This window comes from Noviherbaspirillum massiliense JC206, assembly GCF_000312045.1.
Classification (GTDB): domain Bacteria; phylum Pseudomonadota; class Gammaproteobacteria; order Burkholderiales; family Burkholderiaceae_D; genus Noviherbaspirillum; species Noviherbaspirillum massiliense.
Genome location: NZ_HE978634.1, coordinates 1,331,528 through 1,418,999 on the forward strand (window position 1 = coordinate 1,331,528; position 87,472 = coordinate 1,418,999).

The 87,472-nt window shown below is 61.5% G+C and carries 75 protein-coding genes (1 of these 75 only partly in view); 34 read left to right on the forward strand and 41 right to left on the reverse strand.

Annotation, left to right across the window (positions count from 1 at the left end; genetic code table 11):
• The 12 genes from HGHM_RS20855 to HGHM_RS06735 all read left to right on the forward strand — a co-directional run.
• On the forward strand, window positions 1–1,278 hold the 3' portion of the coding sequence (locus tag HGHM_RS20855) for a cytochrome ubiquinol oxidase subunit I (RefSeq protein ID WP_019140743.1). 153 nt of this gene lie to the left of the window's left edge; 1,278 of the gene's 1,431 nt are visible here — the last part of the coding sequence; the start codon falls outside the window, past its left edge; its stop codon occupies window positions 1,276–1,278.
• Window positions 1,268–2,272 carry a cytochrome d ubiquinol oxidase subunit II gene (cydB, locus tag HGHM_RS06685; RefSeq protein ID WP_019140744.1) on the forward strand — a complete coding sequence of 335 codons (1,005 nt, stop codon included), beginning with the start codon at window positions 1,268–1,270 and terminating at the stop codon, window positions 2,270–2,272. Before HGHM_RS20855 ends, cydB begins: the two co-directional genes overlap by 11 nt.
• A gap of 672 nt (window positions 2,273–2,944) precedes the next feature.
• On the forward strand, window positions 2,945–3,748 hold the full coding sequence (locus tag HGHM_RS20860) for a sugar phosphate nucleotidyltransferase (RefSeq protein WP_034348432.1): 804 nt from the start codon (window positions 2,945–2,947) through the stop codon (window positions 3,746–3,748).
• Complete coding sequence (locus HGHM_RS06695) at window positions 3,736–4,404, forward strand: PIG-L deacetylase family protein (protein WP_019140746.1); 669 nt, start codon at window positions 3,736–3,738, stop codon at window positions 4,402–4,404. The genes HGHM_RS20860 and HGHM_RS06695 overlap by 13 nt, the downstream gene beginning before the upstream one ends.
• The gene (gene rfbG, locus HGHM_RS06700; RefSeq protein ID WP_019140747.1) at window positions 4,401–5,486 is read left to right on the forward strand and encodes a CDP-glucose 4,6-dehydratase; all 1,086 of its coding nucleotides are present in this window, start codon (window positions 4,401–4,403) and stop codon (window positions 5,484–5,486) included. Before HGHM_RS06695 ends, rfbG begins: the two co-directional genes overlap by 4 nt.
• Window positions 5,483–6,037 carry a dTDP-4-dehydrorhamnose 3,5-epimerase family protein gene (locus HGHM_RS06705; RefSeq protein ID WP_019140748.1) on the forward strand — a complete coding sequence of 185 codons (555 nt, stop codon included), beginning with the start codon at window positions 5,483–5,485 and terminating at the stop codon, window positions 6,035–6,037. Before rfbG ends, HGHM_RS06705 begins: the two co-directional genes overlap by 4 nt.
• Window positions 6,034–7,404 carry an NAD(P)H-dependent oxidoreductase gene (locus tag HGHM_RS06710; RefSeq protein WP_019140749.1) on the forward strand — a complete coding sequence of 457 codons (1,371 nt, stop codon included), beginning with the start codon at window positions 6,034–6,036 and terminating at the stop codon, window positions 7,402–7,404. The genes HGHM_RS06705 and HGHM_RS06710 overlap by 4 nt, the downstream gene beginning before the upstream one ends.
• 75 nt (window positions 7,405–7,479) lie before the next feature.
• Window positions 7,480–8,805 carry a protoporphyrinogen/coproporphyrinogen oxidase gene (locus HGHM_RS06715; RefSeq protein ID WP_026075770.1) on the forward strand — a complete coding sequence of 442 codons (1,326 nt, stop codon included), beginning with the start codon at window positions 7,480–7,482 and terminating at the stop codon, window positions 8,803–8,805.
• Window positions 8,802–10,046 carry a glycosyltransferase gene (locus HGHM_RS22225; protein ID WP_019140751.1) on the forward strand — a complete coding sequence of 415 codons (1,245 nt, stop codon included), beginning with the start codon at window positions 8,802–8,804 and terminating at the stop codon, window positions 10,044–10,046. The genes HGHM_RS06715 and HGHM_RS22225 overlap by 4 nt, the downstream gene beginning before the upstream one ends.
• Window positions 10,047–10,109: 63 nt before the next feature.
• Complete coding sequence (locus tag HGHM_RS22230; protein WP_019140752.1) at window positions 10,110–11,018, forward strand: glycosyltransferase family 2 protein; 909 nt, start codon at window positions 10,110–10,112, stop codon at window positions 11,016–11,018.
• 11 nt (window positions 11,019–11,029) lie between these two features.
• Window positions 11,030–12,385 (forward strand): hypothetical protein, encoded by a 1,356-nt coding sequence (locus HGHM_RS20875; RefSeq protein ID WP_019140753.1) that lies wholly within the window; start codon window positions 11,030–11,032, stop codon window positions 12,383–12,385.
• 5 nt (window positions 12,386–12,390) lie between these two features.
• Window positions 12,391–13,845 carry a lipopolysaccharide biosynthesis protein gene (locus HGHM_RS06735; RefSeq protein ID WP_019140754.1) on the forward strand — a complete coding sequence of 485 codons (1,455 nt, stop codon included), beginning with the start codon at window positions 12,391–12,393 and terminating at the stop codon, window positions 13,843–13,845.
• Window positions 13,846–13,882: 37 nt separating this feature from the next.
• Here HGHM_RS06735 and HGHM_RS06740 read toward each other — a convergent pair whose 3' ends face one another.
• From HGHM_RS06740 to HGHM_RS06755, 4 genes are all read right to left on the reverse strand, one after another.
• Entirely contained in the window at window positions 13,883–14,746 is an 864-nt protein-coding gene (locus HGHM_RS06740; RefSeq protein ID WP_148415416.1) for a hypothetical protein, read from the reverse strand.
• 104 nt (window positions 14,747–14,850) lie between these two features.
• The gene (locus HGHM_RS22235; RefSeq protein ID WP_019140756.1) at window positions 14,851–16,017 is read right to left on the reverse strand and encodes a GNAT family N-acetyltransferase; all 1,167 of its coding nucleotides are present in this window, start codon (window positions 16,015–16,017) and stop codon (window positions 14,851–14,853) included.
• Between the two features lie 22 nt (window positions 16,018–16,039).
• Window positions 16,040–17,107: an SDR family oxidoreductase gene (locus tag HGHM_RS06750; RefSeq protein WP_019140757.1), complete on the reverse strand. Its 1,068-nt coding sequence runs from the start codon at window positions 17,105–17,107 to the stop codon at window positions 16,040–16,042.
• Window positions 17,107–18,381 carry a nucleotide sugar dehydrogenase gene (locus tag HGHM_RS06755; protein WP_026075771.1) on the reverse strand — a complete coding sequence of 425 codons (1,275 nt, stop codon included), beginning with the start codon at window positions 18,379–18,381 and terminating at the stop codon, window positions 17,107–17,109. The genes HGHM_RS06750 and HGHM_RS06755 overlap by 1 nt, the downstream gene beginning before the upstream one ends.
• A 229-nt stretch (window positions 18,382–18,610) precedes the next feature.
• Between HGHM_RS06755 and HGHM_RS06760 the strand changes: the two genes are divergently transcribed.
• The 4 genes from HGHM_RS06760 (at window position 18,611) to HGHM_RS06775 (ending at window position 23,421) form a co-directional block, all read left to right on the forward strand.
• Window positions 18,611–18,952: an acyl carrier protein gene (locus HGHM_RS06760; protein ID WP_245549165.1), complete on the forward strand. Its 342-nt coding sequence runs from the start codon at window positions 18,611–18,613 to the stop codon at window positions 18,950–18,952.
• Window positions 18,949–19,788, forward strand: coding sequence for a hydrolase 2, exosortase A system-associated (locus tag HGHM_RS06765; RefSeq protein WP_019140760.1), 840 nt, complete (start codon window positions 18,949–18,951; stop codon window positions 19,786–19,788). The genes HGHM_RS06760 and HGHM_RS06765 overlap by 4 nt, the downstream gene beginning before the upstream one ends.
• Window positions 19,785–20,642: a hydrolase 1, exosortase A system-associated gene (locus tag HGHM_RS06770; RefSeq protein WP_019140761.1), complete on the forward strand. Its 858-nt coding sequence runs from the start codon at window positions 19,785–19,787 to the stop codon at window positions 20,640–20,642. Before HGHM_RS06765 ends, HGHM_RS06770 begins: the two co-directional genes overlap by 4 nt.
• A gap of 520 nt (window positions 20,643–21,162) precedes the next feature.
• Window positions 21,163–23,421 (forward strand): RIFT barrel domain-containing protein, encoded by a 2,259-nt coding sequence (locus HGHM_RS06775; protein ID WP_019140762.1) that lies wholly within the window; start codon window positions 21,163–21,165, stop codon window positions 23,419–23,421.
• Between the two features lie 358 nt (window positions 23,422–23,779).
• Here the strand turns inward: HGHM_RS06775 and HGHM_RS23115 are convergent, their stop codons facing one another.
• The gene (locus tag HGHM_RS23115; RefSeq protein WP_019140763.1) at window positions 23,780–24,052 is read right to left on the reverse strand and encodes a hypothetical protein; all 273 of its coding nucleotides are present in this window, start codon (window positions 24,050–24,052) and stop codon (window positions 23,780–23,782) included.
• An 82-nt stretch (window positions 24,053–24,134) separates the two neighbouring features.
• Between HGHM_RS23115 and HGHM_RS20890 the strand changes: the two genes are divergently transcribed.
• Both HGHM_RS20890 and HGHM_RS06790 read left to right on the forward strand, forming a co-directional pair.
• A complete protein-coding gene (locus tag HGHM_RS20890) occupies window positions 24,135–25,121 on the forward strand; it encodes a hypothetical protein (protein WP_245549166.1) in 987 nt (328 codons plus the stop codon).
• A 445-nt stretch (window positions 25,122–25,566) separates the two neighbouring features.
• On the forward strand, window positions 25,567–27,177 hold the full coding sequence (locus tag HGHM_RS06790) for an FAD-dependent oxidoreductase (RefSeq protein ID WP_019140765.1): 1,611 nt from the start codon (window positions 25,567–25,569) through the stop codon (window positions 27,175–27,177).
• On the opposite strand, the gene HGHM_RS06795 is transcribed toward HGHM_RS06790, so the two are convergent.
• The 15 genes from HGHM_RS06795 to wecB form a co-directional block, all read right to left on the reverse strand.
• Window positions 27,169–28,338: a polysaccharide deacetylase family protein gene (locus tag HGHM_RS06795; RefSeq protein WP_019140766.1), complete on the reverse strand. Its 1,170-nt coding sequence runs from the start codon at window positions 28,336–28,338 to the stop codon at window positions 27,169–27,171. The two genes, HGHM_RS06790 and HGHM_RS06795, sit on opposite strands and share 9 nt — an antisense overlap.
• Window positions 28,339–28,435: 97 nt before the next feature.
• Entirely contained in the window at window positions 28,436–29,830 is a 1,395-nt protein-coding gene (locus HGHM_RS20895) for a putative O-glycosylation ligase, exosortase A system-associated (protein WP_019140767.1), read from the reverse strand.
• Window positions 29,831–29,995, reverse strand: a complete 165-nt coding sequence (locus tag HGHM_RS23120) for a hypothetical protein (protein ID WP_019140768.1) — start codon at window positions 29,993–29,995, stop codon at window positions 29,831–29,833.
• A 46-nt stretch (window positions 29,996–30,041) separates the two neighbouring features.
• Window positions 30,042–31,526, reverse strand: a complete 1,485-nt coding sequence (locus HGHM_RS06810) for a lipopolysaccharide biosynthesis protein (protein WP_019140769.1) — start codon at window positions 31,524–31,526, stop codon at window positions 30,042–30,044.
• A 147-nt stretch (window positions 31,527–31,673) separates the two neighbouring features.
• Window positions 31,674–32,963, reverse strand: a complete 1,290-nt coding sequence (locus HGHM_RS06815) for a glycosyltransferase (protein ID WP_019140770.1) — start codon at window positions 32,961–32,963, stop codon at window positions 31,674–31,676.
• 105 nt (window positions 32,964–33,068) lie between these two features.
• Window positions 33,069–34,061: a polysaccharide deacetylase family protein gene (locus HGHM_RS06820; protein WP_019140771.1), complete on the reverse strand. Its 993-nt coding sequence runs from the start codon at window positions 34,059–34,061 to the stop codon at window positions 33,069–33,071.
• Between the two features lie 66 nt (window positions 34,062–34,127).
• Window positions 34,128–35,351 carry a glycosyltransferase family 4 protein gene (locus HGHM_RS06825; protein ID WP_019140772.1) on the reverse strand — a complete coding sequence of 408 codons (1,224 nt, stop codon included), beginning with the start codon at window positions 35,349–35,351 and terminating at the stop codon, window positions 34,128–34,130.
• On the reverse strand, window positions 35,348–36,523 hold the full coding sequence (locus HGHM_RS06830) for a glycosyltransferase family 4 protein (protein WP_019140773.1): 1,176 nt from the start codon (window positions 36,521–36,523) through the stop codon (window positions 35,348–35,350). The genes HGHM_RS06825 and HGHM_RS06830 overlap by 4 nt, the downstream gene beginning before the upstream one ends.
• Complete coding sequence (locus HGHM_RS06835) at window positions 36,511–38,430, reverse strand: XrtA/PEP-CTERM system amidotransferase (RefSeq protein WP_019140774.1); 1,920 nt, start codon at window positions 38,428–38,430, stop codon at window positions 36,511–36,513. Before HGHM_RS06835 ends, HGHM_RS06830 begins: the two co-directional genes overlap by 13 nt.
• Window positions 38,415–39,584, reverse strand: a complete 1,170-nt coding sequence (locus HGHM_RS06840; protein ID WP_245549167.1) for a TIGR03088 family PEP-CTERM/XrtA system glycosyltransferase — start codon at window positions 39,582–39,584, stop codon at window positions 38,415–38,417. Before HGHM_RS06840 ends, HGHM_RS06835 begins: the two co-directional genes overlap by 16 nt.
• Before the next feature lie 13 nt (window positions 39,585–39,597).
• Window positions 39,598–41,112, reverse strand: coding sequence for an exosortase A (xrtA, locus tag HGHM_RS06845; protein ID WP_019140776.1), 1,515 nt, complete (start codon window positions 41,110–41,112; stop codon window positions 39,598–39,600).
• Window positions 41,109–42,392 (reverse strand): TIGR03087 family PEP-CTERM/XrtA system glycosyltransferase, encoded by a 1,284-nt coding sequence (locus HGHM_RS06850; protein ID WP_019140777.1) that lies wholly within the window; start codon window positions 42,390–42,392, stop codon window positions 41,109–41,111. Before HGHM_RS06850 ends, xrtA begins: the two co-directional genes overlap by 4 nt.
• Before the next feature lie 4 nt (window positions 42,393–42,396).
• On the reverse strand, window positions 42,397–43,479 hold the full coding sequence (locus HGHM_RS06855) for a FemAB family XrtA/PEP-CTERM system-associated protein (RefSeq protein WP_019140778.1): 1,083 nt from the start codon (window positions 43,477–43,479) through the stop codon (window positions 42,397–42,399).
• A complete protein-coding gene (locus HGHM_RS06860) occupies window positions 43,476–44,324 on the reverse strand; it encodes an XrtA system polysaccharide deacetylase (protein ID WP_019140779.1) in 849 nt (282 codons plus the stop codon). Before HGHM_RS06860 ends, HGHM_RS06855 begins: the two co-directional genes overlap by 4 nt.
• A 44-nt stretch (window positions 44,325–44,368) precedes the next feature.
• On the reverse strand, window positions 44,369–45,529 hold the full coding sequence (wecB, locus tag HGHM_RS06865; RefSeq protein WP_019140780.1) for a non-hydrolyzing UDP-N-acetylglucosamine 2-epimerase: 1,161 nt from the start codon (window positions 45,527–45,529) through the stop codon (window positions 44,369–44,371).
• A gap of 733 nt (window positions 45,530–46,262) precedes the next feature.
• Between wecB and HGHM_RS06870 the strand changes: the two genes are divergently transcribed.
• Complete coding sequence (locus tag HGHM_RS06870; protein WP_019140781.1) at window positions 46,263–46,856, forward strand: PEP-CTERM sorting domain-containing protein; 594 nt, start codon at window positions 46,263–46,265, stop codon at window positions 46,854–46,856.
• 133 nt (window positions 46,857–46,989) lie between these two features.
• Here the strand turns inward: HGHM_RS06870 and HGHM_RS06875 are convergent, their stop codons facing one another.
• From HGHM_RS06875 to prsT, 7 genes are all read right to left on the reverse strand, one after another.
• Window positions 46,990–47,832: an XrtA/PEP-CTERM system-associated ATPase gene (locus tag HGHM_RS06875; protein WP_019140782.1), complete on the reverse strand. Its 843-nt coding sequence runs from the start codon at window positions 47,830–47,832 to the stop codon at window positions 46,990–46,992.
• A gap of 15 nt (window positions 47,833–47,847) precedes the next feature.
• Entirely contained in the window at window positions 47,848–49,410 is a 1,563-nt protein-coding gene (locus HGHM_RS06880; protein ID WP_161603774.1) for a TIGR03016 family PEP-CTERM system-associated outer membrane protein, read from the reverse strand.
• Window positions 49,394–50,272 (reverse strand): XrtA-associated tyrosine autokinase, encoded by an 879-nt coding sequence (locus HGHM_RS06885; RefSeq protein ID WP_034348438.1) that lies wholly within the window; start codon window positions 50,270–50,272, stop codon window positions 49,394–49,396. The genes HGHM_RS06880 and HGHM_RS06885 overlap by 17 nt, the downstream gene beginning before the upstream one ends.
• A gap of 105 nt (window positions 50,273–50,377) precedes the next feature.
• Complete coding sequence (locus HGHM_RS06890; protein ID WP_019140785.1) at window positions 50,378–51,904, reverse strand: XrtA system polysaccharide chain length determinant; 1,527 nt, start codon at window positions 51,902–51,904, stop codon at window positions 50,378–50,380.
• Window positions 51,905–52,199: 295 nt separating this feature from the next.
• On the reverse strand, window positions 52,200–52,949 hold the full coding sequence (locus HGHM_RS06895; RefSeq protein ID WP_019140786.1) for an XDD4 family exosortase-dependent surface protein: 750 nt from the start codon (window positions 52,947–52,949) through the stop codon (window positions 52,200–52,202).
• Window positions 52,950–53,223: 274 nt separating this feature from the next.
• Window positions 53,224–53,877 (reverse strand): PEP-CTERM sorting domain-containing protein, encoded by a 654-nt coding sequence (locus HGHM_RS06905; protein WP_019140788.1) that lies wholly within the window; start codon window positions 53,875–53,877, stop codon window positions 53,224–53,226.
• A gap of 403 nt (window positions 53,878–54,280) precedes the next feature.
• Entirely contained in the window at window positions 54,281–57,064 is a 2,784-nt protein-coding gene (gene prsT, locus HGHM_RS06910) for an XrtA/PEP-CTERM system TPR-repeat protein PrsT (RefSeq protein WP_019140789.1), read from the reverse strand.
• Window positions 57,065–57,282: 218 nt separating this feature from the next.
• On the opposite strand from prsT, the gene HGHM_RS06915 reads away from it, so the two are divergent.
• Window positions 57,283–57,918, forward strand: coding sequence for an XrtA/PEP-CTERM system exopolysaccharide export protein (locus tag HGHM_RS06915; protein ID WP_019140790.1), 636 nt, complete (start codon window positions 57,283–57,285; stop codon window positions 57,916–57,918).
• A 110-nt stretch (window positions 57,919–58,028) separates the two neighbouring features.
• On the opposite strand, the gene HGHM_RS23125 is transcribed toward HGHM_RS06915, so the two are convergent.
• Window positions 58,029–58,274: a hypothetical protein gene (locus HGHM_RS23125; RefSeq protein ID WP_148415418.1), complete on the reverse strand. Its 246-nt coding sequence runs from the start codon at window positions 58,272–58,274 to the stop codon at window positions 58,029–58,031.
• On the opposite strand from HGHM_RS23125, the gene HGHM_RS06925 reads away from it, so the two are divergent.
• Window positions 58,273–58,563, forward strand: coding sequence for a GYD domain-containing protein (locus HGHM_RS06925; protein WP_026075775.1), 291 nt, complete (start codon window positions 58,273–58,275; stop codon window positions 58,561–58,563). The two genes, HGHM_RS23125 and HGHM_RS06925, sit on opposite strands and share 2 nt — an antisense overlap.
• Window positions 58,564–58,864: 301 nt before the next feature.
• Here HGHM_RS06925 and HGHM_RS06935 read toward each other — a convergent pair whose 3' ends face one another.
• Entirely contained in the window at window positions 58,865–59,959 is a 1,095-nt protein-coding gene (locus HGHM_RS06935) for an FUSC family protein (RefSeq protein WP_019140794.1), read from the reverse strand.
• A gap of 376 nt (window positions 59,960–60,335) precedes the next feature.
• Between HGHM_RS06935 and HGHM_RS06940 the strand changes: the two genes are divergently transcribed.
• A complete protein-coding gene (locus HGHM_RS06940) occupies window positions 60,336–60,899 on the forward strand; it encodes a sugar O-acetyltransferase (protein ID WP_019140795.1) in 564 nt (187 codons plus the stop codon).
• 27 nt (window positions 60,900–60,926) lie between these two features.
• Here the strand turns inward: HGHM_RS06940 and HGHM_RS06945 are convergent, their stop codons facing one another.
• The 5 genes from HGHM_RS06945 to HGHM_RS06965 form a co-directional block, all read right to left on the reverse strand.
• Window positions 60,927–62,165 carry a pyridoxal-dependent decarboxylase, exosortase A system-associated gene (locus tag HGHM_RS06945; protein ID WP_019140796.1) on the reverse strand — a complete coding sequence of 413 codons (1,239 nt, stop codon included), beginning with the start codon at window positions 62,163–62,165 and terminating at the stop codon, window positions 60,927–60,929.
• The gene (locus tag HGHM_RS06950) at window positions 62,162–63,754 is read right to left on the reverse strand and encodes an acyl-CoA ligase (AMP-forming), exosortase A system-associated (RefSeq protein WP_019140797.1); all 1,593 of its coding nucleotides are present in this window, start codon (window positions 63,752–63,754) and stop codon (window positions 62,162–62,164) included. The genes HGHM_RS06945 and HGHM_RS06950 overlap by 4 nt, the downstream gene beginning before the upstream one ends.
• Before the next feature lie 18 nt (window positions 63,755–63,772).
• Window positions 63,773–65,101 carry a PEP-CTERM-box response regulator transcription factor gene (prsR, locus tag HGHM_RS06955; protein ID WP_019140798.1) on the reverse strand — a complete coding sequence of 443 codons (1,329 nt, stop codon included), beginning with the start codon at window positions 65,099–65,101 and terminating at the stop codon, window positions 63,773–63,775.
• 68 nt (window positions 65,102–65,169) lie between these two features.
• Window positions 65,170–67,269, reverse strand: a complete 2,100-nt coding sequence (gene prsK, locus HGHM_RS06960) for an XrtA/PEP-CTERM system histidine kinase PrsK (RefSeq protein ID WP_019140799.1) — start codon at window positions 67,267–67,269, stop codon at window positions 65,170–65,172.
• Between the two features lie 16 nt (window positions 67,270–67,285).
• Entirely contained in the window at window positions 67,286–68,680 is a 1,395-nt protein-coding gene (locus HGHM_RS06965) for a TIGR03013 family XrtA/PEP-CTERM system glycosyltransferase (RefSeq protein WP_019140800.1), read from the reverse strand.
• A 428-nt stretch (window positions 68,681–69,108) separates the two neighbouring features.
• On the opposite strand from HGHM_RS06965, the gene HGHM_RS23130 reads away from it, so the two are divergent.
• Window positions 69,109–69,261, forward strand: a complete 153-nt coding sequence (locus HGHM_RS23130; protein WP_019140801.1) for a hypothetical protein — start codon at window positions 69,109–69,111, stop codon at window positions 69,259–69,261.
• 42 nt (window positions 69,262–69,303) lie between these two features.
• The gene (locus HGHM_RS06975; RefSeq protein ID WP_019140802.1) at window positions 69,304–69,555 is read left to right on the forward strand and encodes a hypothetical protein; all 252 of its coding nucleotides are present in this window, start codon (window positions 69,304–69,306) and stop codon (window positions 69,553–69,555) included.
• A gap of 19 nt (window positions 69,556–69,574) precedes the next feature.
• On the opposite strand, the gene HGHM_RS06980 is transcribed toward HGHM_RS06975, so the two are convergent.
• The 4 genes from HGHM_RS06980 to HGHM_RS20900 all read right to left on the reverse strand — a co-directional run bounded on the left by HGHM_RS06980 (window position 69,575) and on the right by HGHM_RS20900 (window position 72,500).
• The gene (locus HGHM_RS06980) at window positions 69,575–70,018 is read right to left on the reverse strand and encodes a VanZ family protein (protein ID WP_019140803.1); all 444 of its coding nucleotides are present in this window, start codon (window positions 70,016–70,018) and stop codon (window positions 69,575–69,577) included.
• Between the two features lie 220 nt (window positions 70,019–70,238).
• Complete coding sequence (locus HGHM_RS06985; RefSeq protein WP_019140804.1) at window positions 70,239–70,454, reverse strand: hypothetical protein; 216 nt, start codon at window positions 70,452–70,454, stop codon at window positions 70,239–70,241.
• A 207-nt stretch (window positions 70,455–70,661) separates the two neighbouring features.
• Window positions 70,662–71,954: an NRAMP family divalent metal transporter gene (locus HGHM_RS06990; protein ID WP_019140805.1), complete on the reverse strand. Its 1,293-nt coding sequence runs from the start codon at window positions 71,952–71,954 to the stop codon at window positions 70,662–70,664.
• Between the two features lie 117 nt (window positions 71,955–72,071).
• Window positions 72,072–72,500 carry an HAD domain-containing protein gene (locus tag HGHM_RS20900; RefSeq protein ID WP_019140806.1) on the reverse strand — a complete coding sequence of 143 codons (429 nt, stop codon included), beginning with the start codon at window positions 72,498–72,500 and terminating at the stop codon, window positions 72,072–72,074.
• Window positions 72,501–72,728: 228 nt separating this feature from the next.
• Here HGHM_RS20900 and HGHM_RS07000 point away from each other — a divergent pair, with 228 nt between their 5' ends.
• Both HGHM_RS07000 and HGHM_RS07005 read left to right on the forward strand, forming a co-directional pair.
• A complete protein-coding gene (locus HGHM_RS07000) occupies window positions 72,729–73,004 on the forward strand; it encodes a DUF1488 family protein (protein ID WP_075111736.1) in 276 nt (91 codons plus the stop codon).
• 173 nt (window positions 73,005–73,177) lie between these two features.
• Complete coding sequence (locus tag HGHM_RS07005) at window positions 73,178–74,965, forward strand: tannase/feruloyl esterase family alpha/beta hydrolase (RefSeq protein WP_019140808.1); 1,788 nt, start codon at window positions 73,178–73,180, stop codon at window positions 74,963–74,965.
• 69 nt (window positions 74,966–75,034) lie between these two features.
• Here the strand turns inward: HGHM_RS07005 and HGHM_RS07010 are convergent, their stop codons facing one another.
• The 3 genes from HGHM_RS07010 to HGHM_RS07020 form a co-directional block, all read right to left on the reverse strand.
• The gene (locus HGHM_RS07010) at window positions 75,035–75,280 is read right to left on the reverse strand and encodes a hypothetical protein (protein ID WP_019140809.1); all 246 of its coding nucleotides are present in this window, start codon (window positions 75,278–75,280) and stop codon (window positions 75,035–75,037) included.
• 148 nt (window positions 75,281–75,428) lie between these two features.
• A complete protein-coding gene (locus HGHM_RS07015) occupies window positions 75,429–75,707 on the reverse strand; it encodes a hypothetical protein (RefSeq protein ID WP_019140810.1) in 279 nt (92 codons plus the stop codon).
• A 114-nt stretch (window positions 75,708–75,821) separates the two neighbouring features.
• Window positions 75,822–76,463, reverse strand: a complete 642-nt coding sequence (locus HGHM_RS07020) for a hypothetical protein (RefSeq protein ID WP_019140811.1) — start codon at window positions 76,461–76,463, stop codon at window positions 75,822–75,824.
• A gap of 405 nt (window positions 76,464–76,868) precedes the next feature.
• Between HGHM_RS07020 and HGHM_RS07030 the strand changes: the two genes are divergently transcribed.
• The 8 genes from HGHM_RS07030 (at window position 76,869) to HGHM_RS20915 (ending at window position 87,357) form a co-directional block, all read left to right on the forward strand.
• Window positions 76,869–77,879, forward strand: a complete 1,011-nt coding sequence (locus HGHM_RS07030; RefSeq protein ID WP_026075779.1) for an SDR family oxidoreductase — start codon at window positions 76,869–76,871, stop codon at window positions 77,877–77,879.
• A gap of 80 nt (window positions 77,880–77,959) precedes the next feature.
• The gene (locus HGHM_RS07035) at window positions 77,960–78,352 is read left to right on the forward strand and encodes a TraR/DksA family transcriptional regulator (RefSeq protein ID WP_019140814.1); all 393 of its coding nucleotides are present in this window, start codon (window positions 77,960–77,962) and stop codon (window positions 78,350–78,352) included.
• 182 nt (window positions 78,353–78,534) lie between these two features.
• Window positions 78,535–79,554 carry an adenosine deaminase gene (locus HGHM_RS07040; RefSeq protein WP_019140815.1) on the forward strand — a complete coding sequence of 340 codons (1,020 nt, stop codon included), beginning with the start codon at window positions 78,535–78,537 and terminating at the stop codon, window positions 79,552–79,554.
• A gap of 51 nt (window positions 79,555–79,605) precedes the next feature.
• A complete protein-coding gene (locus HGHM_RS20905; RefSeq protein WP_019140816.1) occupies window positions 79,606–79,980 on the forward strand; it encodes a LiaF transmembrane domain-containing protein in 375 nt (124 codons plus the stop codon).
• Window positions 79,967–80,557 (forward strand): DUF4126 domain-containing protein, encoded by a 591-nt coding sequence (locus tag HGHM_RS07050; protein WP_019140817.1) that lies wholly within the window; start codon window positions 79,967–79,969, stop codon window positions 80,555–80,557. Before HGHM_RS20905 ends, HGHM_RS07050 begins: the two co-directional genes overlap by 14 nt.
• 17 nt (window positions 80,558–80,574) lie before the next feature.
• Window positions 80,575–83,055, forward strand: coding sequence for an ABC transporter permease (locus tag HGHM_RS07055; protein ID WP_019140818.1), 2,481 nt, complete (start codon window positions 80,575–80,577; stop codon window positions 83,053–83,055).
• Window positions 83,056–83,752: 697 nt separating this feature from the next.
• Window positions 83,753–84,940 carry a polysaccharide biosynthesis/export family protein gene (locus HGHM_RS20910; protein WP_148415421.1) on the forward strand — a complete coding sequence of 396 codons (1,188 nt, stop codon included), beginning with the start codon at window positions 83,753–83,755 and terminating at the stop codon, window positions 84,938–84,940.
• A 152-nt stretch (window positions 84,941–85,092) separates the two neighbouring features.
• Window positions 85,093–87,357: a polysaccharide biosynthesis tyrosine autokinase gene (locus HGHM_RS20915; RefSeq protein WP_148415423.1), complete on the forward strand. Its 2,265-nt coding sequence runs from the start codon at window positions 85,093–85,095 to the stop codon at window positions 87,355–87,357.
• Window positions 87,358–87,472: the final 115 nt, after the last annotated feature.

The following is an 87,472-nucleotide window of genomic DNA, read 5'->3' on the forward strand; positions in this document are numbered from 1 at the left end:
GCCTACTGGATCAAGATCTTCGCGATTTCATTCGGCATGGGAGTGGTGTCCGGGATCGTGATGCCATTCCAGTTCGGTACCAACTGGAGCCGCTATTCGGATGGCGCTTCGCCGGTCATCGGTTCCCTGATCGCCTATGAGGTGGTCACTGCATTTTTTCTCGAAGCGGCCTTTCTCGGCGTGCTCCTGTTCGGTCGCAAGCTGGTGCCGCAATGGGCACATGCATTGTCGGCGATCCTGGTCGCGCTCGGTACGCTGCTGTCGTCCTTCTGGATTCTTGCGACCAACAGCTGGATGCAGACGCCGCGCGGTTATGAGATCGTCGACGGGCGCTTCATGCCGACCAGCATGTTCGAAGTCATCTTTACGCCGTCCTTTCCCTACCGCCTTACGCATACGGTCATCGCCTTTCTGGTCACCACGGCTTTCGTGATCCTCGGCGTTGGCGCGTTCTACCTGCGTCACAAGCGCTTTCCAGAAGAGAGCAAGATCATGATGCGGATGTCGCTTGCCTTTCTCGGCATCATGGTGCCGCTGCAGATTCTCGTCGGAGACCTCCACGGGCTGAATTCGCTCGAGCACCAGCCGACCAAGGTGGCGGCCATGGAAGGCTTGTGGGAAACCGGGCGCGGGGTCCCGGCTTCGCTGTTCGCCATTCCTGACCAGGAAGCGGAGAAGAACCACTTCGAGATTGCCATCCCCAAGCTGGCCAGCATCTATCTCACGCATGACATCAACGGCGAAGTGAAGGGTCTCAAGGAATGGCCGAAGGAGGATCGTCCTCCGGTTGCCATTGTTTACTTTGCCTTCCGCATCATGGTCGGCATCGGCTTGCTGATGCTGGCAACGGTATACACCGGCCTGTTTCTGTGGAAGAAGGGGCGCCTGTTCGAGCGCCAATGGTACCTGCGTCTGTGCATGCTGGTATCGCCGGTGGGCTTCATCGCTGTCCTCGCCGGCTGGACCACGACCGAAGTGGGGCGCCAGCCATGGGTGGTTTACGGGCTGATGCGAACGCGGGACGCGGTAACACCCTCCCTGACCACGACCGATGTGGCCATCTCCCTGCTTGGCTACATGGTTACCTATGCCATCATTTTCGGCGCGGGCTTCATTCTGCTGCGGCGCCTGGTGCGCATCGGGCCACCGGTCGGAGCAGAAGTGGAGGCGCATGAGGTTCAGGCGCATCCGAAGCGACCGCTGTCTGCCGTGACCGAGCATGATGACACGGTGGACACGCCTGTGGTCCGGGGATTGGGAGGACGCCATGACGCTTGATCTCGTTCCGCTGTGGGCATGCATTCTTTCGCTCGCCGTGCTGATGTACGTGCTGCTGGACGGCTTCGACCTTGGCGTCGGCATCCTGTTTTTCTTCCGCTGCCACGATGAAGACCGCGATCTCATGGTGGCATCGGTGGCGCCGATCTGGGACTTCAACGAGACCTGGCTGATCCTCGGCGGCGGCGGCTTGCTGGCGGTGTTCCCGCTGGCGTATGCGGTGGTGATTCCCGCCGTGTACTTTCCCATTCTGCTGATGCTGCTCGGCCTGCTGTTTCGCGGTGTTGCCTTCGAGTTCCGCGATGCGCCCACCGCCCACAAGCATGGGTGGAATAACGCCTTTGCCTTCGGTTCGCTGATCGCTACCTTCGCGCAGGGCGTCGTGCTCGGCAATTTCATCAAGGGATTTCCGGTGAATGGGAGGGTCTTCGCCGGGACCAGCTGGGACTGGATCGCGCCATTCCCGCTGATGACTGGCCTCGGTCTCGTGGTGGGGTACAGCCTGCTCGGCACGACATGGCTGGTGATGAAGACCGAAGGCGATCTGCAGTTGTGGGCGCGCCGGACGGCACGCTGGTGCCTGCTCGGTCTGCTGGCTTTCATCCTCCTTGTCAGCCTATGGACTCCCCTGGAAGAGCCGCGCGTCGCGCAGCGCTGGTTCAGCTTCCCCAACCTGCTGTACTTCTCGCCGGTGCCGATCCTGACCCTGGTGCTCGCCTTGCTCCTCTGGCGCGGGCTGAACAAGGGGCGTGAGGTGCTGCCCTTCCTGTGTGCGATGGGGCTGTTCTTCCTGTCGTATACCGGCCTCATCATTTCGCTTTGGCCCTATGTCGCGCCGCCGTCGATCACGTTATGGGATGCCGCGACCGCGCCCATGTCGCAGCAGTTCCTGATGGTGGGCACGATGTTCCTGCTGCCCGTCATCCTTCTGTACGTGTTCTGGTCGTATTGGGTGTTCCGTGGCAAGGTGCGGGCGGATATCGGGTACCACTAGGCAGGGTTGCCCGGCCGTTGTCACGGGCAAGTCGTTAGCTTGGCTTGCCGGTTCTGTATTGACGGAAACTGCCGGAAGCGGCGCAACTCGCGCCGGGTGATCGGCCCTTCGCGCTTATTGTCACCAGAGGTACTTCTTCCTGCACCACCTACAGCGATTTCCACAAGCCTGAAAGGAAAACAAAGTAGGGTGCGCCATGCGCACCATTCAATGCCGGTGCGCACGGCGCACCCTACGCCCACTGCCGGAAGCGGCGGGATTTGCACTGACCGACCAGCTCTTCGCGCCTTGTTGGCACAAAGGCGCTTCAACCTGCACCGCCTAAACCCGTTTCCATAAGCCCGAAAGGAATAGGAAGTAGGGTGCGCCATGCGCACCATGCAATCCCGGTGCGCGCGGCGCACCCTACGGCTACATGGCTTATTGAAATTCGTGCCATGCGGGTACTCAGAAAAAACAGCGATATTTAGCACGCAATAGTGCTTCGAAGACCGCGCCGTTCAGGTCATTTGTCGTAGATCAAAGGTAGACGATTTTCGATAATTTTCAGCCCGCAACCCGATTGATGATGTTGTCAAAACTGCTATATTTCATCGGCAGAGTTTGAGATAGATAAAAGCCCGACACGCCGGCAGAGCGTGGGGGAGACAACAAAATCAAAGGGTGGAGAACATGAAAGTCGTCCTGTTTTGCGGAGGGATGGGCACGCGCTTGCGCGAGCATTCGGATACGATACCGAAGCCTCTGGTCAACATCGGCTCGCGACCGATCATCTGGCATCTCATGCGCTATTACGCGCACTATGGCCACAAGGATTTCATCCTCTGTCTCGGCTTTCGCGGCGAGATGATTCGCGATTACTTCCTCAACTACAACGAGTGCATGTCGAACGATTTCACCTTGTCGGGAAACGGGCGGCAAATCGAACTGCACTCCAGCGATATCCACGACTGGCGCATCACCTTCGTCGACACCGGCGTGCATTCGAACATCGGGCAGCGCCTGATGAAAGTGCGCAAGCATCTCGAAGGCGAGCGGGCATTTCTCGCCAACTATGCCGACGGCTTGTCCGACGTTCCGATCAATCGCGTCATCGCCGAATTCGAAGACAAGCGCGCCGTAGCCACGTTTGTCGGCGTCAATGGCTGGCACAGTTTTCACACCGTCGACGCCACGCCTGAGGGCGTCGCCACTCGTATCGACGGCCGGTCGACCAGGGAATTATTGATCAACGGCGGCTACTTCGTTTTGCGCCAGGACATATTCAATTACATCGACCACGGCGACGAACTGGTGGAGCAGCCATTCCAGCGCCTGATTCAGAAGCGCCTGCTGACGGTGTACCGTCATTCGGGCTTCTGGCGCGCCATGGATACCTTCAAGGACAAGATCACCTTCGATCGGATGGAGGCGCAGGACGATTGCCCCTGGATGGTATGGAAGAAGCCGCTGGGGGCGCAGCAATGCTACCGCTGAATCTGGGTGCGGCTTCCTGGCACCGCCTGGAAGTGCTCTGCATCGGCGCCCATTGCGATGACATAGAAATCGGCTGCGGCGCCAGCATTCTTGCATTGCAAGAGCACTATCCGGAGTGCCGCATCCACTGGCTGGTGCTCACATCGAATTCGGAACGCCGCGAGGAGGCGATCGCAGCAGCACGGACTTTGGTGAAGGGGCCGTCGCGCGGAGAAGTATTCATCGGGGAACTGCCGGATGGACTGCTGCCCGCGCATTTCACCGAAGTAAAGCAGTTGTTCGAGAAGGTCAAGCGCAGCGTCGACCCGAATCTCGTCTTCACGCACCGCGAGGCCGACCGCCATCAGGACCACAGCCTGGTGAGCCAGGTGACCTGGCAAACCTTTCGCGACCACATGATCTGGGAGTACGAGATTCCCAAGTACGAGGGCGATCTCGTGACGCCGAATATGTATGTGCCCCTGCCGGTTTCCCTTGCGAAAAGGAAGATCGATATCGTGATGCGCTCCTTTCCCTCCCAGGCGAGCAAATCGTGGTTCACGGCGGAGAATCTTTCCGGGCTCATGCGCCTGCGCGGGCTGGAATGCCGGTCCGCGAGCGGCTTTGCCGAGGCCTTCCATTGCAGGAAGCTGGTGTTTTCCGGGAGCGGGGCATGAATCCGGGCTTCTGGTCGAACAAGCGGGTGTTCATCACTGGCCATACCGGTTTCAAGGGAAGCTGGCTTTGCCTGATGCTGCAGTCCCTCGGTGCGCGCGTGGCGGGTTATGCGCTGGAGCCGCCGACGCAGCCCAGTCTTTTTTCGCTCGCCCGCGTGGGCGAACTGGTCGAGTCCACCACCGCAGACATCCGGCATCTCGACATGCTGTGCGAAAACATGCATGCCTTCCGGCCCGATGTGGTGTTTCATATGGCGGCGCAATCGGTCGTTCTCACCTCTTACGAAGATCCGGTGGATACCTATTCCACCAACGTCATCGGCACGGTCAACACGCTCGAGGCGGTGCGCCGCATGCGGCGTCCCTGCGTCGTCGTTAATGTGACGACCGACAAGTGCTATGAGAACAAGGGCTGGGTCTGGGGATATCGCGAGTGCGATACCCTGGGCGGACGCGATCCTTATTCCAACAGCAAGGCCTGCGCCGAATTGGTCGGCCAAAGCTATCGCGATTCCTTCTTTCCGCCCGACCGGTTCGGCGAGCATGGCGTGGCGATTGCGAGCGCCCGGGCCGGCAATGTGATCGGCGGAGGCGACTGGACGGCGCGCCAGCTGATTCCCGAGACGATCGCCGCATTCGTGAAGGCCCAACCTGTCATGCTGCGCCATCCGGATGCGGTGCGTCCGTGGCAGCATGTGCTCGACTGCCTTGCCGGCTACATGCGACTGGCCGAAGCCCTTGCGGAAGACGCGCCGGGATATGCCGGCGAATGGAATTTCGGTCCGGCCGATGCCGACTCCCGGCCCGTTTCCTACATCGTCGAATCGCTCGCTGCCGAGTGGGGAATCGAACAGCCGTGGAAGCCCGATGCTGCGATCCATGCCCCCGAAGAGCGCCAGCTGCGGCTGGACGTCAGCAAGGCCGCGAACCTGCTTGGCTGGAGCAGCCGTCTGTCACTCGATGAAGGTTTGCGCTGGGTTGCAGGCTGGTATCGGCAATATCACCGCGGCGCGGATGCGCGAGCGCTGTGCCGCGATCAGATCGCCGGCTATTTCGAACGTGCCGGAAGCCGGAAGCCATGAAGTTCACCGAATGCGAAGTGACGGGCGCCCGGGTTGTCGATCCCGCGCCGCACCAGGATGCAAGAGGGCGTTTCATGCGTGCCTGGTGCTCGCGCGAGCTTGCCGACGCCGGAATCGACTTCGTGCCGCTGCAGGCCAACATGGGCTACAGCGTGCGGGCAGGCACGATCCGCGGACTGCATTACCAGAGTGATGCGGCGCCGGAGGCGAAGCTCGTGCGCTGCACCCGCGGCGCGGTATTCGATGTGGTCGTCGACCTGCGCCCTTCCTCGCCCACCTACCTGAGCTGGTTCGGAATCGAGCTGAGCGCCGACAACGGACGCATGCTGTACGTGCCGGAAGGCTGCGCGCACGGCTGCCAGTCACTCCTCGATGACACCGAAATTCTCTACATGACGTCGGCCTTCTACGCCCCGGATGCGGTACGCGGCGCGCGCTTCGACGATCCGGTCATCGGCATTCGCTGGCCGATGCCGCCGACACTCGTCTCAGCACAGGACCGGCAATGGCCCCTCATCGAACGGAACATCGAAACAGGAGTTACCCCATGACCATTCAAGGCCTCAACAGCCCGATCCAGAGCATGTCGGTCTATCACTTGCTGCAGGCGCGCGAAGCAGAGCGGCGTCCGATCCGCGTCGGGGTCATCGGCGCGGGCGCAACGGGCCGCGCGATCGCATTGCAACTGGGAACCCCGGTACCCGGCATGCGACTGGCAGCCATCTCGAACCGGACACCCGAACACGCCGAGCGTTCTTTCCGCGAGGCCGGCATCCGCGACTGGCAATCGGCGCAAAGTGCTGCCGCGGCAGAGGCGAAGATCGCCCGCGGCATTCCGGTGCTGACCGACGACCCGCAGGTGCTCACGCGCTGCGGGGCAATCGATTTGATTGTCGAGGTGACCGGGACCGTTGACTTCGGGGCAAGCGTGGTGCTGGACGCAATCGCGCACGGCAAGGATGTGGTGATGGTCAACGCCGAACTCGATTCTCTGGTCGGACCAATCCTGAAGGCCAGGGCTGACCAGGCTGGCGTGGTGCTGACCCACACCGACGGCGATGAGCCGGGCGTGGCGATGACACTGTTCCGCTATGTGCAGTCGGTCGGATTGCGCCCTGTCGCCGCGGGCAACATCAAGGGCATGGTCGATCATTACCGGACACCCGATACCCAGCGCAGTTTTGCCGAGAAGCATGACCAGGATGTAAGAAAGGTCACTTCCTTCGCCGATGCCACCAAGCTGTCGATGGAGACCTGCGTGCTTGCCAATGCAACAGGCTTCGGCGTCGGCAGGCGCGGCATGTACGGCCCGGCGTGCGGCTATGTGCGCGAACTGGCAAAGCTGCTGCCGCCTGAAGCGATGCTGAGCGGCGGCATCGTGGATTACTCGGTAGGCGCGGCGCCGCATACGGGCGGCTTCGTCATCGTGCATGAAGAGAATCCGTACAAGCAGACGCAGCTGGCCTATTACAAGCTCGGCGACGGCCCGTTCTACGTCTTTTACACGCCGTACCACCTACCGCATATCCAATTGCCATCGACGATCGCACGTGCCGCGCTGCACCGCGACGCGACCGTTGCGCCGATCGCGGGGCCATCCTGCGAAGTGGTGGCCGTGGCCAAACGCGATCTGAAGGCGGGCGAGCGGCTGGATGGCGTCGGCGGCTTCTGCGCATACGGCTTGATTGAGAACCATCGCACGGCCCGCGAAGCCAATGCGCTGCCGATTGCCATGTCGGATGACTGCGTGTTGTTGCGGGACATTTCGCGTGACGAGGTGATCAGCTTCGACGACGTGAGAATGCCACCCAGGCGCCTGGTCGACGATCTGTGGCAGGAACAGATGCGACGCTGGCCGCTGGAAGCGCGGTCGGGCGCAGGCCGCGGGCAGGAGGCCATCGCCGAGGCGCTCATCTGAGCGAACTGGTGGATGGGAGCAGGCTTGCAGCAACAAGAACAAGTCGGACATCACAATTCGGGGGAGACATATAAAGTGGCAAACATCGTTGTTCTCGGCACCGGCATGGCGGGATTCGGTGCGGCATACCGGTTGAATGCCGAAGGCATCCGCCCGGTGCTGTATGACAAGGCGAACCATTTCGGCGGACACACCGCCTCGTTCCGCGACGACAAGGGCTTCCTGTTCGACCTCGGCCCGCACATCTCCTTCACCAAGGATCCGCGCATACAGGAGCTGTTCGCCAAGTACGTTGATGACAAGTACGAAGCGGTGCAGGTCAAGCTCGACAACTATTGGCGCGGGCTGACGCTGACCCATCCGGTACAGCTGCACCTGAACGGCTTGCCCCCCGACCTGATCGTCGAGATCGTGACCGATTTCCTGCAGGAGCACAACGCGCCCGACAGACCGATCGCGAATTACGAGGACTGGCTTGTCGCCAGCTATGGGCGCAAGTTCGCCGAGCTGTTTCCCATGCAGTATGGCCGCAAGTACCACACCACTACCGCATCCAACATGACGACCGACTGGCTCGGCCCGCGCATGTACCGGCCGAGCGTGCAGGAGTTGCTGCGCGGTGCGGTGGCGAAATGGCAACCGGAAGTGCACTACATCACGAATTTCCGCTATCCGACGCACGGCGGGTTCGTGTCGTACATGAACGACCTGCCCAACATGGCCGACATCCGGCTGCGGCATGAAGTGATTTCCATCGATCCCCGGGAACGCGTGGCACGCTTCGCCAACGGCAGAGTGACGAAATACGACGCGCTGGTTTCATCCATCGCGCTCCCCGAGCTGCTGCCCATGATCGCGGGTGCGCCGCAGGACGTCGTCGAGGCGTCGCAGCGCCTGGCGTGCACCACCTGCGTGCTGGTCAATATCGGCGTCAACCGCGAGGATCTGTCGGAAGGGCAGATCAAGTACATCTACGACGACGACATTGCCTTCACCCGCCTGAGTTTTCCGCACATGCTGTCGCGGCACAATGCGCCGGACGGTTGCGGCAGTATCCAGGCGGAAGTCTATTACTCCCGGAAGTACAAGCCCCTCACCGAATCGACAGACGCCATCATCGAACGGGTGATCGCCGACCTGCGGCGCACCGGCATCCTGCGCGAGTCCGACGAGATCCTGACGCGGCACGCCGCCACCGTACAGTATGCGAATGTCATCTTCGACCTCGACCGCACCGAGGCACTGAAAACCGTCCACGGCTATCTCGATGACGTGGGGATCCACTACTGCGGACGCTACGGCGACTGGGGTTACATGTGGACGGATGAAAGCTTCATCAGCGGCGAGCGTGCGGCGGAGGCTGCGCTGTCGGGGGGCGCTGCCGGGAGCCGGGGAAAATGAGAAGCGGGAAGCGCCGTGGGCCCGAGTTTTCGGGGCATGGCAACAGCTCGCTCGGCATCATTGCGCTGGTTCCGGATTATTGGAGTGGCGTCGTGACGCTCCGGCACCAGGTGTTGCAGCGGCTGGCAAAGTATCACAGGGTGGTATGGGTTGAACCGGCCGGTGATTGGCGCGAATTCTTGAGACCATCCAGCCCTCGCTTCCTGGCAAGGGACCGCTGGTCGGAGCCGACGCCTTCGCTCGCGGTCCTGAATACCGGCTGCCTGCGTCCGCAGCTCCATCGTCCGGCATGGCTTGGCGCAGCGAGTTTTCGGGCGCGACTGACGGCGGCGCGCAGACGCCTGATTGCACAAGGCGCCACCCGGATCGCGCTGTATATCTGGCGCGACGAGTTCGCTGAAGCACTTCATCATGTCGACCACGATTTCAGCTGCTATCACATCGACGACGAATACAGCTTTTCCGACAAGGACTTGCCCAACTCGCCGCGGGAGCTGAGCCTGTTGCGGCACGTCGACCAGGTCATCGTTCACTCGCCAGCCCTGCTGGGCAAGAAGGGCGGCATCAATCGAAACACGGCACTCATTCCCAACGGCGTGGACTTTCAGCTGTTCTCGAAGCCGCACGAAGAGCCGGCCGACATGGCGTCGATACCTCGCCCGCGCATCGGCTATGCCGGTGTAATCAAGAAGCAGCTCGATCTCGATCTTCTCGTCCGTCTCGCCGGCGCCCGGCCCCAGTGGTCATTCGTCATGGTCGGGCCGATTGGAAATGTTGCCGGCAAGGAGAGGCAGCTTGCGGCGCTGCGACAGATGCGCAACGTCCATTTTTTGGGCGGCAAACCGGTGGAGCGGCTGCCCGGTTACATCCAGCATTTCGATGTCTGCCTGATGTGCTACGAAGTCAACGACTATACCCGGTACATCTATCCGCTGAAGCTGCATGAATACCTTGCAGCCGGGCGTCCGACCGTGTCCTCGCCGATCGAGTTGATACACGGCTTTGCGCACGCTGTATCGATTGCAAGCGATGAGGCGCAGTGGCTGGCTGCAATCGAGTCCGGGCTGGCGGAGAGCGATCGTGAGGGCGAGGCCGCGCAATCACGGCGCGCAGTGGCGCGGGCGAACGACTGGAACGTACTGGTAAAGGAGATTGCGGATCTGTTTGCCTCGCCGCAGTCGATGACGAAAGGCTGGCCGCCGCAACAACTTCAGGAGCCGGCCAGTTTTTTCCAGGCATAGCTTCTCGAGATTCTTGATTATGAATGACAGCAATTCTGCTTACGTTTCTGTTGGGAGATCCGCATGAGAGCGCGCAAAGTAGTCATTGGCCTTCCGGTCTACAACGGCCAGAAATACATTGGTGCGGCGATCGAAAGTCATCTTTCGCAATCCTTCGGCGACTTCGATCTGGTGATATCAGACAACGGTTCGACGGATGCTACGCCGGATATCTGTGACGACTACGCCGGCAAGGACAGCCGGGTCAAGTACCTTCGCTCGCCGCAGAACCGGGGAATACTTTGGAACCACCGGCGCGTGATGGAGGCGATCTCGAGCCCGGACCAGTATTTCCGCTGGGCGGGCGGAGATGACATTCTGGAGCAGGGGCTGCTGGAAGGAATGGTTCAGGTGCTGGACCGCCGGCCGGAAGTCGTCGCAGTCATGCCCAACACCAGGAATATCGACGAACTGGGTCAAATCATCGGATCAATGGACAGAAGTCTTGACGTACAGTCACCCGACGTATTCGAACGCGCGCACAAGATCCTGATGGCCGATTACCAGCATGTGGTGGCGTATGGCCTGCTTCGCGCCTCGACGCTGAAGCAAATGCGGACCGGTCCCAACTATGTGGGCTGGGATGAGATTTTCATATGGGAGCTGGGGCTGCGGGGCAAGATCGTTCATATGCCGGGGCCGGCACTGCTGAGGCGCTTTCATCGCGGTTCGATCTCGCGAGTGAAGACGGTGAAGGAAATGCGGAAGTGGGTGGAGCCCGATGCAAAAGGGGCGGGCATGAATTTCCCGCACTGGACCTGGACCTATGAACGCGTGCGGGCTCTGCTGGGCGCACCCGTTTCGGGACGGGACCGGCTCCGAATCGCGCGACTGCTCGCGCGCGATGTGCGTTGGCGAAGAGTCAAGCTCGCCCGTGACGTGACGCAGGCAGCACGGCGCACGCTTCGCCTGTCCGACGAGTACACGTTCTGAGGATCCTGCCTATGTCCGTCGTACTCGGGAGCTATCTCAAGACCACTTTCGCGTGTGTGCTCGTGGTGTGTCTCGCGCTGCTCGGCGTCGTCCTTTCCGTGCGCAGTTTGCCCGATGCCGCAGCCGCAGTCATTGCTGCGCTGGGTTTGATTGCCGCCTTTTGTGGCGCCGTTCTTGCGTGCGCGGGACTGCTCGTGCTTGACCGCTACCAGCGTGGTGTGCACGGCAAGCGCGATCTTTTCCTCGAACTCAACCGCACCCGCGAGCCGGCTGCGATCAAAACAGCGGCGCCCCGGCGCGTGTCCGGCCTGCGTCGCTGGCTGGCAAGACGCCTGCTGGGGCACGATCTGGTAGTGGGAGACCTGGTCGAGGTCAGAAGCTGGGCCGAGATACGCGCGACACTCGACGAGCAGGGATGCCTGGAGCAATTGCCCTTCATGCCGGAAATGCTGGCGATGTGCGGCCGGCGCGCTTACGTATTCCGCTGTGCGCATCGCCTGTTCGACTACCGGAAAAGTCGAAGGATGCGGCACATGGATGGCGCAGTATTGCTGGTCGACGCGGTTTGCAGCGGTTCGGCTCACGGAGGCTGCGAGGCCTCCTGCCACACGCTCTGGAAAGCCGCATGGCTGAAAAGAATCGAGCCGGCGGAAGCGCCAGCATCGCCCGATCGTCCGGCGTCGGTGCCGGATAGGGCTGTTTTGCAGTTCGGCACTCGGGCTCCGCGCTACGCATGTCAACTGACGCAGCTGCACGCTGCATCGCGTCCCATCGGCAACTGGAGCGCGGTCAATTTCCTCCGTCCGCTCATCTCGGGCAATGTGGCACCGGCAGCGTTCATCGTTGGCTGGCTGACGCATCTTTTCAACCTGCTGCAGCACTACCGGGGGGGAGTCAGTTTTCCGACATTCGAAGAGGTCATGCCGATGGACCGGCATTCCGAGGAGATTCACCTGCAGGCGGGCGACCGTGTCACGGTCCGGTCGTCTGCTCAGATTCGCGCAACGCTGAATGATCAGCTGATCCATCGCGGAATGGGATTCGAGGACGACATGCTGAAACACTGCGGGGGCCAATATTGTGTCCAGGCAGAGGTCAGGAAACTGATCGACATCGTGACCGGCGAAATGCGCACGATGAAAACGCCGGCGTATTTGCTGCATGATGTCAACTTCTCGGGCGAGAGGCAACTCTTCAATGCGCAGTACGAGCCTCTGTTCTGGCGCAGCGTGTGGTTGCAGAAGGTGCGCAGCGAGGAAGAGGGAGGCAATCGGCCCGCTCCGGCAGCCGAGATCACAGTCGTCAGCCCTGTTGTCGTCCATGCCCGTGCCGAGCATGCGGAGCAGCCGATTTCCCGCGCTGGCTGACACACATGTCGACCGCACGCAAAGCGATATCGGCCCTGAAGTGGAGCGTGGCTGCCAAACTGGTCGTTCAAGCCGTGAGCTGGGCCGGAACGCTTGTCGTTGTCCGGCTGCTCAGCCCGGAGGACTACGGGCTCATGGCCAAGGTATCGGTGATCTGCGTCATCGCGGCGGCCATTGCCGAACTTGGCCTCGGCGCTGCCATCGTGCGCTGGACCGACCTGGCGCGCGATGACCTGCGGAAGATTTACGGCGTCTCGCTGCTGTTCTCTGCAGGCCTTACGGCAGCCATAGCTGCCGCCGCGCCGCTTCTGGCGCAACTGTTCCATGAGCCGCGCCTTGCGTGGCCTATCGCGGTCGCCTCGCTGCAGATCATCATAGGCGCGGTTGCGATCATACCCAGCTCCCTTGCTGCCCGCGACCTGTCTTATCGTGGCCTGGCCAAAGTGGAAATGGCTGCCGGGACAACCGGCATCGCGACAACCCTGCTGTTGGCCCTGATCGGCGCTGGCGTATGGGCATTGGTGCTTGGCACACTGTTCGCGGCGCTTGCCCGCAGCACCGCATTGCTGGTCTACGGCGAGTGCGTGCGGCCGCTGTTTTCGGTGCGCGGCATCGGCGAGCACCTGAGATTCGGCCTGACGCTCGTGTGCAACAGGGTGAGCTATTTCATCGTCACGCAGTCGGATGTGCTGATCGGTAGTTCATTTTTGTCGACGACCGAAATCGGCCAGTACTCGGTCGCTCTGCAGCTGGCAACACTCCCGATGGCGAAAGTGATGGGGATCATCAATCAGGTCGGCCTGTCAGCACTGGCGCGGGAGCAGAGCGACCCTGCATGGGTACGCAACGGTGTGCTCAGGTCCATGCGTCTCATGGCGCTGATTGCCTTTCCCGCCCTGTGGGGGATTTCGGCAGTGGCCCCGGAGCTGGTACACGTGCTGTTCGGGGACAACTGGCTGCCGGCGGTGCCGGCGCTGGCCATCCTGCCACTCATTGTGCCCATCCGCATGCTGTGCAGCGTCCTGTTTACCGCCTCACTGGCGCTCGGGCACCGGCAACTGGACCTGCGCAACACCATCATCAACCTCGTGTTGCTTCCAGCCGGATTTTTTGTGGGAGCGCATTGGGGGCTACTCGGTCTATGTGCGGCGTGGCTGGTGTCGGTACCGATCGCTTACTCATTCAGCGTGCCTGGTGCACTCCGGCGCATCGGGGTTCGCATGATCGACCTCCTGCCGGAATGCGCCCCGCCGGCCATAGCCGCTGCGCTCATGTATGCGGCGGTCACCGCCGCTCGCCCGGCGCTCCATGCACAGCCCGCGATCCTGGCACTCGGTGCGCTGATCGCATTGGGGGCTGCAGTCTATTTTGCCATCATGGCGCTTATTTCCCGGCGCCATCTGATCAGCATGCGCAGCTTTGCCCGCGCCGTGCGCGGCGGTACACCGACGACGGCCTGACGGGGCTTCGACAGTCGCCTCGCCAATCGCAGCGCAGCTAGAGGCTTCCTGCCTGAAATGACTTCCATCCGAAGCGCTCGGGCGACGCATTTTCCACGGGCCAGAAGCCGAGTCCGGGCTGACCGGAGGGCCAGACGGTGCCGCCGGCTGACGAAATATTCACCGCGGCGACCGTATTGCCATTCAGTTTTACCGTAATGAGGTTACCGCTAATTTCCGCGCGCATTACATCTCCGTCTTTCGGGATCGGGGCACTGCCCGCGCCGGGGTCATACAGGGGCGTGTAATTGCCTAACGGGCCGTTCCATCGCACGACGGCGAGATAGCCGCGCAAACCCCACAGGACTTCGTAACCGTGTGCGTCGTGAGGGCCGATGGCAAACCGCAGCAGCAGCTCCACTTCATGCGATGCATCCGAATATCCGTTCGCGAGGTAGACGGTACCCTGCGCGTATTGGTTGGCGCTGATGTTCTGAAACGATTTGCTCAAGTGCGCGATGCTGTCGTCGTAGCGTGATACTGAAGCGCCCGAGAGCACTGACGCATAAACCTTGCCTGAAGCCGATTGCGGGTCGTTCCAATCGAGTCCTGAAGTCTTGCCAGTGGTCCACTTGCCGCTTTCCCGAAGCGGGTTTTCGTTCAGGCTGAAGTCGGTCGAATAGGATCCATCCGAAGCGGGCGGGCAATTTGGCGACGAGACGCAACTGTCTCCGGCCTCAGTTTGTTTTGGGGAGGACGGTGTGTCGGCTACACCGGAACTGCAGGACGCCGTTGAGATCGCGATTGCCGCCCAGATTGTTGGAAAAATGCGGGGTTGCATGTCGATGCCCTTGATGAAGGCTTTTACGTGATGATGATATGAGACTTCAGTGCGAGCAATCCGCATGATGCGTTCCTGCATCTGCACTGCGAAGAAATCCGGGGCGGCGGATGGCATCACGGTGGAACGGACAAGGCGTTTCCTGATAGAGACGCTTTGAGCCTGTAGAACCGTGAAAGCAAGCATTATTGACAACGAGGTTGCCCATCTTCGCGCTTGTTGGATGTTACGGGCATGCGCAAGTTGTTCAGAACCCTTGGCAATAGATCCAGCGCCAATGCTTTTTTCATTTTCTGCCCCCCAAGATGCCTGATCGCCGCGATGCTTCCATTCAGCGTGCGCAGGTTGAAGGCGAGGATGCCGCTGCGCTCGCGCCGATGCGACATCCAGTCCTGTTTGTAGGGATCGTCGCCACTCAGGTAGTCCACTTCCCGCACCCGCTCCACGTCGATGGCATGGCGCATCATGTGCGCGGTCAGGATGGTGCCGACCGAGGATCTCGAAAAGCGCTCGTCGTAGGCCAGCTTGTAAATCGATGCAACGCCGCTGCCGACGAGCCAGATCTGCGCCGCAGCCGGTTCATCGTTGATGTAGGCGATCCCGAGCCGCAGCCATCCCTGCTCGGCGCTGGTCTGGAGCAGTCCCGGAATAAATGCCGGAATTGCTTCGGGTACCTTCCAGCTGGCGCGATAAACCTGCTGGTATGCGGCTATGCCCCTCGCGATATCGGCAGGAGAGGAAATGATCTCGAGGCGCAGGCTGCCATCGGATTCCAGCTGCCTGGTTTTCCTTGTCAGCGTATTGCGCAGCCTTGACGGCAGGGAGGCGAAATACTCCTGGTAGGATCGCCCCTTGACGTCCAGATACCAGTTCCCGAAGCAGAAGTAGGTCTGGACCGCCATGCCTGCGCTGCGAAAGGCCTCCGTCAATTTTCTCGAGGAGGGCGTGCCGGAAGCGAGCGGATGCAGGTCGATGGCATGCCAGCATGGCGTGTCGCGCGCGATTGCCCTTGCCAGCAATTCCATGTCCCGGGCCCGGCATTCCGCACCAGGCGCAACAATCGGGCCGAACATGGGACTATAGAAGTTGGCGGCCGCAGCAAGTCTGCGGGAGTGGGCTGAGCACCAGCTTGAGCTCTCCTGGCGCATCGGCAGCACCAGGAGCGGCTTGCCGCTCACGCTGGATTCGAGGACATAGATGCGCAGCTCCGCATCGGCAAATACGGTGGCGGCCAGGTTCCGGAACCATGGCAGGCTGAAGAACACGCCTTGCGCCTCGCTGGCACGGGCGAACAAGTCCATGCAGGAATCCGGCAGCTCCTCGAAGCCGGAATAGATGGCGACCCTGCTCATGCTGTTTGGACAATCCGGATCATCAGACCGGAGCCGGAACGAGATGCCGCCTGTACCAGCCCAGGGTCTTCTTCAAGCCCTCTCCGATCCGGTAAGCCGGGGCATATCCCAGCAGCTCCTGCGCCTTGGAAATGTCGGCCTGCGAATGACGCACATCGCCGGCACGGAAGGCGCGGTATTGCGGGCGGTGTTCCTCCAGATCGGGAATGCTGTCCACCAGAAGCATGCGCATGGCTTCATAGAGCTGCTTCAGCGTGGTGCGGTCACCCAGCGCCACGTTGTAGGTCTGGTTCACCGCTTCCGGGTTGTCAGTCAGGGCGGCGAGCAGGTTGATCTGCACGACATTGTCGACGAAGCAGAAGTCGCGGCTGGTTTCGCCATCGCCGTTGATGAACACCGGCTGACCGGTCATGAGCGCCGCGATCCAGCGCGGAATGACGGAGGCATAGGCGCCGTTGGGATCCTGGCGCGGACCGAAGACGTTGAAGTAGCGCAGCCCGATCGTCTCCATGCCGTAGCAGCGGGCAAACACCTCGGCATACAGCTCGTTGACATACTTGGTCACCGCATAGGGGGAGAGCGGCTTGCCGATCACCGCCTCCGTCTTGGGCAGGGCAGGGTGGTCGCCGTAGGTCGAGCTGGAGGCGGCATAGATGAAGCGCTTCACCCTGGCGTCGCGCGCTGCCACCAGCATGTTGAGGAAGCCGGTGACGTTGTTCGCGTTCGTCAGGATCGGGTCGTTGATGGAACGCGGCACCGATCCCAGCGCGGCTTCATGCAGCACGTAATCGACCCCGCGGCATGCGAAGGCGCAGTCCTCCAGGGACCGGACGTCGCCTTCAATAAAGCGGAAGTTCGCCCATGCGCGGGACCCCACCAGCTCCCTTACCTGCTCGAGGTTATGGCGGTGGCCGTTGGAAAAGTTGTCGAGCCCGGTGACCTTCTGGTTCAGCCGGAGCAGGGCTTCGAGAAGATTGGAGCCGATGAAGCCGGCAGTCCCCGTGACCAGCCAGTGGTATTGATGCTGTCCCAGATGCTGCAGGACGGCTTCATATCTGCTTGCGCGCGCGTCGCCGCCTTCATGCTGCATCAAAGTCTCCAGACCTTGTATCCCGCTTCGCAAAATGGCTTCTGGTCGAACTGCGACTTTACATCGATGAAGCAGCCGCCGTCGACCAGTTTGGACTGGATGTCCGCCACTGGCCGGGCGAGGAGTTCGCGATGCGCGACGGCCGCAATTACCGCATCGGCGCGCGGCAGTTCTTCCCAGGGAGTGAGCTGCACGCCGTATTCATGGGCAGCTTCGTCAGGCTGCGCCACCGGGTCGTGGACGTGGACTTCCACACCGTAGGACCGGAGCTCCGAGATCAGGTCTGCGACCTTCGAATTTCTCAGGTCGGGACAGTTCTCCTTGAAGGTGAGGCCGAGCACGTTGACCTTGCTGCCCTTGACCGGGAAGCCTGCTCCGATCAGCTCCTTGACGGTTTTTTCCGCGACGAATTTCGCCATGCCGTCATTGATGCGGCGACCAGCGAGGATCACCTGCGGGTGGTAGCCGATCATCTCGGACTTGTGGGTCAGGTAGTAGGGATCGACGCCGATGCAATGACCGCCCACCAGGCCGGGACGGAAGTTCAGGAAATTCCATTTGGTCCCGGCGGCCTGCAAGACTTCGAGGGTATCGATGCCCAGCTTGTCGAAGATGATCGACAGTTCATTCATGAGCGCGATGTTCAGGTCGCGCTGGGTGTTCTCGATGACCTTGGCCGACTCCGCCACCTTGATGCTGGATGCGCGATGCACGCCGGCCGTGACCACGCGCTCGTAGAGCTGCGCCACCTGCTCCAGCGTGTGCGCATCGTCGCCCGACACGATCTTCACGATGGAAGCCAGAGTATGTTCCTTGTCGCCCGGGTTGATGCGCTCTGGCGAGAAGCCGACGTGGAAATCCTTTTTCCACTGCATGCCGGAAAATTTTTCGAGAATGGGCACGCAGACTTCTTCCGTCGCGCCGGGATAGACAGTCGATTCGTAGATGACGATCGCGCCGCGCTTCATGCAGGAGCCGACGGTCTGGCTTGCGCCGACGAGCGGGCCGAAGTCGGGCCGGTGCGCGATATCGACCGGCGTCGGAACCGCCACCACGATATGGTCCGCCTTGGCCAGCATCGTGGGATCCGTGGTGCATGTGAGCCTGCTTGCTGCCCGCAATTCCTCGCTGGACACTTCGCCGGTCGGATCCTGGAAGCGCTGATAGCTGGCCACTTTCGAGGCCGACAAATCGAAGCCGATGGTCTGGAAATGTTTTCCAAACGCGACAGCGAGCGGCAAGCCGACGTAACCCAATCCCACGACCGCCACCACTTTGCTGTCGTTGTCGACGGTGTTTTCCAATTGGGAAATACGGGCAAGCTGTGTGTCGAAAATAGCCTGGAACGAGGCTGTGAGCGGTTCGTGGGCGGATATCAAGGGCGTCTCCTTCTTGTTGGATTGAGTATCGTCAAGGTCGGCTGGTGACGCTAAGTATTGCTAGGCAGTATGTTGTCGTTTTGATCAAACTCAAGGGAAGGAACTTTGACAAGGGCACTATTTCATGACTCGCCAGCCACCCATGTTTTGCTCGATTCATGCCGCCAAGCAAGGGGAACAGGCGATCTGGGAAATCCAATGGAGGGAGGTCGTGGTGCAGTCGCTCGAGAAAATCAAACAACTTATTGCCGATACATTGGGACTGGGGAGCCGCAGTGCAGCAATGCATGCCGACACGCCATTGCTGGGCCATCTTCCCGAGCTGGATTCCATGGCGGTGTTGAATCTGATTACCGCCATGGAAGACCGCTTCGGCATCATGCTGGAAGATGAAGACATCAGTGCGAGCGCGTTCCGTACGGTCGGCAGCCTCTCCGCGCTGGTCGATGCCAAGCTGGCGCAATGAATCGCGGACCACGTCCATCACCGGCGCAAGCCTTCTTCCTCGATGCAGCGCCCGGAAGGCGCTTCTGCCTTTATCATCCTCCGGCATCGAACCGGGAATGCGCCGGCGCATTCCTGTACGTTCACCCCTTCGGTGAAGAGATGAACCTGTCGCGAAGGATGGCTGCCATGCAGGCGCGCGCACTGGCCGACGCCGGCTTCGGCGTGCTGCAGATCGATCTTTACGGCTGCGGCGACAGCGACGGTGAACTGCGGGATGCCAGCTGGCAGATCTGGAAGCTGGATCTTGCTGCTGCGGCAGAGTGGCTTGCAAAGCATGTTGCGCCACCCATCTCCTTATGGGGCTTGCGCCTCGGCGCCACGCTTGCCCTGGATTTCGCCCGGGATGCGCAAGCAGGCCTTGATCGAATCCTGCTCTGGCAGCCAGTCGTCAACGGCAAGACCTTCATGACCCAGTTCCTGCGGCTTCGTCTCGCCGCCGACATGCTTGCTGCCGGCGACAGGCAGGAGCATCGGACTGCAGTCCCCGACTGCGAAGAGTTGATCGAAGTCGGCGGTTATGAATTGTCGCAGACCCTCATTTCCGATATCTCCACCCGGGATTTTTCAAACCTCTCAGGAATAGGCTGCCCCGTACACTGGTTTGAGATCGTGCCTTCTGCAGACTTGAGAATACCTGCCGCACGCATGAGTATCATGCGCGCGTGGATGGATGCCGATGTCGAGCTTCATGTCCATAATGTGGCCGGCACACCGTTCTGGACGGGCGCCGAGCCCGGCGGTTGCCCGCAGCTCATCGCCGCAACCACCGATGCCTTTGCCAGGGCGCTCGCATGAGGTACGAGGATCGTGCCCTGTGTTTTTCCTGCGGTGACGAGCCCTTGTATGGCGTCCTCAGCATGCCGCAACATCCGCTGCCACGGGCGGTGGTGATTGTCGTCGGCGGACCGCAGTACCGAGCGGGAAGCCACAGGCAGTTCACCCTGATTGCACGCGGCCTCGCCATGCACGGCATTCCCGTCCTGCGCTTCGATTACCGCGGAATGGGGGACAGCGGGGGCGATACCCGGACCTTCGAGAATGTGGGCGAGGACATTCACACCGCGGTGGACTGCCTGCTGCGTGAAGCGCCCTTCGTGCAGGAGGTGGTGCTCTGGGGCTTATGCGACGGCGCGTCGGCCGCGCTGTTCTATGCTCACCGGGATGCGCGCATCTCCGGCCTAGTCCTTGTCAACCCATGGGTGAGGACGGACGCAGGAGCGGCGCAGACCTATCTGAAGCACTACTACCGCAATCGCTTTCTGGACGCGGCGCTGTGGAAGAAAATCGGGCGCGGCGAGTTTGACTACACGCTTGCTCTGCAATCGTTTGGCCGGCTGGTCCGGAGTGCGCTGCAGGGAAGGGCCCGCGCAGCCACCGGCGATGTGCTTCCGCTGCCAGACAGGATGCTGGATGGCTTGCGCCGGTTTCAGGGAAGCGTGCTGGTTGTCCTGAGCGGAGACGATCTGACAGCACGCGAGTTTTCCGATCTCATGCGCGCCTCGGCCGGATGGCGAAGGCAGATGCATTCTTCGCGCGTGCAGCGGTTCGAGTTGCGAGGCGCGAACCATACGTTTTCACGTCGGGAATGGCGTGAACAACTGCTCCAGCGGATGAGAGAGTGGCTCGGCATTGACGAAGCCATGTCCTGACTCGAAAAGCAATTGCCAGTCATTTCCTCCTGAGCCCGTGTCCTGAATTTGGCACACCGCAGTCCTCCGATTCTCATCTTCTCCTTATCCCGTGGGATCGCCAGCGCGGTGTTTCCTGCGAAGCATCCCTCACGCCTCGATGCACTTCGGCCGACAGGCATGAACTTTCGCGCTTCATTTGCACCGCTAAAGTTTCGGCAATGTCTGCAACGGCATGGTGACCTGTCACTTTGATCGAGACCCTTGATGGAAGGGCTTGATAAGTGGAAATAAGTTAACAAATTTTTCGGGACTGAAATGAAAGGAAGCGATGTACGCGAATGAGAGATGACATTCTGCTTTCCATCGTCGCGTTGTAATTGGTTACAACTTTCCACACGGATTGTCGGTCCTGAAAGGAACTTCCAGTTAGTCTGCATCTCGAAGAGTTGCTGAAAATTATTGTTCTTGAGAAATATCAAGAACACCTTTTACAGAGGGAGTTCACTTGCCTAGTTCGCAATTCCATCGTCGCGCTCCCATGTCGATCTTCTCTACCTTGTGTGCCTCTGTATTGCTTGCAGCATGCGGCACCAGTGCCGACAGCGGCACGAACGACACGACGGCCTACTCGTCACGAGGCGGGCAGGCGGGCGATGTGCAGCAGCCAGACAGTGGCTATCAGGATCAGGGTCCGGTGCCCGTTCCCGTCGGCGGCACAATCACGAACATCCGGGTAGCGAGCAGTGCCGCAGCCGACCGCACCAGCATTCCGATCACGTTTGGTCAGGTATTTTCCAAAGGTGCGGTGGCACCAACGGATACGCTGGTCGGGAAACTGGATGACGGCAGCGTCCTTCCTCTCCAGCTCAATACCAAGGCAACGCATGCAGACGGCTCGGTCCGCCATGCGGTGATCTCCGCGGTGCTCCCTGCGCTGTCTGCCGGACAGGCAAGGACGATCGTACTGACGAAAGGCGCAGGCAGTACGGGTCCGCAGGCCGGCGTGTCGCTCGACGCGCTGCTGAATGCTGGATTCACGGCAAGCGTCTCCGTCGATCTCGGCGGGCAAACCTATGCCGTGTCCGCCGACGCGCTGCTGAAGTCCGGCGGCTACACGACCTGGATCTCCGGGCCGATTGCAGGTGAGTGGATGGTGTCCGCACCCATGAAGGATGCGCAGGGTAACGCCCATCCGCACCTGTCGGCGCGTTTTGCCATCAGGGCCTATGCGGGACTGAGGAAGGCGAGGGTGGATGTCACGGTAGAAAACGACTGGGCCTATGAACCGAACCCGCAGAATCTGACCTACGACGCACGCGTGCTTGTCGGTGGCCAGACCGCCTATTTCCGGAGCGGACTGAAGCATTTTCACCATGCCCGCTGGCGCAAGACCCTCTGGTGGGGAGAAGCGCCGGAAGTGGAGTTGCAACACGACACGAGATATCTGATCGCATCGAGGGCAGTGCCGAACTACGATACGAGCGTGGTGGTATCAGCGGATGCGCTGGCCGACCTCGACAGGAACTGGAGCCAGTCGGACACCTCGCCCATGGGCGCCGGCATCGTCACGACCCACATGCCGACGACGGGCGGCCGCGGCGACATCGGCCCGCTGCCTCAGTGGGGTGCGATGTACCTGCTGAGCATGGACAGGCGGGCCAGGAAGGTCACGCTCGGTGTCGGCGATCTTGCGGGGAGTTGGCCGATCCACTACCGCGACAAGAATACCGGCCGGCCGGTCTCCCTGAACGATTATCCCTACATGACCTTGCTGGGGCGGGTTGGCGATACCCGCAACCCGCAGACCGGCAAGTATGAATGGTTTCCCGACTGCAGCGGCGATTGCGACTCCATCCTGCATCCGGACAGCGCCCACCAGCCTTCGCTCGCCTACCTGCCGTATCTGGTGACCGGGGACTACTACTACCTGGAAGAACTGCACTTCTGGGCGAACTGGAACGTAGTGAGACAGAACCCCGAGTACCGTGGATATGCGAAAGGACTGGTGAGGCCGGACGAGGTGCGTGCCCAGGCCTGGTCGCTGCGGACACTGGGCCATGCCGCGTACATCACGCCGGACGATCATCCGATGAAGGAATACTTCAGCCGCCTGGTCGACAACAACCTCGACTGGTACAACGCAACCTTCAGCGAGGGCAATCCGAACAAGCTTGGCGTGATCGACGGTTCGGGTGATTTTTCGGGTCGGCCGGTGTATGAAACGACGCCCAATGGGGAGAATACCGGCATCTCTTCATGGATGGATGATTTCGTCACCTGGAGCGCAGGTCACCTTGCCGAGCTTGGCTTTACCAAGGCCCAGCCTTTCCTGGCATGGAAAGCCCGGTATCCGGTCTTGCGCATGACCGACCCCGGGTATTGCTGGATCGACGGCGCACCTTATGTACTGGCGATCAGGCCGACGGCGAACTCGCCCGTGTACTCGACGATCGGCGAAGCCTATCGCGCCACCCTGCGCAAGCCGGACGGCTCGCCCCTCGTCAACAGCACCGGCGCGAAATACCTGGATCAGCCATGCGGCAGCCAGGCACAGGCGGACTGGCTGACGCAGGACGACCGGGACCATGGCCTGAATACACCGGCGTGGGTTGCGGGCCAGATGACCGGCTATGCGGACTCGCCCGCAGGTTTCCCATCCAACATGCAACCGGCCCTCGCCGTGGCGGCGACATCGGGCATCCCGAACGCTGCCAATGCCTGGAACGTCTTCAGCAAACGATCGGTAAAACCGGATTACTCGGTGCAGCCGCAGTGGAACATCATCCCCAGGAATTAACCGCAAGCTTCGCACCGATTTCACCGAGCCCTGCAACAAACCCTTTCCCGCGCGTTTTCCCAGATGGTGCCGACTTCGGTCGGCCCGTGGGGAGATCCGCAACATCTCCTGGCATCAGGACCAACCCACCTTCATTCACTTACGGAGAAACCGAATTGGCTACACCAGTTAAATCAAGCTTCCATCGATCCGCAATTGCCGGCGCATGTTCTGCGCTGATTCTCGCCGCATGTGGTGGCGGGGGAGGGGGCGATGCAGGCTTGACCGATGCCACCGGCGCGACTGCGCTTGCAGCAAATGACAGCTACAGCGCTCCTGCATCGGAATCTGAGGCCACAGGTTCCCAGAACAATTCCACTCAGACCCAGGACTCGGCAGGCACTCCCGCCGCATCCTCCGGAACGAATACCGGAACGACGTCAGGAAGCGCATCAGGGACGAAGCCGGGAACGACACCTGGCTCAACTTCAGGCACAACTTCGGGCACAACTTCAGGCACAACTTCGGGCACAACTTCGGGCACAACTTCGGGCACAACTTCGGGCACAACTTCGGGCACAACTTCGGGCACAACTTCGGGAACAAACTCCGGCACGATTCTGAGCGTCGGGCCGGAGAAGAAATACGCCACGCCATGTCAGGCTTTTGCTTCTGCTCCCAACGGCGCCACCATCGAGATCGACGGGGCGGGAAGTTACTCGGGTGACGTGTGCGTGATTTCGGCAAGCAATCTGATCATCAGGGGCGTCAATGGTCGTCCGAAGATCGATGCTGCCGGACGCAACGCGGCGGGCAAGGGCACCTGGGTCGTGGGAGGCAAGGGCACCGTCATCGAGAATGTCGAGATGCTGGGCGCAAAGGTCCCGGACCGCAACGGCGCAGCGATACGGCTAGACGGTACCGACCTCACCGTGCGCAACAGCTTTCTCCACGACAACGAGAACGGAATCCTGACCAACAATGATGGCGTGAGCAACGTCCTCATCGAGAACACCGAGTTCGGGCACAACGGTTCTGGCGACGGGTACACGCACAACCTGTACATCGGGAGCATCAACAGTCTCACCTTCCGCTACAACTATTCACATGACGCCAATGTCGGCCATAACCTGAAGTCGCGCGCCAAGGTCAACATGATTGCCTACAGCCGGTTCTCCAGCGGCGGGCCATCAAACTCCACCGCCAGCGGGCAGCCGAGCTATGAAATCGATCTGCCTTCCGGAGGCACCAGCTACGTGATCGGCAACGTCATCCAGCAGCCGGCGTCGAACCAGAACCCGACCATGCTCGCATATGGCGAAGAAGAGACTGCGAATCCCGGAAAGGACCTGTATGTCGTGAACAATACCTTCCTGAACGACGGCGCTTCCGGCACCTTCGTTCTCGTAGGTGGAACGGTCACGACCGCCGCCCTCATCCAGAACAATGTGTTCGCCGGGCCCGGCGCCGTGACCAACCAGTCGTCTGCGGTAAAGAAGACCAACTACCAGGCAGCGACGCCGGCATTCGTCAACCGGCAGAGCTACGACCTGAGGCCCGCTAGTGGAGCGCCCTTCGCGCATGCAGGCACCCAGCCCGGCACCTCCGTCGCCGGCGTCTCGCTCGTTCCGACCATGCAGTACGTACATGTGGCACGCGCCGAGGCAAGGCCCACAAGCAATCCGATCGACATCGGCGCCTACGCAGCGGCCCAGCCTTAATCGCTTCTGCTGATGCTTTCATCGCGCCCATTCTCAGGGCGCGATGGATGTTGTTCCCGCCGCGCCCATTCTCGGGGCGCACCGCGATGCACATCGCCTTCGAACAGCAGTATCCTGACCGGATTTGCGCCAATGTTCGCACCTGAACACGCGGTGATACATGAATCGGAATCCGAGTGTCGAGCTGTTTTACAGTGCTCCCGGTTCTTCTCCCAACGATTCCCAATCGACGTGCTGTTGAAGTTGCGCCGGTTTCCCGGGTTTGCGATTTCGCAAAGATTTCGCTTTCGGCGGACATACACTCTTTGACGCGCAGATCCTGCGCAGATTCGATCCCCGCCCGCCAGACGGCTGGAACATTCCGCACCATGCAGTTCGTTGGGGCAACACCGCATCTAACCACCAACAAGAACATGAAAAACAGAGACAGGGAAGGTATTCGGCCATGCTGATAGAGGGGGAGGCACTGGCACCGGGAAGCTGCATCCAGGCCCGGGTATGCATTGTCGGCAGCGGCATGGGAGCAATCTCCGTCGCTCGCGTCCTGGTGGATGCAGGCATCGATATCCTTCTGCTGGAGGCAGGGCCCGTGACGACATCCCGGCGCACGGCGCCTGCCATCGAGGTCGAATTTACGGGACAGCCATTCCGCCTGCCGGTCAGCCGCGGGCTCGAGGTGGGCGGCGGCACCGCGTTCTGGCACGGCATATGCGCCGAGCTCGACGATATCGATTTCCAGCAGCGGGACTGGATACCGCATAGCGGCTGGCCCATCAGCAAGGAAGACATGGCTCCCCATTATCGGGAGGCATGGGAGCAGCTTTGCGGAGGGGATCGTTCGGCTCATCCGGAAGTGGACGCGGGGCTGGCGCGGCTGCCTGTCGCAGCCGACAAGCTGCAGAGCAAGGTCTATCAGTTTCACTCGCCGCCATTTCGCGGCAAGGAGCTGCTCGTGAATTGGTGCGGGCAGGGCAAAGCGCGCTGCATCGCGAGCGCCACCGCCTTGCAACTGGTGGCTGACGAGGCGGGGACGGTACGTCATCTGATTGCGGGCAGCGGCGGCCGGACATTCACCGTGAAGGCAGACGTGTTCATCGTAGCTGCCGGCGGGCTGGAAACACCTCGGCTGCTCCTCAATTCCGGCGCCGGGGAGATGGCCGGACTTTGCCGGGACAGCTGGTGGCTGGGACGCAATCTGATGGATCACCCTGCCGCATATGTGTCGCAGGTGGTATTTCGCAAGCGTGTCGACGGGCACCTGTTCTCGGGGTTCGATATCGGCGGCGCCGTGAAAGCCTTGCCGGGCTTCGTCGTCCAGCCGGGACACCAGCGCACACACAGGCTGGCGAACCATACCGTATTCATCCGCCCCGGCATCAACGGCCGCAAGGTGCCGAACCTTTCCCTGATGTCCTTCCTGGGCGTGCGCGGCGTGCGGGACCTGCGAGCCTCCCATCTGAAGGACATGCTGACTGACAGTTATATTCGCTGGCGCGTCTTTCATCAGCGTTTTCATTTCAACTGGCGCACGCACTACGGCGATCTGTTTTTCATGACCGAGCAACTTCCCAACCCGGACAGCCGGGTCGACCTGTCCGAACACAAGCGTGACCGCTACGGTTATCCGGTGGCGCGCGTAAACTGGCAGCTCGGCAGGGAGGATGTGGACAGCTTCGAAAGAAGCCTGCACCTGATCATGGACAGCCTGGACCGGCATCCCGACGTACGTTCGACCCGCAAGGACGGGATCGAAGACTGGGTGGAGTCGGCAAGTTCCGCTGCTCACCATCTCGGCACCGCACGCATGGCCTTATCCCCGGCCGATGGCGTGGTGGACAGGAATCTGAAAGTCTTCGGCGTGAATAACCTGTGGGTCTGCGACGGCTCGGTGTTTCCCACTGCCGGCAGCGCCAATCCCTCGCTGACGATCTGCGCCCTTGGCCATCGGCTCGGCGTTCACCTGCTCTCGGGAGGCACAAGATTGCAGGATGCGCCCGAGGCGGGCCGGCGTTTCACCACCAGTGTCAGGCCGGCACCTGCCGAGTGGTCACAGTAGAAAAGTCAGCCAGAGGCCGGTCTCTTCTGGAAGAATCACCCGAGGCATTTCCTGTGCCAGCAGAAAGCAGGCAGTGTGGGTGGAGAAGCGCCGCGAAACACAGGCGAGACTTGCCTTCAGCCTGCCAGTGCACCGGCGGATGAAATCCGTAAAGCCGCTCATCTCTGCCTCGAACTCGAGCGCGCTGACGTTCCCGCCATCGAGAAAACGCGGCAGATAATAGCGATCATCCTTCCCACCTGTTGCGACGAGACCCGGCAGGCAGGTGGTGGCGGAAGCGACGCCCATTCTCTGCAGTGCAGTTGCGGCGCAAGCATCGAAGTTGCCGCTCGGGTAGCAATAATGGCCAGGCTGCGGCAATCCCATTGCAAGAATGGTTTGCCTGCAGATCTGCAGATCGCGTTCGAGGGCGGCTGGATCGCCCGCGGGATAGCGATGCACATGCCCATGCAGTTCGATGCTGCACCCGCCCGCCTGGGCCCGCAGCAACTCGTCGCGGGACAGGTATTCGAACCGCCGCGACTCCAGCGCCAGGGCAGCCTCGGGAACGCCGAGACAATCGGCGAAACGGTGGAGGCCCGCATGCACTTCCTCGCGCGTGTGGAAGGTTTTCGATACCCATGCCACGGCGCGTTCGGACAGCATCTGCCGGGAAGACGGATTGCCAAGGTCATAGCTGCCATCGAGATCCTGATGAAGCCCGGACAGTGTCAGCTTTGTGCGTGCCGATTTCCACACGATGTAGCGTATCGTCACTGCGGGAACAGCCCACCCCTGAAGAAAGTGTTCCGTGCACACATACAAGGTCGACGGGAGGTCCCATTTCCTGAGGACTGGAAGAAGCGTATGTCCCGTCGAAAACCAGCCGTCGTCGAAGGTGATCACGGTCGGCAGCCGTGGCCGCGATGCCGAAGCGGCCAGCATGGAAACGGCTTTGTCCAGCGGGATGATATTGAAGCCCTTGTCCAGCAGCCACCGCACCCGGGATTCGAATACATCGGCAGGGCAGAACAGCAAAGGGTTGTATCCGTGCTCATCCCCGATGCATCCGCCGTGATAGCAAAGAATGCGTATCCTGGACCGGGTCAGGATACGAAACAGGGCAAAGACACCGAACATGCGGGCGAGTAAGAAAACGAGCAGCTTCAATTTCCTGTTCATTCCGGTACCTGCAAACTGTGGATGGTAGCCATGATTAAAGCCTGTCTCTTCTTCTTGCGCTTCACGGGGACGACCGCGCCGAAGAAAGGGCGACGAGCTAAGGGTTTGTATGCCATCGCCTGCCTGCTTTCGATTGTGCCGGGTTTTCAGCAACGACACTGGACGGCATCGCGAGAACCTGCGGGCTCTCCGCCGAAGACACGGATTGCGTGGAGGAGAGTGCCTGCATGACGTGCCGCTCGAGCACCGCGACGATGCCTGAAAAAATATAGAACAGTTCGAAGTAGCCCATGCTTACCGCCGCGCCGCTGATCGCATACACCAACAGGGAAACACGCAGAATGTCCGAGAGATCGCTGGCCCAGACAAGATTGGGTTGGTTGCGCGCGAGCCGTTTCACTGACAAGGCCGTACGCCATGCATTTGCCCATATCAGGATGAAAAGACCCAGGCCGATGAATCCGGTATCACCCAGCACCTCAAAATAAATGCTGTGTGCGGCCCGGACCTGTTCTGTCGGCGGCGGTGTCGGAATAAAGTCGAGAAAGCCTATGGTTTCCTTGAACGTGGACCAGATCGCAGGTGCCTGCACGGCATGAAAGCCACCGCCGAACCATGGATTGCTCAGGGCAATCGCGGTGCTGACCTTCCACGCGATTACCCGCGTCATGAAGGATTCATCCTCGCCTGCGTTATTGATCGTTTCAACCCGGTGAAACCAGGATTCGGGGGCGAATTGGAACAGGGTCAGGGCGACGATAGCCACTGCGAAGAAGGAAAGGAATTTCCGGCGGCTGGAAAACACCATCCACAATCCCAGCGCGCTCAATCCGATGAACCCGCCGCGCGAAAAGGTGCCCATGACTGAAAATGCGGCAAGAGCAAATGCAAGGAGAAAACCGAAGCGGACCAGCTTCTTCTTCGAGTACTGATACAGAAAGAACAGAACGGGAATGATCATGAGCTGGCCGACCGCAAAGTGATTGTTGTCGCTGATCATCGAGGTGGTAATTCCTGTCACCTTGTGTCCGCCACCCGAAGCGAGGAATTTCGCGCCTTCCAGCAAGCCATGAAATCCCATGCCGATCGCAAGGGCGATGAGCAGGACATGCAGGCGCAGCCGGTTGTCCAGGAATGCCGGCATCACCAGGCAAAAGATCAAGGCCTTGGCGAGGTTCTCGTAGACGTCGAAGTTGAGCGGGTTGGTCGAGTAGCCGAGCAGCGCGCAAACGCTCGCGTGGACAAGGAAGACCAGCTGCAGTTTTTGGGTGGTGCTGAGCGGCAGAAAGGAGCGCTTGCTGTTGAGGAGAATGGAGCCGAGTGCTATGCCGGCAAAAAGGAGATTGATGCGTGCCGAGGCCATGAATCCGTACATGTAGAAGTTCGGGGAAAAAGCCGAAGACCAGGCCCAGAGCACGTAGGCAACGAAGCCGTCGGCCAGTACCGACGGCAGGAGGAACGACAAGGTGGCAAGCATCATCAGGTCGCGCATTTACATTTCTCCGCGCTTTGCATTTGCATGGCTCTGGTTCTTGTCTGTCCGGTAGGCGAACAGCCATGCATCCGGCTCAGCCTCGCGGCGCTTTGAAATCCGGCGGTAGCCATTGAGCAGAAGTGCAATGGCAAGCAGCTCGCAGGCGATCAGAATCGATTCCATGGGCTTTCCTTATACGGACAGTAAATGAACCGGCCGGAACATCGCTTTATGCCGCAAACCCAGTCGTGCGCTTTACCGGCAAGCGCGCAACTTTCGCAAGAAGATATGATTCGGCTCCTTCCGGCCTGCCTGCCATGTTCCACATCGCCAGCACCGCGGCTGGAAAAACCAGCATGCCGGTAGCGATCTTGGTGACGAGCATGGCAAGCGGGGGCAGGTGCAGCAACTCCGCCACAAAGGTCACCGCAGCAGCCATGATGCATACGCCAAGGAAAGGGCGCAGCGTCGTGCCGAGGATGTCGAGCAGGCTCACGTTCTGCAGCAGGCGCAGCAGCAGGCCCAGCGACAGCAGCATGCACGCCAGCGCAGTCGCCAGCCGCAGCCATGCCATCTCCAGTGCGGCCGGCTGGTGGAAAAACAGGAAAGCCAAGGTTCCGAACATCAGGACTTGGTACCAGCTGAGCAGGGAGGCGTTGCGTACTGCATCCAGCGTGAGAAAGACATAATTGCCGCTCGCGGTGACTGCCTCGACCACGTTGGCCAGCGCCAGAACCTGAACGATCGGTACGACGAACAGCCATTGCTCCCCCAGGAGGATGAGGACCGTTTCATGGGCGACGAGGGCAAGGCCGACCGCCATCGACATGCCGAGCAGGCATTGCACGCCTTGCGCGAGCAGGTACAGACGCTTCATTTCGGCAGGGTCATGCCTGGCAGCGACAAACGCCGGAAACAGTACCCGGTTCAGCGGCGCGAGTATTTCCGTCGAAGGCATGCGCGCGGTTTCATCGGCCAAAGCGTAGCCGCCGATGATGTTTGCACCGGACCAGCGCCCGAGAAGGAACTTGTCGATGCCGCGATTCAGGTATGCGCCGATGTTATTGGCGAGCATCCATTGCGACACCGAAAAGATGTCCCTGAATTTTTCGAGGCTGAGCCGCGGGCGCATCGGGTGCATCTGGTAGCTGAGCAGCACGCCGATGCTGCGACCGGCCAGCGTGCCGATGACCAGTGCCCAGTAATTGCGGATGAACCATGCCGCCGTGACAGTGATGAAAAAGGCAGCCAGGCGCTTGATGAAGACGAACTTGAAATCCATGTCGAAGCGCATTTCCTTTTGAAAGGTAATGATTCCGATGTTTTCCAGGCCACCCAGCAGCATGTTCAGCGCCATCCAGTACAACACCGGCGTGATGCGAGGGTCGTTGAAATAACCTCCCGCATACGAGGCGGAAAGGAAGACGGCGGCTGCGACAAATGCCGACTGCAGCAGGCGCAGCGTCCACGCGGTGTCGAAGTGCGCCTGCGTGGCGGCGCGGTTCTGGATCAGCGGAACATTGACACCGAGCGCCAGCATGACTTCCACCAGGCCAGCGACCAGCGTAGCCATGGCGATGATGCCGAAATTGTCCGGCGCCATGAGGCGTGCAAGGATCAGGGTGCTGGTGAATCCGACCAGGCGGTCAGCCCAGCGCATGGAGACCGTCAGGATGGCGCCCTTGAAGATGTTTCTGGAAGGGGTTTCAAACATCAGTACTGGCCCATTTGCGGGAGTGGTTGTGCGCGGGAATGCGGGAGCATGCGCAACGGCGCGGGCAGTGCTGGGGCTCTGCATTGCTTGCCGGCATATCGAACCGAGCCAGTCTATGGAAGTTCCGGGAGAAAACATTGATGGATCTCAATCTGTCTTTCCGGCATGCATCCATGCAGCTGCCGGTTGCAGGCAGGCCTGGCTGAACAGGGTTGCCAGCTGGCGGGCGCGGTGCGCGCGCGAGGAGGCGGCGATGAGCTCATCCGAGGCGCACAGGGCACGGCCTTGCCTGATGTCGCTGATGAATTCGGGAAGCGCATGAACAATCCGGTCCGCGGAATCGATCGGTACGATGTTCCGGAATCCTGCGGCTTCCAGGACCCGCGCCGTTTCCCCGCGGGGATCGACCAGGGCGAAAATCGGCCTGCGTGCACGGAAATATTCGTAGATCTTGGCAGGCACCTGCGTATTGAATGGCGTGCCCTGGATGGCAAGCAGGCCGTCGGCTTCGAGCATTTCGCGCAGCGCTTCGCGGTAGGGAAGCGGCGGTTCTATGCGCACGATATCGTCGACTGCATGCTTCTTCGCCAGGCCGAGGAAATAGGGGGCGTCGCCCGTGGCGCGAAGGATGACCGACAGCGATGACGGGCTCGCGCGGCCATCCGCTTTCAGCCGGGAGATCGCTTCGAAGAAGGAAGAGGGATCGCGGCCATCCGGATAGAGAACGCCGCTATGGAGCAGGGTGATCCGCCGCTCGACGTTGTTCGCATTTCCGCTGGGGCTCGGTCCGGCAATGCCCTGGAATCCTTCTTCATCGTAGCCATTCTCGATGACCATGAACTTGTCCGGCGCGATTCCCGGGAATCGCTGCCGGTAGCTGTCCAGCGCACTGTGCGTGGTGAACACGGCTTTGCAGCAATGCCGTATCGCCTGTCTCTCTATCCATGCGAAGCACCGGCGCTGCAGCCAGGTTTCGGGATGGCCGGGCTGCAGCATTGGATCCCGGAAGTCGGCAATCCATGGAATGCCGGTCAGGCGATGCAGGGTCAGGCCGATCAGATGCGAGGTGGCGATGGGGAAGGTCGACCAGATCACTTCGGGTTTGTACTTGCGGATCAGTGCCAGTCCGGCAGGGACAGCCGAGAACCACCATGAAATCCAGCGGTCGGGCAGCGCCAGAATGCCGGGATAGCGACCGAACAGGCCGAGATGGCGCTTGGCGTCGAGCGCGTACGGCCGCCGCACCACTACGGATGAAGGAATGCTCGCCAGTTGCGAGGGATTCTTGGCGCTGTAGGCCATGGGATGCGCCGAAAGCACCAGCGGCTCCCAGCCGTATCTGCCCAGATGCCGGGAAAAGCTGAGCGTACGCTGGATGCCGCTGCTTGCCGCTTGCGGAGGGAAATGAAATGCAATGATGAGTGCGCGCTTATTCATGTTGGTAAATTGCCTCAAGCGACGTGCGATCCCGAGCGCCTTGCGGTTGCGGCCTGTCCGGCACTCCACGCCGGACCAGGGACTGTTTCCCGGTTGCGCATGACTTCATTGCCCTTGCCCCGCCAGCCAGCGCAGCAGGCGCAATCCGAACAGGGAGGGCGTTCTATCCCATGGCCGGCAGCGCGGCAGCTGGAACCGGTCGTGCTCCCGGGTCGCCGCGCCCAGCGCCGTGGTGAAGGCGGCGACGAATCCGGCCTCCCTGGTCATGCGAATGTGGCGTTCATTGAAATCCTTGCCCGGCTTTCCGTTCGGGTAAGCGAACAGGCGCACCGGGCGTCCGGTGAGGGATTCGAGCTGCGTCTTGCAGGCGGCAATCTCGTAGCATGCGGTCTCATCCTCCAGGCTCGTCAGAATGGGATGCGAGACGGTATGGCCGCCGATTTCGATTCCCTGCCGCGCGAGTTCGCCCACCTGCCGCGGCGTCAGCATGAGTGGCGGAGAGCGCCGGCTCCCAAGGGAAGTCTCCAGTTCCCGGATCATCATGGCGCGCCCATCTGGAGGCAGATACTTTGCCCGTGCGGTCAGGCTGTCGATCAGCTTGCGCCGGTCCTCCATGGTTTTCAGTGGATGATTCCCGAGGCCGATATGGCGCAGGTCGACCGATCCGGCCTCATGGCGCTGTACCGCTTCGATGATGCGGTCGTTCCACATGCTGCCCTTGCCGAGATAGCCGGTCGTCACGAACACGGTCGCATGAACCCCGCAGTCCTTCAGAATCGGAACGGCCAGTTCGTAGACCGAGCGGTAGCCGTCATCGAAGGTAATGCATACCGCCCTTGGCGGCAGGTCCCCGGCCTGCTGCGCCGCCAGTGCCTCATGCAGAGGCATTACGTTGAAGCAGTCGGCAAGCAGTTCCACCTGCCAGCGAAACGCGTTCACGTCCGGCTCCGCCGCCAGCAAGGGATCGGGCATCGCCAGAATCCGGTGATAGTTGACGATGCACAGGCGGCGGTTTGGCTTGTCGCGCCGCGCGATGCGGTCGCCTGCCGCGCGCAGGAGGCGTGCGGTCATGGCGGCCGGCTTTTTATGGGCCGTCATGGAATGTCCCTTGCCGGTGAACGGGCGTCTGGAAAAATCGGCGTGACGGCCGGTGACGCGCTGCGCTCATGCATGGCTGGATTCCTCCTTGCGCATGGCTGGCAGCGCTTCATTGCATCTCTGAAGCAGCGCGTCCCGGATGCGGGCCGCATTCGCATTCCAGTTTCTGTCCCGGAGGATAGTTTCCCTGCCCTGCGTTCCCAGGTGCTGCGCAAGACTCTCATCCTGCAGCAATTTCACCAGGGCCGCGCGCAGGCCCTCGACACTGCGCTGCTCGAAGATCAAGCCCTGTTCGCCGTCGTCCATGGCGTCGAGAATCGGGGAATAGTCCGGTGCGATCACCGGAACGCCAAGAGCCATGTATTCGAAAATCTTCATCGGCGATCCGTAGTCGTTCGAGTCCGGCATGACACCGACATAGAATGCCGACATGGCCGCAGGCAGTTCATGGTGCTTCTTGCGTCCGCCAAAGATCACGCGCTCCATGAGCCCGTGGCGGGAAACCAGGGCGCGTATCCGCTCCAGCTCCGGGCCGTCCCCGACCAGCAGCACCTGCGATTCCGGGAAGCGGTCGGCAATGCCGGCGTACGCTTCGATCAGAAGGTCGAGCCCATGCCAGGGATAGAAGCCGCCCACGAAGCCGATGATTTTCCTTGCCACGGATTTATGCCTGAGCGCTGTGGGGGCGAATTGCACGGGGTCCGCCGCGTTGGGCAGCATGAGGATTTTTTCTTCCGGGATGCCGAAGTCGTGCATGAGTTCCTTCTTCAATGCCGAGGACACCGGCACAAGCAGTGTGGCGCTGTTGAAGATCCAGCGGTCCATCCTGCGCGCCAGCGGCATCAGCAATTTGCTGCGCCGGCGCACTAGCGGGCTTTTCGAGGTGTAGTTGACCTCGACGATCAGAGGCAGCCGGGCGAATTTCGCAAGCAGCGATCCGACGATCCCGAATACCGCGTAGCGCTCGAACACCCATTGGTACGAGCTCACGCCGATCCTGAGAAGACGCCAGCAGGCCAGCAGGTTGTAGGCGATCTCCAGCAATTCGAACACCAGTTCAGGCGCATGTCTGCTGATCAGCGGCAGCAGCTTGCCAGGTTTGGGAGCAGCTTTCTCCGCGGAGGGCGCCTGCACGGCAGCCGGGCGCACCAGTCCGTGCGGGGACAGGATGTCGACGCGGACGCCGGCCTCCTCGAGCGCGCGTGCGATGCCGAGGATATGCACCTCTTCGGCGCCGCCGCCCTGTGTCCTGTGCAGATACAGGACGTTTTCCTTGTACTGCCCGCTCACGGTCTCTTTCTCCTCAGGCGCCTGAATACGTCGATCTGTCCGCGGGTGGTTGCATCCCAGCTGAATTGTTCGGCATAGCGTCTCGTCGCGGCGCGGTCCGGATAGCAGGCGCGCAGGGCGGCGACCGATTGCGCGACACCGCGTGCGCTGCGTTCTTCCATCAGGATGCCTGCCGCCGGCGAGGCGACGACTTCGGGCGTGCCCCAGACTTTGCTGGCGACCACCGGCGTACCGCACGCCATCGATTCCAGCAGGACATTGGCCCATCCTTCGCGGCTGGAGGCGAGCACCAGCGCATCCGCCGCGCCGTAGCAGGCCTTCAGGCGCTCCTGCGGCAGGGTGCCGAGGAAACGGACACGATCGCTCACGCCGAGGCGTTCGGCCAGCGCTTTCAGCGTAGCCTGTTCCGGGCCGGCGCCGGCAATGAGAAGCCGGACGTCCGGCAATTCGGTCAATGCGCCGATGACCAGGTCATGGCCTTTGTGCGAAACCAGGTTCCCCACCGACAGCAGGGTGAAATGTTCGAGCTGGAGTTCCCGCCGCGCCTGGTCACGGTCGACCGGACGGAACAGCTGCAGGTCGACGCCATTACGCAGGGTCACCACGCGTCCGGCATCCGCGCCGAGGGCGATCAGTTCCTGCCGAAGCGCGTCGCAGACTGCGATGGCGCAGTCGGCGTGATCTACCGCCCAGCGGATCATCTTGCGCGGCAGGCGGTATTGCGGAATGAAACTGATGTCGGTTCCGCGCGCGGTGATCACCACGGGTTTGTTGAAATACCTGCCGAGCATGGCGGCGGCAACGCCGTCCGGATAGAAGTAATGAGCATCGATGACGTCGAAGTCATAGCCTTCGTCGATGATGCGCCCGATGACGGGCTTGACCGCATTCGCGAGGAGGAAGGGCGCTGCCGTCATGCCTAGCTTAGGCACCACCGGATAGCGGGGGTGGACGATGTCGTATCCGAAGCGGCGGTCGGCGCGTGGCGCCTGCGCAAACTTCGCGTAGCGGCCGAAACGCGCATGCCGGAAGGGAAACCAGGGAACCGGTGCGACCACGCGGGAACGGACCTTGCCGCTCGCGACGAGATGCCGCAGCCGGGTCTCGACGAAGATGCCGTTGGTCGGGTGCGCCCGGTTCGGGAACAATGTGGTGAATGTCAGGATGTCCATTGCGCCAGCTCGCTGGGTTGATGAACGGATTGCAGGAATGCCTCGAACATGAGCACAGACCACAGCGGGGCGCTGTGGTCCCGTGCGCCGGACTGATGCTGGTCGACCATCTGCTGCAGATGGGAGCGGTTGAAGATGCCGGTGTCGAGCAGCAGGGGGCTGAGCGCGGCTGAGCGCATCTTTTCGCGCAAGGGGCCGCGCAGCCATTGTGCCAGCGGGATCGAAAAACCCATCTTGCGTCGGTACAGGATGTCGTCCGGGAGGTAGGGCTGGAGCGAGGATTTGAAAATGTGCTTGCCTTCGCCGCCCTTGAGTTTCAGCGCGGGCGGCAGGCCGGAAACCCATTCGACGAACTTGTGATCGAGCAGGGGCACGCGCACTTCAAGTGCATGCGCCATGCTGGCGCGGTCCACCTTGGTGAGGATGTCGCCCGGCAGGTAGGTCTTCATGTCGAGGTATTGCACAATCGACAGGGGGGCGTCGCTCGGCGCGTGGGCGGCATGGCGGCGCATGACTTCGATCGCGCGGTAACCGTCGAGCCGCTTGCGGAAACCATCGCTGAAAAGCCGCTCCCGCATCCGGTCGGGCATGATCGAGACGCCGTGGAAATAGCCTTCGACGAGATCGCGGGCGAGCGCCTCGAAAGTGGTCTTGGCGCGGAACACCCGCGGCGCCCAGTCGGCTTTCGGGTAGACCTGTCCCAGGAAACCAAACACCGGCTTGCGCACTGCAAGCGGCAGGCTCGAGCGCAATTGCTGCTCGACCATCGCATAACGGTAGCGCCGGTAGCCGGCGAAATTCTCGTCCCCGCCGTCTCCCGACAAGGCTACCGTCACGCGCTTTTTCGCCAGCTGGCAGACGCGGTAGGTCGGGATGGCGGAACTGTCGGCATACGGTTCGTCATAGAGGCGCGCCAGCGTGCCGATCAGGCCGTAGTCGTTCTTGTCGACGGTCTCGGTGTGGTGCTCCGTGCGGTACTGCAAGGCGACCTTGCTGGCGTAGGCGGACTCGTCGAAGGCGGGATCGTCGAAGGCGATCGAGCAGGTGTTGACCGGGCCATTCGTCAGCTGCGCCATCATCGCGACCACCGCGCTGGAGTCGACGCCGCCCGACAGGAATCCGCCCAGCGGAACATCGGACACCAGGTGGCTTTTCACGGCTTCCTGCAGGCGGGCGATCAATTCCCGTTCGATGTCTTCCTCCGATGCAACCGCATGGGGATGGAAGGGAACATCCCAGTATTTCCGCGGCTGGGCTGCGGCTGAACCGGGGCGCAGGGTCAAGGTGTGGCCGGGCGAAAGCTTGAACGCGCCTTCGAAGATGGTCCGCGGCTCCGGTATGTAGCCATAGGCGAAATACTCTTCGACGGCACAGGGGGACAGCTTGCGCTGCAGGCCGGGGATCGTCAGGAGGGACTTGAGCTCCGAGCCGAAGGCGAACATGCCGTCGGGAAGAATGGTCCAGAACAGCGGCTTGATGCCGAGGCGGTCGCGCGCCAGGAACAGAGTTTTTTTGTTGCGGTCCCAGACGGCAAAGGCGAACATGCCTTGCAGGCGCTGCACGCATTCTTCGCCCCATTGCTCCCAGGCGTGCACGATGACTTCGGTATCGCAGCGGGTGCGGAAGCGGTGCCCCAGCTGGAGCAGCTCCTCCATCAGTTGCCGGAAGTTGTATATCTCGCCGTTGAATACCACCACCACGCTGCCATCTTCATTGAACAGCGGCTGCTTGCCGGAAGACAGATCGATGATGGACAAGCGGCGATGTCCGAATCCGATGCCGGGTTCGAGATGCAAGCCGCCCTCCACCGGACCGCGATGCCGCTGGGACTCGTTCATCGTCGCCAGCAGTCCGCGGTCGATGGACCGGGTGCCGCGCATGTCGAACAGGCCTACGATTCCACACATGGCTCAACGGCTCCTCTGGGTTTGATCTTTCTTGCACATAATTCGTCGTACAGATTCAGGTACGCGCCCAGCATTGCCGCGATGCTGAAATGCTCTTCCACGTATGAGCGGCCGGCGCTGCCGTGGCGTGCGATCCGCTCCGGGCGATCGAGATAGGTCGAGATGGCCACTGCCAGCGCTTCGGGATCGGATGGTGCAACCAGCATTCCGGAGACACCGTCGATCACCACCTCGGGAATGCCTCCCACCTGCGTGGCCACGACCGGCAAGCCGCTTGCCATGGCCTCCAGCAGCGTGACCGGCGTGCCTTCGGCGACGGAAGACAGCACGAACAGCGAAAACCCGCGCATCACATCCGGGATGTCGGTGCGCGCGCCGGGCAGCCATACGGCATCCGCAATGCCGGCTTCGGCCGCCTGCAGCCGGATCGCAGGCAGCAAAGGGCCGTCACCGACAATGGCGAGGCGAAGCTGGTCCGCCCGGGCCGGCATGGATTTACGGAGGTGGATGAAGGCGTCGAGCAGCGTGCGGTGATCCTTCACGTCCTGCACACGCCCGACGGTGCCGATGACGAAGCAGCCATCCTGCGTCTTCCTTGCCCTGGTTCCGGCGTCGAACGGGCTGAATCTGGCCGTGTCGACACCGTTCGGCACCAGCCGGTTTTTCGCGTCCGGTATGCCGACCGTGTCGCGCAGCCAGCGCTGCAGGTCGCGCGACACGGGCACGTAGCAGTCGATAACGGGCAGCAGCAGGCGCCGCAGCAGATTGTGGCTGCGGTTCCGTCCTTCCGGATCGTCCGCGCTCCGGCCGTGCTCGGCGTGGATGCGGACCGGCACGCCGGCCAGCGTGGCGGTGAAGGCATATTCGGCCGCCGCGATGTTGTAGGTATGAAGGATGGCCGGCTGCAGGCGGCGCAGGAGTTTCCAGAGCTTGAAGTGGATGTGCAGCCCGAGGCCCGGCGGCTTGTCCAGGGAATGGATTTCGACATCGGCCCGCGCGATCTTGCGGGCGAAGCCAGTGAAGCCGGTCAGGCATACGACGGCATGCCGGTACTTTTCGGGCGGCATGCGATTGATGCACTCCACCAGCAGCGTCTCGAGGCCGCCGAAATCCAGCCGGTAAATCAGATGCACGACAAGAGGAGGTGGTGTCATCGCTCTCATCCCCTCATTGCCTGTTGAATCCGAGTGCCGCCTCGAGAGGCTGCAGGTGCCCGGCCAGGAAGCTGCGCATCGCGGCGCGCGCTTCTTCCGGACTGTAAGTGTAGGGCGCGAAAAGGAAAAGCGCCGCGCCGTCATCACCGCGCAGCAACAGCTTTTCCTTGGCCTGCAGGAGCTTGCCGACATAGTCGCTGGCGGTGAACCGCCCATCTATCCAGTACCACGACCAGACCAGCAGCTGGCTGGATCCGGCGCTGATGCGAGCCTCGCGCAGGGCCAGCTCGTGTCCGGCTACCGATTCGATCCGGCCCACGGTGGCCGCATGCAGCCAGCGCTGCTCCCCTTCGGGAACGAAGCGGTTCGACGAACTGATCAGCTGTGCGTCCGGACGCTGGTTGCGATAAAACATGACGGAGACACCGACGTGCTCCTGCCCGCGCTCGAAGAAGCGCCGCAGTTCCATGTTCGAAGGCATGAACCCGGGCTTCCAGTCGGTGAACGGCTTGGCTTCCTTCCACTCCGGTGCGAAGCTGCTCAGGGAAGGCGTCGCCGGATTGAAGGAAGCGCGGTCCACCATACCTGCGTACCAGGGCCAGAATGCCAGAAAGGCGATGCTGGCAATGGCCGCCCCTGCAATCGATGGCATTCGCACCGAAGCGGATGCTGCATGGGTACGAGGCGCAGGCGGGACAGCTTCATCTTCCCGCCAGAAGCTGCCGAGCCAGAACATCAGGAACATCACGATGCCGAAGAACACCCAGCCGTAGATCAGATGGTCCACACCCGCTGCAAGGCGGTTGCCGCTGAGATGGCCGATCATCACGATCAGGTAGGCGCGCACGCCGTTGGCGATGATGGGAACGACGATCGACAGCAGCACGAACGCGGCGCGGCGCAGGCGCGAACGGTAATTCAGGTAGGCGTACAGGCAGCCGAGGGTAAAGGAAGAAATCAGGTAACGCACGCCGCTGCAGGCCTCGACCACCGACCAGCTGCCGGTAGGGATTTCGAAATGGCTGCCGTTGCGCAGCACCGGAATCCCGGTCCACTGCAGTGCCGCCACGGTGAAGTCGGCGGTGAAGCGGATCAGGGGATCGATGAAGATTTCGCCGAAGGGCACTGCCAGCAGCAGGAAGAACAAGGGAAATGCGAGCGTCCTCGCCACTTTCATGCCGGCCACGGCCAGTACGATGAGCGGCAGCATCGCCACAAGCATGTATTGCCGCACTACCTGCACATTGGCGAGTTCGGCCATCAGCCAGCCGAAGCCGGCCGCGGCCAGGAACACGAGTGCAGGCCAGCACGGCTTCAGGGGAAGCTGCATCAGTTCTTCGCGCCGGCGCCAGACGAGCCACAGGCTGATCGGCGCGATGACATAGCCATGCACGAAGGTTTCCGAGCTGTTCCAGATCGAAACGATGGAGCGGGCGGTATCGAGATAAATGGTCAGAGGCGCCAGCAGCGCAACTGCCAGGACGATGCCGGGCAGGACATGGGCCGGATATGGGCGCGGAGCGTTCACGGCGCTTCCTTTACCGGCAGCTTTGGTTCTTGCAGCGCCGCTGGCACGCTGCTCTGGGCTGCTTCCGGCAATGGGCTCGTCGACACTGAAGACGGCTCGAGCAGGGCATCGACTTTGGCGAGCTGGCTGCCCCATCCGTATGCCGCTTCGACGCGCGCCCGCGCGCGCAGGCCTATGGCGTCGTCAGGCCGGGCCAGCAGCGTCGCCACCTCCTCGGCGAATTGCCGCGCATCCCCGGCCAGCAGCAAGTCGCGACCGGGCTGCGCTTCTATGCCTTCGAGGGCCGCAGGCGAGACGACCACCGGCTTTGCCATGGCCATGGCTTCGAGCACCTTGTTCTGGATGCCGCGCGCGATGCGCAGCGGTGCCACTGCCATCCTTGCATGCGCGAGATAGGGGCGCACGTCCGGCACGGTGCCGGTCACGCGCACGCCCGGCAGATCCGCCAGCGCCTTGACCTCTGGCGTCGGGCGCGAGCCCACGACATAGAAACAGGCATTGGGATGCCTTGCGCGCACGGCGGGCAGGACGTCGTGCGCAAACCATGTCACCGCGTCGACGTTCGGCCAGTAATCCATTGCGCCGGTAAACACGATGGCGGATTCGTGAGCCGGATAGGGATTCGGATATTCCCGCTCCGACGCGAAATATCCGGTATCCACGCCGTTGCCGAAGAAGCCGATCCTGTTAACACTTTCCGGCGCAAGCCGGCGGAACAGCGCCGCCTCTGCTTCGGACACGAACAGGGAAGCGTCGAAGGCCCGTGCTACCTGGCGCTCGTAGCGAAGCAGCCGGCGCGCTTCGCGCCTGTAGATGGCACGCATCGGCCATCTGGCGCGGCGCGCATATTGCGCCCACTTGTCGGAATCGACATCGACGAAATCGATGACGCGGCGCGCCTGCGTCATCCCCTCCACATACTGGGCCATGGCAGACGAGAACACGAGCACATGGGACACCGGATGCCTTTGCATCAGCTCATCCACCCACGACTGCAAGCCGGCGTCGCGATAGTAATCCAGCGTGAGCGGACGGCCGGCGGGCAGGGCGGCCAGGCTCTGCAGCCTTGCCCAGCGCGGGTCCAGGCGCGGGAAGCAGGTGTCCCCGCACAGCTGGCGCACCGTTCCGGCATGACGCCGGTCATCCGGGTCGTCGATGAAGGCGCCGAGATGCACATGGAAGCGCTGCGCAAGATGTTCCAGCAGATGCCAGGAACGGATCTTGTCCCCCTTGTTGGGCGGATAGGGCAGGCGATGGGCCAGGAAGAGAAGATGCTTCATCCCGCTATCCAAGGTTCCTGACGATGCGAGGCCCGATTGCATTGGCGACCGGCAGCGGCAGGCGCTGCCACAGCTTGATGAACAGGCGGTATTTCGGATTCAGGGGATTGTTTTCAGGCACGGCCTGTGCGCGGTGCAACTGATAGGAATAATGCAAGGGTTCCGGCTCGAATCCCCAGTTCTTCTTGAAATCGTAGGGGCCGGTGCCCCGCTTGCTGCGGCCGAAATCAAAGACGGTGCACCCGCGCGCGGCAGCGCGGCGCATCAGTTCCCAGTACATGAAATCGTTGCCTGCCACTTCGCGCGCTTCTTCCGTACCACCGCCGTAATAGGGCAGGACTTCATTGCGGAAGTAGAAACTCAGCACGCTGCTGACGGCCCTGCCATCCTTGGTGATGGTGAGGATTTCGCAATCTTCGCCAAACACTTCCTTCAGGGTGCGGAAGTATTTTTTCGAAAACACCGGCGTGCCGAGACGGTGCACGCTGGACGCATAGGCATGGAAGAAACGTCCGATGTCGGCATCGGTCGCGCTTTGCAATCCGGCGCGCATGCCCTTGCGCACCATGGCGCGCTGCTTGCGCGGGATCGCCTGCATGTTCCTTTCCTCGTCGGCATGGATCTGCTTGCGGAAGGTGACGTAGAGGTCCCTGGTGATCCATCCGGGCTGCGCCTGGCTGCGGTTGCGGTATTCCAGGTGCCCGACTTCCAGTTCGGCGGCCAGCTTTTCCGCCGCCTTGTGCAGTGCCTCGCGCGCGGCATCGGTGGCGGCCGCGATGCCGCCATAGACGCAGAACGGCAGCGAGCTGAGCGAGTGGCCGAACAGCCGGCTCCTGATTTCCGCCAGCGGCAGCACACCCACGATTTGCCCGCCGGCCTCGGCATAGAAGAACCAGGTCTTGTGGCCGAAGGCGCGCTCGATCACCGACTTCCAGCCGGCACGGTGGAAGAAGCTCGCCTCCGCGCAGTCGAGGACGAAGGCGTCCCATCTCGCCTCATCCCCCGGAAGCAGCAGTCGAACGATGGTCTGTGGCGCATCGGCGTGGGCCTGGGGACGACCCTGCCGGAGTTCTGTCAGTGTGCTCAATTTTTCACCAGGAAGATATTGTCCATGCGGTCCCATCGGAAGTCGCGCGTCAATGCCTTGATGCGCGCCTCTGTGCGGTGGAGATTGACGTAGTGGCGGAAACGGGTCTTGATGCACAGGCCCGGCACGCGCGGCTGGCCGGGATCGATTTCCCACGGGTGGAAATAAAAGATGCCGGGCTGCCGGTCTTCGGTATTGACCCGCTGCAGCAGCCAGCGCGATACCGCGTAAGGCAAAAGACGGAAGTAGCCGCCGCCGCCGGAGGGCAGGTTTCGCTGCATCAGGCGCACGGTCGTGATCGGCAGTTCCAGGAGCCCGTTTCTGCCGTTCGGATAAAAGGCGAAGCGCGGGGCATCCGGCATGCCATAGTGATCGTGCTGGATCGGGTAAATGCTCGAGCTGTAGCGGTAGCCCGCGTCGTACAGCATGTCCAGCGCCCACAGGTTCTTCTTCCCGATGGAAAAGCTCGGCGCACGGTAGCCCAGCACCTTCTGGCCGCTGATATCCTCCAGCAGCGCCTTGCTGCGGCGGATGTCCTGGAGGAATTCGCCGGCGCTGAGTTCGGTGGCGCGATGATGCGCATAGCCGTGGCTTGCCAGTTCATGGCCGTTCGCGGCGATGCGTTTGACCATGCCCGGGTAGCGCTCGGCGATCCAGCCGAGCGTGAAGAACGTGCCCTTGATGCCGGCTTCCTCCATCAGGCGAAGGATGCGGTCCACATTCGCTTCCACCCGGCAGTCCATCTGCGACCAGCGGCTGCGGGCGATATGGGCGTCGAAGGCCGATACCTGGAAATAGTCTTCCACGTCGATCGTCATCGCATTGCGGATCTGGGTTGCCGGCATCGCATGTCTCCTCTTGATGGCCTGGGCCAGGCACGGTCGCGTATTCATCTCGGGAAGCCCTTGCCGGCCCAGGACCGTATGGTCTGCGCGATTCGCACCGATGTCTTGCCATCCCAGAATTCCGGTATCCGGCCCACCTTGCCGCCGGTGCGCAGGGTCTCGTCGAGCAGCGCGAGGATGCGTTCCGGGTCCTGGCCGGCGAGGATATTGGTTCCCTCGTCGACCGTGACCGGCCTTTCGGTATTGTTCCGGAGAGTGATGCACGGCACGCCGAGCGCAGTGGTCTCTTCCTGAATGCCGCCGGAATCGGACAGCACGACGCGTGCATCCTTCATGAGCCCGAGCATTTCGAGATAGCCCATCGGAGGTAACGCCAGCAGGCGCGGTACATCCAGTTTCCTGCGCAGCCCGAACTTGTCGATCATCGAGCGCGTACGGGGGTGGATCGTGAAAATGACGGGCAGCCTATGCGCAGCCTGCGCGATGGTATCCAGCAGCCTGCCGAGGATGTGCGGGTCATCCACATTGGATGGACGGTGCATGGTGACGACCGCGAATCCGCCACGGTCTGCGGGGAAGTCCTTTCTGCCGGCGTGACGCAGGATGTCCGCCACCGGGACGGCCCGCTGCAGATTGCGGTGCAGGGTATCGATCATTACGTTGCCTGCGAAGTGGATGCGCGTCTCGGCTATGCCTTCGCGCAGCAGGTTGTCGCGGCAATGCCTTTCGGTGGTAAACAGCAGGTCGGAAAGCTGGTCGGTGAGGATGCGGTTGATTTCTTCCGGCATGCTGCGATCGAAGCTGCGCAGGCCGGCTTCGACATGGATGACGGGAATGCTTTTCTTGGCAGCGACGAGGGCGCAGGCAAGGGTGGAGTTGATGTCGCCGACGACCAGCACGGCGGAGGGGCGGATCTCGTCGAGCGCCGGCTCGAAGCGGCGCATGACATCGGCCGTCTGCGCCGCGTGGCTGCCGGAGCCGACTTCCAGGTTGATATCCGGCGCGGGAATGCCTAGCGCGTCGAAATACTGATGATTCATGGACTTGTCGTAATGCTGGCCGGTGTGAACCAGCCGTGCATCAAGCTCGGGAGCATACTCGCTCAGTGCGGCCATGATCGGCGCCATCTTCATGAAATTGGGACGCGCTCCGACCACGCAGAGAATGCGCGGGCGCGGACGGTGGTCGGGTGTGGGCATCTGCATAGGCGAGGTATCTCTCAACGTGTCATCGGACAGCATCGAAATGCGTCAATGGTGATCAAGCGCAAGGAGGAAGCGGCGGAATACGGCGACAATCGGCAGGTAATGAGCGGGCGCGGCGCTGGCAGGCCCTGGACAGCGACGGACAGGGCCTGCCTTTTTCCTTTGCCGGCGCCCGGCAGGAGCGCGGCTTTGCGCTCATCCCGCGGACTGGCCGTAGTTCCGGGCCTATGTCGAACAACACACGCTGCAGCCGGAACGCGCTGCAGCATGCAAGGCTTGCCGAAGGCTGTCGATCTCTCCCCTTATCTCCACTCGCTGAAAGGCATGCATAGGTTCACTCCCTGATTGCTTTTCTCTTCGGTCGTGGCCGCTTCTGATGTGCTGGCTCTTGTCTGGACCGCCGCGATTGTTTTTCTATGTGCGGCATGACAGGGGCTATTGTGCAAGTCGCTCCCGTGCCAGACATTGACAAAAAACAAATGATTAAGGAGTCGCAATCTTTCCAACGAGCGAGAACTTGTGCTTGCAATGGCTTGCTGCGCCATACGCATTTCTCTTCACATGGAAGGATGGATGCGAGTGCGATCAGGAAGGATGTCGGTGCTTCTTACAGCGCGAACGAGGCCGAAGAAAAATCCCGTTAATTATCAGGCATGTAAATCTGGGCATTAATCCTGCTTCATGCGTTCCGGAAATTCATGCTTGAACCATAACGAACAACAAGGGATGGAGAATGACTCGGCAACTCTTACGCGCCTGTACGGCGCTTGCACTGGCCGGGAGCTTTGCCAGTGCGCAGGCAGCACTGATCAATGCGCCTCTACCGGATAACGCTTACATCACGCAGAATGGCCTCGACTGGGCATGGGGATCTCCCTTGCCGGCGAGCGCGGGCATCGATCTTTCCGTCCAGGGGGCATATGGCTGGCGTCTTCCCACGCTGGAAGAACTTGCCATGGCACCGCTTGCGACGGACTTCATCTTTGACGGGGCGAACGTGCCGCTCGGCGGAACCGATGCCGTGAGCGGAGCCCGATTCACCTTCGGCAATTCGGCCCTGACCGGAGCGGCCGCATGCGCCGCCGCCTATTTCAGCAACACATACCGGCATTGCGACTGGCAGGATGGCAAGGGCCAGCTCTATGGCTTGTGGGCAGGCGACAGCGGAGCATGGTCGTTTGCCGACCAGCTTCTCGTGCGGATCGCTGCATCCAGTCCGGATCAGGATGACACGCATGCAGCGATTCCTGAACCGGCTACGGCTGCGCTGCTTGGCGTCGGACTGCTTGGATTGTGCGGTGCCCGCCGCAGAAGGGTCAGGGGCTAGCCTGAAGGATCGGCATCGGCGGTATTCCGGACCTTCTGCGGGAGGTTTGCCGCTTGCGGCTGCGTTTGCATGCGGGCGGCGCAGCAAGGCCGTGCCGCTCGCACCGGAACCGGACGCGGTGTCGAACGCGCTTTCAGTTCTGCGGGACCAGCGGCGGCGGCAGGGTGAATTCCTGCCGGATATCCGCGATCACTTCATCGACCTCGGCCTTGCCAAAGGCGTGGAGCTCTTCCAGGCAACCCATGAGGAACAACCGGTCGCAGAGCGTGTTGATCCGGCGCGGAATGCCGCCCGAGAATTCATGGATGGCACCGTACGCTTCGGCATGCAGCGACGGATCGCCGCGCCAGCCGGCCGTGTGCAGGCGGTGTTCGATGTAGGAACGGGTTTCGGCGCAATCCATCGGCCCGAGATGGCAGCTGGCGATTACCCTTTGCCGCAGCTGTTCCATGTCCGGACTCAGCAGGGTCTTGCGGAATTCCGGCTGGCCGAGCAGGAAGGTCTGCAGCAGGCATTTGTCGGATGTCTGGAAATTTGACAGCATCCGCAATTCCTCGACCGCACGCGGACTGAGGTTCTGCGCCTCGTCGACCACCAGCAGGGCGCGCTTTCCATGCTGGCCGCACTGGCGCAGGAAGATTTCGAGCCGGTTCAGCATCGTCGCCTTGCCTGCATTTTCGAAAGGAAGACCGAAGGCAGCGGCAACCGCGCGCAGGATGTCGTCCTCATCGAGATGCGTGTTCACGATCTGGGCGGCACGCACCGTGCCGGATTCGAGCTTGCGGAACAGGTTGCGTACCAGGGTCGTCTTGCCGGCACCGACTTCGCCCGTGATGACGATGAAGCCTTCCTCCCGCGACAGGCCGTATTCGAGGTAGGCCATGGCGCGCTTGTGCCCCTTGCTGCCGAAGAAGAAATGCGGATCGGGCTTGAGCTGGAAGGGATTGGCATCGAGGCCGTAGTATGACTCGTACATGGCTGGACAGGCTCCCTAGAATCCGATCGAAACGAAAGCGGCAAGCGCATTCTCGCGAATGTCGTTGCCGGGCTGGCTGGAGTGCTGCTGGAAGTGCCGCAGCTCGACCCCGCCTTTGACTTTCGGCGCGTACTGGTGGATCAGGCCGATCCTGGCAGTCCATTGCCTGTCCGTCCGGTCGGTGATATCCGACGTGGCGCGGGTGAAGTTGGCACCGATGTTCCCGCTGGTGCGCGTGCTGAGGCGCAGGTTCCACAGGACGTCCGCTCCTACCTGATGAAGGCTGTCGGCCAGCACCAGGCTGTTCGCGGCGGCGGCGAGCTGGTCCGAATCCGGCGTCGATTCCGGCGAGCGCACGGTGCGGAAGGCGCTGAAGACGACGGTGTTTCGGACACCGCTGACGGCGACCGAGCCATTCAGGCTTTTCTGCAGGAAGACCTGGTTGGTAAAGGCGTTCACCGGATAGGAAAGCGTCGTGGGCAGGCCCGCATCCCGGATGAAATTATCGACCGTCTGCTTGCGCACGGCGGGATCGGGAATGGCCGTCGTCCAGAGCTGGTTGAGAAATCCGGCGGTGTCGATGGCAACCGGCAGCAGGAACTGGGAACGCGCGGTCGTGATGTCTTCCCGGTAGCCGAGGCTCCAGGCGGTGCTGCGCGTGCGATGGCTGCCCGCGAAGGAGTAGGTATTGCCGAAGTAGCGCTTGCCGGCGCTGGCTTCGATGCTGGTACGGATAGTCGGCGCCCATGCTGCGCCGGCCGACCAGAATCGCCCTTCCGGCTTTTCGCCGAGCGTCGCGTAGGTGTTCCTTTCATAGCCTGCACCGGCGAACAGGCTGAACATCGGAGAAACAAGGTAGCGCAGGTTTCCCGACAAAACCTTCAGCTCGACATTGGGCCCATCGGAATAATCGATCTGCTGCTGGTCGTATTGCAGGTCCCAGCGAAGCTTTCTGAAGTCGGTGCCATTCCTCAACACCAGGAGGACGCGGTCCGACTGGCTGTCCAGCAGGTCGCCGGTATCGCTCGTGACCGAGTCGCGGCTGTAGCGCAGTTCGGAAGAAACGGTGTGGCCGAAGTCGTGACGCAGGTAGGGGCTGATGCTGTAGGTCCTTACCTCGGCACGGTTGCTGTTGCGGTTGCCGGATTCCTCGAGCCGCGGGCCGAAAGGGGAAACGCTCTGCGGGCTGATCGACGCGCCGCCATCCAGGAAGAACAGGTCCTTCAGCAGCTCGGCATTGGCGGAGGCCGACAGTTCGTGCAGAGTCATCGTGTCGCCTTCGCGCGCATAGTAGAAGTTCCGCATGGCGTACATGCCCTGCAGCTTCAGTCGGGATCCGATTGCTGCCAGCGCGATCCTCGGCGTGAGTTCGGTGATGAAATCGCTGCGTTCCTGGCCGCGCGGCGCGAGCGTGACGTTATCGGTATAGGTTTCCCGGAGATCGATGCCGGGCAGCAGCTTCCACTCCGCGGCACCGGCCCGGCAGGGCAGAACGAGCGCTGCCGTAGCCAGGGTGCAGGCGAGCGGAATGAAAGCCCGCGGCGTGGTCCGCGACCCCATTTCAGCTGTAATACCCATAACCGTCCGCGTCGGCAAAGCCGCGGCTCTTGTTGTAGATGAGGCTGACATTGGTGCAGGCCTCGATCTTGCGCAGCGCATCCCTGAGCGCGTTCTGCGTGGTTTTTTCCGCCTCCACCACGACCGCGATCTGTCCCATCTGGCTCGCCAGTACGCGGGCCTCGCTGGTCAGGAGCAGCGGCGGCGAATCGAAGATCACGATGCGGTCGGAATAGCGGCTGCCGATCTCGGCCAGCAGGCGGCTCATTCCCTGGCTCGCCAGCAGCTCGGTGGCATTCTTGTCGCTTTTGCCGGCGGGAAGAATGGAAAGCCGTTCGACATTGGTCCTGAGCAGGACATCGGCCACGTCAAGCTGTTCATCGAGCAGCAGGTCCATCAGGCCCGGTCCGGATTCCAGCCCGAGCGTGCGCAGCACCGACGGCCGTGCCACGTCGGCATCGACCAGCAGGACGCGGTGGTCCACTTCCATCGCGATGCTCATCGCCAGGTTGATTGCGCAGAAGGTCTTCCCCTCGCCCGGCAGGGCGCTGGTCACCATGATCAGGTTGCTGCGATTGCCTGCGTCCTCGCCGGTACGCGCCGCGTTCTTCAGGAGCGGACGCTTGATGAAGCGGAATTCTTCCGCCACCTGGGATTTCTCGACGTTCGGCACGACCATGCCGTGCTGCCGCAGGCGCGCAAGATCCATGTCCTGCCGTGGTGAGACTTTCCGCGGCTGGCGGACTTCTTCCTTGTGCACGGGCTTGATCTCGCGCTCGATCGTGCGCTCCAGGATTGCCGGAGGCGGCACTGCCTCCAGGCGAGGCGCTGCATCTCTCGTGTTTTGCTGAAGCCGGCTCGCAGCTTTTTCGATAATGCTCACAGGTTCTCCCGGTGAATTTGGTGTCTTGTCGGTGCACTTCCCATTGCGCTGCCCCGAATGGGGCGGCGGATGGAGGCTCGATCCCGTGGGAAGGAAGCGAACCGTTTATGCCTTCAGCATGATGGTCGATATCAGCCCGCTGTAGAGGACGACCAGCAGCATGCAGGCGAGGCTGAAGGCATGCAGGCCTTTCCTGCGCCGCGCCTTTTCCTGCTCCGTCCAATGCATGGCCACGGCGCCGAGTATCGGCAGGCCGGTTGCCTCGCGCAGGCTGTACTGGGTAACGAAAGTCGGCCGGACACGGCTCATGAGGAAGGCGGCGCCGACGCCCGCGAGCAAGGAGCCCAGCAGGACGCCTGCGAGCAGGAGCGGGCGGTTCGGGGCGGAAGGCTTGAGCGGCACCATGGGGGGATCCACCACCCGGAAAGTCATCATTTCGGTCGTAGCGGTCAACTCGCCCGACAGCTTCGCGGCTTCACGGCGGCCGAGGAGTTTTTCGTAATTGTCCTTGTTGATCTGGTAGTCGCGGTTCAGCTGGGCGAGCTGCGCTTCCACTTCCGGCATGGCGACATTGAGTGCCTTCAGGTGATTGACGCGTGCCGCATATTCTTCCACGCGGGCGCGCATGGAAGCGACCTTCGCTTCCGCTGCCGCCAGCGAGACATTGAGCTGCTGCAGCATCGGGCTGTAATTGATCCCGGGGTCGGCCGGCTTCTTCGTCTTTGCTTCCTCCAGCTTGCGCGCTTCAAGCTGCGCGATCAGGCGCTTGGTGGAAACGATGTCCGGATGCTCATCCGTGTACTGCATTTGCAGGGAATCGAGGTTCTTGTTCAATGCCTGGATGCGGGAATCGATTTCCGCATTGGCGATTGCGGGGGTGACGGTCGAGTCAGCGCCTTGTGCGTCGTCGCCGCTGATCTGCCGCTTGATGGCATTGCGCGCCTGCTCGGCTTCACGCAGTTCCAGCTTCGCCTGGTTCAGGTTTTCCGTGGCCTCGAACAGCTTGGCGCCATAATCGCCGCCCTGGCGGGAAACCAGCCCGGAATTCTTCAGCTTGAAATCCTTGAGGGCGTTCTCCGCCGCAATCAGCTTGTCTTCATACATCTTGATCTGCTCTTCGATGAAGTTGACCGCCTTTTCCGATTCCTTCTTCTTGTCGCCGATGCCGCCCTCGACAAAGATGGTCAGCAGGGAGCGCACGACTTCCTTGGCCAGCCTGGGATCGCGATTGCTGTAGGCGAGCGTGTAGATGTTGTCGCGGGCATTGCCGCCGAGCGTGATGTCGTTGCTCAGCTTGTCGATGATGGCTTCCTGCTCCTTGGGCGTCTTGGCCTTGACGTCGAGGTCGACCATGCGGACGAGCCTTTCCAGGTTCGGCCGGCTGAGCAGGGTGCGGCTCATGATGGCGACCTGCTGTTCCACATTGGGAACGCTTGTCATGCCCGACAGCAGCGGCTTCAGTATGCTCTGGGTGTCCACATAGACGCGCGCGCTTGCCTGGTATTTGTCCGGCATCAGGAAGACCGCGATGCCTCCGGCAACCGCCACGATCCATGCCGTGGCGACGGCATGCCAGCGGTATTTCCAGATTCCCTTGAGATGCGAGACCAGCTGGGCGATTTGTTCTTCCATCTTCTCCAAGGCTCCCTGATATATTTTGGCGGCGTGCTTTTCGATTGTTAATTCTTGGTTGCACGCTGATTAGGCAATAGAAGGTTACCTGTATCCCCCCGGTAAGATTTGATATCGGTCAATGGTAAGAATGACAATCAAACCGGGCGAGCGAAGCAGGAAGATGCACAAATGAAATACTTATGGCGCTCACCCTGAGCGGGTGATGCAGTTGGAAGAGACAAAAGCACTGCACCGCTTCCGGCGTTTGCCGGAAGCAGATTCACGGGAGCGGCGCAGCCGCTCCCGCTAACCATCAGCGGCGGCGCCGGACAACACCAAGGCCGGCCAGCCCGATGCCGAGCAGGGCCAGCATGCCGGGTTCCGGCACATTGCCGGTCGGCGGTGGCGGAGTGTCTGCCTTGACGTTGGGTTCGCTCAGCGAGGTGCCGTACTGGAAGCTCACGTTAGTGATGGCGCCGGGAGCGGAGGGGTCGAATGCCGCATCGATGCCGGTGAGACGAAACACTACCGAGCTTTTGACAAGGGGCACGTTACCCGTTAACTGATTGTTGCCGGTAGCGGGATTGTCGGCAGCCGGCAGCAGCGCGTAATTGAATCCGGCGACGGCGGACGGCGGATCGAGATCAGGACCCGGGAAGGTCGCGCCGCCGAACAGTCCGAAGCCGGATGAACTGATTCCCTTATTCGCACCATTCGGTCCGCTGATGCCGTTGAGATAAGCCCATTCGCCGCCGACCACGCCGCCGGCCGGCTGCCCTTGGGGATCAAAGAGCACCGTGCTTCCGGTATTGAGTATCGCCGAGCCTGACCCGAGAGTCGGGTTGCCGGCCAAAGTGAAGAACACCGCGGTCAGCAGGTCGGCCGGCACCAGCGCATCGCCGCCGATATTGCTCAGGGTGACGACGAGGTCGCTGCCGACGACATCGAAACTCGCTGATGCGGCGAGATTGCCGGAGGTGCCGGTAAAGGTGATAGGTGCAGCATTGGCGCTGCCCAAAGCGAGAAGTGCAGATGCGAGGGCGATTGAGAATAGTTTTTTCATTTTTGATCTTTCAGTATGCGAACGCGAATCAGATACCCGGTTGTTGCTGGCGGCTGATAAAGCAAGCGCCATGCCGAAACGACAAGTCATTCATTGCAAAGGGATTTTTCCGGCTGCCCCTTCAGTTGCCGCTGTTCGACGGCTTCGCTGTAAAAAAATCCGACATAGATATGTGCATTGCCGGTGTGGCGGCGTTTGTCTGCTTTCGCCGTTTCATGCTGAAGCAAACAGCGGCCCGAAGGCCGCCGGATGTTCGCTGGATTACCGGCTCTTATCAAAGACTGGAGCGGCGGCGACGTGCGACGCCGATCAAGCCCAGCAAGCCTGCGCCGAGAAGCATCGAGGTTGCAGGCTCGGGAACCGGCGCTGCGGTCAGCGTGACGTTGGCGCCGTTGGTGATGGAGCCGGTGCGGTTGAAATACAGGTCGCCGATATCGACGACGAATGCGCCGCCATCGCCAAAGCTGACGGTGACCGGGCTGAAGTCGATGAAGTAGTCGGTGGCGTTGTCGCCGTTCACTGTGCCGGCAAAAGCGCCGGTGATGGCAACGTTTTGCACGAGTGCGGAGAGCGGATTCGTAAAGACGAGATTCGCAGTGACGCCGAGGTTGTTGCGCTCGTCGCCGCCGACACCGCAACCGGTCAGCAAGTCGACCAGGATATTGCCGGAGTTGATGCAGCTTTCATTGAGCTGCACGCGGCCGAACAGGAAAGACTGGGTTTCGCCGACACCGAGGTCGAAGGACTGCGGCGTCACCAGGTTGGTGAAGGTGGCATCGAGCTGGCCGCTTCCGGTGCCGTAGCCGGATCCGACTGTGAAGTAGCCGCTTGTGATGCTGAAGGGGACAGCGCTGGCTGACATCGACAGCGTCAGGGCGACGGCACCCAGGCCGGCGGACAGCCATTTTGATAAACGCGGGAATTTCATTTTTTCTCCATGAGATTGATTGTTGATTGTCAGGCCTCCCTTGCCTTGAGGAGCAAGGTCTTACCTCATGAGCAAACCTTGTTCCATGTCATACGGTGATTGATTCATAAGGACTTTTTTTGGCAGGGGCCGGCGACTGTAAGGATCTCCGACAGTCGAAGACAGGGACGATCCGCCGACCTGCCAACACACTCCCTGGATGAGGATGGCCGGACGCGTCGCAGGCCGCAGCGCCGCCTGTCGGCGGCACTGACTCCGGTGCATCGCTCGATGCCGCTGGCAGTGGCAATGCGAAGATACGAACTATGCCGATGCGCGGCGTGCAGGGGCAGGGCCGCCACTTTCGGTGCGGGCAATAACGCGCCACGTTCAGGAGCGCGCAAGCCTGATCGGGGAGGCGGGCTCAGAGTTGCGCCAGCATGGCACGCGCTTCGGTGATGGCGGAAAAATCCTTGCCCGAGCCCAGCAGTCGCTCCAGTTCCTGCCGCGCCCGGAACTTGTCGCCCGATTTCATCAGGCCGCGTGCCAGGTGATAGCGGAGCTCCGGCGCGTCGGGCGCGAGGGATACGGCCTTCTCGAGTAGCGGCAGTCCGCGCGCGATGTCGTTCCGCTCCACCAGTATCCACCCGAGTGTGTCCAGCACGGCGGCATTGGCCGCATCGATGCGGTACGCCTTTTCGGCATATTCCAGCGCCTGCGCATCCTTCTCCTGGTGATAGGCCCAAGCGATGTTGTTCAGCGCTGCCAGGTTGTTCGGTTGCTGGTCCAGCACGGCGCGCAACTGCCGGATGGCCGCCTTGTTCTGCCCATCGGCCATCTGCGTTTCCGCAAAGTACAGGCGGGTCGTCACATCAGTCGGATGATCGCTGAGCCACTTCGTGATGCGTGCATCCGCTTCCTTGTTCTTTCCGGCGGCGCGCAGCGCCTCATGGAGCTTGACGATCAGCGGACCTTGTCCACCGAGGGCGAGCGCCTGCTCGTAGGCATGCGCGGCGTTTGCCGGTTTCTTTTGCGCCGTCAGGATCTCCGCTTCCAGCACGTGGCCGGCCGGGGATTTCGCACGCTGCTTCTGGACGGTGCGCGCGATGGCGAGCGCCTGTTCGTATCTTCCCTTCGTGATTTCCAGCTTTGCCAGCGCTGCCTGTGCCTCGAGGTAATCCGGTTTCAGGGCCAAGGCCTTTTTGAGGCTGTCGGTCGCCGCAGCCGGGTCCTGGCCGGATGCCTGCAACAGGGCGATGCGGTAATGCACGGGCGCGGAGGCCGGCAGCAGGGTGGCAAGCTTCTGCAGGCTTTCCAGTGCTTCGGCCTTGTCGCCGGCGGCTTGCTGGACGTTGGCCAGCAGTTCGAGCGCTTCCGGCCTGGACGGATTGGTGAGATGCATCTTCCGGGCGAGGGTGAGCGCCTTCAGTTTTTGACCCGCGCGCAGATATTGGTCCGCAAGCAGGGCAGCGGGCTCGATCGCGTCCGGATGCTCGGTGCTGGCGCGCTCAAACCAGGACAGGGCCTGTTCCGGCTGGCCCTGTGCCGCGGCGAGCCGGCCGAGTGCGAGCATGGCCTGGACATTTTTCTTGTCCTTGTCGAGCAAGGCTTCGAAGCGCTTTCTCGCATCCTCCGGCTTCTTGTCCTGCAGATCGAGTTGCGCCAGTCCGGCGGCAGCGGGGAAATACACGGGATTCAGTTCCAGCGCCTTTTCGAGGCTGGTGCGCGCGCTGCCGCGATCCTTCTTTGCCAGATAGATGGCAGCCTTCAGGTTCTGTATCAGAGGACTGTCGGGTTGCCGGCTCTCGAGCGTGCGCGCGGCGGCAAGGGCCTTGTCATGTTTCCCGGCGCGCAGGTAGGTCATGGCGAGCATCAGTCCGGCCTGCGGCGATTTGGGATCGAGGCTGGTCGCCGCCTCGAGGTCGAGCAGCGCGCTGGTCTCGTCGCCCTGTGCCAACCGGCTCTTTCCGAGGGAAGTGCGGATGATTGCATCGTTGGGCGCAAGCGCGCTCGCTTTTTCGAGGTAGGCGCTGGCCCTGGCGAAGTCACGCGTCGCCATGTGCGACTCGCCGGCGAGAGAAAGCAATTGCGCGTCCTGCTGCGACTTCGCGAGCACCGCGTCCAGCAGTTCGGCGGCACGTTGCGGCTCGCCGCTCTTCAGCAGACTGGCCGCAAGCAGCTTGCGTGCATACAGGTCGCCCGGATTGCGGTCCAGGTAGGTTTTCAGGTGTACTTCGGCCTGCCTGAGCGAGCCCAGTGCATACTCGGTTGCGCCGGCCAGGAGCAGGCTGGGCATGTGGTCGGGCGCTACCTTCAGTACGCGCTGCAGCGATTCCAGCGCCGCAGCATGCCGGCCCTGCCTGTAGTCGAGCAGAGCCTGGGTGTACAGGCCCATGAGGCTGTTCGGCTGCGTCTTGCGCACGGCCTCGAGATCGGCCCGCGCCGCTTCGAGCTGTCCCCTGGCGATTGCCATGTTGGCCCTGGAAATGCGCGCATTGAAATGATCGGGCTTGAGCCTGATCGCCTCGTCGAGGGCGGCGAGCGAGGCATCGGCCTCGCCCTGCATGCGCAGGAGTTCCGCCTTGAGCTGCCAGGCATCGGCATTCGACGGATTCTTGTCCACCGCCTGCCCGGCAAGGCGCAGCGCTGCTTCGGCATCCTTGTCATTCCATGCAAGCTTTGCCAGGCCGATCAGCGCGCCGGGAAAATCGGCATGGTCCTTTCTTGCCGCTTCGAATGCTTCGCGTGCTTCCCGGGTCTTGCCAAGCGCCAGCAATGCATCGCCGCGCAATGTCAGCAGGGTCGGCTCGCTTCCCGCCGCAAGGGCTGGCCGGGTTTCATCCAGTACCTTCTGGAACTGGCCTTGCATCAGCAGGGCTTTCGCCAGCCCGCCCAAGGCTTCCGGGCGGCTCATGCCGAGTTCGATCGCCTTGCGAAATTCTTTTTCTGCCGACTGGGCATCGCCCGTCTCCAGATACAGGCTGCCCAGCAGGTAGCGCGGTTCATGATCGTCCGGCTTCTTCTCGATCGCGTTTTTCAGCTGGATGATGGCGGCTTTCGTGTCGCCCTTCTGCTGGTACTGACGTGCATCGGCCAGCAGCGCATCCACGCTCTGCGGGCTGCCGCATCCTGTGACGGTGCCGGCGAGCAGGAGCGCACCGGAAATCATGACCACGCTTGCGCTGCGCTTGTGATGGATGAAACGCATCCCTTGTCTCCCTGTGGATTCTTGTCGTTGGTGGCGGATGCGAAAGGCCACGCATCCTTGTTGAGTGAAAAGAGTTTATGCGAGGCATCCGGCGCGGCTCATTGTGGCAACGCATACCGTTGAGATTTATCAAAGCAGCAACATACCGGACAGCAATACTTAGGCCCTGAAAAACACAGGCTCCGGAACGGGGTCGCCATGGCAAGGGAGAACTCGACATGAATCAGGCGCTTGTCCGTAAGACTTCATGGATCAGATGGCCGGCTTTGATGTTTCTGCTCTGCTGGCTCGCGGGATGCGCAAGCATGGGGGCACAGCAGCATGCACAGGCGCAGGAACAGTCGTACCAGCATGAATACCGGATCGGTCCTGGCGACACCATCGTCATCTCGGTCTGGCGCCAGCCGGATGTGTCGATCACTGTGCCGGTGCGCCCGGACGGCAAGATCACCACGCCTCTGGTCGAGGATCTCCAAGCCAGCGGCAAGACCTCGACCGAGCTGGCGCGCGACATCGAGCAGGCATTGAAGAAATACATCCAGGAGCCCGTCGTCACCGTGACGGTCAAGGAATTCGTGGGCCCATATGGCGAACAGATACGGGTCATCGGCCAGGCAGCCAAGCCGCAGGCGCTGCCTTATCGCCAGGGCATGTCGCTGATGGATGTCGTGATCGCGGTGGGGGGACTGACGGAATTCGCCTCGGGCAACCGGGCCAGCGTCGTGCGCAATGTCAGCGGCCGCCAGCAGAAGCTTCCGGTGCGCCTGAACGACCTCATTCGTGACGGCGACCTTACGGCCAACATGCCCATGCGTCCGGGCGATATCCTCGTGATACCGGAAAGCTTCTTCTGAATTGACCGTGCCTGATGGGTGTGGCGACATGCAATTATTGGCGAACCAGTCTTTGCTATAGCGCGCCATTCCCGGAATTGATAAATCACCAGGCGGCAGAGATTTATGCATTACCTGTCAAGTGATGGCCAAAGCATTGCTTGATAGCCGCTTTCGCTTTCGCAACGGTCGCATTTCGGCAGACGGCCGGCGGCAGCGGTGACCTGTCCGGGAAGCATAGCTTGAGCTTGATTAAACGGGCCGGCTGGCGGCAGCCTATGTTGAATGAAGGGGCCGAAGGCGAAATGCTTGCGGATGTTGGCAGGAGATATCGACCGCTTTTGACCCGCTTGCTCCATTTCAATGGAGGTTGACATGGCAACCTACGTCTCGCTCATCAATTTCACGGATCAGGGCATGCGGAACGTCAAGGACACGACGGATCGACTCAGCGCATTCAAGGCAATGGCAGAGGGACTCGGGGTCACTGTGCAGAGCGCCTTTTATACGATGGGGAAGTACGACATCATCCTCACCCTGAATGGGTCTGATGAGGCAGTCGCAACCGCGCAGTTGAAGGTCGGATCACTGGGCAACGTACATGCCCAGACCTTGCGCGCCTTCTCACCTCAGGAAATGAAGGCGATGCTGGATAAACTGCCGTAGATACGGGCTATGCTGGCCGCGCGGATGCCGGACTGGTTGGACACGGACGCGCGAATCCTCCTGTTCTGCACCACAGGCCTTGCGTGCGATGCGCCGGCAGGCCCATCGCTGAGCGACCGGCTTTGGGCGCCGCGGGTGGAAATTGGACAAAGTGCTGGGGCGGGAAGTAATCAGGATGCAGCCGCACAATTGCAGGCTTGCAGGGTATGAGCTGCCATTCATTGCATCTCGCGACAATCGGTTTCGCATCACTGATGGAAAGCGCTACGCGTCCGTGAGAGCCGCCGGCGCGCAAGGCAATTCAGGAAGCCAGGCGCGACGGAATCAGTCGGCGCATCTGCCGGCCCACGACGTCCCGGAAGCGCGGGCTGTGCAGGCAGATACCTCCGGCGAGGCCTACGACGCAGCCCAGCACGGTATCGAAGAATCTTGCCTCGATCATTGTGCCGGCCGGCCCGTGTCCGAGCGTGGCCGCTTCTGCCAGCAGGATCGTGAGTGGCGTGATGAAGGTGGCGGCGAAGGCATAGTGACGGACCACGGTGCTCTCGACCACGAAAGTCAGCGCCATCATCGTCAGCGATATGCTCCATTTGTCCAGCGGCAGCAGCAACAATCCCCAGGTAACGACCAGACCAAGGCTGGTGCCGAGTATGCGTTGCAACTGCTTGTTCCAAATTGCGCGCAATGATGCGCCCTGGATCACCGCCATGCAGCTGACCGGAACCCAGTAGGCTTTCTCCATTTGCAGCAGCTGCGCCAGCGCGAGGGAAATGCCGACGAATGCGCCGATCATGACCGAGTCGAACACGACGAAATTGAAGGTCGGCTGCGGCAAGGGCACGACTGGCTTGGGCGCGCGCCGCCGCAGGATGTAGAGACTGTAGAAAAAAGCGACCAGGCAGGCGAGCAGGGAACCGAGTGCGATCAGCCCGACCTTGAGCGGCAGGTCCACCACGCCCGTCGCCGAATAGGCGCCGATCGCCGCTGCCATGATGAAGAACAGGCTGCCCGGCGGCCCCAGCGCGTAAAAGCGGCACACCATCGTCACCAGGATGGCGGTGAAGACAAGTGCCGGCGTCATCAGCGCCGGAAAGAACTGGCTCATCACGCCCAGGGCATAGCAGCCGGTCATGCCGAAGGAACTGGCCATGATGACGACCATGCGGTGATACATCGGCGTGGCGGGCAGATAGAGAAACACCATCCCGCCGAGCGACGAGATCAGACCGTATCCCAGGCGATCGAAATACGCGCCGATAATGAGCGGCAGGCCTGAGGCAAGCGCTGCGGCGAACGGCATTTCCCATACCCGGTCGCTGGACTGGACCGTAGTCTGGTGCCGCCATTCTTCCCGTAGCAGCACCCGCACTTTGCCCCGCGTGCTGGAATCCTTCATTGACTTCCTTTCTGTCGAACGAGCCGGAAAGGCCGGGCCGGTAATCGCGGCGAGCATGCCGCTGCAGGCTGTGCGTGATCCCGGGCAAGGGATTGGAGTGGAGCCGCCGACGCCTGGTTCATCGCTTGCAAGTTATCCGGCAGGGTGCGAAGGCAGCGCGCTGATGCGGGAAAGCATGGGAAACAGGGCATCCGCATCGGTTTTCCCTGGTGGAACCGGTCTCGCATTCACGCCATGCTGCTGACGCTCGGCAAAGTGGAACATGCCGCAGACAACCGAACCCGGAGTGCGCGGAACAGTCTATCGGACAACGGCTGGTTCAGCCGCGAGCCAGCCTGACCGAGGTCGAGCGCCCGGCAGGCCCAACGGAGGATGCATGAAATCGGAAAAAGTGAAAATGCTGGCCAGCGAACTTTACAACCCCCACGACCCGGAACTTGCAGCCGAGCGGCGGCGTGCAAGGCTCCTGCTCAAGGCCCTGAATGACACGCGCGACGACCAGGTCGAGGAGCGCGGTCGCCTCGTCCGGGAACTCGTTCCTTCCTCAGGAGCCGGCATCTGGATCGAGCCGCCGTTCTATTGCGACTACGGCAGCAACATCACGCTCGGCGACAAGGTGTTCTTCAATTTCAATTGCGTGATCCTCGATGTCGCTCCGGTGCGCATCGGGTCGGGCGTGCTGTTCGGACCCGCAGTGCAGATATACGCGGCAACGCATCCTCTGCGCGCGGAAGAGCGCAGGACCGAGCTTGAGCTCGGCAAGCCGGTCGAGATCGGCGATGAGGTGTGGGTGGGCGGCAGTGCCATCATCTGCCCGGGTGTTCGCATCGGGAGCCGGTGCGTCATCGGCGCCGGCAGCGTGGTGACGAGGGATATTCCGGATGATGTGTTCGCCGCCGGGAATCCGTGCCGCGTACTCAGGAAGATTGAGCAAGGATGAGTGTTGGCGGCCTGGCGACCGACTGCCTCACACGAGCACCTCGCCCGGCGGTTCATGGCCCAGAAAAGCGGTCGGACTTGCGGTCAGGCCATAAGCGCCGGACTGGAATACCACGACCAGGTCGCCGACTTCGGCATGCGGCAGCATGATGCGCTCGGCCAAAGTATCGAGTGGCGTGCACAGGGGGCCGGTCACTGTCACAGGTTCACGCTCTGTCACGCCCATCCTGTTGCCGATGGCAAGCGGATAGTTTCTGCGGATGACCTGGCCGAGGTTGCCGGAAGCGGCGAGATGATGATGCATGCCGCCGTCGGTGATGAGGTAAGTCTGGCCGCGCGACACCTTGCGGTCGATGATGCGCGCGACATAGACACCGGCTTCGCCGACGAGGTAGCGCCCCAGTTCGAGGACAACTCGCGTCGCGGGAAGCGCCCGCCGGACGCGGGCCATCCACCACTCCAGGCGGTCGGTGACCGGGTGCAGGTCGAGCGGCCTGTCCCCCGGGAAGTAGGGAATGCCGAAGCCGCCGCCGATGTTGAGATGACGTATCGGATTGTGCGCATCCTGCGCCAGCCGCAGCCCGAGCTCGAAGGTGCGCGCCTGCGCTTCGACGATTGCTTCCGCCCGGAGATTCTGCGAGCCACCGTAGATGTGGAAGCCTTCCACCGCAAGGCCCAGGGCGTGAATGCGCCGCAGTACCTGCGGCACGTCCTCGGCATCGATGCCGAATTGCTTCGGTCCGCCGCCCATCTTCATTCCCGAGGATTTGAGTTCGAAGTCCGGGTTCACCCGCACGGCAAGCCTTGGGCTGATGCCGAGCTGCTCGGCCACGTGCGTCACCCGCGTCAGTTCGCCTTCGGATTCCAGGTTGAGCAGCACGCCGGCGGCGATCGCCTGTGCGAGTTCGGCATCCGTTTTTCCAGGGCCGGAAAAGCTGATGGCTTCGGTGCGCGCGGTGGTGTCGAGTGCCGCCTTCAATTCGCCTGCGGAAGAAACGTCGAAGCCGTCGACCAGTGCCGCCATGTGCTGCACCAGCGCAGGCATGGGATTGGCCTTGAGGGAATAATGCAGGCGCATTCCGGCGGGCAGGCACGCGCGCAGGGACTGGACGCGGGCACTGATCAGCCCGCGGTCATAGGCATAGAAAGGGGTCTTTCCTACTCGCAGCGCGAGCCGGTCGAGGGGGATGCCGCCGACGACCAGCCGGTTGCCGGCTACCGGAAAACCGGATGGTTGTGCGTGGAGCGCAATGGCCGGCATGTTCATCGGTTCCGCTCCTCGCCGGTGAACAGCGTGTCGAATTCGGCGCGCAGCAATGTACGGTCCGGCTTGCCGTTGGGATTGCGCGGAAGGGGATCGCTGCGTACCGCGACGTGCGCCGGCACCATGTAAAGCGGCAGGCGCTCGCGGCATGCTTCGACCAGTGCGGATGATGACAACTCCGTGTTCGGCTTTGCGACCGCCACCACCACGACGGCCTGTCCGAGGGCGGGATGCGGAATGCCGAAGGCGGCAACCTCGGATACCAGTCCGGTCGCATGGATCACTTCTTCGATTTCGGTAGGACTGACGCGGTAACCGGAAACCTTGATCATGTCGTCGTGGCGTCCGATGAAGTACAGGAAGCCCTCTTCGTCCGCATACACGATGTCGCCCGACCATACTGCGATTTCCGTCAGGGGCAGGCCGGCATTGCGGGCAGGCAGGGGCCGGAAGCGCTCAGCGGTCTTGTCAGGGGCATTCCAGTATCCCTGCGCCACCAGTGCACCGCGGTGAACCAGCTCGCCGGGCTCGCCGGGTTCGCAGGGCGTACCATCCTCGCGCAGCACCAGGACTTCCGCATTCGGAATGGCGCGGCCGATCGAACCGGGACGGCGCTCGAGTTCTTGCGGCGGCAGGTAGGTGGAGCGGAAGGCTTCGGTCAGTCCGTACATGAGAAAGACCTTTGTCTGGGGCAGCACGTGCCGCAGCGCTGCGAGCGACGGCCGGGGCAGGGCGCCGCCAGAGTTCGTGAGGTAGCGCAGGCTGGTCTCCTGCGGCCAGCGCTGCTGCGCAAGCTGGATCCAGAGAGACGGAACGCCGGCCAGTCCGGTGATTCTCTCGTTTTCGACGGTCCGGACCAGGTCGCTCGGCAGCAGGTAATTGAACAGCACTGCGCAGGCGCCGCTGTGAAAGGCCGTCGTCAGCTGGCTCAGGCCGTAGTCGAAGCTGAGCGGCAGCACCGACAGGATGCGATCCTCCGCCGTGTTGCCGAGATATTGGGCGACACTCTGCGCGCCGGCGACGAGATTGCCGTGGGACAGAATGACACCTTTGGGATGGCCGGTACTGCCGGATGTGTAAAGAATGGCCGCCATGTCGCGGTCAATGACGCGATGCCCGCGCAGGCTGCCATGGCTGCCGATGAAATCTTCCCATTGCAGCACACGCACGCCGAGGGGCGCCTCCTCCTCCCGCATGGGGCCGGCGACCACGATCGTGTGCAGTTCGGGACAACGGGGAAGCAGGGCTTGCAAGGCCTGCAGCCGTTCCGCCGATGTGAACAGCACGCGCACATTGCAGTCACGCAGGATGTAAGCGACCTGTTCCGGCTTGAGCAAGGGATTGACCGGGACGAACACGCCGCCGGCGGCGGCCGTGCCGAACAGGGCGGCCACTGCTTCCATCCGCTTGTCGAGATAGACCGCCGCGCGCTCGCCTTTTTCCAGCCCGGCGGCGAGCAGCGCGCCCGCGAACCTTTGCACTTGCATAGACAGCGCTTCGTAGCTGAGGCGGCGGCCGTCATGGGCGAGCGCTTCCGCCTCGGGACGGCGATGAGCGGCTTCGAGGATCAGTTCATGGACAAGGACCGTCATGGCAGGGTGCGTCATCGCTTATCGGATGCCATGCCGGCTCATGAGGTCGTACAAGGTCGGGCGGCTCACCCCAAGCAGCTCGGCTGCCTTGACGATATTGCCGTCGACCCGGGCGAGCGACTTCACCACGGCAAGATACTCCGCCTTTTCCCGTACCTGCCGCAGGTTGATGTGTTCGTCGTTCGCCGGTATGGCCGGCAGGCCCAGGTCATCCGCGCTGATCCTCGCGCCATCGGCCATGATGACCGCGCGCTTGATGCAGTTTTCCAGCTCGCGCACATTGCCGGGCCAGTGATAGGCTTCGATGGCGGCCAGGGCATCCTGTGCGAAGCTGAGCGCGGTGCGGCCCTGCTGCGCGCAGAACCGGTTCCTGAAGTGGTGCGCGAGCAGAGCGGCGTCGCCGGCGCGCTTGCGCAGGGGGGGAATCGGCAGCACGATCTCGCTCAGACGGTAATACAGGTCTTCCCGGAACCTTCCCTGCCTGACCAGTTCCTGCAGGTTCTGATGCGTGGCGCAGACGATGCGCACATCCACCTGGATTTCCCTCCTGCCGCCGATCCGCTCGATGACGCGTTCCTGCAGGAAGCGCAGCAGCTTGGCCTGCAGGGAGAAGGGAAGGTCGCCCACTTCATCGAGGAAGAAGGTGCCGCCGTCGGCGAGTTCGATCTTGCCCGGCGTTTGCTTCACGGCACCGGTGAAGGCGCCTTTCTCGTAGCCGAACAATTCGCTTTCGAGCAGGGTTTCCGGAATGGCTGCGCAGTTGATCGCCACGAAGCGCCGGGCCCGGCGCGGGCTCAGGTCATGCACTGCTCGCGCCAGCAACTCCTTGCCGGTACCGCTCTCGCCGAGCAGCATGACGGTCGCCGCCGAACCTGCCACCTTTTCCACGCTGCGGCAGAGCTTGGCCATGCCCGGGTCGCGGCTGATGATGCCGCCCAGCGGGGAGTCGGCTGCGGAAACCATCAGGCGCCGGTTCTCCTGCTGCAGTGCATGCAGGTGGAAGGCGCGATCGACAGTGAGCTTCAGTACGGTGGCATCAAACGGCTTCTGATGGAAATCATAGGCGCCCATCGCCACCGCCTTGACGGCATTGGCGCGATCCTGGTTGCCGGTCAGGACGATCAACCGAGTATCCGGCGCCAGCGACAGGATCTCTTCCAGCGTGGCCAGTCCTTCGCTCGCGCCATCGGGATCAGGCGGCAGGCCGAGATCCATCGTGACCACCGCCGGCTCGTGGCGCCGCAGCTGGGCAAGGGCGCTGGCGCGGTCGCCTGCCACCAGCACTTCGTAGGAGTCGAAGCTCCAGCGCAACTGCTTCTGCAATCCCGGGTCATCCTCGACGATCATGAGTTTTCTTTTTTCCTGGGTCACGCTGCATCTCCCTGAGATCGGTTTCTGCGATTTCTTTGCTGTTTTCAATGTTCCGCTGTCAGCGCGGCCCGCTTTTTCGCAGGCGCATCTTCCGTGCAGAGCGGAAGGCTCACCCGGAAGGTGGTGCCGGCCGAGGGCCGGCTCTGCACTTCGATCTGCCCGCCGAGCTCGCGGATATAGGCCTGGCTTTCGAAGACGCCAATGCCCATGCCCGCCGGCTTGGTGGACTCGAAAGGCTTGAACAGGCGCTCGCGGATGAATTCCTCGGTCATGCCGTGACCGCTATCCTGCACTTCGATCACGGCGTAGTCGGCGTGCTGCGTCAGACGAACCACTACCCGCCCGTCCTTCGGCGTGGCCTCGACGGCATTCTGGATCAGGTGGCCGATTACCCGCTCGAGTCGCGCGTGATCGGCAATCACGGTAAGGGAATGGCGCTCGGTTGCGAGGACGGGGCAGGGACGGCATGCGGACTTGGCCGCAACCGCTTCCTGCAGAAGTTCGTCGAGCCGGACCGGCTCGCGCTGTTCACGGGACGATTCACGTCCCAGTTTCTGCAGAAGCCGCTTCATCCTTTGCACCGAGGAGTCGATGGTGTGCAGCATGTCTTCCTGGAATTCCGGATTGTCGCGATGCCGCTTTGCATTGTCGAGCAGGAGCGTGAGCTGCGACACCAGGTTCTTCAGGTCGTGCACGATGAAGGTCGACATGCGCGTATAAGACTCGAACTGGCGCGCGACCATCAGCGCGCTGGCGGCTTCATGCTGCGCAAGGCAGGTGGCTGCCTGGGCTCCGGCAAGCTTGAGCAAATCCGTGGCTTCCCAGTCAAGTGGGACCGGACTGCGCGCTTCGGCAAGCACGATGAAGCCGAACAGGCGCCGCCCGAGCAGGAGCGGCACCACCAGCCATGCCTGCGGCGTCGCGAGCAGCCAGGGCGGAAGGATAAGCCGGCCGTATTTCTCGGGCGACGCCTTGTACTCATTGACGTCAATCACCCATTGACGCTCTTCCAGGAAGCGGCACAAGGATCCCTGCAGCGATTCCGTAGCGCCGTCGCAGCGCATGTTCCAGCGGGCGGCAGGTTCGCAGCTGCCAGTGTCGTCCCTGCACACGAAAAGCAGCCCGGCCGGGCTCTCCATCAGGTTCGCGACAGCCTGTATCGAGCGCTCGGCGAGCCCCGGTCCTTCATCGGAGAGGGCCCGCGTGAACTGCTGCCACTCCTTGCGGTAATCGTAGTCGTAGCTGTAGAAATGCTTGTTGATGAAAACCTTGGCCCGCGCCCGCACCGACCCGGAGAAGAGCAGGGCAAGCAGCAGGGCAGCGGCGCCGAACAGGAACGCCAGCTCCATCGCCGAGCCCCACGCGCCGCCGGACAGGCGGATGGCGTAACCGGCCGCAGCCATGGCAAGCAGGTAGGCGGCAGCGCCGAACAGGGTGACGGATCGCAGCAGCATGGTGCGCGATACGGCGATACCGGGGGACCAGCGCGGGTTGCGTGCCGCCGACACGGCAATCAAGGGCACCGTGAGCGCGTCCACCAGCCCGCGCGCCGACCAGATTTCGGTACTGGCTCTGCGAAACAGGATGGCATCGCTGTACAGGTAAAAATCGTAGGCGTACAGGCAACCCATGCCGAGACACGCGTATTTGATCGCCCAGCGCGCTTCCGGCGTACTGCCGCGATAGAGCTGTTCGACCAGCACGAGGCCGAACAGCGCGATGGCCAGGCGCGTCATGACAGTGGCCATGAAGGCCGCTGAACCGGGGAGATGCCCCGGGAGAAAATGGAGGTACAGCGTCATTGCCAGCAGTGCCAGATGCACCGCAATGACGGCGAGTAGAGGCAGCCGGCTTTCCCTGCGTCTATCCTGTGGCGGCGTGCGCAGTTGCTCCGGCATCTTCAGCAGGAATGCCAGCCAGCCTGCGCTGCGCAGGATTTCCAGTGCTTCGGGCAGCACTGCCGCAGCACGGCCGAATACCGCATAGGCAACCACGCTTGCCGCCCAGGTAGCGGTCAGCAGGCATGCGAGCGCAAGAGCCATCCCGTTCGGATGGCCGCGCCAACTCCTCAGCAGCAGTGCTGACAGGAACAGGAAAGCGAGGGCGGCGATCGCATGGCTTGCCGCGGCAATGCTCGTCAGCATGGATGAAATCTCATTGCTAGCGGCTGCCCTTTGCGAAGAGCACCACCTGCAGGGTTTCGACGAGGATCAGGAGATCGAGAAACAGGCTGTGGTTCTTGACATAGTAGAGGTCGTACTGCAGCTTCTGCACCGTATCCTCGACCGAAGCGCCATACTGGTAGCGCACCTGCGCGAAGCCGGTGATGCCCGGCTTGATACTGTGGCGCATGTCGTAGTAGGGAATCTTTTCGCAAAGTTGCTTGACGAAGAAGGGACGCTCCGGGCGCGGCCCGACGAAGCTCATCTCACCCCTGAGCACATTGATGACCTGAGGCAGTTCGTCGATGCGCAGCTTGCGGATGATGCGCCCGACCCGGGTGACACGATCGTCGTTCGCGGCCGCCCATTGCGGTGCGCCAGCCCGTTCGGCATCGATGCACATGCTGCGGAACTTGAGCACGTGGAAAGTGTGGCCATCCTTGCCGACCCGTTCCTGCCGGTAGATGATCGGGCCGCGGTCCTCGAAGAAGATGCAGAGAGAGGTCGCCAGCATGACCGGCAGCGCCATCGCGAAGATCAGCAGGCTGACGACAAGGTCGAAGGCGCGCTTGCAGATCGTGCGCCAGCTGCTCTGGTTGAAGCCGTCGCCGAAGATCAGCCAGCTCGGATAGAGCGAATCGACCCGGATCTGCCGTGCTTCCCTTTCGAAGAAGGCTGCCGCACCGGTCACCTTGATGCCGTGAAGCTTGCATTCGAGCAGCTGGTGCAGCGGGAAGGAACTGCCGCGCTGATTCTGAGTGGAGACGATGATTTCCCTGACGTTGTACTTCCTGGCGATCGAAACGAGGGACTCGTTGGCGGGCAGGAGCGACGAGGAGGCCACCTGGCATTCTTCGGTGCGCAGCTGCACGAACCCGACGATATGGTATTTCTTGGGAAAGGCCGCACTGGCGGCGAGCCGGCTGCATTCCCTGGCAAGTGCGCCTTCGCCAAGGAAGATCACGCGCGACTCGAGGATGGGCAGGGAAAAGGTCCGGAAAACGAGAAGGCGTATGCCCAGGATTGCTCCGGCTGAAGCCAGTGCGGCCAGGCCGACGACCTGCGGCGCCACGTACAGCTGCGGCGAGATGCTCAGCAATAGGGCCGAGATGCCGAAGCCGAGAACGCTCGCCGGCAGGAGCTTGGCTGCAATGGCGGATGGAGCAGGACTGCCTTCGATATGATACAGGCCCAAGGCGGCCATGCTGAGCGCCATGGCAAGGGCGAATCCGCTCGCCGAGGAAAAGAATGCATCCGGTTTCGGGAAAGGCGTCCAGCCCTGGGAGAACATGAAGGCTTGCGCCCCGTACATCGATGCAATCAGTACGAACAGCTCGAGCAGAAGAAGCGCCGAAACCAGCTTCGATACATAGTGGCTGAAAATCTTTACCATGCCTTACCCCGATATATGGAGGACTGCGCAGGCAGGTTTCACTCGCAATCCGTTACACGTTCTTGATCAACTTCATTTTCATTGCGGCCGATTAAGTTGCATGATGTAAGTTAAACTTTGGAACTTTCTCGTTGCTTGATACAACGCAAGAAAGTTACTGTCTGTAACAGCGGAAACTTGTCCTTGAAGTGCCAGTTCATGCGAAGCCAGTCATTTGTTTCTGGCAGTCGACGCACCTCCACTTCGCCTTTCCCGTCGCCCAAAGAATCCTTTCCATCTATCAAAAATAAAGCGCGCAGCGAGTAACGCTGCGGGCCAAAAGTTCCTGAAATTGAGTTGGCTCAATAAGAAAAAGGCGCTGCGGCGTTGTGCATGCTCAGGAGTCGGATAGACTCCTTGATCAATACCAACTTGGTCAGGGGAGTGGAATGAAGCCGATGGATCTTGCGGAAGACATCGGATTGATGACAGGTTCCGGGCCGCGTCGAAATAAGCTGCACGCCATGCTGTGCATATTGCTCTCGGCGTCGACCAGTATCGTGCTCATCGCCGGGGCCCTGCATCTGGCAGGTGTGATGTAACGCCGTTGCTGCATGAGTGCAGCAAGTCCATGTATCGGGGGAATGATGAAAGTACTTGAAAATACAAAGAAGACGCTAGGCAAACCGCTCCGGTTTGCATCACGCCGGAACGTCGCGGTTGCCGACATCGTCAATCAGGGGGTGGCGATGCAGGAAAGATGCGGCACGCGGCAGGCTGCCGAATTTCTGCGGCTATGGAAAGTGAACGTGGACGTGGCCAAGCGCGTGCTGTTATGCAAGGATGCGCGCCGCCAGCATCATGCAGGCACTCCCTCGCTGCCGGACCCGGAATAAGTCAGGCTGGGCCTGTTTCCTATTCTTCTCCCATGATGGGCAGGTCGCGGCGCCGGAACCCGAAGGCCAGCTGCGCTGCTTTCGGATAGGCAAAGCACAGGAGGAGGCCGGCCAGCAGGCTGGAAGTTACATCCACTAACCAATCCCCCAATGCAGCGCCTCTGTACGGCAGGAAGCTCTGAACGCCCTCGTCAATCGCGCCCATGACGGCAATGATCAGCAGGGAAAGAATTGCGCGACGAAAGACACCGCCATTCATGCCGCTGAAAAGCAGATAGGTGAGGGTTGCATAGGCGGCAGAGTGCAGCGCCAGCCCGGACGCCACTTCACCGATTTCGGCGCGGGCACCCGGAATCGAGCCGACTGCCACGATCAGGAAGAAAAGAATGAAGGCCAGGGAAAAGCGGGCTCGCCCGTATTCCTGCCCGATAAGAAGGGATGCTGTCTTGTCGAATAAACTCATGCCCGCATTCTAACCCGCGAAGACGTGCCGCTACGCGGGCAGTAGTTGATGCCAATTAAGCTTTTTCCTCCGGCGCCTGGAGCAGCCTGCGAGGGAGGTTGAAATCACGCTTGATCCTGGCTCAGGCTGGACCTTGACCTTCTCACTCGGCAACGCCGCCCATCCTCTGGCGCTGCCATCCCGCGATGTCTCGACAGGATGAAACGGTGCCGCACGCCGGTCAGATGTTGTGGAGTACGCGTTGGGCCAGCACCTGTGCTTCCTCCAGGGCCTCATCGGCGGTATCGGAAACATCGAGCGCCCGGTGCATGATTTGTTCCTTGGAAGAATGCTCTTCATTGAACAGCAGGACAACGCCCTGGAATTTTCCACTTGCCAGTTCCTCCGCATGGGCTTCCGCCTTCCATGTTCCCTTGTGAAATGTAGGGACCTCCATATTCACCTCCGGAAATGACGATCTAGATGGACGATGATGCACCTGTCATGGTTTGCTGACCACAGTGTGTAAAAGCCAGTATTGTCCAAGGCCTTCCCGGCATCAAGGAAAGCCGATGGCATCAGCGGGAAGACGAGACTTGCCGGAGCGGACGATCACCGGCGTAGGCAAGGTGGGAAGAAAAATTCCGCGTGGCCCAGGCGGCAGTCATGAAACGAAGGTGTAAAACATGAAGAGCACCGACATGGCCATCAGTCCTGTCGCGAGCCAGCCGAGAAACCTGAGCCTGCGTGGAATGACGAATTTCCCCATGACTTTCGCATTCGAGGCCATCAGCATGGTGATGGCCATGATGGGGGTGGAGATGACGCCGTTGATTACGGCACTCCAGTACAGGGCCTTGACGGGATCCACCGTGGTCAGGCCAAGTGCCACCCCGCCGAGTGTCGCGAACGCAATGATGGCGTAGAACTCTTTTGCCAGCCCCGGTTTCAGTTCCAGGCTGTTGCGCCACTTGAAGGTGCCGGCCATTGCATAGGCGGCCGACCCGGCGAGCACCGGCAGGCTCAGCAGGCCGGTGCCGATGATGCCGATGCTGAACAGGGCAAAGGCGAAGTTGCCGGCGATCGGACGCAGCGCCTCGGCTGCCTGGGCGGAAGTTTCAATTGAATGTGCGCCATGCGCATGCAGGGTTACCGCGGTGGTCAGCATGATGAAGCAGGCGACCAGGCTGGCAAAGCCCATGCCGATGTAGGTATCGATCTGGATCCGGCTCAGTTGCGGCCTTGCCTGTTCCGGCGCCTTCTTGACCGGCCGTGCATGGGGATCGGCAATGAGGTGCTCCACTTCTTCCGAGGCTTGCCAGAAGAAGAGATAGGGGCTGATCGTGGTGCCGAGCACGGCGACCACAGTCGTGATGTACTCCGGCTTCCATGACAGTTGCGGCATGAAAAAGCCCTTCAGCACCTGCCCCCAGGGAATCGGGATGAACAGTGCGGTTGCGACATAAGCCAGGAGCGCCAGCGTCAGCCACTTGAGCACGCGCACGTAGCGCCGGTAGGGAATGAAGATCTGCAGGAGCAGGGAGAGCAGGCCGAAGCCCGCGGCATACCAGTGGCCGGGTCCGCCGATCAGGAGCTTGAGTGCATCGCCCATGGCCGACAGGTCGGCGGCGATGTTGATGGTATTGGCGACGACCAGCATGAGCACTGCCGAATACAGCAGCCAGGCGGGATAGTGACGCCGCATGTTGGACGCCAGACCGTGCCCGCTTACGCGGCCGATGCGTGCGCAGATGATCTGGATCGATACCATCAGCGGATAGGTGAGCAGCATGACCCAGAGGATGTTGAAGCCGAACCGGGCGCCCGCCTGGCTGTAGGTGGCAATGCCGCTCGGGTCATCGTCGGCAGCACCCGTCACCAGTCCCGGTCCGAGCTTGGCCAGCCATGATTCCTGCTCGTAATCCAGTTTTTCTTCCGTGGATTGCAGTTGCTGCATGCGATCAAGCCTTCTGTTCTGATGTATGGATTGACAGGTCCAGTTGTAACACCGGCACTTCATGTGCCAATTGTGTGGCATCAATATTGCAGACTGGATGCGCTGCGCGAATCGGCCTCAGGCTTCGTTCTCGAAGCGCATGCGGAGCGCCTCTTCGCTCGCTGCGCCGAACCCTTGTTCTCCGTCGACCAGGACCAGATTCGGGCAATCCGGCGCGAAAAACCAGGAAGTGTCGTCGATGGCGGCCCATTCTTCATGTCGCCTGCCGTTCGCTTCGAGCCAGGCAAGAATTTCCTTTTCCCTGACATGTTCATGCAATGCGGAATCCAGGATAGGGGTGGCATCGATGATGCGTTCGGCGATGTCCGCAGAGAAAAAAGACTGCAGCTCCTCCAGTTCGTAGACTTCGCGCCAGGCGCTGGAGACAACGATCTTTACTTCCGGATGCTGCCGCATGAAGCGTTCGAAGCGCGGCACCAGCGTCAGCGGGCCGTCGGGACGGCTGAAAGGGTGGAGGACGCCATCGAAATCGAGGAAGAGGATCATGCTTCAGTGCCGTGGCAGCGAGGGATGAGCGGATTGCGGACGGGAAAAGCGATATCGGGGATAGTGCTCATCGCATTCTACTGCCTCCGGGATGCGGCGCACAAAAGCGCGGCACGGGTCTGCATTATCTGCGTGCGGGCGCCAGTGCAAAATTTGAGAAGGCGCAAGATGCAAGCGCTGCAAAAGGAAAAACATGGCAGAAAATCCTGACTGCCCGAGGACATGACCATGGGGATATTCATTGCGCGCGACATGCCGCCCGAGCATACATCGAATGGCACCGTGGCCTTCCATGCCTCCGTTGATGATCATATGGTGACCTGTGAAGTCACCGACGAAGCCTTGCAGGATCACTTTGGCGCGCGTATGGATGACCCGGAGAGCCTGATCGAAGCTTTCCGGAAAGGCCGGCCGGACATTGAGCTTCTCGCCCTGATGAAACTGAATATCGACCCTTCCAGCCCCTGCCTGATCGCCACCGGCGATTTCAAGCCGGAGCACTGATGCTGACTGACATCCTCCTTCCTCCATTTCCGCGCAGATGAATTCTGCGCTTCATCAATGCAATCTTTCCGGTTTGACTCCTTAATTGAAAGTAGCTGATCCAGACGTCGCAGAACGTCGTAAGGGAGCCTCGTTCACTTCGAATGTCGCAACTATTTACGATGGAGGAGACAATGGAAAGTCAGGCAGGTAAGCCGGTGCTGCGTCCCGCGGTACCGGGTATGGTCATGCTGGCCGCAGGCGTTCTGCTGGCAGGATGCAGCGGTGGCGACGGCGACCGATCCTTTTCGTCATCGGCAACGTCGAATACGGCGACCCAGGCCGCAACGCAGTGCGCGCAACTTTCGGGAAGGACGGTTCCGGCCTCGGCAATCGGCCTGCCGACCACCGGTGCAGTGGTGACCGGCGCGCAACTGGTGGCAGCTTCCGGTTCGGGCGCTTCCGCGATCGGGGAGCACTGCAAGCTGACGGGCGAGATCAAACCTGTCGATCAGACCGCGCCACCCATCCGCTTCGAACTCAATCTTCCGTCCAGCTGGAATGGCAAGGTGGTCATGTTCGGCGGCGGCGGCTACGACGGTTCCATCCCGTCGACCACCACGACCACGGCCAACAATGTCACGACTTCCATCCCCGCCAATGTGCCGGCCGGCCCGACGGACCAGCTGAAGCCGCTTGGCCGTGGATATGCGACGTTTTCCAGCGATTCGGGACACCGCGCCGGCACTCTCGGCAGCCGCGACGGTTCCTTCGGCGTGAATGAAGAGGCCCTGCGGAATTTCGCCGGCGACGCCCTGAAGAAGACCCGCGATACCGCAATCTTCCTGCTGAATGCACGCTATGGCGTGAGCAAGCCGCAGAAGGCCTACTTCGCCGGCGGCTCCACGGGCGGGCGCGAGGCGCTGGCGGTGGTGCAGAGATGGCCGGAGGACTGGGACGGCGCGATCGTGCTCTATCCGGCATGGAATGCTGCCAGCCTGGACCTGCAGTTCGGCCGCATTACGCGGGCGTTCGCCCAGCCCGACGCGTATCCGAACCAGGCCAAGCGCAAGATCCTATTCGATGCCGCTCTCGAAGCCTGCGACGGGCTCGACGGCGCAAGGGATGGCGTGGTCAGCAATATCGCAGGCTGCAATGCCACGTTCGATCCGGCTACCGCGACCCTGCGCGGCGCGCCGCTGCGCTGTCCGGATGGCGGCGAAGGCGGCGATACCTGCCTGTCCGATGCGCAGATCAATGCGCTCAAGGTGTTCAATACGCCGATCAACTTCAACTATCCCTTGGCCAGCGGCGAAACCCAGTATCCGGGCTTCAATGTCTGGGGCAGCGACCTGGGCATGGCCGGCACCAATCCGCTGCAGGCAACCGTGACCACCCTCGCGCTCGGCACCTCCCAGCCGGCCAATCCGATGCCAGCCACCGCGCCCTATGGCAGCACCTTCTGGGACCAGTGGGTGAAATATTTCGTGACCCGCGACCCGAACTTCAACTCCCTCACGCTGGACCCGGAGAACCCTGGAACGTGGCAAAGCCGGATCAGCGAGCTCACCGGCATCCAGGATGTGAACAAGACCGATCTGTCTGCGTTCCGGACCAAGGGCGGCAAGATCCTGATGGCGCATGGCACGGCCGATGTGCTGGTCAGCACCCGCGCAACCGAGCAATACTATGAGCGGCTGAAGAGCACGATGGGAGCGGATGCGGTGAACAGTTTTGTTCGCTATTACGAAATCCCGGGCTATGGCCATTCGACGAGCACGGTATTCAATGCGGCATGGGATTCGCTGACCGCGCTGGAAAACTGGGTAGAGAAGGGCGTCCCCCCGACCAACCAGGTGGTGGCCGACATCACCGGCGTTCCCGGCCGTACCCGGCCCCTGTGCGAGTATCCGGGCTGGCCGCAATACAAGGGCAGCGGCGACATCAATCTGGCAGCCAATTATTCCTGCATAACGCAATGAGGCAGTAAGGCGGCAGCATCACCTGCAGGGCGCACTATGAACGGCGCGCCCTGCAGGTTCGAAGGGGAGTCAGGACAGGTGCTCGATGCGGCCTGATTCAATCAGGGTATTGGCCACTTCCCGCGCTTTTTCGATGGCTTCGGGATAGGTGGAAAACGTTTCTTCGCACGCGCGGTAGCCATGGAGCACGCACTTGAAGGCCTTGCTCTCCTCGTCGAAGCGCAGCGCCGTCAGGTAAGGCCGCCATCCGCCGCCGCCCGATATCTCCTCCGCGGTCAGGTCCAGCTGGTAGTTTCCGATGGTTTCCGTAGCCATTGTGATTCCTCCATGTCATTCTTCAGCGAAGCGGTGCACAGGCCTGCCGCGCTGCGGCCGGTCGTGAGTTGTGGGTTCGGGGGAAGCTTGTCGACTGGGCGGCGAAAGCGCCGATTTCAAGCGGGCACGAATTGCTGGCGAAAAATGCTCATTCCTTGAGAAATTTTTTCACGCCATTTTTTTTCAGTACCTCACCCCAGGTTTCGATATGGTAGACCTCGCCGACCTTGTGAATGTTGACGCCGTACTGTTCGCGCAGCTTGAAAATATCGTTTTCGATGGTGTCCTTGTCCTGGCCAGTCAGGTCCGCGATGGCGGAGAGGGTGGGGCGCTCCAGCAGATCCACTGCGGACAGCAGCACGAACAGATGCCGCGCGTCTCCGTCGGGATACTGGGGCACGCCAAACTGGTTTCTCTGGACAGTCATGCGATGGCTCCTTTCCAATGTGATGCATGAATTGGGAGGAAATGCGCTTCAGTTAGCAACCTTCACGCCAAAGCGGGAAGCTTGCAGCCATCGCGGCTGGGGCTGGTGGGGATATCAGTCGTCTTCGCCCGCTCCGCCGAAGACCTTGCCGACCCAGCTCGGCTTGCCCGAGTTGCGTATCTGCATCTTGAATGCCTGGATCTTTTCCTTTGCCACCGCGCGCTCGATGACGTTCATGCTGACCAGGATGGCGATCGCACCTTCCGCCCGGCCGAGCGCCCGATCCGCATCCAGGTGGTCCAGCGATTTCGTCGTGCGTTCCGCCAGTTCGCGGTAGGCTTCATGCAGGGCGCCGTAGGCACGGTTGGTCACGACCACTTGCGACAGGTCGGCGATCTCCTTCGGATTGCGCAGGTAATAGGCAAAGAGTTCCTGCAGGCGCCTGGCCTGGTGCTGCGACAGCTTCAGGTCTGCAGCAAGCGACTCCGCGAGCATGGCAGCCGATTCGGGCGCGCCCTGTTTTGCGAGATGCGCGAGTGCAAAGCCGTTGGGTTGCAAACCGATGACCAGCTTCTCGATTGCATTGATGGCCCTTACATCCTCATGCGGCGTTTCCCGCTCGGCGATACCGGATGTGAGCCGGCTTGTCAGCCATTGCTCGAAAGCAGGCTGAGGGGAGGCCGACGAAGCCTGTTTGTATTCTTCCTGCAGATACTGATAGTCACGATCGTTTAACGTGATTTGAATTACTGGCATGTTCGGTTTTCCTGTCCGGAACGCTGGCATCTACTCGCTACGTGGCAATGCAGGGGAATGGTGGCGCCGCATTCTCCTTGAGCGGGCAGCGCCTTCGTCGCGACCGCGCGATGTTCAAGCACCCGCCGGGATCGCTCGCTCCGGTATTGAAGAAATTGCATTTTCCTGCGCTTTTTTCGGCGCAATTTTCGATCCCGTATTTTAAAACGTATTTCCCCGGTCCATTCCTCGCCGAAACACAATAAATGCAAGAAATGAGGCTGCCAGTGGATGAGCAAAAATGCGCAGGCGAACGGTAAAAATTTCAGCAGCGAAGCGTTCCATCGCAATGCTGCACTTTTGGCAATCCTGTTCTGGCGTGCGGGCACGTTTTTCGCTGGCAGTAGGGAAGAAAGGAGCGGCAGGATGAAAATTCGATTAAAGAAAATTCCGGAACAGGTGATCGTGATCACCGGCGCCACCAGCGGGGTGGGCCTGACCACGGCGCGCCTGGCCGCGCGCCGCGGCGCAAAGCTGGTGCTGGCGGCACGCAACGAGGATGCGCTGAAACAGGTTACGCAGGAATTGACGAAGAAGGGGAACGAAGTCGCCTATGTCGTTGCCGATGTCGGCAAGGAGGAAGATGTGCGCAGGATCGCGCAAACCGCCGTGGAACGTTTCGGCGGCTTCGATACGTGGGTAAACAATGCCGGCATTTCGATTTTCGGACGCAACGAGGATGTATCCCTGGAAGACCAGCGGCGGCTGTTCCAGACCAATTTCTGGGGCGTGGTGCATGGCTCGCTGGTCGCGGTCGAACACCTGAAGCAGCGCGGCGGCGCCTTGATCAACCTGGGAAGCGAAGTATCCGATTGCGGGCTGCCGCTGCAGGGCATCTATTCCGCATCCAAGCATGCGGTCAAGGGCTTCACCGATGCGCTGCGGATGGAATTGGAGGAGGAGAATGCGCCGGTGGCGGTGACACTGGTCAAGCCCGCGGCGATGGATACCATGTTTCTCCAGCATGCAAAGAACTACATGGCAGTCGAACCGAAGCTGCCGCCGCCGATTTATGCGCCTGAGGTTGCAGCCGATGCCATTCTGCACGCGGCGGAACATCCCACACGCGACGTGTTCGCTGGCGCTGCTGCGAAGCTGGTAGCTTCCGGCGCGCATTACATGCCGAAGGTATTGGATGGCTACATGAAGCGCTTTGTTTTCGGGCAGCAGCAATCCGACACGCCGGCGCGCGATCGCGGCGAGCACAGCCTGTACGAGCCGCGGTCCGGTCTGCTGGAGCGGCAGGGCTACCCCGGACATGTATTCGAGTCCAGCATCTATACCCGGGCAGCGCTGCATCCCAGGACTACTCTTGCTCTGGCACTGGGCGCGGGCTTCGCGCTCGCCGCCCTGTGGCGCCGGCGGCAGAGCGCATAAGCCAGGGGCGGAAGGATTTTCATGCCGGACCGCCCGGTGCGGCAGCAACCATCCCTATTCAACATTCAGAAAGACATATCATGGCAAATCTGACCCAAGAGCAGCTCAATCATCTCGAACAATTACTGACCGAGCGTGAACAGGCATTGCGCACCGACCTCAACCGCGAATCGGACGTGAAGGACAGTTTCGTCGAAGTCGCGACCGAAATCCCCGACCCTGGCGATGCCTCGTTCGCGAACCTGTCGATCGATCTCGGCAATGCGGCCATCACCCGGGACGTGGCGGAACTGCGCGCCATTGACGGAGCACGTGCACGCATGGCCAACGGCACCTACGGCAACTGCGTCAATTGCGAAGCCGAAATCCCCTACGAGCGCCTTGAAGCCCAGCCGACCGCCGAGCGGTGCGCGCCCTGCCAGGAAGCCTATGAAAAAACCCATACCGACGGACACAGGGGAGCCAGCATCTAGCCGGCTGGGGCAGTCCATGCTCGGAGCGGCTCGATGGGGATGGCGCGGCAGTATAGAATCACGGGTGCCGCGACCGCGGGGCCTGGCTACAGATCCATGAGCCCCTAAATGGAACGGCGCAGCACCTGCACTCTGCAGGCAAGCAATCATTCCGAATCAGCTGAATACTCCGTCAGGGACACATGATGAACAATGCCGTATTAAAAGACCTCCTCCTGAAAATGCCGAAGGCGGAACTGCACATCCATATCGAAGGCTCGCTCGAGCCGGAACTGATCTTCGAGCTCGCCAGGCGCAACGGCGTGAAGCTCAACTACGGCTCGGTGGAAGAGCTGCGCCGCGCCTATGCCTTCACCGACCTGCAGTCCTTCCTCGACATCTATTACGCCGGCGCGAGCGTGCTGATCAAGGAGCAGGATTTCTACGACATGACGATGGCGTATCTGCGCCGCGCCCATGCCGACAACGTGCGTTATGCGGAAATCTTTTTCGACCCGCAGACGCATACCGAGCGCGGCATCGCTTTCGGCACGGCCATCAACGGCATTCATCGCGCGCTGCAGGATGCCGAAAAGGAGTTCGGCGTGCGCGGCGCGCTGATCATGTGCTTCCTGCGCCACCTCTCGGAAGAGGAAGCCTTCAAGACCCTGGAACAGTCGCTCCCCTACCGCGACAAGTTCATCGGCGTGGGCCTCGATTCGTCCGAGCGCGGTCATCCGCCGGAAAAATTCGCGCGGGTATTCGCCCGCTGTCGCGAACTCGGCCTGCACCTGGTTGCGCATGCAGGGGAAGAAGGTCCGCCGGAATACATCCGAACCGCACTCGACCTGCTCAAGGTGGAGCGCATCGACCATGGCGTACGCTGCCTGGAAGATGCGGCGCTGACCGAGCGCCTGGCGCGCGAGCGGGTGCCGCTGACGGTCTGCCCGCTTTCGAACATCAAGCTGCGCGTGTTCGACCGCATGCCTGATCACAACCTGCTGCAACTGCTGGATGCCGGCCTGATGGCAACCGTCAACTCGGACGACCCGGCCTATTTCGGCGGCTATCTCAACCAGAATTTCACCGAGGCATTCGAAGCCTTGCCACTGACCAGACAGCATGCGCAGCAACTGGCGCGCAACAGCTTCCAGGCTGCCTTCCTCGATGCGCAGGCGAAGCAGAAATATGTGGATGAGGTCGACCGCTTCTTCCAGGCGTAATCGCCGGCCGCCGGCGGCCGGTGCTGCGCTCTCCGCAGGGCGGAATGGAGCATGGACGCGATGAAGGACGCGACGACACCGATCCTGCTGATTGCCCTCGGCACCGTCTGGCTGCTGGACAGCCTCGACTGGCTGCCGGATGTGCGCTGGCTGTGGATCATCGGGCTGGCCGGCTCCGGCATCGCGATCCTCTTGATCGACCGGATCACCAAGTCCTCGGTGGTGGCCGGTCCCATGCTGATCCTGGCCGGCATGCTGTCCTACGGCCGCCAGTTTCACGCTCTCGGCTGGCGGTTCATCATCCCCGTCATGCTGATCGCCTACGGCGTGCTGATGCTGGTGGCGCGCTCGCCGTCGATTCCCGAATCCCGCAATTTGCGCCGCGGCATCCAGCGCCGCGAACACGATGGGAATGGCCATGGTTGAATCCCTGTCCTCTGCCGCGCTTGCCGGAGGCCTGTCCTGGGCCAGCGGCATCCGCCTCTACCTCACCCTGTTCATTGCCGGCTGGTTCGGCCGGGCCGGCTGGATCGAGCTGCCATCCTCGCTCCAGGTGCTGGAATCGCCCTGGGTGATCGGCCTGGCCGGCGCGCTTGTCGTGGTGGAATTTTTGGCGGACAAGATTCCGGGCTTCGATTCGGTGTGGGATGCGATCCATACCTTCATCCGCATCCCGGCCGGCGCGGTGCTCGGGGCGGCGGCCATGGGCAACATGGACCCGGCGTGGACGACCATGGCTGCCATCCTCGGCGGCAGCTTCGCGGCAGGCGCGCATTTCACCAAGGCCGGCAGCCGCGCGCTGATCAACACCTCGCCCGAGCCCTTCAGCAACTGGACCGCTTCCCTGTCCGAGGACATCGCCGTCATGGGCGGCCTGTGGGCGGCGTTTTTCCATCCATGGGTGCTGTTCACCTTCCTCGTGGTTTTCTTTCTCTTCGCACTGTGGCTGCTGCCGAAACTGTGGCGCGGGCTGCGGTGGCTTTTTCAAAGGCTCTCGACTTGATGCTCCAGGCTCTTCGTATGACACGCCGCGATTGGCGCGCGGGTGAATTGCGTTTCCTTCTCGTGGCGCTGATCGTGGCGGTTGCCGCACTGTCCTCGGTCGGGTTCTTCGTTGACCGCATGCGTGCCGCGCTGAACCGCGATGCCAATCAGTTGCTCGGCGGCGATCTGGTCATCAATGCCGATCAGCCGGTCAAGCCGGACTGGCGCGCGGAAGCGGCGCAGCGCGGCCTCGCGCTGGCCGAGACCGTGACCTTCCCCAGCATGGCAATCGCGGGAGAGGGCGACAGCTCGGCATCCCAGCTTGTATCGGTCAAGGCGGTATCGTCCGGCTATCCGCTGCGCGGCCACCTGAAGCTTGCAATGGCGCCCGGCGCGGAAGAGCAGGAGGCGACCGGCATTCCCGCCGCAGGCAGCGTCTGGATCGACCCGAACATCGCCACCGCTCTCCATGTGGGCGTGGGCGACCGCCTGAAGCTCGGGGACAGGAGCTTTGCGATTGCCCGGATTCTTACCGTCGAGCCGGACCGCGGCGCCACCTTCGTCAACTTCGCTCCCAGGGTGATGCTGGGCTTGTCGGACCTGGCCTCGACCAACCTGATCCAGAACGGCTCGCGCGTGATTTACCGCCTGCTGGTTGCGGGCGAGCCGCCGAAGGTGGAAATCTTCCGGAAATGGGTGCTGGAAAGAATGGAGAAGGAGCATACCCGCGGCGTGCGTCTCGATACGCTGGAATCGGGGCGGCCGGAAATGCGTTCCACGCTTGACCGTGCCGAACGCTTCCTGGCGCTGGTCGCGCTGATGTCGGCCATGCTTGCTGCTGTGGCGGTGGCGATGGCTGCGCGCCGCTTCATGCTGCGCCATCTGGATGCCTGCGCCATGCTGCGCTGCCTCGGCCTAACGCAGAATCAGGTGACCTTGCTTTACCTCGCCGAGTTCCTGATGATCGGCCTCACGGCCAGCATTGCCGGCGCCGCCATCGGTTATGGCGCGCACTTCGTGCTGCTGGCCTGGCTGGGCAAGTTCGTCACCAGTGATCTGCCCGCTGCATCCTGGCTGCCTGCACTGCAAGGCATTGCAACAGGCATGGTGCTGCTGATCGGCTTTGCGATCCCCCCCATCCTGCAGCTCCGCAACGTGCCGCATAACCGCGTGATCCGGCGCGAACAAACCGTGCCCAAGCCGGCGACGCTTGCGAGTTATGCATTCGGCCTGCTTGCCTTTCTTGGCCTGCTGCTATGGCAGGCAGGCAATCCCAAGCTGGGATTGCTGACCGGGCTGGGCTTTCTTGGCGGTTTTGCACTGTTCGCCGTCGTCGGCTGGCTATGCCTGCGCTCGCTGCGCTCGGCCCGGACAGCGGTGGCGCATCCTGCCTGGCGCTTCGCCGTCAATGCCTTGCAGCGGCGCACCGGCGCTACGGTGGTCCAGATCGTCGCGCTTGCGCTCGGTCTGATGGCACTGCTGCTGCTGACCGTCATACGCGGCGACCTCGTGACCGCCTGGCGTAATGCCACCCCGCCCGATGCACCAAATCGCTTCGTGATCAACATTCAGCCGGATCAGAAGCAGGAGATCGAGACTCGCCTGAAGCAGGCTGGCATCCGGCAGCCTGTACTGTATCCGATGATTCGCGGCCGCCTGGTGCAGATCAACGATGCGCCGGTGAATGGGAAGACATATGTCGAAGACCGGGCGCGGCGCCTGGTCGAGCGCGAATTCAATCTTTCCGCAACGCGCTGCTTGCCTGCAGAAAATCAGATTGTCGCCGGTCGCTGGTTTGACGACACCAAGTCGGAAGCATCGGTTGAAGCCGGGCTGGCGAAAACGCTGAACCTGAAGCTGGGCGATCGCTTGCGTTTCGACGTCGCGGGTCAAGCGGTCGATGCCACCATTACCAGCCTGCGCAAGCTCGACTGGGGATCGATGCGGGTGAATTTTTTCGTGATCCTGAATCCGCGCGCGCTGGAGAACGCGCCGCAGACATGGATCACGGCTTTCCACCTGCCGCAGCAGCAGGCAGGTTTCATCAATGAGCTCACCCGCGATTTCCCGAATCTCACGATCGTCGATGTCGGCGGCGTGATACGGCAATTGCAAAGCGTTCTCGATCAGGTGGTCAGGGCGGTCGAGTTCCTGTTCCTTTTCACGCTGGTTTCCGGCGTGCTGGTGCTGTATGCAGCCCTGGTCGGCTCGCAGGACGAGCGTGTCAGGGAAGCCGGCTTGCTCCGCGCACTGGGTGCGACACGCAGCCAGCTGTCGCAGTCACAATGGATCGAGTTCGCGCTGGTCGGAGGAGTGGCTGGCTTGCTGGCTGCATCCGGTGCGGCGGCAACAGGATGGGCGCTGGCGGAATACGTGTTCAATTTCGAATGGACATTCAGCCCCATGGTCTGGGTCGCCGGATTCCTTGCCGGTACTGCATGCGCTTTCATTGGCGGCTGGATAGGCTTGCGCAACGTGTTGCAGCAGCCGCCCCTGCAGACTCTGCGCGAAGCTTGAGTCACGCCGACCAGCTTGCCTGCATGTCGAGCTTGATCCTGGCGCGCGCCGCAGCAGCTGATGCTGTGGCGCAAACCCGATGCATCTCTGAAGCTCCAGAACTTGCGAGGAACGCGTGAGCACTGCATAAATGGGGTGCTGCTTCATCACTCTCGGGCGATGTCTTGCAGTAAGCTTGCACTGCTGCATGCCCGAGTCGCAAGCGCCTTTAACAAAAATTAAACCAAAGCGGCAATTCCCGTGTGTTGCCGCAAAAGGCTCCGCTTCGCTTTTCCCTATTCTTGATCCAGTCATGTGCATGCAGTGCATGCAGGATGCTGCTTCACTTCAGACAATGCGCTTGCATTGAAGCGTGAGCATCATGTTCTCGAGCATGATGCGCGCGCATCGCGATGCATGTGTTGTGCATATCCACGTCGTGTGTTGCGTGCATTTCGTATCTCAAATCGCGTTGATACGTGTCAAAACAGGTGAGGTGGGCTTACGTAGAGTTGTAGCTGCACTGACTCACTGCTGCACGCCGGACTACGGCTGCTGTATTTGACACAGCAGGAAATGTCGACGGGATAAGTGTGCAGCACGCATTGTTGAACGTGAGTAAGGTCTTCTGTTGCGGGCAATATCCGCGTGACTGTCAAGCCGTGTACTTGCGACGGAAACGTCCGGCACGTTTTTACTATTCAAGTGGAGTGAAAGAATGCGCTTCTCATCAGCACGCAACCTGACAAAGTGGAGTGTGGTTGTCATCCTGCCGTGGCTTGCTGCATGCCAGTCGGCAGCCCCGGGAATGCACTTCGATCCGAGGTCGGCTACCCAGTCCCAGTCGTCCGGCACCTCCGACAGCTACCGTGCGTCATCCGGATCGGAGGAGGAGATCAAGGCGATACTGAAGCCGATCACGCCGCAGCTGGTCAAGGCCGAAAGGGAAGCACGCCAAAAGCGCAGCAGCCAGGACATCAGCAAGTTGCTTGGCAAGGTCGAATCGTACAAGATCGACGCCGGCGATGTGCTGTCCGTCGTGGTGTGGGACCATCCTGAACTGACCAACGGTGCAATCGGCATGCCTGCGCCTGGCGCGGCTCCGGCAGATGTCAATGCCGCAACCCAGCCTCCCGTCGGATTCGTCGTCGACCACAACGGAATGATCCAGTTTCCGTTCGCCGGCTCGGTCAAGGTCGCAGGGCTGACCGAGGAGGAGGCGCGCAACATGCTCACCTCCAAGATCTCCCGCTACATCAGGAACCCGAAAGTCACGGTACGGGTGCAGGCCTTCCGCAGCAAGCGGGTGTATGTCGATGGCGAGGTCAAGAACCCGGGCCTTCAGGCGCTCAACGATGTGCCGATGACGCTGGTGGAAGCCCTGAACCGTGCCGGCGGCGTGCTGCCGACCGGAGACCAGAGCCGCATCGTCATCAACCGCGGCGGCACCAACTATGAAATCAATCTCCAGGAACTGGTGCAGAAAGGCGTCAACCCGAACAGCATCATGCTGGCCAACGGCGATATCGTTCGCGTGCGTTCCCGTGACGAGAGCAAGGTATTCGTCTCCGGCGAGGTCGTCAGCCCGCGCGCACTGACCATGCACAACGGTCGCCTTACGCTCAACGAGGCGCTCGGCGAGTCCGGCGGCGTGAACCCAGTGAGCGGCGACGGCAGCCAGATCTACGTGGTGCGCAATGCCGGTACCAACCAGGTCGTCTATCAGCTCGACGGCAAGTCGCCCGGCGCCCTGGCGATGGCGGAAGGATTCGAACTCGATCCGAAGGACGTGGTGTACGTGGCGGCGACGCCGCTTGCGAACTGGAATCGAGTCATCAGCCTGATACTGCCAGGTGCTCTCTCCGGTGCAGTGGGTGCGGTCACTCCAATGACGAACCGCCCATGATGCATGATGCATCACCCAAAAAAAGGCCATCCAGCCTGAACACGCTCCGACAGCGAAGCAAGCAATGCATGCGGCAAACGTGCGCAGGTGTGATGTTTATCTGATTCCGTGCAGCCCAAGCAGCTCTTAAAAAACACACTCAGAAAATCAACATGATGACCCAATCCATACCCCAGTTGACCGGGCCTGCCAGACAGGACGATGAAGAAATCGAACTGGCGACCTACTTCGATATTCTTTGGGAAAGCCGCTGGCTGATCGCCAGCATCGCATTCATCATCACGCTGCTGGGCGTCGGTTATGCATTCGTGGCCAGGCCGGTCTACGAGTCGAACCTGGTGATCCAGGTAGAAGAGGAAAGCCAGAAGGAGTCCAAGAACATCCTCGGGGACCTCGCCAACACCTTCGACGTGAAGACTTCGGCGTCGTCCGAGATGGAGTTGCTCCATTCGCGGATGGTGGTGTCGCGCGCAATCGACAACCTGCGCCTGTACATCAACGCTCGTCCCAAATATTTCCCGTTCATCGGATCCTGGATCGCCAAGCGCAACAAGAGCCTGTCCAATCCGGGGCTGCTCGGCTACGGCGGTTATGCCTGGGGCGCGGAAAAGATTGATGTGGCAGTGTTCAACGTGCCGGACTCGCTGCTGAACCAGGAATTTATCCTCACTACCGGGCAGGATGGCCAGTTCCGGCTGCGCCACAAGGAAGAGAATTTCGAGCTGAACGGCCAGGTCGGCAAACAGATGACCTTCGATACGCCGAAGGGGCCGATCGACCTGCGCGTGGACCAGATCCAGGCCAAGCCGGGCGCCCAGTTCATCCTGAGTCGCGCGTCGCGCCTGGCGACGATCGAGGGGATCCAGAAATCGATGGTCGTGACCGAGCAGGGCGGCAAGCAGTCGGGCGTGATCAACGCCACGCTGCAGGGCTCCAATCCGCAGATGATCAGCAATGTGCTGAACGAGATCGGCAAGGAGTACATGAAGCAGAATGCGGCACGCAAGACCGAGGAGGCCGAAAAGTCGCTCGCCTACCTGAACAAGCAACTGCCGGAACTGAAGTCCCAGCTTGAACAGTCGGAGGCGCGCTACAACGCCTTCCGGAATGCCAACGGCACTATCGACCTGACCGAAGAATCCAAGCTCAGCCTGCAGCATGCAGCCCAGGCAAAGCTGCGCAAGATGGAACTCCAGCAGAAGCGCCTGGAGCTCATGACCCGCTTCATGCCGGAGCATCCTGCGGTCATGGCCGTCGACAGCCAGCTGAAGGAGGTCAATGCCGAAATCGCGAACATGAACGACCACATCAAGCAGCTGCCGGCCCTGGAGCAGAACCTGCTGCGCCTGTCGCGCGAAGTGAAGGTGAATACCGACCTCTATACACAGATGCTCAATACCGCGCAGCAGTTGAGGCTGATCACCGTCGGCAAGGTCAGCAACGTGCGCATGGTGGACACACCCTTGCCCCCGGAACGGCCGGTGAAGCCGAATCGCCCGATGATCGTGGCACTGTCGGTACTCGGCGGCCTGTTCCTCGGCGTGCTGGTAGCCTTCTTCAGAAAATCGATGCAGGGCGCGATCGACAGCCCGGAACAGCTCGAGAAAGTGGTGGGCCTGCCGGTCTATGCGACCATCCCCCACAGCAAGAAGCAGAAGGAGCTGTACCAGCAGGTCAGCGCCAAGCAGCGCGTACCCTTGCTGGCCAATGTGTCGTCGACCGACGTGGCAGTCGAGAGCCTGCGCAATTTCCGGACTGCGCTGCAATTCTCGATGCCTGAATTCAAGAACAACGTGGTCGTCATCAGCGGTGCCACACCGGGAATGGGCAAATCCTTCGTCTCGGCCAACCTGGCTGCGGTAATGGCAGCTACCGGGAAGAAGGTTTTGCTGATCGATTCGGACCTGCGCAATGGCTTGCTGCACCTGTACTTCGGCTTTGGCCGCCAGGATGGCCTCTCGGAGGTGATCGCCGGAACCCGCACGCTGGAGCAGGTAATCCATCGCGGCGTGATCGAGAACATGGACTTCATCTCGACCGGCACGTTGCCGCCAAACCCGGCCGAATTGCTGCTGCGCCCGAATTTCGCAGCACTGTTCCAGGCGGTGTCGTCGCATTACGACCTGGTACTGGTGGATGCACCGCCTATCCTCGCAGTCGCCGATACCCTGATCATTGGCCAGCAAGCCGGCGCCATCTACATCACGACACGTGCTGGCGTGACCACGCCGGGCGAGATCAATGAAACCATGAAGCGCCTGGCGCAGGCAGGCCTGGCTGCGAAGGGAGTGCTCTTCAATGACCTGAAGGCCCGGCCTGGCCGCTACGGCTATGGCTACAACTACGGGCAATCGGGTCCGAGCCATGCGATCGGCGGCGAGCGTCCTCCCTTGATCGAAGCTTCCGGCGTGCGATAGCGGCTGGATGCGACGGGCAGGCGAAGGCAGCCTTCGCCCGTCTTCAGGAATGGGTGGGGCGCGCGTGTCCCTCAAAAATCGCGCGCAGGCAGCTAATGAAATTTGAACGAACAGT

What these genes read in the sequence shown, in the direction of transcription:
- cydB (WP_019140744.1), top strand. Translation starts at nt 1,268, where the DNA reads ATGACGCTTGATCTCGTTCCGCTGTGGGCATGCATTCTTTCGCTCGCC.
- HGHM_RS20860 (WP_034348432.1), top strand. Translation starts at nt 2,945, where the DNA reads ATGAAAGTCGTCCTGTTTTGCGGAGGGATGGGCACGCGCTTGCGCGAG.
- HGHM_RS06695 (WP_019140746.1), top strand. Translation starts at nt 3,736, where the DNA reads ATGCTACCGCTGAATCTGGGTGCGGCTTCCTGGCACCGCCTGGAAGTG.
- rfbG (WP_019140747.1), top strand. Translation starts at nt 4,401, where the DNA reads ATGAATCCGGGCTTCTGGTCGAACAAGCGGGTGTTCATCACTGGCCAT.
- HGHM_RS06705 (WP_019140748.1), top strand. Translation starts at nt 5,483, where the DNA reads ATGAAGTTCACCGAATGCGAAGTGACGGGCGCCCGGGTTGTCGATCCC.
- HGHM_RS06710 (WP_019140749.1), top strand. Translation starts at nt 6,034, where the DNA reads ATGACCATTCAAGGCCTCAACAGCCCGATCCAGAGCATGTCGGTCTAT.
- HGHM_RS22225 (WP_019140751.1), top strand. Translation starts at nt 8,802, where the DNA reads ATGAGAAGCGGGAAGCGCCGTGGGCCCGAGTTTTCGGGGCATGGCAAC.
- HGHM_RS22230 (WP_019140752.1), top strand. Translation starts at nt 10,110, where the DNA reads ATGAGAGCGCGCAAAGTAGTCATTGGCCTTCCGGTCTACAACGGCCAG.
- HGHM_RS20875 (WP_019140753.1), top strand. Translation starts at nt 11,030, where the DNA reads ATGTCCGTCGTACTCGGGAGCTATCTCAAGACCACTTTCGCGTGTGTG.
- HGHM_RS06735 (WP_019140754.1), top strand. Translation starts at nt 12,391, where the DNA reads ATGTCGACCGCACGCAAAGCGATATCGGCCCTGAAGTGGAGCGTGGCT.
- HGHM_RS06740 (WP_148415416.1), bottom strand. Translation starts at nt 14,746, where the DNA reads ATGCAGGAACGCATCATGCGGATTGCTCGCACTGAAGTCTCATATCAT.
- HGHM_RS22235 (WP_019140756.1), bottom strand. Translation starts at nt 16,017, where the DNA reads ATGAGCAGGGTCGCCATCTATTCCGGCTTCGAGGAGCTGCCGGATTCC.
- HGHM_RS06750 (WP_019140757.1), bottom strand. Translation starts at nt 17,107, where the DNA reads ATGCAGCATGAAGGCGGCGACGCGCGCGCAAGCAGATATGAAGCCGTC.
- HGHM_RS06760 (WP_245549165.1), top strand. Translation starts at nt 18,611, where the DNA reads ATGACTCGCCAGCCACCCATGTTTTGCTCGATTCATGCCGCCAAGCAA.
- HGHM_RS06765 (WP_019140760.1), top strand. Translation starts at nt 18,949, where the DNA reads ATGAATCGCGGACCACGTCCATCACCGGCGCAAGCCTTCTTCCTCGAT.
- HGHM_RS06770 (WP_019140761.1), top strand. Translation starts at nt 19,785, where the DNA reads ATGAGGTACGAGGATCGTGCCCTGTGTTTTTCCTGCGGTGACGAGCCC.
- HGHM_RS06775 (WP_019140762.1), top strand. Translation starts at nt 21,163, where the DNA reads ATGTCGATCTTCTCTACCTTGTGTGCCTCTGTATTGCTTGCAGCATGC.
- HGHM_RS06790 (WP_019140765.1), top strand. Translation starts at nt 25,567, where the DNA reads ATGCTGATAGAGGGGGAGGCACTGGCACCGGGAAGCTGCATCCAGGCC.
- HGHM_RS06795 (WP_019140766.1), bottom strand. Translation starts at nt 28,338, where the DNA reads ATGAACAGGAAATTGAAGCTGCTCGTTTTCTTACTCGCCCGCATGTTC.
- HGHM_RS20895 (WP_019140767.1), bottom strand. Translation starts at nt 29,830, where the DNA reads ATGCGCGACCTGATGATGCTTGCCACCTTGTCGTTCCTCCTGCCGTCG.
- HGHM_RS23120 (WP_019140768.1), bottom strand. Translation starts at nt 29,995, where the DNA reads ATGGAATCGATTCTGATCGCCTGCGAGCTGCTTGCCATTGCACTTCTG.
- HGHM_RS06810 (WP_019140769.1), bottom strand. Translation starts at nt 31,526, where the DNA reads ATGTTTGAAACCCCTTCCAGAAACATCTTCAAGGGCGCCATCCTGACG.
- HGHM_RS06815 (WP_019140770.1), bottom strand. Translation starts at nt 32,963, where the DNA reads ATGAATAAGCGCGCACTCATCATTGCATTTCATTTCCCTCCGCAAGCG.
- HGHM_RS06820 (WP_019140771.1), bottom strand. Translation starts at nt 34,061, where the DNA reads ATGACGGCCCATAAAAAGCCGGCCGCCATGACCGCACGCCTCCTGCGC.
- HGHM_RS06830 (WP_019140773.1), bottom strand. Translation starts at nt 36,523, where the DNA reads ATGGACATCCTGACATTCACCACATTGTTCCCGAACCGGGCGCACCCG.
- HGHM_RS06835 (WP_019140774.1), bottom strand. Translation starts at nt 38,430, where the DNA reads ATGTGTGGAATCGTAGGCCTGTTCGACATGCGCGGCACCCGGTCCATC.
- HGHM_RS06840 (WP_245549167.1), bottom strand. Translation starts at nt 39,584, where the DNA reads ATGACACCACCTCCTCTTGTCGTGCATCTGATTTACCGGCTGGATTTC.
- HGHM_RS06850 (WP_019140777.1), bottom strand. Translation starts at nt 42,392, where the DNA reads ATGAAGCATCTTCTCTTCCTGGCCCATCGCCTGCCCTATCCGCCCAAC.
- HGHM_RS06860 (WP_019140779.1), bottom strand. Translation starts at nt 44,324, where the DNA reads ATGCCGGCAACCCAGATCCGCAATGCGATGACGATCGACGTGGAAGAC.
- wecB (WP_019140780.1), bottom strand. Translation starts at nt 45,529, where the DNA reads ATGCAGATGCCCACACCCGACCACCGTCCGCGCCCGCGCATTCTCTGC.
- HGHM_RS06870 (WP_019140781.1), top strand. Translation starts at nt 46,263, where the DNA reads ATGACTCGGCAACTCTTACGCGCCTGTACGGCGCTTGCACTGGCCGGG.
- HGHM_RS06875 (WP_019140782.1), bottom strand. Translation starts at nt 47,832, where the DNA reads ATGTACGAGTCATACTACGGCCTCGATGCCAATCCCTTCCAGCTCAAG.
- HGHM_RS06880 (WP_161603774.1), bottom strand. Translation starts at nt 49,410, where the DNA reads ATGGGTATTACAGCTGAAATGGGGTCGCGGACCACGCCGCGGGCTTTC.
- HGHM_RS06890 (WP_019140785.1), bottom strand. Translation starts at nt 51,904, where the DNA reads ATGGAAGAACAAATCGCCCAGCTGGTCTCGCATCTCAAGGGAATCTGG.
- HGHM_RS06895 (WP_019140786.1), bottom strand. Translation starts at nt 52,949, where the DNA reads ATGAAAAAACTATTCTCAATCGCCCTCGCATCTGCACTTCTCGCTTTG.
- HGHM_RS06905 (WP_019140788.1), bottom strand. Translation starts at nt 53,877, where the DNA reads ATGAAATTCCCGCGTTTATCAAAATGGCTGTCCGCCGGCCTGGGTGCC.
- prsT (WP_019140789.1), bottom strand. Translation starts at nt 57,064, where the DNA reads ATGCGTTTCATCCATCACAAGCGCAGCGCAAGCGTGGTCATGATTTCC.
- HGHM_RS06915 (WP_019140790.1), top strand. Translation starts at nt 57,283, where the DNA reads ATGAATCAGGCGCTTGTCCGTAAGACTTCATGGATCAGATGGCCGGCT.
- HGHM_RS06925 (WP_026075775.1), top strand. Translation starts at nt 58,273, where the DNA reads ATGGCAACCTACGTCTCGCTCATCAATTTCACGGATCAGGGCATGCGG.
- HGHM_RS23125 (WP_148415418.1), bottom strand. Translation starts at nt 58,274, where the DNA reads ATGTCAACCTCCATTGAAATGGAGCAAGCGGGTCAAAAGCGGTCGATA.
- HGHM_RS06935 (WP_019140794.1), bottom strand. Translation starts at nt 59,959, where the DNA reads ATGAAGGATTCCAGCACGCGGGGCAAAGTGCGGGTGCTGCTACGGGAA.
- HGHM_RS06940 (WP_019140795.1), top strand. Translation starts at nt 60,336, where the DNA reads ATGAAATCGGAAAAAGTGAAAATGCTGGCCAGCGAACTTTACAACCCC.
- HGHM_RS06945 (WP_019140796.1), bottom strand. Translation starts at nt 62,165, where the DNA reads ATGAACATGCCGGCCATTGCGCTCCACGCACAACCATCCGGTTTTCCG.
- HGHM_RS06950 (WP_019140797.1), bottom strand. Translation starts at nt 63,754, where the DNA reads ATGACGGTCCTTGTCCATGAACTGATCCTCGAAGCCGCTCATCGCCGT.
- prsR (WP_019140798.1), bottom strand. Translation starts at nt 65,101, where the DNA reads ATGATCGTCGAGGATGACCCGGGATTGCAGAAGCAGTTGCGCTGGAGC.
- prsK (WP_019140799.1), bottom strand. Translation starts at nt 67,269, where the DNA reads ATGCTGACGAGCATTGCCGCGGCAAGCCATGCGATCGCCGCCCTCGCT.
- HGHM_RS06965 (WP_019140800.1), bottom strand. Translation starts at nt 68,680, where the DNA reads ATGGTAAAGATTTTCAGCCACTATGTATCGAAGCTGGTTTCGGCGCTT.
- HGHM_RS23130 (WP_019140801.1), top strand. Translation starts at nt 69,109, where the DNA reads ATGAAGCCGATGGATCTTGCGGAAGACATCGGATTGATGACAGGTTCC.
- HGHM_RS06975 (WP_019140802.1), top strand. Translation starts at nt 69,304, where the DNA reads ATGATGAAAGTACTTGAAAATACAAAGAAGACGCTAGGCAAACCGCTC.
- HGHM_RS06980 (WP_019140803.1), bottom strand. Translation starts at nt 70,018, where the DNA reads ATGAGTTTATTCGACAAGACAGCATCCCTTCTTATCGGGCAGGAATAC.
- HGHM_RS06985 (WP_019140804.1), bottom strand. Translation starts at nt 70,454, where the DNA reads ATGGAGGTCCCTACATTTCACAAGGGAACATGGAAGGCGGAAGCCCAT.
- HGHM_RS06990 (WP_019140805.1), bottom strand. Translation starts at nt 71,954, where the DNA reads ATGCAGCAACTGCAATCCACGGAAGAAAAACTGGATTACGAGCAGGAA.
- HGHM_RS20900 (WP_019140806.1), bottom strand. Translation starts at nt 72,500, where the DNA reads ATGATCCTCTTCCTCGATTTCGATGGCGTCCTCCACCCTTTCAGCCGT.
- HGHM_RS07000 (WP_075111736.1), top strand. Translation starts at nt 72,729, where the DNA reads ATGGGGATATTCATTGCGCGCGACATGCCGCCCGAGCATACATCGAAT.
- HGHM_RS07005 (WP_019140808.1), top strand. Translation starts at nt 73,178, where the DNA reads ATGGAAAGTCAGGCAGGTAAGCCGGTGCTGCGTCCCGCGGTACCGGGT.
- HGHM_RS07010 (WP_019140809.1), bottom strand. Translation starts at nt 75,280, where the DNA reads ATGGCTACGGAAACCATCGGAAACTACCAGCTGGACCTGACCGCGGAG.
- HGHM_RS07015 (WP_019140810.1), bottom strand. Translation starts at nt 75,707, where the DNA reads ATGACTGTCCAGAGAAACCAGTTTGGCGTGCCCCAGTATCCCGACGGA.
- HGHM_RS07020 (WP_019140811.1), bottom strand. Translation starts at nt 76,463, where the DNA reads ATGCCAGTAATTCAAATCACGTTAAACGATCGTGACTATCAGTATCTG.
- HGHM_RS07030 (WP_026075779.1), top strand. Translation starts at nt 76,869, where the DNA reads ATGAAAATTCGATTAAAGAAAATTCCGGAACAGGTGATCGTGATCACC.
- HGHM_RS07035 (WP_019140814.1), top strand. Translation starts at nt 77,960, where the DNA reads ATGGCAAATCTGACCCAAGAGCAGCTCAATCATCTCGAACAATTACTG.
- HGHM_RS07040 (WP_019140815.1), top strand. Translation starts at nt 78,535, where the DNA reads ATGATGAACAATGCCGTATTAAAAGACCTCCTCCTGAAAATGCCGAAG.
- HGHM_RS20905 (WP_019140816.1), top strand. Translation starts at nt 79,606, where the DNA reads ATGGACGCGATGAAGGACGCGACGACACCGATCCTGCTGATTGCCCTC.
- HGHM_RS07050 (WP_019140817.1), top strand. Translation starts at nt 79,967, where the DNA reads ATGGCCATGGTTGAATCCCTGTCCTCTGCCGCGCTTGCCGGAGGCCTG.
- HGHM_RS07055 (WP_019140818.1), top strand. Translation starts at nt 80,575, where the DNA reads ATGACACGCCGCGATTGGCGCGCGGGTGAATTGCGTTTCCTTCTCGTG.
- HGHM_RS20910 (WP_148415421.1), top strand. Translation starts at nt 83,753, where the DNA reads ATGCGCTTCTCATCAGCACGCAACCTGACAAAGTGGAGTGTGGTTGTC.
- HGHM_RS20915 (WP_148415423.1), top strand. Translation starts at nt 85,093, where the DNA reads ATGATGACCCAATCCATACCCCAGTTGACCGGGCCTGCCAGACAGGAC.